Annotated in this window: 111 protein-coding genes and 1 tRNA gene (2 of these 112 only partly in view); 58 read left to right on the top strand and 54 right to left on the bottom strand. The window is 51.5% G+C overall.

Features of this window, described 5'->3' with window-relative positions:
* Together OGX75_RS03190 and OGX75_RS03185 are read left to right on the top strand one after the other, a co-directional pair.
* Positions 1-147 carry the 3' end of a DUF202 domain-containing protein gene (locus OGX75_RS03190; protein WP_012000783.1) on the top strand. 216 nt of this gene lie to the left of the window's left edge, so only the last 147 of its 363 coding nucleotides appear in the window; its start codon lies off the left edge, out of view; it ends in the stop codon at positions 145-147.
* Positions 144-1,256 (top strand): anaerobic sulfatase maturase, encoded by a 1,113-nt coding sequence (locus OGX75_RS03185; RefSeq protein WP_165383398.1) that lies wholly within the window; start codon positions 144-146, stop codon positions 1,254-1,256. Before OGX75_RS03190 ends, OGX75_RS03185 begins: the two co-directional genes overlap by 4 nt.
* A 12-nt stretch (positions 1,257-1,268) precedes the next feature.
* Here OGX75_RS03185 and dsdA read toward each other — a convergent pair whose 3' ends face one another.
* Positions 1,269-2,597, bottom strand: a complete 1,329-nt coding sequence (gene dsdA / locus OGX75_RS03180) for a D-serine ammonia-lyase (RefSeq protein ID WP_012000781.1) — start codon at positions 2,595-2,597, stop codon at positions 1,269-1,271.
* Between the two features lie 17 nt (positions 2,598-2,614).
* Positions 2,615-3,952: a D-serine transporter DsdX gene (gene dsdX, locus OGX75_RS03175; protein WP_047460149.1), complete on the bottom strand. Its 1,338-nt coding sequence runs from the start codon at positions 3,950-3,952 to the stop codon at positions 2,615-2,617.
* A 227-nt stretch (positions 3,953-4,179) separates the two neighbouring features.
* On the opposite strand from dsdX, the gene dsdC reads away from it, so the two are divergent.
* Complete coding sequence (dsdC, locus tag OGX75_RS03170) at positions 4,180-5,106, top strand: DNA-binding transcriptional regulator DsdC (RefSeq protein ID WP_024130072.1); 927 nt, start codon at positions 4,180-4,182, stop codon at positions 5,104-5,106.
* Positions 5,107-5,174: 68 nt separating this feature from the next.
* Entirely contained in the window at positions 5,175-6,257 is a 1,083-nt protein-coding gene (locus OGX75_RS03165; RefSeq protein WP_286451044.1) for a cellulase family glycosylhydrolase, read from the top strand.
* Here the strand turns inward: OGX75_RS03165 and emrD are convergent.
* From emrD to tisB, 3 genes are all read right to left on the bottom strand, one after another.
* Positions 6,184-7,368, bottom strand: coding sequence for a multidrug efflux MFS transporter EmrD (gene emrD / locus OGX75_RS03160; protein WP_058668305.1), 1,185 nt, complete (start codon positions 7,366-7,368; stop codon positions 6,184-6,186). The two genes, OGX75_RS03165 and emrD, sit on opposite strands and share 74 nt — an antisense overlap.
* 246 nt (positions 7,369-7,614) lie before the next feature.
* On the bottom strand, positions 7,615-8,448 hold the full coding sequence (locus tag OGX75_RS03155) for an EamA family transporter (protein ID WP_012000775.1): 834 nt from the start codon (positions 8,446-8,448) through the stop codon (positions 7,615-7,617).
* A 119-nt stretch (positions 8,449-8,567) separates the two neighbouring features.
* Positions 8,568-8,657 (bottom strand): type I toxin-antitoxin system toxin TisB, encoded by a 90-nt coding sequence (tisB, locus tag OGX75_RS03150; RefSeq protein WP_286451043.1) that lies wholly within the window; start codon positions 8,655-8,657, stop codon positions 8,568-8,570.
* Positions 8,658-9,187: 530 nt separating this feature from the next.
* Between tisB and ivbL the strand changes: the two genes are divergently transcribed.
* The 12 genes from ivbL to OGX75_RS03085 all read left to right on the top strand — a co-directional run bounded on the left by ivbL (position 9,188) and on the right by OGX75_RS03085 (position 22,627).
* A complete protein-coding gene (gene ivbL, locus OGX75_RS03145; protein WP_047460165.1) occupies positions 9,188-9,286 on the top strand; it encodes an ilvB operon leader peptide IvbL in 99 nt (32 codons plus the stop codon).
* 107 nt (positions 9,287-9,393) lie between these two features.
* Positions 9,394-11,088 carry an acetolactate synthase large subunit gene (ilvB, locus tag OGX75_RS03140; protein WP_012000772.1) on the top strand — a complete coding sequence of 565 codons (1,695 nt, stop codon included), beginning with the start codon at positions 9,394-9,396 and terminating at the stop codon, positions 11,086-11,088.
* A gap of 3 nt (positions 11,089-11,091) precedes the next feature.
* Complete coding sequence (ilvN, locus tag OGX75_RS03135; protein WP_012000771.1) at positions 11,092-11,382, top strand: acetolactate synthase small subunit; 291 nt, start codon at positions 11,092-11,094, stop codon at positions 11,380-11,382.
* Positions 11,383-11,633: 251 nt separating this feature from the next.
* The gene (locus tag OGX75_RS03130) at positions 11,634-12,635 is read left to right on the top strand and encodes a glycosyltransferase family 52 protein (RefSeq protein WP_012000769.1); all 1,002 of its coding nucleotides are present in this window, start codon (positions 11,634-11,636) and stop codon (positions 12,633-12,635) included.
* Positions 12,636-12,802: 167 nt separating this feature from the next.
* Entirely contained in the window at positions 12,803-13,393 is a 591-nt protein-coding gene (gene uhpA, locus OGX75_RS03125) for a response regulator transcription factor UhpA (protein WP_024130070.1), read from the top strand.
* Positions 13,393-14,895, top strand: a complete 1,503-nt coding sequence (gene uhpB, locus OGX75_RS03120; protein ID WP_012000767.1) for a signal transduction histidine-protein kinase/phosphatase UhpB — start codon at positions 13,393-13,395, stop codon at positions 14,893-14,895. The genes uhpA and uhpB overlap by 1 nt, the downstream gene beginning before the upstream one ends.
* A 9-nt stretch (positions 14,896-14,904) precedes the next feature.
* On the top strand, positions 14,905-16,233 hold the full coding sequence (locus tag OGX75_RS03115) for an MFS transporter (protein WP_012000766.1): 1,329 nt from the start codon (positions 14,905-14,907) through the stop codon (positions 16,231-16,233).
* 144 nt (positions 16,234-16,377) lie between these two features.
* Positions 16,378-17,769 carry a hexose-6-phosphate:phosphate antiporter UhpT gene (gene uhpT / locus OGX75_RS03110; RefSeq protein WP_012000765.1) on the top strand — a complete coding sequence of 464 codons (1,392 nt, stop codon included), beginning with the start codon at positions 16,378-16,380 and terminating at the stop codon, positions 17,767-17,769.
* 127 nt (positions 17,770-17,896) lie between these two features.
* Positions 17,897-18,349, top strand: coding sequence for a DUF1198 domain-containing protein (locus OGX75_RS03105; RefSeq protein ID WP_012135814.1), 453 nt, complete (start codon positions 17,897-17,899; stop codon positions 18,347-18,349).
* Positions 18,350-18,529: 180 nt separating this feature from the next.
* On the top strand, positions 18,530-20,005 hold the full coding sequence (locus tag OGX75_RS03095) for an aminotransferase class I/II-fold pyridoxal phosphate-dependent enzyme (RefSeq protein ID WP_286451042.1): 1,476 nt from the start codon (positions 18,530-18,532) through the stop codon (positions 20,003-20,005).
* 34 nt (positions 20,006-20,039) lie between these two features.
* Positions 20,040-21,536 carry a class I adenylate-forming enzyme family protein gene (locus OGX75_RS03090; protein WP_286451040.1) on the top strand — a complete coding sequence of 499 codons (1,497 nt, stop codon included), beginning with the start codon at positions 20,040-20,042 and terminating at the stop codon, positions 21,534-21,536.
* A gap of 125 nt (positions 21,537-21,661) precedes the next feature.
* Positions 21,662-22,627 carry a DMT family transporter gene (locus OGX75_RS03085; RefSeq protein WP_286451039.1) on the top strand — a complete coding sequence of 322 codons (966 nt, stop codon included), beginning with the start codon at positions 21,662-21,664 and terminating at the stop codon, positions 22,625-22,627.
* Between the two features lie 40 nt (positions 22,628-22,667).
* Here OGX75_RS03085 and OGX75_RS03080 read toward each other — a convergent pair whose 3' ends face one another.
* Both OGX75_RS03080 and OGX75_RS03075 read right to left on the bottom strand, forming a co-directional pair.
* Positions 22,668-23,546 (bottom strand): LysR family transcriptional regulator, encoded by an 879-nt coding sequence (locus tag OGX75_RS03080; RefSeq protein ID WP_153257963.1) that lies wholly within the window; start codon positions 23,544-23,546, stop codon positions 22,668-22,670.
* A 294-nt stretch (positions 23,547-23,840) separates the two neighbouring features.
* Positions 23,841-24,134 carry a YicS family protein gene (locus OGX75_RS03075; protein ID WP_024131070.1) on the bottom strand — a complete coding sequence of 98 codons (294 nt, stop codon included), beginning with the start codon at positions 24,132-24,134 and terminating at the stop codon, positions 23,841-23,843.
* A gap of 188 nt (positions 24,135-24,322) precedes the next feature.
* Here OGX75_RS03075 and dagR point away from each other — a divergent pair, with 188 nt between their 5' ends.
* From dagR to OGX75_RS03005, 14 genes are all read left to right on the top strand, one after another.
* Positions 24,323-27,121, top strand: a complete 2,799-nt coding sequence (dagR, locus tag OGX75_RS03070; protein WP_286451037.1) for a transcriptional regulator DagR — start codon at positions 24,323-24,325, stop codon at positions 27,119-27,121.
* Between the two features lie 259 nt (positions 27,122-27,380).
* The gene (locus OGX75_RS03065; protein WP_024131069.1) at positions 27,381-27,806 is read left to right on the top strand and encodes a PTS sugar transporter subunit IIA; all 426 of its coding nucleotides are present in this window, start codon (positions 27,381-27,383) and stop codon (positions 27,804-27,806) included.
* An 11-nt stretch (positions 27,807-27,817) separates the two neighbouring features.
* Complete coding sequence (locus tag OGX75_RS03060) at positions 27,818-28,303, top strand: PTS sugar transporter subunit IIB (RefSeq protein WP_042323421.1); 486 nt, start codon at positions 27,818-27,820, stop codon at positions 28,301-28,303.
* A 23-nt stretch (positions 28,304-28,326) separates the two neighbouring features.
* Positions 28,327-29,076, top strand: coding sequence for a PTS mannose/fructose/sorbose/N-acetylgalactosamine transporter subunit IIC (locus OGX75_RS03055; protein ID WP_012135807.1), 750 nt, complete (start codon positions 28,327-28,329; stop codon positions 29,074-29,076).
* Positions 29,073-29,933: a PTS system mannose/fructose/sorbose family transporter subunit IID gene (locus OGX75_RS03050; RefSeq protein WP_012135806.1), complete on the top strand. Its 861-nt coding sequence runs from the start codon at positions 29,073-29,075 to the stop codon at positions 29,931-29,933. The genes OGX75_RS03055 and OGX75_RS03050 overlap by 4 nt, the downstream gene beginning before the upstream one ends.
* 3 nt (positions 29,934-29,936) lie before the next feature.
* Positions 29,937-31,046 carry a D-glucosaminate-6-phosphate ammonia lyase gene (gene dgaE / locus OGX75_RS03045; RefSeq protein WP_286451036.1) on the top strand — a complete coding sequence of 370 codons (1,110 nt, stop codon included), beginning with the start codon at positions 29,937-29,939 and terminating at the stop codon, positions 31,044-31,046.
* Positions 31,033-31,776 carry a 2-dehydro-3-deoxy-phosphogluconate aldolase gene (dagF, locus tag OGX75_RS03040; protein ID WP_286451035.1) on the top strand — a complete coding sequence of 248 codons (744 nt, stop codon included), beginning with the start codon at positions 31,033-31,035 and terminating at the stop codon, positions 31,774-31,776. Before dgaE ends, dagF begins: the two co-directional genes overlap by 14 nt.
* 160 nt (positions 31,777-31,936) lie before the next feature.
* Positions 31,937-32,755 carry a lipoprotein NlpA gene (gene nlpA / locus OGX75_RS03035; protein ID WP_024131067.1) on the top strand — a complete coding sequence of 273 codons (819 nt, stop codon included), beginning with the start codon at positions 31,937-31,939 and terminating at the stop codon, positions 32,753-32,755.
* 901 nt (positions 32,756-33,656) lie between these two features.
* Positions 33,657-34,214 (top strand): fimbrial protein, encoded by a 558-nt coding sequence (locus OGX75_RS03030; protein ID WP_112001393.1) that lies wholly within the window; start codon positions 33,657-33,659, stop codon positions 34,212-34,214.
* 52 nt (positions 34,215-34,266) lie between these two features.
* Positions 34,267-35,013 (top strand): fimbria/pilus periplasmic chaperone, encoded by a 747-nt coding sequence (locus OGX75_RS03025; protein ID WP_049008079.1) that lies wholly within the window; start codon positions 34,267-34,269, stop codon positions 35,011-35,013.
* 94 nt (positions 35,014-35,107) lie between these two features.
* The gene (locus tag OGX75_RS03020) at positions 35,108-37,528 is read left to right on the top strand and encodes a fimbria/pilus outer membrane usher protein (protein ID WP_286451034.1); all 2,421 of its coding nucleotides are present in this window, start codon (positions 35,108-35,110) and stop codon (positions 37,526-37,528) included.
* A gap of 14 nt (positions 37,529-37,542) precedes the next feature.
* The gene (locus OGX75_RS03015) at positions 37,543-38,628 is read left to right on the top strand and encodes a fimbrial protein (RefSeq protein ID WP_012135798.1); all 1,086 of its coding nucleotides are present in this window, start codon (positions 37,543-37,545) and stop codon (positions 38,626-38,628) included.
* A gap of 10 nt (positions 38,629-38,638) precedes the next feature.
* Positions 38,639-39,370 (top strand): fimbrial biogenesis chaperone, encoded by a 732-nt coding sequence (locus OGX75_RS03010; RefSeq protein WP_286451033.1) that lies wholly within the window; start codon positions 38,639-38,641, stop codon positions 39,368-39,370.
* A gap of 16 nt (positions 39,371-39,386) precedes the next feature.
* The gene (locus OGX75_RS03005) at positions 39,387-40,025 is read left to right on the top strand and encodes a helix-turn-helix domain-containing protein (protein ID WP_012135796.1); all 639 of its coding nucleotides are present in this window, start codon (positions 39,387-39,389) and stop codon (positions 40,023-40,025) included.
* Positions 40,026-40,069: 44 nt separating this feature from the next.
* Here the strand turns inward: OGX75_RS03005 and OGX75_RS03000 are convergent, their stop codons facing one another.
* From OGX75_RS03000 to OGX75_RS02990, 3 genes are all read right to left on the bottom strand, one after another.
* Positions 40,070-40,972, bottom strand: a complete 903-nt coding sequence (locus OGX75_RS03000; protein ID WP_024131066.1) for a carboxylate/amino acid/amine transporter — start codon at positions 40,970-40,972, stop codon at positions 40,070-40,072.
* A gap of 93 nt (positions 40,973-41,065) precedes the next feature.
* The gene (locus OGX75_RS02995) at positions 41,066-42,154 is read right to left on the bottom strand and encodes an AAA family ATPase (RefSeq protein WP_012135794.1); all 1,089 of its coding nucleotides are present in this window, start codon (positions 42,152-42,154) and stop codon (positions 41,066-41,068) included.
* A gap of 128 nt (positions 42,155-42,282) precedes the next feature.
* Entirely contained in the window at positions 42,283-43,290 is a 1,008-nt protein-coding gene (locus tag OGX75_RS02990; RefSeq protein WP_286451032.1) for a zinc-binding alcohol dehydrogenase family protein, read from the bottom strand.
* Positions 43,291-43,401: 111 nt separating this feature from the next.
* Between OGX75_RS02990 and OGX75_RS02985 the strand changes: the two genes are divergently transcribed.
* Entirely contained in the window at positions 43,402-44,310 is a 909-nt protein-coding gene (locus OGX75_RS02985) for a LysR family transcriptional regulator (RefSeq protein WP_275147249.1), read from the top strand.
* Between the two features lie 819 nt (positions 44,311-45,129).
* Positions 45,130-46,191 (top strand): toll/interleukin-1 receptor domain-containing protein, encoded by a 1,062-nt coding sequence (locus tag OGX75_RS02980; RefSeq protein WP_286451031.1) that lies wholly within the window; start codon positions 45,130-45,132, stop codon positions 46,189-46,191.
* Between the two features lie 90 nt (positions 46,192-46,281).
* On the opposite strand, the gene OGX75_RS02975 is transcribed toward OGX75_RS02980, so the two are convergent.
* The 6 genes from OGX75_RS02975 to OGX75_RS02950 all read right to left on the bottom strand — a co-directional run bounded on the left by OGX75_RS02975 (position 46,282) and on the right by OGX75_RS02950 (position 51,834).
* Positions 46,282-47,103 (bottom strand): DUF932 domain-containing protein, encoded by an 822-nt coding sequence (locus OGX75_RS02975; RefSeq protein ID WP_286451030.1) that lies wholly within the window; start codon positions 47,101-47,103, stop codon positions 46,282-46,284.
* A gap of 92 nt (positions 47,104-47,195) precedes the next feature.
* Positions 47,196-48,206: a hypothetical protein gene (locus OGX75_RS02970; protein ID WP_286451029.1), complete on the bottom strand. Its 1,011-nt coding sequence runs from the start codon at positions 48,204-48,206 to the stop codon at positions 47,196-47,198.
* A 61-nt stretch (positions 48,207-48,267) separates the two neighbouring features.
* Positions 48,268-48,957 carry a helix-turn-helix transcriptional regulator gene (locus OGX75_RS02965; protein ID WP_286451028.1) on the bottom strand — a complete coding sequence of 230 codons (690 nt, stop codon included), beginning with the start codon at positions 48,955-48,957 and terminating at the stop codon, positions 48,268-48,270.
* 191 nt (positions 48,958-49,148) lie between these two features.
* The gene (locus tag OGX75_RS02960) at positions 49,149-50,042 is read right to left on the bottom strand and encodes a GTPase family protein (protein ID WP_286451027.1); all 894 of its coding nucleotides are present in this window, start codon (positions 50,040-50,042) and stop codon (positions 49,149-49,151) included.
* Between the two features lie 184 nt (positions 50,043-50,226).
* Positions 50,227-51,510, bottom strand: coding sequence for a hypothetical protein (locus OGX75_RS02955; RefSeq protein ID WP_213193601.1), 1,284 nt, complete (start codon positions 51,508-51,510; stop codon positions 50,227-50,229).
* A gap of 159 nt (positions 51,511-51,669) precedes the next feature.
* Positions 51,670-51,834: a helix-turn-helix transcriptional regulator gene (locus tag OGX75_RS02950; RefSeq protein WP_181941914.1), complete on the bottom strand. Its 165-nt coding sequence runs from the start codon at positions 51,832-51,834 to the stop codon at positions 51,670-51,672.
* Positions 51,835-52,181: 347 nt separating this feature from the next.
* Here OGX75_RS02950 and OGX75_RS02945 point away from each other — a divergent pair, with 347 nt between their 5' ends.
* Complete coding sequence (locus OGX75_RS02945) at positions 52,182-53,342, top strand: hypothetical protein (protein WP_001127255.1); 1,161 nt, start codon at positions 52,182-52,184, stop codon at positions 53,340-53,342.
* Positions 53,343-53,632: 290 nt separating this feature from the next.
* Complete coding sequence (locus OGX75_RS02940) at positions 53,633-54,256, top strand: sce7726 family protein (protein ID WP_000658302.1); 624 nt, start codon at positions 53,633-53,635, stop codon at positions 54,254-54,256.
* Here the strand turns inward: OGX75_RS02940 and OGX75_RS02935 are convergent.
* The 12 genes from OGX75_RS02935 to gmk all read right to left on the bottom strand — a co-directional run bounded on the left by OGX75_RS02935 (position 54,242) and on the right by gmk (position 67,587).
* Positions 54,242-55,270, bottom strand: coding sequence for a beta family protein (locus OGX75_RS02935; protein WP_000714423.1), 1,029 nt, complete (start codon positions 55,268-55,270; stop codon positions 54,242-54,244). The genes OGX75_RS02940 and OGX75_RS02935 overlap by 15 nt on opposite strands.
* A gap of 3 nt (positions 55,271-55,273) precedes the next feature.
* Entirely contained in the window at positions 55,274-55,816 is a 543-nt protein-coding gene (locus tag OGX75_RS02930; protein WP_000875106.1) for an ImmA/IrrE family metallo-endopeptidase, read from the bottom strand.
* Entirely contained in the window at positions 55,817-56,521 is a 705-nt protein-coding gene (locus OGX75_RS02925) for a hypothetical protein (RefSeq protein ID WP_063411338.1), read from the bottom strand.
* Positions 56,522-56,689: 168 nt separating this feature from the next.
* A complete protein-coding gene (locus OGX75_RS02920) occupies positions 56,690-57,889 on the bottom strand; it encodes a tyrosine-type recombinase/integrase (RefSeq protein WP_000778546.1) in 1,200 nt (399 codons plus the stop codon).
* Positions 57,890-58,052: 163 nt separating this feature from the next.
* A tRNA-Sec gene (locus tag OGX75_RS02915) sits at positions 58,053-58,147 on the bottom strand.
* Between the two features lie 249 nt (positions 58,148-58,396).
* Positions 58,397-60,106 (bottom strand): AsmA family protein, encoded by a 1,710-nt coding sequence (locus OGX75_RS02910; protein WP_286451026.1) that lies wholly within the window; start codon positions 60,104-60,106, stop codon positions 58,397-58,399.
* Positions 60,107-60,227: 121 nt separating this feature from the next.
* A complete protein-coding gene (xanP, locus tag OGX75_RS02905; RefSeq protein ID WP_024131065.1) occupies positions 60,228-61,619 on the bottom strand; it encodes a xanthine/proton symporter XanP in 1,392 nt (463 codons plus the stop codon).
* A gap of 104 nt (positions 61,620-61,723) precedes the next feature.
* Positions 61,724-63,805, bottom strand: a complete 2,082-nt coding sequence (gene recG / locus OGX75_RS02900) for an ATP-dependent DNA helicase RecG (RefSeq protein WP_286451025.1) — start codon at positions 63,803-63,805, stop codon at positions 61,724-61,726.
* Positions 63,806-63,809: 4 nt separating this feature from the next.
* Positions 63,810-64,499 (bottom strand): tRNA (guanosine(18)-2'-O)-methyltransferase TrmH, encoded by a 690-nt coding sequence (gene trmH / locus OGX75_RS02895; RefSeq protein ID WP_049011031.1) that lies wholly within the window; start codon positions 64,497-64,499, stop codon positions 63,810-63,812.
* Positions 64,500-64,503: 4 nt separating this feature from the next.
* A complete protein-coding gene (spoT, locus tag OGX75_RS02890; RefSeq protein ID WP_058668291.1) occupies positions 64,504-66,615 on the bottom strand; it encodes a bifunctional GTP diphosphokinase/guanosine-3',5'-bis pyrophosphate 3'-pyrophosphohydrolase in 2,112 nt (703 codons plus the stop codon).
* Between the two features lie 18 nt (positions 66,616-66,633).
* Positions 66,634-66,909 carry a DNA-directed RNA polymerase subunit omega gene (gene rpoZ, locus OGX75_RS02885; protein ID WP_000135058.1) on the bottom strand — a complete coding sequence of 92 codons (276 nt, stop codon included), beginning with the start codon at positions 66,907-66,909 and terminating at the stop codon, positions 66,634-66,636.
* A 54-nt stretch (positions 66,910-66,963) separates the two neighbouring features.
* Positions 66,964-67,587 (bottom strand): guanylate kinase, encoded by a 624-nt coding sequence (gene gmk / locus OGX75_RS02880; RefSeq protein WP_071259166.1) that lies wholly within the window; start codon positions 67,585-67,587, stop codon positions 66,964-66,966.
* 256 nt (positions 67,588-67,843) lie between these two features.
* On the opposite strand from gmk, the gene ligB reads away from it, so the two are divergent.
* Positions 67,844-69,526 (top strand): NAD-dependent DNA ligase LigB, encoded by a 1,683-nt coding sequence (gene ligB / locus OGX75_RS02875; RefSeq protein ID WP_286451023.1) that lies wholly within the window; start codon positions 67,844-67,846, stop codon positions 69,524-69,526.
* On the opposite strand, the gene OGX75_RS02870 is transcribed toward ligB, so the two are convergent.
* Positions 69,523-70,140 (bottom strand): trimeric intracellular cation channel family protein, encoded by a 618-nt coding sequence (locus OGX75_RS02870; RefSeq protein WP_047460236.1) that lies wholly within the window; start codon positions 70,138-70,140, stop codon positions 69,523-69,525. The two genes, ligB and OGX75_RS02870, sit on opposite strands and share 4 nt — an antisense overlap.
* Positions 70,141-70,397: 257 nt before the next feature.
* Positions 70,398-71,261, bottom strand: coding sequence for a YicC/YloC family endoribonuclease (locus tag OGX75_RS02865; RefSeq protein WP_012135780.1), 864 nt, complete (start codon positions 71,259-71,261; stop codon positions 70,398-70,400).
* A gap of 125 nt (positions 71,262-71,386) precedes the next feature.
* On the opposite strand from OGX75_RS02865, the gene rph reads away from it, so the two are divergent.
* Together rph and pyrE are read left to right on the top strand one after the other, a co-directional pair.
* Positions 71,387-72,103, top strand: coding sequence for a ribonuclease PH (gene rph, locus OGX75_RS02860; RefSeq protein WP_012135779.1), 717 nt, complete (start codon positions 71,387-71,389; stop codon positions 72,101-72,103).
* A 64-nt stretch (positions 72,104-72,167) separates the two neighbouring features.
* Positions 72,168-72,809 (top strand): orotate phosphoribosyltransferase, encoded by a 642-nt coding sequence (gene pyrE, locus OGX75_RS02855; protein WP_286451022.1) that lies wholly within the window; start codon positions 72,168-72,170, stop codon positions 72,807-72,809.
* Between the two features lie 75 nt (positions 72,810-72,884).
* On the opposite strand, the gene slmA is transcribed toward pyrE, so the two are convergent.
* The 3 genes from slmA to coaBC all read right to left on the bottom strand — a co-directional run bounded on the left by slmA (position 72,885) and on the right by coaBC (position 75,247).
* On the bottom strand, positions 72,885-73,481 hold the full coding sequence (gene slmA, locus OGX75_RS02850) for a nucleoid occlusion factor SlmA (RefSeq protein WP_012135776.1): 597 nt from the start codon (positions 73,479-73,481) through the stop codon (positions 72,885-72,887).
* Positions 73,482-73,590: 109 nt separating this feature from the next.
* Positions 73,591-74,049, bottom strand: coding sequence for a dUTP diphosphatase (gene dut, locus OGX75_RS02845; protein ID WP_006687626.1), 459 nt, complete (start codon positions 74,047-74,049; stop codon positions 73,591-73,593).
* Positions 74,027-75,247 carry a bifunctional phosphopantothenoylcysteine decarboxylase/phosphopantothenate--cysteine ligase CoaBC gene (coaBC, locus tag OGX75_RS02840; RefSeq protein ID WP_286448775.1) on the bottom strand — a complete coding sequence of 407 codons (1,221 nt, stop codon included), beginning with the start codon at positions 75,245-75,247 and terminating at the stop codon, positions 74,027-74,029. The genes dut and coaBC overlap by 23 nt, the downstream gene beginning before the upstream one ends.
* 173 nt (positions 75,248-75,420) lie before the next feature.
* Here coaBC and radC point away from each other — a divergent pair, with 173 nt between their 5' ends.
* The 4 genes from radC (at position 75,421) to mutM (ending at position 77,632) form a co-directional block, all read left to right on the top strand.
* Positions 75,421-76,083, top strand: a complete 663-nt coding sequence (radC, locus tag OGX75_RS02835) for a RadC family protein (protein ID WP_047460249.1) — start codon at positions 75,421-75,423, stop codon at positions 76,081-76,083.
* A gap of 216 nt (positions 76,084-76,299) precedes the next feature.
* A complete protein-coding gene (gene rpmB / locus OGX75_RS02830; protein ID WP_003024071.1) occupies positions 76,300-76,536 on the top strand; it encodes a 50S ribosomal protein L28 in 237 nt (78 codons plus the stop codon).
* A 20-nt stretch (positions 76,537-76,556) separates the two neighbouring features.
* Positions 76,557-76,724: a 50S ribosomal protein L33 gene (gene rpmG, locus OGX75_RS02825; protein ID WP_001051798.1), complete on the top strand. Its 168-nt coding sequence runs from the start codon at positions 76,557-76,559 to the stop codon at positions 76,722-76,724.
* Positions 76,725-76,822: 98 nt separating this feature from the next.
* Entirely contained in the window at positions 76,823-77,632 is an 810-nt protein-coding gene (gene mutM, locus OGX75_RS02820) for a bifunctional DNA-formamidopyrimidine glycosylase/DNA-(apurinic or apyrimidinic site) lyase (RefSeq protein ID WP_071259180.1), read from the top strand.
* A gap of 51 nt (positions 77,633-77,683) precedes the next feature.
* Here mutM and coaD read toward each other — a convergent pair whose 3' ends face one another.
* Together coaD and waaA are read right to left on the bottom strand one after the other, a co-directional pair.
* Positions 77,684-78,163 carry a pantetheine-phosphate adenylyltransferase gene (coaD, locus tag OGX75_RS02815; protein ID WP_012135771.1) on the bottom strand — a complete coding sequence of 160 codons (480 nt, stop codon included), beginning with the start codon at positions 78,161-78,163 and terminating at the stop codon, positions 77,684-77,686.
* 8 nt (positions 78,164-78,171) lie between these two features.
* A complete protein-coding gene (waaA, locus tag OGX75_RS02810) occupies positions 78,172-79,449 on the bottom strand; it encodes a lipid IV(A) 3-deoxy-D-manno-octulosonic acid transferase (RefSeq protein WP_012135770.1) in 1,278 nt (425 codons plus the stop codon).
* A 422-nt stretch (positions 79,450-79,871) separates the two neighbouring features.
* Between waaA and OGX75_RS02805 the strand changes: the two genes are divergently transcribed.
* Genes OGX75_RS02805 through OGX75_RS02790 form a run of 4 tightly spaced genes read left to right on the top strand, consistent with a single transcriptional unit; the run spans position 79,872 to position 83,867 of the window.
* On the top strand, positions 79,872-80,996 hold the full coding sequence (locus OGX75_RS02805) for a glycosyltransferase family 4 protein (RefSeq protein ID WP_200053715.1): 1,125 nt from the start codon (positions 79,872-79,874) through the stop codon (positions 80,994-80,996).
* Positions 80,989-81,786: a lipopolysaccharide core heptose(I) kinase RfaP gene (gene rfaP, locus OGX75_RS02800; protein ID WP_286451021.1), complete on the top strand. Its 798-nt coding sequence runs from the start codon at positions 80,989-80,991 to the stop codon at positions 81,784-81,786. Before OGX75_RS02805 ends, rfaP begins: the two co-directional genes overlap by 8 nt.
* A gap of 31 nt (positions 81,787-81,817) precedes the next feature.
* Positions 81,818-82,837 (top strand): glycosyltransferase family 8 protein, encoded by a 1,020-nt coding sequence (locus tag OGX75_RS02795; protein WP_012135766.1) that lies wholly within the window; start codon positions 81,818-81,820, stop codon positions 82,835-82,837.
* 37 nt (positions 82,838-82,874) lie between these two features.
* Entirely contained in the window at positions 82,875-83,867 is a 993-nt protein-coding gene (locus OGX75_RS02790; RefSeq protein ID WP_286451019.1) for a glycosyltransferase family 8 protein, read from the top strand.
* Between the two features lie 25 nt (positions 83,868-83,892).
* On the opposite strand, the gene OGX75_RS02785 is transcribed toward OGX75_RS02790, so the two are convergent.
* From OGX75_RS02785 to rfaD, 7 genes are read right to left on the bottom strand one after another with little or no spacing between them, the layout of a single operon-like run.
* On the bottom strand, positions 83,893-84,837 hold the full coding sequence (locus OGX75_RS02785) for a glycosyltransferase family 8 protein (RefSeq protein ID WP_200024274.1): 945 nt from the start codon (positions 84,835-84,837) through the stop codon (positions 83,893-83,895).
* Entirely contained in the window at positions 84,838-85,893 is a 1,056-nt protein-coding gene (rfaQ, locus tag OGX75_RS02780; RefSeq protein WP_047460266.1) for a lipopolysaccharide core heptosyltransferase RfaQ, read from the bottom strand.
* Position 85,894: 1 nt separating this feature from the next.
* On the bottom strand, positions 85,895-86,908 hold the full coding sequence (locus OGX75_RS02775; RefSeq protein WP_047460269.1) for a glycosyltransferase family 2 protein: 1,014 nt from the start codon (positions 86,906-86,908) through the stop codon (positions 85,895-85,897).
* Entirely contained in the window at positions 86,901-88,184 is a 1,284-nt protein-coding gene (locus OGX75_RS02770; protein WP_181421280.1) for an O-antigen ligase family protein, read from the bottom strand. Before OGX75_RS02770 ends, OGX75_RS02775 begins: the two co-directional genes overlap by 8 nt.
* An 18-nt stretch (positions 88,185-88,202) precedes the next feature.
* A complete protein-coding gene (gene rfaC, locus OGX75_RS02765; protein ID WP_230009575.1) occupies positions 88,203-89,171 on the bottom strand; it encodes a lipopolysaccharide heptosyltransferase RfaC in 969 nt (322 codons plus the stop codon).
* 3 nt (positions 89,172-89,174) lie between these two features.
* Positions 89,175-90,221 (bottom strand): ADP-heptose--LPS heptosyltransferase RfaF, encoded by a 1,047-nt coding sequence (rfaF, locus tag OGX75_RS02760; RefSeq protein ID WP_286451018.1) that lies wholly within the window; start codon positions 90,219-90,221, stop codon positions 89,175-89,177.
* Positions 90,222-90,229: 8 nt separating this feature from the next.
* Positions 90,230-91,162, bottom strand: a complete 933-nt coding sequence (gene rfaD / locus OGX75_RS02755) for an ADP-glyceromanno-heptose 6-epimerase (protein ID WP_286451017.1) — start codon at positions 91,160-91,162, stop codon at positions 90,230-90,232.
* 215 nt (positions 91,163-91,377) lie between these two features.
* On the opposite strand from rfaD, the gene kbl reads away from it, so the two are divergent.
* Both kbl and tdh read left to right on the top strand, forming a co-directional pair.
* Positions 91,378-92,574 (top strand): glycine C-acetyltransferase, encoded by a 1,197-nt coding sequence (gene kbl, locus OGX75_RS02750; RefSeq protein ID WP_012135757.1) that lies wholly within the window; start codon positions 91,378-91,380, stop codon positions 92,572-92,574.
* A 9-nt stretch (positions 92,575-92,583) separates the two neighbouring features.
* Complete coding sequence (gene tdh / locus OGX75_RS02745) at positions 92,584-93,609, top strand: L-threonine 3-dehydrogenase (RefSeq protein ID WP_012135756.1); 1,026 nt, start codon at positions 92,584-92,586, stop codon at positions 93,607-93,609.
* 53 nt (positions 93,610-93,662) lie between these two features.
* Here the strand turns inward: tdh and rfaY are convergent, their stop codons facing one another.
* Complete coding sequence (gene rfaY, locus OGX75_RS02740; protein WP_110493650.1) at positions 93,663-94,349, bottom strand: lipopolysaccharide core heptose(II) kinase RfaY; 687 nt, start codon at positions 94,347-94,349, stop codon at positions 93,663-93,665.
* 179 nt (positions 94,350-94,528) lie between these two features.
* On the opposite strand from rfaY, the gene OGX75_RS02735 reads away from it, so the two are divergent.
* The gene (locus OGX75_RS02735) at positions 94,529-95,563 is read left to right on the top strand and encodes a glycosyltransferase (RefSeq protein WP_286451016.1); all 1,035 of its coding nucleotides are present in this window, start codon (positions 94,529-94,531) and stop codon (positions 95,561-95,563) included.
* Here the strand turns inward: OGX75_RS02735 and OGX75_RS02730 are convergent.
* The 3 genes from OGX75_RS02730 to gpmM are packed head-to-tail and all read right to left on the bottom strand — an operon-like array spanning position 95,550 to position 99,356.
* Positions 95,550-96,515, bottom strand: coding sequence for a divergent polysaccharide deacetylase family protein (locus OGX75_RS02730; RefSeq protein WP_286451015.1), 966 nt, complete (start codon positions 96,513-96,515; stop codon positions 95,550-95,552). The genes OGX75_RS02735 and OGX75_RS02730 overlap by 14 nt on opposite strands.
* Before the next feature lie 3 nt (positions 96,516-96,518).
* Positions 96,519-97,778: a murein hydrolase activator EnvC gene (envC, locus tag OGX75_RS02725; RefSeq protein ID WP_286451059.1), complete on the bottom strand. Its 1,260-nt coding sequence runs from the start codon at positions 97,776-97,778 to the stop codon at positions 96,519-96,521.
* Between the two features lie 33 nt (positions 97,779-97,811).
* Complete coding sequence (gene gpmM / locus OGX75_RS02720) at positions 97,812-99,356, bottom strand: 2,3-bisphosphoglycerate-independent phosphoglycerate mutase (RefSeq protein WP_286451014.1); 1,545 nt, start codon at positions 99,354-99,356, stop codon at positions 97,812-97,814.
* Positions 99,357-99,603: 247 nt separating this feature from the next.
* Here gpmM and OGX75_RS02715 point away from each other — a divergent pair, with 247 nt between their 5' ends.
* The 5 genes from OGX75_RS02715 to cysE all read left to right on the top strand — a co-directional run bounded on the left by OGX75_RS02715 (position 99,604) and on the right by cysE (position 102,747).
* A complete protein-coding gene (locus OGX75_RS02715; protein ID WP_012135748.1) occupies positions 99,604-100,035 on the top strand; it encodes a rhodanese-like domain-containing protein in 432 nt (143 codons plus the stop codon).
* 27 nt (positions 100,036-100,062) lie between these two features.
* Positions 100,063-100,314: a glutaredoxin 3 gene (grxC, locus tag OGX75_RS02710; protein WP_047358806.1), complete on the top strand. Its 252-nt coding sequence runs from the start codon at positions 100,063-100,065 to the stop codon at positions 100,312-100,314.
* 47 nt (positions 100,315-100,361) lie between these two features.
* Entirely contained in the window at positions 100,362-100,829 is a 468-nt protein-coding gene (gene secB / locus OGX75_RS02705; RefSeq protein WP_003024155.1) for a protein-export chaperone SecB, read from the top strand.
* A complete protein-coding gene (gene gpsA, locus OGX75_RS02700) occupies positions 100,829-101,848 on the top strand; it encodes an NAD(P)H-dependent glycerol-3-phosphate dehydrogenase (protein WP_286451013.1) in 1,020 nt (339 codons plus the stop codon). Before secB ends, gpsA begins: the two co-directional genes overlap by 1 nt.
* A 77-nt stretch (positions 101,849-101,925) precedes the next feature.
* Positions 101,926-102,747, top strand: coding sequence for a serine O-acetyltransferase (gene cysE, locus OGX75_RS02695; RefSeq protein WP_012135745.1), 822 nt, complete (start codon positions 101,926-101,928; stop codon positions 102,745-102,747).
* Between the two features lie 81 nt (positions 102,748-102,828).
* Here the strand turns inward: cysE and trmL are convergent, their stop codons facing one another.
* From trmL to OGX75_RS02670, 5 genes are all read right to left on the bottom strand, one after another.
* Positions 102,829-103,302: a tRNA (uridine(34)/cytosine(34)/5-carboxymethylaminomethyluridine(34)-2'-O)-methyltransferase TrmL gene (gene trmL, locus OGX75_RS02690; RefSeq protein ID WP_286451012.1), complete on the bottom strand. Its 474-nt coding sequence runs from the start codon at positions 103,300-103,302 to the stop codon at positions 102,829-102,831.
* Between the two features lie 144 nt (positions 103,303-103,446).
* Positions 103,447-104,637 (bottom strand): quinone-dependent L-lactate dehydrogenase, encoded by a 1,191-nt coding sequence (gene lldD, locus OGX75_RS02685; protein ID WP_012135742.1) that lies wholly within the window; start codon positions 104,635-104,637, stop codon positions 103,447-103,449.
* Positions 104,634-105,410: a transcriptional regulator LldR gene (gene lldR, locus OGX75_RS02680; RefSeq protein ID WP_012135741.1), complete on the bottom strand. Its 777-nt coding sequence runs from the start codon at positions 105,408-105,410 to the stop codon at positions 104,634-104,636. Before lldR ends, lldD begins: the two co-directional genes overlap by 4 nt.
* Complete coding sequence (gene lldP, locus OGX75_RS02675; protein ID WP_047460287.1) at positions 105,407-107,062, bottom strand: L-lactate permease; 1,656 nt, start codon at positions 107,060-107,062, stop codon at positions 105,407-105,409. The genes lldR and lldP overlap by 4 nt, the downstream gene beginning before the upstream one ends.
* A 276-nt stretch (positions 107,063-107,338) precedes the next feature.
* Positions 107,339-107,701 (bottom strand): YibL family ribosome-associated protein, encoded by a 363-nt coding sequence (locus OGX75_RS02670; protein WP_012135739.1) that lies wholly within the window; start codon positions 107,699-107,701, stop codon positions 107,339-107,341.
* A 290-nt stretch (positions 107,702-107,991) separates the two neighbouring features.
* On the opposite strand from OGX75_RS02670, the gene OGX75_RS02665 reads away from it, so the two are divergent.
* Entirely contained in the window at positions 107,992-108,201 is a 210-nt protein-coding gene (locus OGX75_RS02665; RefSeq protein ID WP_012135738.1) for a hypothetical protein, read from the top strand.
* Between the two features lie 12 nt (positions 108,202-108,213).
* Here the strand turns inward: OGX75_RS02665 and mtlR are convergent, their stop codons facing one another.
* From mtlR to mtlA, 3 genes are all read right to left on the bottom strand, one after another.
* On the bottom strand, positions 108,214-108,804 hold the full coding sequence (gene mtlR, locus OGX75_RS02660) for a mannitol operon repressor MtlR (RefSeq protein ID WP_012135737.1): 591 nt from the start codon (positions 108,802-108,804) through the stop codon (positions 108,214-108,216).
* Complete coding sequence (gene mtlD, locus OGX75_RS02655) at positions 108,801-109,949, bottom strand: mannitol-1-phosphate 5-dehydrogenase (protein WP_104868029.1); 1,149 nt, start codon at positions 109,947-109,949, stop codon at positions 108,801-108,803. Before mtlD ends, mtlR begins: the two co-directional genes overlap by 4 nt.
* 227 nt (positions 109,950-110,176) lie before the next feature.
* On the bottom strand, positions 110,177-112,090 hold the full coding sequence (mtlA, locus tag OGX75_RS02650) for a PTS mannitol transporter subunit IICBA (protein WP_012135735.1): 1,914 nt from the start codon (positions 112,088-112,090) through the stop codon (positions 110,177-110,179).
* A gap of 531 nt (positions 112,091-112,621) precedes the next feature.
* Here mtlA and OGX75_RS02645 point away from each other — a divergent pair.
* From OGX75_RS02645 to selA, 4 genes are all read left to right on the top strand, one after another.
* Positions 112,622-112,993, top strand: a complete 372-nt coding sequence (locus OGX75_RS02645) for a DUF3302 domain-containing protein (protein ID WP_200053717.1) — start codon at positions 112,622-112,624, stop codon at positions 112,991-112,993.
* 2 nt (positions 112,994-112,995) lie between these two features.
* Positions 112,996-114,132 (top strand): HlyD family secretion protein, encoded by a 1,137-nt coding sequence (locus OGX75_RS02640; protein ID WP_012135732.1) that lies wholly within the window; start codon positions 112,996-112,998, stop codon positions 114,130-114,132.
* 174 nt (positions 114,133-114,306) lie between these two features.
* The gene (locus OGX75_RS02635) at positions 114,307-114,915 is read left to right on the top strand and encodes a glutathione S-transferase (protein ID WP_115626037.1); all 609 of its coding nucleotides are present in this window, start codon (positions 114,307-114,309) and stop codon (positions 114,913-114,915) included.
* Between the two features lie 99 nt (positions 114,916-115,014).
* On the top strand, positions 115,015-115,343 hold the start of the coding sequence (selA, locus tag OGX75_RS02630) for an L-seryl-tRNA(Sec) selenium transferase (protein WP_286451010.1). The gene runs 1,063 nt beyond the window's last position; the window shows 329 of its 1,392 coding nt (coding positions 1-329); it begins with the start codon at positions 115,015-115,017; the stop codon falls past the right edge of the window.

Raw genomic sequence — 115,343 nt, 5'->3', positions numbered from 1 at the left:
CTGATGGATGTGGCGCACAGTGATTTTTCCGAATCTCGCGCCGTGCGTGACAAATTTTTGATCTCTCTCGCGGTGTTGTCCCTCGCAATACTGTTTGCTGTAACGCATATTCGTCAACTTATCGTCTTTATTAGGGATGTTGCATGACAGGATGTCAGGTCATGGCTAAACCGGCCAGCTCACGTTGTAACCTTGATTGTCATTACTGTTTTTATATCGATAAACCCTCTCAACCCGTTATGGATGACGCGACCTTAGAGGCTTTTATTTGCCAGCATATTGCCGCGCAGTCGGTTGATGATGTGCTGTTTGCCTGGCAGGGCGGAGAGCCGACGCTGTGTGGACTCGATTTTTTTCACCGCGTGGTCGCGTTGCAAAAACGCTATGGAGAGGGGAAACGCATCCAGAATACCTTCCAGACTAACGGCATTTTACTCAGTGACGAGTGGTGCCGATTCTTACGCGATAATGGCTGGCTGGTCGGTATCTCACTGGATGGCCCCGCCGATTTACATGATGCTTATCGCGTTAGCCGTAGTGGAAAACCAACGCATCATAAGGTGGTGGAAGCGATAGCAAGGCTGGCTGCCCATCGCGTGGACTTCAACCTGCTGGTGGTGGTGAATCGGCTGAACAGCCAGCAGCCTGCGCGTATGTATCGCTATCTTCGCCAGCTTGGCACGCCTTTTCTTCAGTTCATTCCGTTGGTTGAACGTGACGATCGCGGCAAACTGACCGCTGATTCCGTGACGTCGGAAGACTGGGGGCATTTTCTCAATGATGTGTTTGATCTCTGGGTTCGGGAAGATATTGGGCGCGTTTTTGTACAACTGTTTGATTCGATGCTGGGCGTGTGGAGTGGGCATCCGGCACAAATGTGCGCGCTTAGCGAAACCTGCGGTCACGCGTTCGCCCTGGAAGCAAACGGCGATCTCTATCAGTGCGATCACTATGTCTACCCGGCGTTCCGGCTGGGTAATATCCATCAAACGCCACTACATATGCTGAATGCCAGCCCGCAGGCGAGTGAATTTGGACAGCAGAAAAAATCAACGCTGGGGGCGGATTGCCTGGACTGCGCCTTATTGCGATTCTGCAACGGTGATTGTCCAAAGCATCGGGATTTAAGCGGGAAAAGCGTGCTGTGCGGCGGGTATAAAGCGTTTATTAACCACACGTCGCCGCATATGCGCGTCATGCGGGATCTAATTAAACAGCATCGCTCACCGATGGAGCTGATGGCGATGCTGCGTTAAGGTCAGTGACGTTTAGCGCCCTTTCGCCAGGTACTGCGCCATCTCTTCTTCCGGCACCATACCGCCGCCGGTCGCCCACACCAGATGCGTGGCGTGATTAAGCTGCTCAGCGCTGAAGGCGTGCATCTGCTGGTAATCCGTCGAACGGCAAACACGCTGCGGCCCGGCCATTCCCGCCAGTGCGGACGGCTCCAGGCGAATACCTTCTTCCTGCGCCAGCCAACCCAGCATGTCGTACATCGTCCGATCGTCGAGGGTGTACAGCCCGTCCAGCAGACGTTCCATTGCCCGCCCTACAAACCCGGATGCGCGCCCCACCGCCAGACCGTCTGCCGCCGTCAGGTTATCGACGCCAATCTCCTGGACGGAAATGGCATCATGCAGACCGGTATATACGCCCAGTAACATGCACGGAGAGTGGGTTGGTTCGGCGAAGAAGCAGTGGACGTTGTCGCCAAATGCCAGTTTCAGACCAAAAGCCACGCCGCCAGGGCCGCCGCCAACGCCGCACGGCAGGTAGACAAACAGCGGATGGTCGGCATCCACCACGCGCCCCTGCTGCGCAAACTGAGCCTTCAGGCGCTGCCCGGCCACTGCATAGCCCAAAAACAGCGTGCGGGAGTTTTCATCGTCAATGAAGAAACAGTTTGGATCGGACTGTGCCGCTTTGCGCCCTTGCTCAACCGCCACGCCGTAATCCTCTTCGTATTCCACTACCGTTACGCCGTGGCTGCGCAGTTTGGCTTTCTTCCAGGCGCGGGCGTCGGCGGACATATGCACCGTCACCTTAAAGCCGATACAGGCGCTCATAATGCCAATCGACAGCCCCAGATTACCGGTTGAACCCACGGCAATGCTGTACTGGCTGAAGAACTGCCTGAACTCCGGTGAAAGCATTACGCTGTAATCATCTTCGGTCGTCAGCAGACCCGCCTCCAGCGCCAGTTTTTCCGCGTGGGCCAGCACTTCATAAATCCCGCCACGGGCTTTTATCGAACCGGAAATCGGTAAGTGACTGTCTTTTTTCAGCAGAAGTTCGCCGCTGATTTTCTGTCCGTACTCTTTTTCCAGCCGCTGCTGCATTGCGGGGATGATCGCCAGTTCAGACTCAATAATCCCGCCGGTTGCGGCGGTTTCCGGGAAGGCTTTTGCCAGATACGGCGCGAAACGGGCCAGGCGGGCATGCGCATCCTGTACATCCTGCGCTGTCAGACCAACATAGGGTAAACCTTCCGCAAGAGAGGTGGTGCCTGGGTTAAACCAGGTCGTTTCTTTGAGGGCGATCAGATCCTCTACCAGAGGATACTGAGCGATGAGTGAAGTCATTTTAGCGTTTTCCATAATACGTCTCTTTGCGCTTAGATGATAAAGGAAAGCAGGAATGTGCCCGCCAGAGCAACAACCGACGCGATAAATGTCGCGGTTGTATAGTACTTAAATGTTTCATTCAGGGTGGCGCCGCAGTATTGCTTCACCAGCCAGAAGAGGGAGTCGGTCACGATCGTGCAGCCAATCGCGCCGGAACCGATGGCAATGGCGATGATCTCCGGGCTGACGTTGGGGTAGAGCGGCAGCATCGGCGCGACAATCGCCGTCGCGCCCATCATCGCGACCGTTGCGGAACCCACTGCGGCGTGCAGAATCAGCGCCACCAGCCAGGCCAGCAGAATCGGGTGCATGTGCATATTGGAGAGGATCACCGCCAGCGTATCCGCCAGACCGCTGCTTTTGAGGATAGCGTTGAACGCGCCGCCTGCACCGATAATCAGCAGGATGTTAGCAATTGAGCCAAAGCCGTTTTCGGTATGGGTCAGCAACGTACCCATACCGATATGCTGACGCAGGCCGAGAATGTAATAGGCCACGAAAACGGCGATAAACATTGCGGTGATCGGGTTGCCGATAAACTCCAGCAGCGTATACAGCGTGCCGCCCTGCGTCATATTCAGTTCGGCAACGGTTTTTACCAGCATCAGGCCAATCGGCAGCAGGACGGTAAACAGCGTCGCGCGTAAAGAAGGCAGCGTATTTTCATCGCGCACTTCGAGATCCGCAAACTCCGTCGGCACCGGCTTAAACGGCAGGCGGTTGCCGAGGAATTTCAGGAATAGCGGCCCGCCGACCAGCGACGCCACCAGCCCAACCAGCAAACCGTAGACGATAACGGAACCGATATCCGCGCCCAGCTTATTCGCCACAAACAGCGCAGCCGGATGCGGCGGCACCACGCAATGCACGGCCATTAGCGCGGTACACAGCGGAATAGCCAGCTTCAGCAGCGACGTGTTGGTTTTCTTCGCTATCGAAAATGCCAGTGGGATGAGCAGTACCACACCCACTTCCACAAACAGCGTGATGCCGCAAATCAGCCCCACCAGCACCATGATCACGTCAGCGGAAAGCCAGCGGCAACGCTGGAGCGTCAGGCCGATCCGTTCTGCCGCGCCGGACACTTCCATCATTTTGCCGAGAATGGTTCCGAGACCGATGACGGCGGCGAGGAAGCCTAACGTGCCGCCAATACCGCTTTCAATCGCATTGACCATCTCCAGCGGCCCCATGCCCATCATCGCGCCCACAAAGAAACTGGCCAGCAGCAGTGCCAGAAACGGGTGGAACCTGAATTTCACGATGGTCAGCACGATTAACACGATGCTTACCAGCAGCGTGCTCACAACCCAAATTTGAGAGTGCATATCTCACCTTACCCTGTGATTAACATAGGCGTATTGGACGAAAAAACGGCACTTGCTGACAAACGATATAAATTGCCCTTCGCATGAACCAGATTGAATCAAAAGGGTGATTTGCATCCAATAATGGTCTGTTTATGCGATATGGTTCACTTTGATTCATCTTTACGCTGATTTTCCAGGCGCATTTTTTTACACTGCAAAGCCAAAAAGAGGTCACAGAGGCGGCGATGGAACCCTTACGCGACGGCAGAAACCGTTTACTCAACGGCTGGCAATTATCAAAGCTGTACACCTTTGAAGTGGCGGCCAGGCATCAGTCTTTTGCGCTGGCGGCGGATGAGCTGTCGCTAAGTCCCAGCGCGGTCAGCCATCGAATCAATCAACTGGAAGAGGAACTGGGGATTCAGCTCTTTGTCCGTTCGCACCGCAAAGTAGAACTCACCCATGAGGGCAAGCGGGTATTCTGGGCGTTGAAATCGTCGCTGGATACGCTGAATCAGGAAATCCTCGATATTAAAAATCAGGAGTTGTCAGGGACGCTGACCGTCTATTCGCGGCCTTCGATTGCTCAGTGCTGGTTGGTGCCTGCGCTGGGAGACTTTACTCGTCGCTATCCGTCCATCTCGCTGACCATGTTGACCGGTAATGACAACGTGAATCTCCAGCGGGCAGGGATTGATTTAGCGATCTATTTTGATGATGCGCCCTCGGCGCAGCTGACGCATCACTTCCTGATGGATGAGGCCATTCTGCCGGTGTGCAGCCCCGAATATGCCCGTCATCATGACTTAACGAATGCGCGGGTTAACCTGCGCCACTGTACGCTCCTGCATGACCGACAGGCATGGAGCAACGACTCCGGCACCGATGAATGGCACAGTTGGGCGCAGCATTTTGGCGTGAATCTGCCGACATCGTCGGGTATTGGCTTCGATCGTTCCGATTTAGCCGTTATTGCGGCAATGAACCATATCGGCGTGGCGATGGGGCGTAAACGGCTGGTGCAAAAGCGTCTTGATAGCGGCGAACTGATTGCGCCTTTCGGCGAGATGACGCTGAAATGCCACCAGCACTATTATGTGACCACGCTGCCTGGCAGACAGTGGCCGAAAATCGAGGCGTTTATCGGCTGGTTGCAGGAGCAGGCGACGTAGCGTTTGCCACGCGAAGATTTATTGCATGTAAAGCCAGAAAGCGTGCTAAATACGTGATATGACTCCTGATGATTTGCTTAAGGACAATCGTGTTAAAGCCGCTTGCTTCTCTCTTCCTGCTCGTCAGCGCCACGGTGTGCGCGGCTCAGCCGCCGTTGACCGCTTCGCGCTATGCGCAGCAGCTTGGTGTGGGGATGGACGTTGACTGGGCGCGCACCGAACGGGGTATCCGGGAGTTTGATCCTCTGGTGGTGCGTGATTTTCAGGCGAAGGGATTTAAGCATGTGCGCATACGCGTCGCGGGAGAGCCGACGGAAGCGCGACTCATCCACCTGCGAAAACTGGTGGAGGCGTGTGAGCAGTATGGCGTGATTCCGATCATTGCTTATCAGGCCGATGAGTATAAAAACGACCCCAGCCCCGGCAATGAACAAGAGGTGATCAACTGGTGGGTGGCCGTCGCGCGCTATTTTGCGCAACGTTCGCCGCTGCTGGGGTTTGACCTGATTTATGAACCGGCGGAGAAACTCAACCACAGCCAGGCTTCCCTGAACCGGGTATATGACAAAACCATCCGCACTCTTCACGCGATTGACCCCCAACGCATGATTTTTGTCGCGCCTCGTTTGCGCGCCGCGCCGGAAGCGTTGTCGGCCCTAAAACTGCCCCCGCAAAGCCAGAATTACGTGCTGGCGGAGTGGCATATCTTTCCGTGGGGGCCGTTGAAAAATAACGGTAAATACCCGTGGACGTCAGGCACGGCGGCGGAGAAAGCGGCGATTCGCGCGCGAATTAACGCCGCCGTGCGCTGGCAGCAAAAAACCGGCCATGTCAGTTGGGTTGGCGGCTGGGCGCCGGGTGAATCAATCAAAAATAGCCCTTCCGCTTCGCAGCTCGCGTTTGCCCGATTTATGGCGTGCGAGTTGCAAAGGGTGAATATTCCGTATGCGATTAACGCGGATACGCAGTTTTATGACGGAGAAGAAGGGGCGTGGCGTCCGGCGCTGGAGCCGCTCCTGACCACGATGATCTCGCCGGTATGTGAAAAGCCCGGCGGGAAACTGGGCCATCATTCGATTAAATCGTCTGCCCCTGATGCGGCACACGCGACGCCAGCGGCAGCCAGCACAGTAAAATCAGCAGCCCCATAAGCGTCATCAAAAAGCCGAGGCTACCCTGCCCGGTTTGCGGCAGCATCGCGGAGAGCCACGCCAGCACGCCGGAGCCGATGTTTTGCAGGCCGCCCACCAGCGCGCCAGCCGTTCCGGCGAGGAACGGGAAAGGCTCCATCGCGCCGCTGGTCGCCAGTGGGAACAGCATTCCGGCGCCGAAGAAGAACAGCGCGGCGGGGATCAGCAGCGTCCAGACGTTCATCACGCCAAACAGACCTGGAACCCACATCATGACGCCAGCCAACAGGCAACTGAATACCGACTGCCACATCAGCGTTGCGAAGCGCTTATTCGGGCGACCCGCAAACCACGCGCCGAAAAACGCCGCCGGAATTGGCAGAATAAACAGGATGCTCACCACCATGCTGCTCAGACCCAGCACCGCTCCCATCAGCACGCCGGAGCAGGCTTCAAAGACGGCGATTCCCGCCAGTCCACCAATCAGCATCAGCAGATAACAGGTAAATGCGCCGTTGCCGAATAATGTTTTATAGCTGGCGATCAGGCGGGTACGTGGTGCGCCTGTGGGGCGCGTCTCCGGCATCCAGCGTGCCATACTGAAGGTGACGCCTGCGCAGAGAACCAGCAGGAAAACGTAACAGGCGCGCCAGTTCCAGACGGTATCCAGCAGTCCGCCAATCAGCGGCGCCAGCAACGGACTCACCAGAATCCCCATATTCAGCAGGCTGTTAGCGTGGCGTAACTGCGTACCTTCATACAGATCGCGCGGTAGCGTACGCGCCATCACGCCGCCGACGCCGGTGCCCATGCCCTGCAACGCGCTGGCGGCAATCAATACCGTCAGGCTGTGGGTGGTAATCGCGACCAGCGTAGCCAGCATAAAAATGGACATCCCGACGAGGATCACCGGGCGGCGCCCTACCCGATCGGAAAGCGGGCCGTAAAACAGTTGCGATACGCCATAGGTGAGCAGGTAAGCGGCCATGACGCTTTGTACTGCCCCTTCACGAACGTTCAGTTCACGCGCCATATCGGCAATGGCGGGGATATAAATGGTTTGCGCCATCTGCCCGACGGCCACCAGTAATACCAACATCAACAACAAATTGACGCTTCTCTGCCTTTTCATTTCGCTGATTACTTTTAAAAAAAGAAAAAAATAAGAATAAGGTGCTACGCATTCCCATAAATGCGAGTGGAATCTACCACACTAAAAAAAGAAGGCCATATTCACGGCGGGAATAGCGTGGGAGCCGAACGGCAGGATATGTAAACAAAAAGCGGCAACAATTGTTGCCGAGAGATTATTTTACCGCAGTTTGATGGTGCCCGACGGCTCCCGTAGGCCGGATAAGGCGTAGCCGCCATCCGGCAATCAGGATAAACGCAGCAATATCGCCCCGGCGGCAATCCCGCCAGCCGCGACCAACCGTAGCCCGGCGACTTTCTCATTGAGCAGCAGCCAGGCAATCAGCGCGCCGAACAGAATGGATGTTTCACGCAGTGCGGCCACCACGGCCAGCGGCGCCTGAGTCATCGCCCACAGCGCCAGCCCATAGGAACCCATCGTGCCGATACCGCCAAAAATGCCTTTCTTCCAGTGCTGCGCCAGATAGCGCGAGGCTTCCCGCCGCCGGGCAATCATCGCCCAGCCAAGCAGACAGGTACCGTTCAACAAGAAGGTCCACAGCGTATAACCCAGCGCGGTTTCCGACACCCGCACGCCCGTACCGTCCACCAGCGTATAGCCAGCGATAAAGCAGGCGTTGATCAGCGCCAGCGTGATACCCCGCCGGGAGCGGGCGCGACCGTTACAGGCCATGCCGAGAATCGCCAGGCAAATTACCGCGATACCGAGCCAGGCCATTGTGGAAAGGCTATCGCCAAGAAACAGGACGCTAATTATCGCCACCAGCAGCGGTGCGGTGCCGCGCATCAGGGGATAGGTCTGGCTCATATCCGAAACCTGATAGGTTTTGGCGACCAGCACGGTATAAACCACCTGTAAGGCGGTGGAGGCGGCTAAAAAAGGGATGCTGGCGGCGGGAAGGGGCGGGGCGAAGGGCAGACACGCCAGCGCCATCAACGCTGCGGAACCACTGACGCTGATTGCGGAGTAAAGTTTGTCATTTCCCGCCTTCACGATGGCGTTCCAGCTGGCATGCAGCAGCGCGGCGAACAGTAAAATGCAGAAAATGGAAAGGGTCATGGTTCAGGTATCGTCAGTGGTTGTCATAAAAACGTAACATATCGACGATGGACAAGCACCAGGCAGATGATGAAAGGGGAGCGGTTGCCCGCTCCCCTTCGGTGCGGCTTGAATCTGAATTACCGGAGGTATTTCAGAACGGCATCAAGCAGTTGCAGTGCAGCAACAATGAGTTTCAGGATAAGAATAGAGATATCCACGAGGCTCATACGCTCTCCTTCTGGTAAAAGGAGCACGGTGCTGACGTACCTCTCCGCCGCCTGTTGTCAGCACCTTTTGTTGACATAACACAGTGTGCTCACACGGGGGTTAAGGCGCTGACGGCACCACCCGTTTCAGCCAGGACTTTGTTGCGCCGGTTACGATGCGGCCCCCTATAACACATTGCGTACAGTGATATTATAGATAAATACTGTATGAATGAACAGTATTTTGTGGACGGATCGCGACTTCTGATCCATACTCAAATGCGTCAAAATTCGTGCCGAAATTGCGTGTTCTTCGCGGAACGCGTATACTTCTGATGTTGATATAACACAGTGTGCTTTGCGGCAACCAACCGCATAACGCTGATAAAAACCTCGCTCCGGCGGGGTTTTTTGTTTTGCAGGCCAGCGTCGGCATCTGGCAAAGCGTGATCGTCGACGCATTTTTGTGCAGATGAAAAATTTTCCGTTGTCATGCCTGAAAAGCTGTGCTTGTATAAAACCTGTTAATCCATAAACAGACAAGGTCCCTAATGAACCCTTCCATGCTGACTGCGACCCTACTAAAAACTGCGCAACCTGCCGCAGTGGTCGTCGTGCGTGTGGTGGTGGTCGTCGGCAATGCGCCGTAGGGACTGGAACAACACACGATTCCAAAACCCCGCCGGCGCAAACCGGGCGGGGTTTTTCGTTTAAGACACCTTCCCGGCAAGTCGGCCCAGAATAAAAGGACTGGAGCATGGCAAGTTCGGGCACAACATCAACATCCCCGCGTACGCGCTTTACGGGCGCAGAGTTTATCGTTCATTTTCTGGAACGTCAGGGCATTAAAATCGTCACTGGCATTCCGGGCGGTTCGATTCTCCCCGTTTACGACGCCTTAAGCCAAAGTACGCAAATTCGCCACATCCTGGCGCGCCATGAACAGGGGGCGGGGTTTATCGCTCAGGGGATGGCGCGAACCGACGGTAAACCCGCGGTATGTATGGCCTGTAGCGGGCCGGGCGCGACTAACCTGGTCACCGCCATTGCCGACGCGCGTCTCGACTCCATTCCGTTGGTATGCATCACCGGTCAGGTTCCGGCCTCGATGATCGGCACCGATGCGTTTCAGGAAGTCGACACCTACGGCATCTCTATCCCCATCACAAAACATAACTATCTGGTCAGAGATATCAATGAGTTGCCACAGGTAATGTGCGATGCGTTTCGCCTTGCCCAGTCCGGGCGCCCTGGGCCGGTGTGGATAGACATTCCTAAGGATATACAGACGGCGGTGTTTGACATTGAAGCGTTGCCTGCTCCGGCTGAAAAAATGGCGGCGCCGGAATTCAGCGCTGAGAGCATTCGTGATGCGGCGGCGATGATCAACGCCGCGAAGCGCCCGGTGCTGTATCTTGGCGGCGGCGTGATTAACGCGCCTGCGCGCGTGCGTGAACTGGCGGAAAAAGCCAGACTGCCCACCACTATGACTCTGATGGCGCTGGGCATACTGCCGAAGGCGCATCCGCTTTCTCTGGGGATGCTGGGCATGCATGGCGCGCGCAGCACAAACTATATTCTGCAAGAGGCGGATCTGCTGGTGGTTCTGGGGGCGCGTTTTGATGACCGGGCGATTGGCAAAACCGAACAGTTCTGTCCGAATGCCAAAATCATCCATGTGGATATCGATCGCGCGGAACTGGGTAAAATTAAACAACCGCACGTTGCCATTCAGGCTGATGTTGATGACGTTCTGGCGCAGTTGATTCCGCACATTGAGGCTCAGCCACGCGAAGAGTGGCATCAACTGGTGGCGGATTTGCAGCGCGAGTTCCCGTGCGCGATCCCTGAAGCCAGCGATCCGCTCAGCCATTACGGGCTGATTAATGCCGTTGCCGCCTGCGTGGATGACAGCGCGATTATCACGACCGACGTAGGCCAGCACCAGATGTGGGCCGCACAGGCTTATCCGCTCAACCGTCCACGTCAGTGGCTGACTTCCGGCGGGCTGGGGACGATGGGTTTTGGCTTGCCTGCGGCGATTGGCGCGGCGCTGGCGAACCCGGACAAGAAAGTGTTGTGCTTCTCCGGCGACGGCAGCCTGATGATGAATATTCAGGAGATGGCGACCGCCAGCGAAAACCAACTGGATGTAAAAATTATCCTGATGAATAACGAAGCGTTGGGGTTGGTGCATCAGCAACAAAGCCTGTTCTACAAGCAGGGCGTGTTTGCTGCCACCTATCCGGGGATGATCAACTTTATGCAGATTGCCGCTGGTTTTGGTCTGGAAACCTGTGATTTAAATAATGAAGCCGATCCGCAAGCGGCGCTGCGGGAAATCATCAGCCGCCCAGGACCGGCGCTGATCCATGTACGTATTGATGCAGACGAAAAAGTTTATCCGATGGTGCCGCCGGGTGCGGCCAATACTGAGATGGTGGGGGAATAAACCATGCAGAAACAATCACATGAGAACGTTATCCTGGAACTCACCGTCCGTAACCATCCTGGCGTCATGACGCACGTTTGTGGGCTGTTCGCCCGTCGCGCTTTCAACGTGGAAGGGATTCTTTGTCTACCCATCCAGAGCAGCGACCAGAGCCGCATCTGGCTACTGGTCAACGACGATCAGCGTCTGGAGCAGATGATTAGTCAGATCGATAAACTGGAAGATGTGGTGAAAGTGGCGCGCAATCAGTCCGATCCGTCAATGTTTAATAAAATCTCGGTTTTCTTTGAGTAATAATGGCTATCTGAACAAGGGGAAACCCTTGTTCAGGTTAATTATTTGAGAGTGTTATATAACTATAAGTAATATTTTCGGACGTGACGTGTCTTTATTATCCGGTTTATGAACTGTCTTATTTGCAGTATAGAAAGTATCTTTTCGGACAAAGTGACCAATACTCGCCTGAGCGTCTGGGGCGCTTCTTTACGATGTCATATTGCAATGATATTATGCGCCGGGTTGCTGTGATTCAGAGCGAATAACTAATGGAAATCGTTGAGCATCTTTTTATTGTTTGCTCCCCGCTTCAGCTCAGAATTGTTTCTAAGATTAAAGCGAGGTATAAACACGCACGTTTTCATATCATCTACCTTAAAACAAAGGTAGAGTTAAAATCCTATATATATGAAACGGTTAATAATGAATTCTCTTCTGGCTTAGTCGCCAGTATGGATTATGGCTTTATTAACATGCTGAAAATCAATCGCTTTCTTTCTCATAAAACAATCCATTATGTCTATATGGCGAATATCAGCCATCTTTCAGTGCAATACATTCTAAAAATGTTGTCTGATGACGTTAAGATTAGAACGTTTGATGATGGCATTCTGAGTATCAACTCCGCAGGCTATCTTGATAAACAAATAAAACTACGAAAAGGCCCCGGTCGTAAGTTGACGCGGATGTGGCTTGGTCAGCATTATAATATCAGGGATATCGCGAAAAGAAGTGAACTGCATTTCTCTATCGTAAAGCATAAAAGCAAAAGTAGAAATGTAGACTGCGATATTGTTTATATTGATGTTCTCTCAGAGGAGAAACAGCGCTTGCATACTGAGCGCAGTGCGCCTGTCTATGCCGGGGAGATCAATGTTTTTGTGGGCTCGAAATTTAAAGATATCCTTGATGTGAAAAATGATTCCAACCTTATTGCGTTGATTCATAAGATAGAGACGCTCGCAGCGCACTATCCTTCACTCCAGTACCTCAGGCACCCAAGAGAGTACAGCCAGCAGGTGTTTGGCATGACGGAAATTACGCTGAACGCCATTTCTGAAGATTATATTTGCCAGTTATCCTCGGCTTACCAGCGAGTGAATGTCTTTGGTTTTGCAAGCACTTGCCAGCTTAATGTGATGAAATTAGAGAATGTCTACATCACACTGCTAAAAACCACCCTGATCCGGCCCGATATTCGGGATTCCTTTGCGCTTTTTTCTGATAGCGACAAAGTGCGTATCTGCGACCTGGACAGTATGGAACCGTAACGGAGTCGTACGCCCGCCAGACGCATTGAATGCTGCTCACGGCTTGAACAGCCATGCGCTTATCGTTAAGGTAAGCGCTTTGTTGGATGGCCGGCCTACAACGGCTCCCGCCCGTAGGCCTGATAAGCGCAGCGCCATCAGGCACTTTCAAGTACCAGGACAGAACCATGATCACCATCGCCCTTATTGACGATCACCTTATCGTCCGCTCCGGCTTTGCGCAGCTGCTGGGGCTGGAACCTGATTTACAGGTTGTGGCCGAGTTTGGCTCGGGGCAGGAGGCGCTGGCGGGATTACCGGGGCGCGGCGTGCAGGTCTGCATCTGCGATATCTCCATGCCGGATATCTCCGGGCTGGAGTTATTAAGTCAGCTTCCTAAAGGGATGGCGACGATAATGCTGTCGGTACATGACAGTCCGGCGCTGGTGGAACAGGCGCTGAACGCCGGTGCGCGCGGCTTCCTTTCCAAGCGCTGTAGCCCTGACGAGCTGATTGCCGCGGTACACACGGTGGCGACGGGCGGCTGTTACCTGACGCCGGATATCGCCGTTAAACTGGCGGCCGGACGGCAGGACCCGCTGACCAGACGTGAACGCCAGGTGGCGGAAAAGCTGGCGCAGGGAATGGCGGTAAAAGAGATCGCCGCCGAGCTGGGGCTGTCGCCAAAAACGGTACACGTACATCGCGCCAATCTTCTGGAAAAACTGGGCGTCAGCAACGACGTTGAACTGGCGCGCCGCATGTTTGATGGCTGGTGATGAAAACCATCCTTTCCCGGTTAATTACCGTTATCGCCTGCTTTTTTATCTTCTCCGCCGCGTGGTTTTGCCTGTGGAGCATCAGCCTGCACCTGGTTGAGCGCCCGGAGCTGGCGGTACTGCTGTTCCCGTTCGGTTTACGCCTGGGGCTGATGTTGCAGTGTCCGCGCAGCTACTGGCCGGTATTGCTGGGCGCGGAATGGCTGCTGGTCTGGTGGCTGGCGCAGGAAGTGGCGCTGGCGCATCTACCGCTTTTGATGATCGGAGGCCTGTTGACGTTGCTGCCTGTGGCATTAATCTCCCGCTATCGCCATCAGCGCGACTGGCGCACCCTGCTGTTACAGGGCGCGGCCTTGACGGCGGCGGCATTGTTACAGTCTCTGCCCTGGTTAGGCCAGGGGGAAGAGACGTTAAACGCGCTGCTGCTGACGCTTACCGGCGGGTTGACGCTGGCGCCCATCTGTCTGGTGTTCTGGCATTACCTGACCAGCACCACCTGGTTACCGCTCGGCCCGGCGCTGGTCTCGCAGCCGGTGAACTGGCGCGGGCGGCATCTGGTCTGGTATCTGCTGCTGTTCACCGTCAGCCTGTGGCTACAGCTGGGTCTACCGGCTGAGCTGTCACGCTTTACGCCGTTCTGCCTTGCGCTGCCGATTATTGCGCTCGCCTGGCATTACGGCTGGCAAGGGGCGCTGATTGCGACGTTGATGAACGCCATCGCGCTGATTGCCAGCCAGACCTGGCACGATCATCCCGTTGATTTACTGCTTTCTCTGCTGGCGCAAAGCCTGACCGGGCTGCTGCTTGGCGCGGGGATTCAGCGCCTGCGCGAACTCAACCAGTCGCTGCAAAATGAACTGGCGCGTAACCATCGTCTGGCGGAACGCCTGCTGGAAACGGAAGAGAGCGTGCGGCGCGACGTAGCGCGGGAACTGCACGACGACATCGGTCAGACCATCACCGCCATTCGCACTCAGGCGGGAATTGTACAGCGGCTGGCGGCGGATAATGGCGGCGTAAAACAGAGCGGGGCACACATTGAGCAACTGTCGCTGGGCGTGTATGACGCGGTGCGTCGCCTGCTGGGGCGCTTGCGTCCACGCCAGTTGGATGACCTGACGCTGGAACAGGCTATCCGTTCGCTGATGCGGGAAATGGAACTGGAAAGTCGCGGCATTATCAGCCATCTCGACTGGCGAATAGACGAGTCTGCGCTTAGCGAAAGTCAGCGGGTAACGCTGTTTCGCGTTTGTCAGGAAGGGCTGAACAACATTGTGAAACACGCTAATGCCAGCGCGGTTACGCTACAGGGCTGGCAGCAGGATGAGCGGCTGATGCTGGTGATTGAAGACGATGGCAGCGGCCTGCCGCCGGATTCCGGCCAGCAAGGCTTTGGTCTGACCGGGATGCGCGAGCGCGTGACGGCGCTTGGCGGCGTGCTGGCCATCTCCTGTACGCACGGCACGCGCGTTAGCGTGTCGTTGCCTCTGCGTTACGTTTAAGGAGCGGTGATGCTGACGTTTCTGAAAGCTCCGGCAAATGCGCCGTTGATAACCGATAAACACGAAGTCGATGCGCGTTACCGCTACTGGCGGCGACAGATCTTACTTACCATCTGGCTTGGCTACGCGCTGTTCTATTTCACCCGTAAAAGTTTTAATGCCGCCGTGCCGGAGATCCTCGTCAGCGGTGTGCTGACCCGCAGTGATATCGGCCTGCTGGCGACGCTGTTTTACATCACCTATGGCCTGTCGAAGTTTGTCTCTGGCATCGTCAGCGACCGTTCCAACGCCCGTTATTTTATGGGCATTGGGCTGATCGCCACCGGCGTGGTGAATATCCTGTTCGGTTTCTCCACGTCGCTGTGGGCCTTTGCATTACTGTGGGCGTTGAATGCCTTCTTCCAGGGCTGGGGAGCGCCGGTGTGCGCCCGTTTGCTGACGTCCTGGTACTCGCGTAATGAGCGTGGCGGGTGGTGGGCCATCTGGAATACCGCGCATAACGTCGGTGGGGCGCTGATTCCGATCGTCATGGCTGCTGCCGCTCTGCATTATGGCTGGCGCGCCGGGATGATGATTGCCGGAACGCTGGCGATTATCGTCGGCATTTTTCTCTGCTGGCGGCTGCGCGACAGGCCACAGGCTATCGGTTTGCCAGCGGTCGGGGACTGGCGGCATGATGAGCTGGAAATCGCTCAGCAGCAGGAGGGGGCGGGGCTGACCCGCAAAGAGATCCTGACCAAATACGTGCTGTTGAATCCCTATATCTGGCTGCTCTCGCTGTGCTATGTGTTGGTGTACGTGGTACGCGCGGCGATCAACGACTGGGGCAACCTGTATATGTCGGAGACGCTGGGTGTCGATCTGGTCACCGCCAACACGGCGGTCACGATGTTCGAGCTGGGCGGGTTTATCGGCGCGCTGGTGGCGGGCTGGGGCTCAGATAAACTGTTCAACGGCAACCGTGGGCCAATGAACCTGATTTTCGCTGCCGGAATACTGCTCTCTGTCGGTTCGTTATGGCTGATGCCGTTCGCCAGTTACGTGATGCAGGCGGCGTGCTTCTTCACCACCGGCTTTTTTGTCTTTGGCCCGCAGATGCTGATCGGCATGGCGGCTGCGGAATGTTCGCACAAAGAGGCGGCGGGGGCGGCAACCGGTTTTGTCGGTCTGTTTGCCTATCTTGGCGCATCGCTCTCCGGCTGGCCGCTGGCGCAGGTGATGGAAACCTGGCACTGGACCGGGTTCTTTGTGGTGATTGCCATTGCGGCGGGCATTTCCGCCCTGCTGCTGCTGCCGTTTTTGAACGCGCAGGCGCCGCGCGAGGCCAGCATTACGTGACGGACTTCACCTTTTTACCCCGAGTGGGGCAAAACTAAGAAATTTTCCCGGTTTCGCCTGGACGCTGTCTCAGGCTGGTTGGGCGACTGATTTTTACAATGCCTGCAATAAAGCAGGCTTAAAAAATCAGGAGATACCCGTCCCATGCTGAACTTCTTAAACCAGGTGCGTAAGCCGACCCTGGATCTGCCGCTCGATGTACGGCGCAAAATGTGGTTCAAACCGTTCATGCAGTCCTATCTGGTGGTCTTTATCGGCTACCTGACCATGTACCTGATCCGCAAAAACTTCAACATCGCCCAGAACGACATGATCTCCACCTACGGGCTGAGCATGACGCAACTGGGGATGATTGGTCTGGGCTTCTCGATCACCTATGGCGTAGGCAAAACGCTGGTTTCCTACTATGCCGACGGCAAAAACACCAAGCAGTTCCTGCCGTTTATGCTGATTCTTTCCGCTATCTGTATGCTGGGCTTCAGCGCCAGCATGGGGAGTGGTTCCGTTAGCCTGTTCCTGATGATCGCCTTCTACGCGCTGAGCGGTTTCTTCCAGAGTACCGGCGGGTCGTGCAGTTACTCCACCATCACCAAATGGACGCCCCGTCGTAAGCGCGGCACCTTCCTCGGCTTCTGGAATATCTCCCACAACCTCGGCGGCGCTGGCGCGGCAGGCGTGGCGCTGTTCGGCGCGAACTACCTGTTCGACGGCCATGTGATCGGCATGTTTATCTTCCCGTCGATCATCGCGCTGATTGTGGGCTTCATCGGCCTGCGCTTTGGCAGCGACTCCCCGGAATCTTATGGTCTTGGTAAGGCGGAAGAGTTGTTCGGCGAAGAGATCAGCGAAGAGGACAAAGAGACCGAAGAAAATGAGATGACCAAGTGGCAGATCTTTGTGGAATACGTCCTGAAAAACAAAGTGATCTGGCTGCTGTGCTTCTCCAACATCTTCCTGTACGTGGTGCGTATTGGTATCGACCAGTGGTCTACCGTTTACGCATTCCAGGAACTGAAACTCTCAAAAGAAGTGGCGATTCAGGGCTTTACCCTGTTTGAAGTGGGCGCGCTGGTCGGCACGCTGCTGTGGGGCTGGCTGTCGGATCTGGCGAACGGTCGTCGCGCGCTGGTGGCCTGCGTTGCGCTGGCGCTGATTATCGCCACCCTCGGCGTTTACCAGCATGCCAGCAACCAGTACGTCTATCTGGCGTCCCTGTTCGCGCTCGGCTTCCTGGTGTTTGGCCCGCAGTTGCTGATCGGCGTGGCGGCAGTCGGCTTCGTTCCGAAAAAAGCGATCGGCGCGGCGGACGGCATTAAAGGCACCTTCGCTTACCTGATCGGCGACAGCTTCGCCAAGCTGGGGCTGGGGATGATTGCCGACGGTACGCCAGTCTTTGGTCTGACCGGCTGGGCGGGCACCTTCGCCGCGCTGGATGCCGCTGCCATTAGCTGCATCTGCCTGATGGCGATGGTCGCGGTGCTGGAAGAACGTAAAATTCGCCGTGAGAAAAAAATACAGCAACTGAAAGTCGCTTAAGTGTGTATTGGTAACGTTTTGCCCGGCCTGGCGCCGGGCTTTTTTATTGCGCGCAGGGTGATGCTCCACATTGCCTGTCGAGAATTTGTCGTTATGATGGACGTCCTGTTGAGTAACGGATGTGCGCATGATTTGGATTATGCTGGCCACGCTGGTCGTGGTGTTTATTGTTGGCTTCAGGGTGCTCACCTCGGGGGCCCGGCGTGCGATTCGTCGGTTAAGCGAGCGTCTGGGCATCAGCGTGGTGCCGGTGGAATCAATGATCGACCAGATGGGCAAAGCGCCTGGAGAGGCGTTTTTACAGTACCTGCATCGTCCTGATGAATCACATCTGCAAAATGCCGCCCAGATATTGCTGATCTGGCAGATCGTGATTGTGGATGGCAGCGATCAGAACCTGCAACAGTGGTATCGTCAGCTGCAAAAAACGCGTCTGGCCGCGCCAATTACTGACGCGCAGGTACGCCTGGCGCTGGGATTTCTGCGCGAAATAGAACCGGATATGCAAGAGATTAACGCCTTCCAGATACGCTACAACGCCCTTTTTCAACCTGAAGATGGCGTGCACTGGTTGCATTGAGAACGGTATGTGCCATTTTGCATAAACATCGTTAACCCCCCGCGCCTTCATCAGACCGATTTCCAGCGCCTACGCGCCGGTATCAAGCCCGGTCGTTTCGGTATCGAGGAAGAGGGGGGCCTGAGTTAACCAGGTATGCCACCTGCCCGCCCTCCGGCACTGGAGGAAGCATTATCACCAATGCTGATAGCACAATCAAAAAAAACAAATATTCATTGGGAAAAGACGGAGGCATATTTTATCCACACAACGAAACGTCAGGAAATAACAATGAACGCCAGAGTGATAAATATGACCGGTGCCACGCCTATTCTAAGCAGGCTTGAATCTCTTCGAGAGAGGAAAATTTTTTCTTTCCACGCGCTCCCGATATCAAGTTACGGGAATAGCGACATTATCGGTGACCCGAATTATGAAATTTCGGAATGTCCTGAAGGCTCCTTCACCGGAGAACTTTTCGATAATTTCTTTTTCCCTTCAGGCATTATTTCAGAATCACAGAAAATGACAGCTGGACTCTATAATGCTGACGCATCATTCTATATTACCAGCGGAACCAGTACAGCTAACCAGATCGCTATTTCAGCCCTATGTAAAAAGGGAGATCGTATTCTGGCTGACCGTAACTGCCACCAGTCAGTTCATTTCCACACGCAGTCAATCGATGTTGAAGTCCATTATCTCTGCCCGGACCTTCGGACGGAGGACGGTGAAATCAGTGCCTGGTCATATGAACACCTTGAACAAACTCTTCTTACGCTACAACAAAGTGGCAAAGCCTGTGATGTGGTGATTCTTACCGCGCAGTCCTATGAAGGGATCATTTATGATATTCCGGGTGTTCTTGAACGACTTCTGGCGGCCGGCATCAGCACCCGACGGTTTTTTATTGATGAAGCATGGGGCAGCCTAAATTATTTCAGTGAAGACACACGGCCCCTGACAGCAATGAATATAGGTTCGCTGCTTGATAAGTATCCTGATCTGGACGTTGTCTGCACCCACTCCGCACATAAATCCCTTTTCTGTCTCCGACAGGCCTCAATTGTCCACTGCCGTGGCACCGGTAGCCTGCCGGACAGAATTGAAACAGCGAAATACCGCATCCATACCACCTCACCAAGCTACCCGATCATGGCCTCGCTCGACGCCGCACAGGCGGTGATGGCCGGACATGGGAATGCACTTGCTGCACACGCGCGCGGGCTGGTAAGCAAATTTATTACCGGCGTATCTTCACTGAAAATTCCTGGCATCGAGGCGGTGTGCCTACAGGTTTTCAGCTCACACAACCACATTCATTATGATCCGACAAAAGTGATGCTTGACGTATCTTCACTCGGGACAGGAGCAGAGATTAAACAGTATCTCTGCGAGGAAAATATTTATGTAAAGAGATACTTGAATAATGTGCTTCTCTTTAATTTCCACATTGGCATCAATGACCAGGCTGTTACTTCACTGCTTTTTGCACTGAATAAAATCAGTCAGAGAAAATACGGCAATACCACTTCCGAAACGGAGATTTCGGATAAATTTATTATCCCCTATCCTCCCGGTGTTCCGCTTGTTTTTCCGGGGGAAATTATTGATGACGGTATAAGAAATAAAATCGATGAATACCGGAAAAACGGTTTTCTAATTATCGCAGCCTGAATTTAACATCTTTCATACGCACAGGACAATTATCATGATTACGCTCAGCAGAATGACTGAGATTGCTGCCTTGCGCGGCAATCAGACCTGTATTACCGACAATAACGGACAGTGCACCTGGAATGAGATCACCCAACAGACCGAATCCCGCGTAGTCTTCCTTCGCCGGACTTTCAGTGAGGAGCAGTTGCGATCGGTCTGCTATCTGTCAAAAAACAGTGCAGAACTGGTCTGCTGGCTGGCAGCATTCGCCACGCTCGGCATTCCGGCCAGCGGGCTGGATTACTCGCTTCCCGCAGAGACGCTCAGCACGCTGATTGGGCGGATAAGACCCGGTTTATTGCTGGTTTCCTTCAACCTTTTTACAGCCGATGAACTCAGTCATCTGAATACCGTCGGCACGAGCATGCTGGCCGTTGATGCCCTGACTGACCCGGTGATCGACAGTATTGGAGAACTGCACCACTCGGAACTGAACTGCCTGCTGTCCACGTGCACACCGCCACCGTACCGCGGACTTTCCCTGACGTCAGGAACGAGTTCTGTACCCAAAATAGCCCTGCGCTACCAATCTTTTGATGCCCGCCGTTTCGCATGGTTTACCCGTCAATTTGGCTTCAGCGATGCTGATGGCTTCATGCTCATTCTGCCTCTTTACCATGCTGCCGGTAACGGCTGGGCGCGAATGTTTATGGGACTGGGAGCCCCCCTTCATCTGGTCGACCAGTATGATGAGCAGGCCCTTGCGCGGACGCTTTCTCGAGAGTGCGTACGCGCGACGGTAATGACCCCTAATCTTGTCACCTGGATTACGGGCCTTGCCACCCGGCTTCCCCTTCGGCATCACCTGCGCTGGGTGCTGGTCGGGGGCAGTTATTTCCCTGTCACGAGCAAACAGGCCGCCCGCGCCGCCTTTGGTAATATTTTCTGTGAGTATTACGGCTGCACGGAAACAGGGGTGAATGTACTGTCAGAGTCGGCCGACATGCAGGCCTGTCCAGAGAGTGTCGGCCGTCCCTTTGACGGTAACCGGGTGATGATCCTTGATGAAGACAACAGACCGCTCAGGATAGGGGAAAAAGGGAGAGTGGCCATCTCCAGCTATATGCTCATGGATGAGTATAGTGACGGAAGCAGGCCGTTCATCACGATCGGAGATGAACGTTACTTCCTGATGGCTGATTACGGCTATCTGGATGACGGCGGCAGACTGTTTCTGATGAACCGTAACGGTGAAATCCGCAGTGACCATGATATTTACCGCATTGAGGAAAAAATCCGCTCACTGCCCTGTATTATAGATGTGGCACTGGTTACAGTGCAGCTTCAAGGGGTCAATCATGTCAGATGTATTTTCAGTACTGAGCAGAGCCGCAAACAAAAATTCATGCGTCTGATTGAAAAAATAAATGAGCAAGCTTTCACAACCGGCGTCATTAATTTCTCCGCACACCGGGTTGATAAAATACCCTACAGCCCGAGTGGAAAAGTCCGTTACGGTGAAATTATTCGTATGATGGATGCGGCATAAACAAATGCCATCAGTATTTCTGATAACAAAATAAAAACTCGTGAATAGTTATTTATTAATAACTGTGAAAATATTAAAGAACAATATCTGTCACGATTTTATGAATATAAAAGGAAAGTGAATCAATGAATACTTATATTAAAGGATTGCTCTGCTGCCTGCTGGCAACAGTGTCATGGGGAGCCATGTTTCCCGTGATGACACATGCCCTGACCCGGATAGATCCGTTTAATTTTACCACACTCCGTTATGGTATTGCGGGTATTGCTTTCGCTCTGCTGTTACTGTTCCATGAAGGGCGTCCGGCTTTCCGGCTGGAGAATGAACGTTGGGTGCTGGCCTGGCTGTTCGGGACTCTGGGGTTTGCCGGATTCGGTTTCCTGGTGTTCCTCGGCCAGCATCTTGCAGGCCCGGGTGGAGCCCTGACCGCATCCATCATGATGGCCACTATGCCCATGCTGGGCCTCCTCACGATCTGGGCGCTGAAAAGAGTCCGTCCACGGGCCAGCACCTTCGGGTTTATCCTGTTGTCCTTCAGCGGAGTGGTGCTGGTGATCACTGACGGTAATTTGTCCGCAGTCCTGCACTCTCCGGCCAGCCTGACAGCCAACCTGCTGCTGATTGCCGGCGCACTCTGCTGGGTCTTGTATACCATCGGCGGAAGTTATTTTCCGGGCTGGAGTCCGCTGCGTTATACCACGCTAACCACACTGCTGGGTATGACGAGCGTGGTCGCCACAGACCTGCTGCTGATGGCCACAGGTATCATTACGGTACCGGATGCCGCTGCGGTCACCGCCGTGATCCCGCATTTGCTGTATATGGCTCTGATTGCAGGTCTGATGGCGGTACTGTGCTGGAACATTGGTAACCGTATTGTCACACCCACCAACGGTGTGCTCTTTATGGATGTTGTTCCCGTCACCGCCTTTATTGTTTCGGCGCTGAACGGCGTGGTACCGACGCACGTACAGATTGCCGGTGCCACGCTCACAGCCACCGCGCTTGTGTTCAACAACCTCAGCCAGCGTAAAATGGCGCGACAGGCCGTACAGAGCACCGTGCTGAAAACCTCCGCCGCCCGCCGTTAAACCCCCGAGCCCTCTCCTTGATGGAGGGGGCCGTAAAAATTCAGGCCGGTACCTGCCAGATATCTCTCACCGTATCGATCAGTGCAGCTACCACAGGGGAGGTTTCTTTTTCACGATCCCATACAAAGCAGAGCTGGCTCACCGTTTTCTCTCCGGGCCAGATATACAGCTCCTCGTTATCCTGGAGAACCAGAGCAATATCCTCCCGCATAAGGGTTATGCCAGCCTCCATTGCAACCAGCTCGGCCAGCGTTTTTTCCTGATCAGCGACGATGGCCGGCTGAACGCTCACACCATGTCTTTGCAGAAAATCACGAGCTATAGAACTGAAAGAACATTTTTCCGGTGTGGCAATCCACGGAAACTCCTGAAGCTTATCCCAGCCGGCAGTCTCAAGCTGTGCCTTCCAGGGGCGAGGGCCAACAATGCACAGGGTGATTGGAGAAACCGTGATCACACCCAGCCGGTCTCCGTGTACTTCTCCAATGATAAAACCCGCATCCAGCTCCCCGGCGAGAAGGCTGTCAATGATATGACCGGAAATATTCTGCCTGATAGTCAGGCTGACGTTTTGATGCCGCTGACGTAGCTGGGAAAGAACCTGCGGTAGATTGAGTATCACAGGAACGGAAATCGTGCCGAGGGCGCAGATTTCAGTAGCATGAAGCGAACGAGCCCGATTCACAAATTTACTGACAGCATCAAGAGCGAGGCGGGCTTCGTCCCGCATAATCAGACCGGATGCAGTGAGTTCCATACCGCGTGGGGTGCGTTTGAAAAGCCGTACATTAAATTCAGTTTCGAGTGATTTGATATGAGCGCTTACCGCCGGCTGGCTCAGAAACAGTTGACTGGCCGCCCTGGTCAGGCTCGCTGTTTCTGCAACGGTAACAAGGGTTCTGAGCTGGTTTAAATCCATTGAGCTTCCTGCCTTTTCAGATTAGATGATACTTGAGCCGTCTGTGACTGTCCTGATTTACATTAACCTGTATTTCCTTACATTTGTATACGTATGACGCAAATTACGGGTTATCAGTGCTCGGGATTTCAGGAAAAGGGGAGGAGAGTACGGACTATGGGAGTCAGTTTTGTGGGAACGTCGCTCTCTGGCAGCCTGATGTTGCTGACGGCGCTGCTGGTGACGGTAAAAGTTCGCATACAAACGACGCGATAATACGTCAAAAGGGGTGACGATTCGGTCACCCATGACGTTTTACATATCCGGGCATTCGACTTTGCCGAGCGCTTCCCAGTAGTTATTCTGGTTGTTCCTTTCTATCGCCACGATCGCCTCGCGGATGTGCTGTTGATTACTCTCATTCGACATGATCATTTTCTCCCATGCCTCATCCGACAGCGATGCCTGCGGCGTACACATTTTGCGTAGCTCTTTCAGGACGGTGCTTTTTTCGTTAGCGGTCTGAAGCGAGCTATAAGGCGAGTTAGCCAACGCAATGCCTGGCAGCGCGAGAAGGGCGGTAAAGAGCAGCAGAGCGGTTTGTTTCATCGTCATCATCCAGTATTCAAAGTTTAAGCATAAGTATAGACAGAACACGACTCTCTCAGCGGTCCGCATTACTTCGCAAAACCGTCTCGTCTGTAAGTTGTAGGCGGATTCTCCCCGCTCTCTCACTTTCTTGCGCAGCAGAATAGTGTATGTTCTGAACAATCATTTATTTCTTAAGCGGTAAAGAGATGAGACGGATTGAGGTAATACTGGGGGAACTCGAACGGCTGACGCGTGGGCTGAATCTTGCCGATCTGGCGCAGGAGACGGCATTTACGGCGGAAGCCATTGGCTTTAACCTCGGGCTGGCGCGCAACTCGGTCAGTAAAGATCTCAATCAACTCTGCAATGATGGTCTGGCGATCAAAAGCCGGGGCCGCCCGGTGTTTTTCCTGCACCGTCAGGCGCTGGAAACGCTGCTGGGGCGTAAGCTGGATGACGCCGAACGTGAAGTACGTACAATTGCCGATCTGTTGCCGCGTCAGGAAGGGCACACAATCGACGATCCCTTTACCGGTCTGATTGGCTACGATCGCAGCCTGCGCGATGCAGTAGAAAAAGGCCGCGCCGCAGTGCTTTACCCCCACGGGTTGCATGTGTTGCTGACCGGACCTTCCGGCGTTGGCAAAACCTTCTTTGCTGAACTGATGCACCGCTTTGCCTGCGAGCACGCCGCAGACTCCCTGCCGCCGCTGGTCTATTTTAACTGTGCGGAATATGCCCATAACCCGGAACTGCTCTCTTCGCACCTTTTCGGTCATCGACAGGGGGCGTTTACCGGAGCGAGCGAGAATAAACCTGGCCTGGTGGAGCAGGCGGACGGCGGCTATCTGCTGCTGGATGAGGTACACCGTCTGCCGTATGAAGGGCAGGAAAAGCTGTTCTCCATTCTCGATAAAGGTGAATACCGTCCGCTGGGGGCAAGCAGCAAGGCGCGTTCGATATCGGTACGCCTGATTTGCGCGACGACAGAACCGGTAAGTTCGGCGTTGTTACGTACTTTCCAGCGGCGTATTCAGGTCTGTATCGATCTGCCGGGCATTCGCCAGCGTTCAATCGAAGAACAGGTGGAGCTGATTGTCGGCTTTTTGCAACGTGAAAGTCGCAAAATTGAGCGCACGGTGAGTATCGACAAGACGCTGTTGCTCTGGCTGCTGAATAAGCCGCTGGAAGGCAACATCGGCCAGCTCAAGAGTGATATCCAGTTCCTCTGCGCTCAGGCGTGGGCGTCGGGGATGACGGAGCATAACGATACGCTGCAACTGGATAAACGGCTGGCGGAAATGCCGTTTAACGCCACGCCGGAGCAACGTCTGCTGGTGGACACGCTGTTTGATGGCAAAGAGCGCTTGAACGTTGACGCGCGCACGTTGCCCGCCTTGAAAACGTCGCTGGCGACGGGCGCCGAGATTGAAGAGAGCGATCTCTTTTACAGCTTCCTGACCCGCGAATACGTCAATCTGCGCAACAGTAACGTGCCTCCGGCGGAAACGCTGGCAATCCTGAAAAATAAGCTCAGCTCGATTTTTGAATATGGTCTCTACAGTCGCGACAATATTGCGCATCCGCCGCGTTATGGCGACCAGATTGAGGAGCGTGTGACGCTGCTTATTGGCTGCGTGGAGCAGGTGCTTACGTTTACGCTGCCGGAGAACCTGGTAAATCCGCTGCGTAAACATTTTCTGGCGCTGATTGGCTACGTTCAGCGCGGCCTGATCCCGCAGCTTTATTCTTCCAGCCTGATCCTCGATCGTTGCAAAGATGAGTACGACAACGCCACATTGTTGTGCCGAAAAATCAATGAATTGCTGCATATTCAGTGTCCGGCGACGGAAGTGGTCTGGCTGTGTCTGTTCCTCAAAGAGTGTCGTCATTATCGTCAGCGTATCGACGCCAGCCCGGACTGCGGGGTGATCCTGATTGCTCACGGCGCAACAACGGCCACAAGCATGGCGCAGTATGTGAATCGGGTGCTGGAGCGCGAGTTGTTCAGTGCTATCGATATGCCGTTTGAGCAGTCGGTGCATGACACGCTGGAAACCCTGACCCAGATGATTCAGACCCGACGTTATCAGCGGCTGATCCTGATGGTGGACATCGGCTCGCTGGTACATTTTGGCAGTACGATCAGCAAATTATTCCAGATTGACGTTCTGCTGATGCCAAATATAACCCTGACCAGCCTGCTGGAGGTGGGGCTGGATTTAAGCTATGAAACCAGCGACCTGCCGCAACTGGCGGCGTTAATGCAGGGGAAAAGCATCCCCTGCCAGCTTTGTACGCCACAGCAGGAAAACGGCGGCAAAGTGCTGGTTATCTCCTGTATTACCGGCATGGGCACGGCGGAAAAAATCAAAAAGGTGCTGGAGGAGAGTTTTGGCGAGCTGATGTCGCAGGACACGCGGATGGTGATCCTCGATTACAACGATGTTCGCAGCCTGGAGCGCGTCCAGCAGTCGCTGCATGCCAGTGAACGACTGGCGGGTATTGTTGGCACCTTCCAGCCGGGGCTGCCGGATATTCCATTCATTTCGCTGGAGGAATTGTTCTCTGAGCAGGGGCCGGAACTGGTGTTGAGCCTGTTAACGCCGGACCTCACCAGCGCTGAACGCCGCCTGGAAATGGAACGCAGCGCAATGCGCTTTATCAGCGCGCTGACGATGGAGAGCATCATCAACCATATTTCAGTGCTTAACCCGCAGCGCATTCTGAAAGAAATGGAAGGGGTGCTTAACCATCTGACCACCGCGCTTTCGCTGAAACCAAGCCGCCAGGTGACACTGCGCTTCCTGATCCACTGCTGCTGCATGGTCGAGCGTATCGTGATTAACCGAAAACCGTTACAGATGGCGCTGGAAAACAAACCGGATCTGGATGCCCGCGCGTTTAGTGTCATCAAATCGGCTTTCCTGCCGATTGAAGAGGCTTATGCCATCCGTTTATCGGACGCGGAATATTTTTATATCTACGAATTACTCTATAGCTGATCCCTTATCTGGCGTGGCGCTGCGCCTCGCCAGACCTCTCTTCTCCCCCGTGTGACACTAATCCTGGCACAGCCTTTGCTCTTACTCTGATGAGTTTTGCCGGATGGCGTTTGCTATTCGTAGGCCCGGTTCGTAGGCCCGGTAAGCGTAGCGCCACCGGGCAATGTGTGCCGGATGGCGGCGTAAACGCCTTATCCGGCCTACGGCGGTGACGCTATCGGGCATTGCCAGTCTCATGTAATCGAGCCAGGAGGCCATTTTGACTACCACTGAATCCTTGCCCCAGATCCTGCTGCTGACGCATGGCGGCTGGGGACAACAGCTCTGCAACAGCCTTCGCATGGTGATGGGGGAAATTAAAGGCGTAACAGAAATTGCGCTCATGCCCGTGGATACGCTGGGCGAGTTTTATCAACGTGTCGAAGCCGTGGTGAAAACCATGCCGGAAGGCTCACTTATTCTGACCGATTTTGTTGGCGGCACGACCTCCAACGTGGCGGCACGACTGAGTGCGGATTATCCGGTGGCGGTGGTTTCCGGGCTGAACGCCTCGCTGCTGCTGGAGGCGCTGGATCGGCGCGAACACGGCCCACTTACCGCCTGCGTGAGCGGTCTGGTGGAAGCCGGGCGCAGCAGTTGTCTGGATGTCGTCGCCCATGTTCGTCAATTACAACAATCACAATAAGGAAAATCATTATGGCAAACATCGTGTTATGTCGCATCGACAGCCGTCTGATTCATGGGCAGGTCGTGACGAAGTGGGTCGGACAATCCCAGGCAAACCGGATTGCTGTGGTCAGTGACGAACTGGACGCCGATCCGTTTATGAAAAATATCTACCTGATGGCCGCGCCGCCAAACATCAAAGTGGATTGCTACAGCAACCAGAGCTTTGCGGCATCGTGGAAAGAAAACCAACTCGGCGACGGCAATGTGCTGGTGTTGTTCCCGTCTCTGGCGGCTATTCAACAGGCCGTGCAGCAGGGATTTGATGTCACCACCATTCAGGTTGGGGGCTTAGGCGGTGGGCCAAACCGCAAAGCGGTTTTCCAGAACATTACGCTCGATGAAAAAGACGTTGGCATTCTTAACGACCTGAAAAGTCGTGGGATTCAGGTGTTCTTCCAGACTATCCCGGAAGATAAACCACAGTCGCTGGACGATATCCTGAAAAAATTCTAACCCTCTGATAATGGGATAACACTATGGATACTTTAGTCTTTGCAAGCCTGATGGGGTTGTATTACTGGTTTGCCCGATTACGCCTTGGCTACACCTTCTCCGCCATGCTACTTCAGCCGGTGGTTGTCGCGGTCTTTGTGGGGCTGCTGCTCGGGAATATGCAGACGGCGATGATCATCGGGGCGGGTATGCAGCTCGTCTATCTGGGCGTGACCTCGACGCCGGGCGGCAACGTGCCGTCAGATCCGGCGCTGGCGGCCTGTATCTCGATCCCCATTGCGGTTAAAGCCGGAATGGACCCCAACCTGGCGATTGCGCTGGCGATTCCGTTTGGCGTGATCGGCGTATTCCTCGACCAGCTACGCCGTACGCTGAACGCCGCCTGGGTACATATGGCCGACAAACACGCGGAAACGGCAAACATGGCGGGCATTATGCGTTGCGCTTTCCTTTACCCGGCGTTACTCGGTCTGGCGCTGCGTTTCCCGGTGGTGTTCGCCGCCAACTATTTCGGCCAGAACGTAGTAGAAAGCTTCCTCAAGCTGATGCCGCACTGGCTGACCCACTCCTTTGAAATTATGGGCGGGATTCTCCCGGCGCTGGGCTTCGCCATCACCATTATGGTGATCGGCAAAAAGAGTCTGCTGCCGTGGTTTATCGGTGGATTCTTCGCGGTGCTGTACCTCAAGGTCGACATCATGGCGATGGCAATCTTCGGCACCTGTGTGGCCTTCCTGATTAAAGGTCTGGCGAAAAATGAAGGAGCAGCATGATGAGCAGCGACGTAATGCAACATGAACTGGTTGAGCGTGCGCGGGAAACCGGAGCGCTGACCAAAGCGGACATCACCAGGGCGTGGTTTATCTACTGGCTGGGCGCGGAGGTTTCTAACTCCTATGAACGTTTACAGAGCCTGATTTTCTGCGCCTCGATGACGCCGATCATCAAAAAACTCTACCCGCAAAAAGAGGAACAGGTGGAAGCGCTGAAGCGCCATCTGAACTTCTTTAACTCAGAACAGACCTTTGGCGCGGTGATCCAGGGCATCTCCATCGCTATGGAAGAGCAGAAAACGCGTGGCGAACCGATCAGCGACGCCTCCATCACCGGGATTAAAACCGGCCTGATGGGGCCGCTGGCCGGGATGGGCGATTCCATCGTCTGGGCGGCGGTGATGCCGCTGTTGATTGCGATTTTTATTCCGTTCGCCGCCAATGGCAGCGCATTCGGGGGTATTGCGCCGCTGATTCTCTATCCGGCCATTACGCTGGCGATCAGCTACGGCCTGATTCACAAAGGCTATACGCTGGGACGTGATTCCATCGTCGGGCTGTTGCAAGGGGGGCGAATCAAGGAACTGATCTACGGCGCTAACGTGTTGGGGCTGATCATGATGGGGGCGCTGTCGGCGAGCTACGTCAAGATCACTACCCCGCTAAAAATCAGCGCCCTGAAAGGTTCTGAAGTGGTGGTTCAGCAGATCCTCGATTCGATTGCGCCTGGCCTGCTGCCGCTGGCGGCAGTATTTGCCATCTATATCTTTCTGGTGAAGAAAGGGCCGCGTTATACCACCATTCTGCTGTCGATTGTGGCGCTTAGCGTGGTCTGCTCGCTGCTGGGAGTGTTGTAAGCCATGACACAGAATATCTATCAACAGCTGGGGCTAAAGCAGGTGATTAACGCCTGCGGCAAGATGACGATTCTTGGCGTTTCCAGCGTCGCGCCGGAGGTGATGCACGCCACGGCGCGTGCGGCCTCCGCTTTTGTCGAGATCGACAAGCTGGTAGAAAAAACCGGTGAGCGGGTCTCCCGCTATACCGGCGCGGAAGACAGTTATGTCACCTCATGCGCCTCGGCGGGAATTGCGATTGCCGTTGCCGCCGCCATTACCCGTGGCGACCCGTTCAGGGTGACACTAATGCCGGACAGTTCCGGTATGGCCAATGAAGTGGTGATGCTGCGTGGGCATAATGTGGATTACGGCGCGCCGATCACCAGCGCAATCCGTCTGGGTGGCGGGCGCGTAGTGGAAGTAGGGTCGAGCAACCTGGCCGCGCGCTGGCAACTGGAGAGTGCGATTACCGATGACACCGCCGCCCTGCTGTATGTGAAATCACATCACTGCGTGCAGAAGGGGATGTTGGGCATTGAGGACTTCGTCCAGGTGGCGCAGATTCACAACCTGCCGTTAATTGTTGATGCCGCTGCCGAGGAGGATTTGCACGTCTGGGTGGCGAGCGGCGCGGATATGGTTGTCTACAGCGGCGCGAAAGCCTTCAATGCGCCAACCTCTGGATTTATCACCGGCAAGAAACCGTGGATCGTCGCCTGCAAAGCGCAGCATCACGGCATCGCCAGAGCGATGAAGATCGGTAAGGAGAATATGGTCGGGCTGGTGTATGCGCTGGAGAATTATCACCAGGGGCAGACGGTAGTCACCGCCGAACAGCTTCAGCCGGTAGCCGACGCCATTTCAGCGATTCGTGGGTTGAGTGCGGATATCGAGCAGGATGAGGCCGGGCGCGCGATCTGGCGTATTCGTATTCGGGTGAATGCCCGTGAGCTGGGGCTGGATGCCCGCGAAGTCGAAGCTCAGTTGCGTGGCGGCGATATCGCCATTTATGCCCGTCGCTATAACCTCCACCAGGGCGTTTTCAGCCTCGACCCGCGAACGGTCGCAGAAGGGGAAATGGCGTTAATCGTGGCGCGACTGAAGGAGATTGCCGACCATGCAGCAGATTAATTTTTATCGTAATCGTGTGGCGATTAACGTACTGGCGAAAGATATCGCCAATGCCAGGGAAATCTATGATGCTGCCGAAGGCCATGCGGCGATCGGCGTCCTCTCCGCACAGTTTGCCTCAGTGGAGGACGGTGTTCAGGAGGTAAAACGCTGGATGGCGGAGGTGCCGTGCATCTCCGTAGGGCTGGGAGCGGGCGATCCGGCGCAATACTATAAGGCGGCGATGATTGCTGCAAAGGTACACCCGGCGCACGTCAACCAGACCTTTACCGGATGTGGTTTTGCCGCTGGCGCGCTGGCGGCAACGAGCGGCGAGAAAACGCATATCAACGCGCTGGTCAGCCCGACAGGCACGCCGGGCGAGGTGCTTATCTCCACTGGCGTTCGCAGCAGCCAGGGGACGCCGGCCCGCGTTTCCTGCGATGCAGCGGTACGCATGATGCAGGATATGGGGGCGCACGCGGCGAAGTTTTTTCCGATGGGCGGCGAGACGTCGTTACCGGAGCTGTATGTGCTGGCAACCAGCGCAGCCCGCAACGGGATGACGCTGATCGAACCGACCGGCGGCATTTCCCTGGAAAATTTCGGCGTTATTTTGCAAACCTGTCTGGAGGCGGGCGTGCCGCGCGTGATGCCGCATGTTTACAGCTCGATTATCGATCCGCAAACCGGAAACACCCGGCCTGACGATATCGTCAGGTTAATGGAGATCGTGAAAGCGCTGGTTTGATGGCGTAGTTTACGTAGGCCCGGCAAGCGTTCGCGCCACCGGGCTTTTTGTATATGCCTTTTTCTTCTTGCTGATGCCTTTTCGTTTTTTAAACCGCAGCGGCCTTCCCGCTATAGTCATTTCATTACCCATCAGATGGTTATTTAATAAGGATAAAAACGTGAAATTGACGATACCTCATTTACGGGCAGGGGCGGCGGTACTGTTGGCGGGCATATTGCTGGCGGGGTGCGATCAGCAAAGCAGCGACGCGAAACACATCAAAGTCGGCGTGATTAACGGCGCCGAGCAGGATGTGGCGGAAGTCGCGAAGAAAGTTGCCAAAGAGAAGTACGGTCTTGATGTGGAACTGGTAGGATTCAGCGGTTCATTGCTGCCTAACGATGCGACCAATCACGGCGAACTGGACGCCAACGTGTTCCAGCATCGACCGTTCCTCGAACAAGATAACAAAGCCCATAACTACACGCTGGTAGCGGTAGGCAACACCTTTGTTTTCCCGATGGCGGGCTACTCGAAAAAAATTAAAACGGTTGATCAACTGAAAGACGGGGCGACGATCGCCATTCCTAACGATCCGACCAACCTCGGGCGTGCGCTCCTGCTGCTGCAAAAAGAGAAGTTGATTACCCTGAAAGAGGGGAAAGGTCTGTTACCAACGGCGCTGGATATCACCGACAACCCACGTCATCTGAATATTATGGAGCTGGAAGGCGCGCAGCTGCCGCGCGTACTGGACGATGCGAAAGTGGATGTGGCGATCATTAGCACCACCTACATCCAGCAAACCGGACTTTCGCCGGTACATGACAGCGTCTTTATCGAAGATAAAAACTCGCCGTATGTGAACATACTGGTGGCGCGGGAAGACAACAAAGATGCTGAAAATGTGAAAGCGTTTTTACAGTCTTATCAGTCGCCGGAAGTTGCGAAAGCCGCAGAGACTATCTTTAACGGTGGCGCGGTGCCGGGGTGGTGATCGGTAACGCTTTAAGTTAAATGAACTTTATCGCCAGAGACTCTTTTCTGGCGATAACATGCAGCATGGTATTTCCCGCTTAACGACAATAGCGAAATTTCTCTTCTTTTTTCCCCGTTCGGAGTTTTCAACAAACTTTCCCCTTCCATTCTTTTTTGTGCTCAAAAAAGCCGATTCTAATAGTGGATTGTCCTTTTTTGTAAGGTTGTGGTAAGCAATCTTTAGATTTTTATACTGAGAAATAGTAGGTGATTAAAAGAAAAGATCGTTCCGGTAAAATTCCTGGAAATGGTATGTATTGTAACCTTAGCTTAACAATAGTTACGTTTAGAATCTAAATAGGATTATTCTTGCAAAAAATTAAAAAAATGATTTGTTTGTAATAACTCATTAATTATTAATAAATTATATAAAATACTTTAGTCGTATTGTCAGGATTATTCTCGTAATTCTAAAAGTGGTGTTTTCTGGCTAATAATGCAGCAATAAATGTAATCGTTTTGTTTTTGTTTGTTTGATATTTGGTTTTTATTGTGTTTTTTATATGTTTAAATTTCAACTGTTTTGGGTTGTGCAGTGATCTGGATCAATTTATTTGATTTATAAAATTTTATCTTTTTTTAACTGATACTGTCTTATAAAAACCTGGTTATCGATATATTTTGCATGGTGAATAGCGCAGATATTATGCGGTACTTTATTTTCCTGTAAGCATTTGGATTTGATTTCTTTTGGTTGAAAAATCCTAATATTGCGGATGAAAGTTTTGCGTATATTATGTCAATGGAACCGGAAGGTGTTATTCAGTACTCATTTTTGATAATGGGGTGAGGTTTGTTTTGCCTTAATAACACATTCAATACGTCGTTCATTTATATCAACAACACCAGGGGAATTTATTATGCGTAAATATAATTATGCGTTATCCGCGTTAGCAATGGTTATCACTTCCGCATTTACTGCTTCAGCATTTGCGGTGGATGGAACTATTACAATTAACGGACAAATTACTGATACAACTTGTACTATTTCTGTCGACGGTGGCAGTAATGATGCAACGGTAACGCTGCCGACCGTTTCGTCTACTACGCTCGGCGCAGCAGGCGCAACGGCAGGTGCTACGCCGTTCACTATCTCGCTGAGTAACTGCTCAGGAACATCTTTAAATACCGCCAGCACCTACTTCGAACCTGGCGCTTATGTTGATAGCACAACCGGTCGTCTGAACATTGATTCAGCAGCGGCAGATGCAGCGACTAACGTGCAGGTTCAATTATTAAATGCCGATCGTAACGCCATTGTTGCAGGGGCTTCAGTAGCGAATGGCCAGAATGATATCCCTGTCGATATCTCTTCTGGAAACGGTACGCTGAATTACTTTGCGCAATATTATGCTACTGGCGCATCTACCGCGGGCTCTGTAACGACTCAGGTCGATTACACCATGGTTTACGAGTAATAAAGACAGGAGTAAAGGCGGCGTCCTTTACTCCTGATTATGAGGTGATGAGATGTTAAAGATATTATCTTCCGGGCTGGTATTGTTATTTTCGGCGTTCTCACTGAACGCTATGGCTGACGTTGTGATTAACGGAACACGCATTGTATTTAATGCAAAAGACAAGGAATCAACGGTACAGTTAAAAAACCGGGGGAATAATCCTTATCTTTTACAAATATGGATGGATGATGGTAACCCAAATGCAAAGCCTGGGGAGATCACGGTTCCGTTCCTCATTGCTCCTCCCGTTGTTCGTATTGATCCGGCGAAAGGGCAAGCTGTGCGAATCATGGCGACGAACCCGTCATTGCCGCAGGACAGGGAGTCCTTGTTTTGGTTCAACATGCTGGAAATTCCGCCAAAAGCACAGGATTCAACGTCGGGCAAAACGCATATGCAATTGGCATTTCGTACCCGAATAAAATTATTCTATCGCCCGGATAATCTGCAACCAACACCATTACAGTCTTATAAAGAATTAAAAATATACCAACAAGGGAACAACATAAAAGTAGTAAACGACTCTCCCTATTACATCACTTTCAGCAAGGTTGAGATTCGTCGAACAACAGGGTCAGCTGTATTAGCTGCTGTAGAAAACTTCCCCCAGCGTATGGTGAAGCCAAAAAGCGAAATAGTATTTCCGCTCGCTAATAAAAAATCGACGCAATTGAGCGGTGCTTCAGTTTTTTACAGTGTAATAAATGATTATGGTGGAGAAACAACAAATGAGCAAAAATTACAAAGTAGCCCATAACGTTATTTCTTGTCCTCTGAGATTAACCCGCATTGCTCAATTCGTTGTTTTATCTTTTATTTCTGTTCAGGTTGCCTTCGCTGAAAATGATGAAGTGCAATTTAATAGTGATTTTTTACGCTCAGCGATTGATGTTAGCAACTATTCTCAGGGAAACCCGGTTCCGCAGGGACAATATAATGTCGATCTGTATGTGAACGACAAATGGCGAGGGCGTGGTGAAGTTAAGTTCGAAAATGATAAAAGCAATGCCGTGGTAGCCAAACCGTGTTTTACGCTGAAGCTGATATCAACGCTGGGAATCGATATTGATAAAATTGATCCAATGCTGCGCCAGTCGTTAAAGAATAATGAAAGTTGTGTGCGTATTGGTGATATATCTTCTGATTTAACAGCTTATTACGATGTGACGACACAGCGCATCAATGTGCAGGCGCCTCAGATATGGCTGCTTCGCCAGGTTCGCGGCTATGTTAATCCTGAATTATGGGATAACGGTATTCCTGCTGCGACGTTGCAATATGATTACAACGCATGGCATGCAGAGATGTCTGGAACGGACTCTATGTCATCTCAGTATCTGAGCCTGATGGGAGGGCTCAATTGGGATGCCTGGCGCTTACGCTATCGCGGTGTTTTCAACTGGAACAACGATCAGGGTTGGCATTATGACTCAACCAGCACTTATCTTGAGCGCGGCATTATTCCGCTGCGCAGCAAACTGGTGATGGGTGATTCCACCACGGATGGCCAGGTCTTCGACAGCGTTGGTTTTCGGGGCGTAATGCTGACTTCTGACGATCGTATGTATGAGGATTCCCAGCGAGGCTATGCGCCAGTCATTACCGGTGTTGCAAACACCAACGCACTCGTCAGCGTGAGTCAGCGCGGCGCGCGTATCTATCAAACGACGGTTCCGCCTGGCGCGTTCCGTATTGATGACCTGTACCCCAATGGCACCGGAGGCGATCTGCTGGTAACGATTAAAGAGGCAGATGGGAGTGAGCACAGTTTTACCGTGACCTATGCTTCCATTGCTGAACTGCTCCGTCCGGGAACCAGTCGCTATTCGCTGATGGCGGGGCGCTATCGGAATACCTCCGTGAATGAGAAACCACAGATTGCGATGGGGACATTCCGTCATGGTTTTACTAACTTACTGACCACTTACACCGGTGCGATGGGCGGGGAGGATTATCAATCGGTCGCAGGTGGCGTCGCGCTCAATACGCTCATTGGCGCGCTTTCTGCTGACATAACACATGCGCGAACGACGCTTGCGGATAACAGTAAGCGTGAAGGCCAGAGCATCCGCTTTTCATTTGCCAGGATTCTGCCCGTCGTTGATACCAATATCACCCTGGCGAGCTATCGCTATTCCAGCTCCGGTTATTACGATATTGACGATGCGATGTTGATGCGTGATTTAGAGCGGACAAATAAAGGGGCTTATTCCAGCAGCATTAACCGCAAGAATCGTCTGCAACTCAGCGCAACGCAGACTATTTCCGAGACGCTTGGGAGCATTAATCTCAGTGCCAGCACTCAGGATTACTGGAACAAAAGCGGGCGTGATACCGAATATCAGTTGGGTTACACCAATGCGTTCAAGTGGTTCAATTTTAACCTCAACGCCAGCCGTACTCGCGATTTAGTGAAAGACAAATGGGATAACAAAATCGCGATAGGGATTTCCCTGCCGTTAGGGAACAGCGCGCGCTCGGCTTATCTCAGTACCACCTATGTTCAGGAAAGCTGGCATCGGGGGCTGCAAAACTCAATCGCCGGCACCTCCGGGGAGAACCGTCAGTATAACTGGGGCGCGTTCGTCAATCAGGATGACTACGACCATAGCAGCAATAAAACCACGGGCGGCGTCAGTGGTAACTGGACTTCGCCGTGGACCAGCATGGGCGGCAGTTTCTCAGCAGGCCAGGGCTACCAGCAATACGGCATGAACCTCTCTGGCGGTGTTGTCGCCTGGCAAAATGGCGTTGTGCTGACGCCGATCATGGGGGACACCATGGCGGTCATTGAAGCGGAACATGCGGGAGGCGCAAAGGTGGCAAACAACAGCAGCCTTAGCCTTAACCGCAATGGTAATGCCGCAGTGCCTTACCTCTCACCCTATCGCCAGAACACGATTGAGCTCGATCCTCGGGGGTTATCGAATGATATCTCCCTGGACGTCACCAGCCAGAACAGCGTCCCTACCGCAGGCGCCGTGGTGTTGATGAAATACGCCACGGATACAGGGTATTCCGTGCTTTTCACTCTCCGCCATGCCGGTGATGTGCTGCCTTTTGGCGCCGATGTGGTCGATGAGAGCGGCAATACTGTCGGTTACATCGCCCAGGGCGGGCAAAGTTTTGCGCGCGTTAAGAATCTGGCGGGCAAATTGCGCGTGAAATGGGGAAGTGGATCGGGTCAGGAGTGCCAGTTCAGTTACCGCTTATCAGAGCAGAAAAGCGCAGATGTCGCCGACTTACGTCGGGCTGATGCGGTATGCCAGTAATTAAGGAGTGAAAGATGAAAACTATCGTAACGGGCGTTGCCCTCTCTTTTCTGGCACTGGTGGCGATGTGCGGCGTGGCGCGAGCGGACGGGACGTGGGTGAACTGTGAGCGTACCAATGGCTACTACCAGTACTTTGACTCTACGACCGTACAGGTGGGTAAAGATGCTGCCGTCGGTGATTTGCTGGGGACCTGGGCGACCTCTTATAACCCGACGGCATGGACCTGCTCTCATCGTACTAATTATCAAAGCTACGCCATCCCGATGGCGGTACAGGGGTATCCCCCCTACACCGTTTGGGGAACTACCCAGGTCGATGGGCAAACGTATACTGTCTATAACACGACGGTAAAAACCGGGCTGGGGTATATCGCTCGCTGGCGCTATACGGTAAAAGGGCAAACCAGCGACTGGTATCCTCTTACTATTGCGACCGGAGGGCAGCAGACGCCTTCGCAGTTATTTACGGTGACAGGCGATGGAAGTTCATGGAATCTCGGCGTGGATGTCCAAATCCGTTTTGTAAAAACCTCGACATCGTTAACCGCAGGCAGCACTTCCGTCTTTGACCCGATGTATATGCGACACTACCAGACATACGGGGGCAGTACGTCTGTTGGCAGCGGCACCTATATGATCGCTGATTTTCTGGCGGGAGGGCTGATCATATCCACCACCGGGGGAACCTGTACGACGTCGGATGTCACGGTTAATTTACCGGCTGTTAGCCGAACGGATTTTAGTGGTATAGGTTATACCGCTGCGCGTACTGATTTTAATCTGAACTTTACAAAATGCCCGGCAGGGTTATCGAGCATCAGCTATTTGTTTACGCCGACCACGGCCATTATTGATAACGCCAACGGTGTTTTTGCGCTGGCGAGCACCTCAACGGCGAGCGGCGTGGGTATCCAGTTGTTGGACGATCAGAATATCCCTCTGTCGTTTAATACGGCATATCTCCTGACGGATTATGATCCGGCTCAGGACAATGCGAATTATACCGTGCCACTGCGTGCCGGTTTATATCAGACTGCGGCAAATGTCTCTTCTGGCGATGTCAGAGGTGCAGTGACATTTACCCTTGTCTATAAATAGAGGAGGGGGCATGGCGAAACGGCTAAAATATGTTCTGAACCACTTCCTGATTTTACTTTTATTGCCGTCATCGGCTATGTCGGCAACGTATATTAATTACACGCGAGTGATAATTAATGAAAAGGCGCGCGAAACATCATTTACTATTTACAATGAAGGGCTGAAACCCGTTTTATTGCAGTTGTGGACTGAAAAAGACAATATTTTTGATCGTCCCGAGGAGATTAAAACACCGTTTATCATTTTACCTCCGATTTTTCGGCTTGAAGGAAAAACATCCCGGGCGGTGCGGGTACAGTTTACTGGCGACCAGCATACATTACCTGCTGACAGAGAATCTTTATTCTGGCTGAACACGCTGGAAGTCCCTCCTGTGGCTGATAGTAAAGCGGAGAAGGGCGCGCTACAGGTCGCTTTTCGTACTCGGGTGAAGTTATTCTGGCGGCCCACTGCACTGGCAGCAATCACCCTTGAGGAAAGTATAAAAGAATTACACATCTCTTTATCTGATTGTGGAGGAAAACGCTGCCTGTTAGTAAAGAATAACTCACCTTTGTACATAACATTAATGGATCTTACGCTGAATGACGGTACAGAAATAAAGCAATTACCTGATGATGGTCTTTGGGCACCATTGTCAACTAAAACGGTTGTTTTACCCAAAAACACAAAAGGGGAGGGCACAGTCAAAACACTCTCATGGATTGATGATTATGGCGTGGTCAATACCTATAACTACTAATGCGAAGGATAACGTTATGCTTAATTTTAACCCTTCATCCTTACGTTTTAAATTTATTTACCTGACAAAAAATATTTATGATGGTATTGCCATTCATACACTTTTTGAAGATGCCCTGCATGAATCAGGATTGAAAATGGGGCTTAATGAAGATATACCCTTTCACCTGATCGATAAGTACAGTAATTTTATTCCGTTTTCATTGCGGTTTGATGCGACGTATAAACAACGCAGTCGCACGCTCGAACACGATATTACCCTCTCGGCAAAAGGGGAAGAGATAAAGCGAATGCGTTTTAATCATATACTCTTTTTTGTCGATATGTATAACCCTGACCATACCTCTTTTCTTTCGGTTGCCGGACTGCATGGCCTTACGGCGGTCAGGGAGCGCATGGATGCTTTCATGGTGCATTGTAATGCGGTGATTAATGGTAATAGAAAATGCCGTTCAAGTAGTTTCTTGTTCACGCTGCGTGAGCAGCAAATTGTGTTTCATCTCTTACAAGGCATGTCGGTTAAAGAAATCGCACTGGAATTAAATGTGAGCGATAAACTGGTTTATCGGGAGCGCTGGGCGCTGACGCGTAAGCTTATCGACCAGAAAAATTGCAGATTATACAAAAGGCTAATAAACATTAACGCGACATTATAAGCGATAAAAGAGTGGACCAGATTATTGGAGCCCACTCTTTTGCCTTATGCCGCCCGGGCGCGACGGCGGGAATCCATTGAAATCAGCACCACCGACGAGAGGATCAGCAACGTACCAAGCCAGTCCGGCAGGGTGAAGCTGATGCCCAGCAACAGCAGCGATAACAACGCGCTGCTTAGCGGTTCCGCGCAGCTCAGAATGCTCGCTTTCGGCCCGCCAATCATTTGCGCCCCTTTCAGATACAGGCTGAAAGTCAGCGATGTGCCGATGACCACCAGATAGAAAAACGCCAGAATCAGGCTGCCGCTGACCACAAAATCCGTTCCCTGCCCGGCATAGAAGGGCAGCAATATCACGCCGCCGATCAACATGCTCCAGCCAACGACAGGAAGCGTGCCGTAACGCGCGATCAGCGTAGAGGGCCAGGTCGTATAAAACGCTGCGGCAAACGCGGAGGCAATCCCCCAGAATAGCGCGGCAGGCGAGATAGACAGCGATGTCGGATTACCGTGCGTTACCAGCAAAAAGGTGCCAATAAGGGAGGTGAGAATGGCCGTCAGCACCAGAATACCGGGGCGCGCTTTCCGTACCAGCGAGAACCACGCCACGATAATCGTCGGCGATAAAAATTGCAGCACCGTTGCGGTGGCGGCATTGGATTTCTCAATGGTGAGCAGGAAGGTGAGCTGTACGGTAAGCGCTCCCATGATGGAAAAGAACAGCAGGCTTAGGGCGTCCTGGCGGTTTTTGAAAATAGAAAATACTTTGTCGCCGTGAACAAACGAGAGCATCAGCAGAATCAACCCGGCGAATATCAGACGCGTCATGGTCAGAAACTGCGACGACATCTGGCTTTGTTCCATAATGTACTGCGCGCAAACCCCTGAACTTCCCCATAATACGGCGGCAATCAGGACGTTCAGCATCCCTCTTCTGGTGGACCCCATTTTTTCCTCAACATAGTGTTTTGTCTTTTTTATGTGCAGGCATCATAGCAGAGATGGCGGCACAAACGAGACGGGCGTTAGCATAGCCCACTTTTACGACAGTCGGGTAAGCTGTGTTTCACCGTCCTCCATCGCCAGTTGATACAGCGAAAACGCGGCATGTTTCTCGATCAGATTGGCCAGTTCAGGCGAATGACTGGTGAGCCAGATTTGCGAATGGCGGCTGGCTTCGGCGATCAGTTGGGCGAGGGCGGGCAACATCTGCGGATGCAGGCTGTTTTCCGGTTCGTTGAGCGCGATAAAAGCTGGCGGTCGCGGGCTTAACAGCGCTACGGCCAGGCACAGGAAACGTAGCGTGCCATCCGAGAACTCCGCAGGTTCCAGCGGACGGGTCAACCCCTCACGTTTCATCATCAGGCGAAAGCGGCCGCCGCTGTTATCGCTGTAGAACACGCAACCGGGAAATGCCCGATCGAGAATCCGCATCAGCAGTAGTTCATCGCCAATCTCGACGATTGTCTGGAACGCTGCCGCCAGGTTTGCTCCGTCGCTGGCCAGAACCGGTGAGCGGAATCCCACCTGCGGAACACGAATCGCAGAACCAGACGAGACTGAAAACTCATGATAAAAGCGCCAGTTGCGCAGCATTTCTCGCATCTGCGACACCTCCGGGTAGAGGTGTGGCTCTCCCAACTGGCCGAATACCGACTCGTTCTCATACAGCGTGCCGCTGTGGGTGACTTTCTCGTGATGGATATTATTGAGGAATACGACCTGGTTTTTACGTTTCATCAACTGTGAGGAGGGGCGGCGAGCGTGCCCGCTCAACCAGACAGACTCCTCTTTGATGACCGGGTCGAGATCGAACTGCGACGGGTAGGGGAGCTTCTCGACAAACCCTACCTGTAACTCGTATTCATAGGTTTCTGTTTCTACCGCCAGAGTCATGCGCCGCAGCTGGTCGCTGCGCGTTTTCCCGGCCCAGAATACCTTCAGAATACCGCCTTCGTTCGCCAGCGCCTGTGAGAACTGCCCCTGCGCCGCACTGTGCATCAGGTGAATCGCCTTATAGATATTCGACTTTCCGGTGCCGTTAGGGCCGAAGACGATATTGAGCTGTTCCAGTTCCAGAGACTGATGGCGAATCGAGCGGTAGTTTTCGATGTGCAGCGTTTTGATCATGGGCGTTAGCGGTAGAGGGGCGATGCGGCAAGCATAGCGATTTCGTCCCGGAAGAGACAACCCGTTCATATAGTTTTACGCGGCGCATAAAAAAGCAGGGGTGACTTTCTCGCCCCTGGGGGGGCTTATCAGAAGCCTTCCAGCACAATCTTGCCGACGGAGCGGCCCGTTTCAAGCTGTGCGTGCGCTTTCTGAATATTCGCCGCGTTGATGGCTCCGTAATGCTCTCCCAACGTGGTGTGAATCACCTTAGCATCAATGAGCTGCGCCACGCGGGTCAGTAGCTGATGCTGGGCGATCATGTCGTCGGTTTCAAACATTGAGCGGGTAAACATAAACTCCCAGTGCAGCGAAATACTCTTTGTTTTCAGCGGTCGTGCGTCGAGCGTTGCTGGATCGTCTATCAGCGCCAGCTTACCCTGCGGCGCCAGGGCTTCGATGAGCTGCGGGTAATGCTTATCAGTGTGGGTCAGGCTGGCGACGTGCGTCACCGCGTTGATGCCGATCCGCGCCAGCTCTTCCGTCAGCGGTTTGCTATGGTCGATGACATGATGCGCACCGGCTTCGCGTACCCATTTCTGGCTTTCCGGGCGCGACGCGGTGCCGATCACCGTCAGTCGGGCGAGTTTGCGGGCCAACTGCGTCAGGATGGAGCCCACGCCGCCTGCGGCGCCGACAATCAGCAACGTATCCCCTTCGTTGCCGCCTTCTTCAACGCCGAGGCGGTCAAACAACATTTCCCATGCGGTGATCGAGGTCAGCGGCAGCGCTGCGGCGGCGGCATTATCCAGCGTTTTGGGTTTCAACGCGACGATGCGCTCATCAACAAGCTGGAACTCGCTGTTGCTTCCCGGACGGCCCAACGCGCCGGCATACCAGACTTCATCCCCCGGTGCGAACAATGTCACTGCCTCGCCGACTGATTTCACTACGCCTGTGGCATCCCAGCCCAGCACGCGCGGGGTCTCTGCGTTAAAACCCGCGCGTACTTTGGTATCGACCGGGTTAACGGAGATGGCTTTCACCTCAACCAGCAGGTCATGTCCGGCGGCGACCGGAACAGGGAGGTCAATGTCCTGTAAAAACTCAATATTGCTGCCTTCTGGCGCGGCGCGGGTAATTGCGATGGCTTTCATAACGTCTCCGGTGTGGGAACAGGTTTATCGTTTGTATAATTCGATGGTAAACCGCCAGCAGAACGGGAAAAATAGCCTCACGACGACAGGACTTATATTCGGGGAGTGAAAATGTTCCGGCTTGAAGATCTCACGTTGTTTGTTCGCGCGGCGGCGCTAAACAGTTTTAGCGATGCCGCGCGGGAAGCCGGGGTACAGCCTGCCCAGGTCAGTTCCGCCATCAAACGGCTGGAGTCTACGTTAAACATTCGCCTGTTCGCACGCTCGACCCGCAGCTTACGGCTGACGCCGGAAGGCGAGGTCTGGTTGCCTTACGCCAGACAGATGCTTGAGGTGATGCACGCCGGGCTGCAAAAAATTCAGACGCCGGAAGATGAGATCTCCGGTACGCTGCAAATCGCCGTGCCCTCCGATCTTGGGCGCAATTTACTGCTCCCGGTATTCCAGTCGTTTCGCCGTCGCCACCCTGCGTTGCGCCTGCGGGTGTTTTTCTCCGATCAGGTCGCCGATGTATTTAAAGATCCGGTTGATGTCGCGTTCCGTTACGGCAATACGGAAGATGCTTCTTACATCGCGCTGCCCGTCTCCCCCGATAACCGGCGTGTGCTGGTGGCTTCGCCGGACTGGGTCGCGCAACACGGCGATCCGCGTCATCCCGATGATTTAGCGCATCTGAATGCGTTAACGTTCGTGTTGCGCGGACGCCTGCATGACCGCTGGTCGTTCATCCGCAACGGTGACGTCAGCAGCGTACAGGTCAACGGCACCATGATGAGCGACGATGCTGAAGTTATCCGGCGGCTGGCTATCGCCGGAGAGGGGATGGCGTATAAATCCTGGCTTGATGTCTCTGAAGATGTGCGTGACGGGCGATTGCAGCGCCTGATGCCAGATTATCAGGGAGAGAAAGTCCCGCTGAACATGATCTGCCCGCACCGCAAACAGCTTTCGACGGCAGTCCGCCTGCTGCACGAAGCGGTAAAAGCGCGCTGCGAAAGGCTGGAACTCCCACCGATATGAAGGCGATATGCGTTGCCGTTTGTATTTTGTAGGCCGGATAAGCGTAAGCGCCATCCGGCGCACAATATGACGAGGGGAATCAGCGCGCCCTTAATCCTTTTTAACTGCGGTTGTGCTTCTTTTAGTTCACCAGGTAATCTTTCTCTCGTTTGCCCCAGGCCGTCAGGACGATACAGCCATGATCGATTTCTTGATAGTGGGTGAGGGCGTTTAAAGATCAGGTCGCAATGAAGGAATGAGTTTGGGGAATTGGCTTAAGACCCAGGGGAAGAGTGAGGAACTTTGGCGGAGATCACAGGAGTCGCATTTGATAAGTAATCACCTTGAATTTATTGATTATTTTTCTATGCGATTTTTAAGTGTGCCCCCAATTATGCCCCCATATGTTTTTGGTTTAACCATCTGATATCTAATCAATTTACAATTGATGCCATCATAAGACCGTTCCAAAGTTTAAGCAAAAATCTTCAGCCAGACAGCAATCAATCGCTTAGTGTGTACATCCCAGTTCGTACTGGCCCAGCGAATCATTAAGACCTATCTGCTGAAACTGAATTGCACTATGATTGATACTTTTGTGTAATTAATTGATATTTATATATAAAAACAGGCTTCATGAATGAAGTAAGGTTTTTTTTCTATTTAAATTTCTAATATAAACTATGGAAACGAGATGCTGTTTAATGTATAACTAATTGTAAATTAATCTAAAATTTCTTAATGTTAACTACTTTCAAGTCATCCAGGCAGGCTATCCTGTACTCACTATAAGGATGTTCTGTTAAGGAAGGGTAAGTCACTTCAAGGAGAGGTTAACTCTTGAGTAAACAAATATTTATAAGCCATGCTGTCAACGACAAAGCTTTGGCTGATGCTTTTGTAGACCTACTTCAGACAGGTCTAAATTTAAGATCCGATGATGTTTTTTGCTCCTCCCTTGAGGGCTTAGGAATCCCAGCAGGCGAAAACTTTATCGATCATATTAAAGATCAGATCCAAGCGCCAAAGTTGGTTGTTGCGATCATATCAAGAAACTATCTCTCTTCTCAGTTCTGTATGTGCGAATTGGGGGCTGCTTGGGCTATGTCACACAAACTTTTACCCCTGCTTGTCCCCCCATTGCAATATCAAGATGTACAAGGTGTATTAAAGGCTACTCAACTAGAAAGAATAGATAATCATAATGATTTAAGTCAATTTGCAGAGCGCTTAAATGATATTTTCCCATCTTTAAATATAAATATTGCAAGATGGAACGTGAAGGCCGAAAAATTTACTAAAAATATACCCATTCTTATTTCAGAATGTGCAGCACCAAATACAATTCCAATTGTTGAATACGAAAATTTAAAAAAAGAGTTGTTGGAAACTAGAGCGGCTTTAGAAGAAATAAATGATGAAAATGAAATTTTATCTAATAAAATAAAAGAGTTAGCGCTTTGTAAGGATGCTTCTGAAGTGAGAGAGGTTCAAAAAAAATTTTCATCAGAAGAAGCACAGTTTGATGAGTACATTGAAGATTGTTCTTCGGCGTTAGATAAGCTTCCAAGAATAGTTTCGTTAGTGCTATGTAGAAGTTTTGGAACTGGAACCCCTGTGTTAATTGATCCTTACAAGGATGATATTGCGAGCGAAGAAGCGAATGATGCTGTTAGCAAGCAGTACCTAAAAGTTGAGGGTAAGTTCTACGAACTCAATGATGACCATCCTAAGATTAAAAAGATTTCTGCTAAGCTTGATAAGCTTGAGCGTTTTCTTCATGATATTAGTGAAGATTTTATAACTTCTTTTGAAGATGCCAATGACTTTCCGCTTTCACTTGATAATCGTGAGTTTTGGGAATGGGGATTAGATCAAAGAATTGGGCGATTCGCAATGTGAAAATATAAGTCGTTCAATACAGTGTTTTAAAAACTAATTATTTAAAACAACCCGTCATTTAAAAAATGACGGGGTTGTATCATAATAGCCTCATAAGTTTAATTGCAGCATATTCTCAGCCATAACCCACAGTGCTCGATTGAGCTTCACATCACCGTCGATACCTTTCACTGCGCGTGTATGAGCGCGTTTACCTTTGATGGTTCGTCCCGATAGCCCACCTTTAATCAGGTTTTCCTGAATGCGTTGGTAGGTAGTCCAAAGATCGTTACTTTCATCCTGCCATCGGCGCGGGGAAAGTATCTGTGATTCCGTCACTGGTTGATGCTCTTCACCAAAACGATAGGTTAATGCCGCTTTCGCAATGGCGTGCTGAGCAGGTGGCGGTAACATAAGCGACTGCATGGCATCGCGCTTCTCTTCTACTCGGTCAAAAATCCCCAGTATTTCGTAAGCCCCTTCAATGACTTTCTCCACTACGTTGCCTTTATGCGGCACACGCACTTCCCCAAAACTTTCACCGCAAATTAGTCCATTTTGGCAAACCGATCTAAACAAACCTGGTAGCATCTGGTATGAGCTTGAACCGTCGTGGCTATTAAGCAGAATAATTTCTGGCACCTGTTTGCCGGTAATTTGCCCTTCGCGACGCAGGCGCAGCATATGTTTGGTGTGCTCTCGCTTACTCAGATCTCGCACTCGGGTCTGGCAGGCAAAGAACGGTTGAAAACCCTCGCGTTGAAGGTTATCGAGGAGGGTAATAGTAGGGATGTATGTGTAACGCTCACTGCGGGATTCATGCTTTTCTTCACTGAAGACACTCGGAACGTAATGTGCCAGTTCATCGTGTGTTAACGGGCGATCACGGCGCACTAAATTGACCGCACCAAAGCGGCTGGCTAATCGGGTCATAATTAATTCCTTCGGGCATAAAAGTGAAAAGGCCATACTTCCCAAGGGAGGCATGGCCTGGATGAAATGATTGCTAGCAGTTGAATGGTGTATTACTGACCTTCGTACTGAACCTGTGTGCCAGTCACTGCACCTGATGCGTTTAGGGTGACACGCACTTTGTCATAAGTTTTGTAGCCTGGATTAAAGACCTCATACTCCACGACACGCAGTTTTTGTGTTTTATCTGCCGGATCTGGTACAGAAGGCGCTTGTTTGTATGATCCAAAGTCAGCTGATGCGAGGGTTTCTTGATCGTAATTGGCAGCATAAGCCTTTTTCGCTGCCGCTAATGCTGCCTGCATCTCTGGTTCTGTAATTCCAGTAGCGCTTTTTGACATACGATTTTGTGCTGCAAGGCGGCGTGCTTCGTTTGCAGCTTCAGCATCCTTTTGTGCCTGGCTACCCGGACCATAAAGATTTTTATTGGCTCCGTCTCCATAGAACCCTCCTTTTCCTGAATTTTCAGCAACCCCCGCTTTGGGATCATAGTTGGCAGCTATTTCAGGATCTGCTTCGCGTGAATATGCCTGCTTTGATTGTTTATGCCATTGGCCGTTTTCATCCTGTTTATAGCCCATCTTTGCCATGTCCTGTTGATAGGTTTTCTGGGGATCGAAGTCGGCCACTTTCTGGTTAATGATGGATGAACAAGCTTGTGCAAAATCAGCGGTATTAACTTCAGAGCGTGAACCGAAGGTATTGATGCTGACCGATTGGTTATCTTGCAGCATGCTGATTATATTTTGGATATCTTTTGTCGCTGTGGTGGTTTGCACTGCCTGATAGTTCGATTGGGCGTTACACATCACGCTGGAGGGATAAGACGAACCATTGACACTAAAGTTACTGCCAGCCAATTCGGTAGAGCCTCGTCCGTTGCATTGCGGTTGCTGCTCAATCAAACCTATTGTTGCGGGTCTTACGCGAACAAGTACTCTTCCATCATCAGTGTAAGACTGACAAAAAGTCCCGCTCACTTGCCATGCTGCGGAAGCATTAAAAGCTGAGGCACCTAACATTACTGTCACTATCGTAGTTTTAAGAGGTATGAGCATTTTCATTAAAGGTTCTCCATAACAGATAAGATATACGGGCTAAATCAGGTCTTCATGATCGCTGGGACTAATAGCGAAATGTGTCAATAACATCACTGATAAGAGGAAAATGTGGTAGTGCCGCAATAAAGGCCTCACCAGCAGTCAGGTATGAAATATCTTCGCGACGCTTAAAGCGCACCTCATCAAGCGTGACAGCACCAATACTGGTCAGAGCAAACACACGGATTTTTCCCGACTGACACACCACCAGATACCATTCCTCCACATAGTGAATAAGACGATAAGGCTCCAATGCTTCATGACGCTGCCCTTCAACCAACACAGTGATTTGTCGTTTCTGGCTGATAGCCTGCACAAGACGGGAGAAGAACTCGGGTAATGCGACATGGGATTTCAGGGGGGCATGCCAGATCAGGCAGGGTGAAGTCCCGGACTCGTTCATTAGCAGGTTCATTAGTTGCCTGTCTTGCACCGGGATTATCCGAGCAATCCCTGTAGTACGTATAAACGAGAATGCGCCCGATGAATGATCGGGTGGATGGCAATCATTCAAACGGTATCGTCCATTTTCATCCAGAATATCCAGATGGATTAGCCTCTGATTGAAGTCACGTTGTAGAGTGCGTTCAGAGACACCAAATTCATCCACCAGAGATTTGAGTGAGAGTGTTTCTCCCGCAAGCAGGCGGCTAATAATGACCGATAATCTGATCGCCAGTCGGTCGTAACGTGAGTCTTGCTCGTTGACGGACATATGGCCTCTCAGGGCAACAAATATGTTTCTATTTCATGCAGTTATTATGCAGCACAGGCCGGACACGTTATGTCGGCAAAGATAGGTAAAATAATGAAATCTGAAAAATAGTGCGGCACGATAACACCTTGTTAAGAAAGGTTTTGTCTGAAAAACATTCATCATAGCGACACAACCTGACGGATGTGGTGTTAGCCAAAAACTCTGTCCCATAACACGGTGGCAAGTTGCACTAATTTTTGGCGCAGTTTCCTCAAAAAGCTGGTCCAGCCTGACGGGAAAGAGTCCGGGTTTATCACCGTATCAAATGCATTTCCTGCCATCTCACCAAACCGCTGGCGTACAGCATCGTTGCTCTCTTTAGTCAGGTGCTCTGGTTTCAATTGCCGATAAAAGGCGCTGCTAGCCTGTATCGGTAATGCATGCACCATAAGCTCTACAAGGACCGTCAAGTTGTAGCCAGTATGAGCAGAAACTGCTATTACCGGATAAGAAGATGGAAACTGACCCGCAATTTGGGCGCTGATGGTGGCCAACGAAAGGCACTGTGTTGGAGAAGGCCGCTCCTGGCATTCAGAGTTAGTTGGCAGCGGAGGAATACATTCAGCCTGAGTTATCACAAATAAGAAACGTGATGGATCTGCGCTATTAGAAAGTAGCAATCGGTGTGTTGTAATATCTATTGCCCGGGCGCGATCATCAGCCCGTAATACCCAAATAACCAGGTCCAGTTCAACAAACAAACGATGATAGAGCGCCATATACTCAGCATCGAACTCAGGAGTCTCACCAACGCCGGGAAGATCGACCAGGGTTATGCTGCGTTCGCCCACAGTGAGGACCAAGCGTTGTGGTTCTCGGGTACACGCCATAAGCTCGCTAGTCAGACAAGTTTGCTCCTGGAATAGTGCGTTGCAAAGGCTGCTTTTACCTGCACCTGTTTTACCCATAATTCCAATTACAGGCTCGTAGTCGATAGATTGCTTTAACTGCTTCAGGATGCGTTCGGTCGAAGAAGAGGGTAGGAAGCTAAGACAGGCTTGGAATGCGTTTACCGCATCATGTGAATCAGAGTGTTTGGACATAAGGCGCTCCTTTGAATGTATTACCTGAAAGTCTTTCGGTTCTTCAAAGGGGTAATGAGGGTGCGAAATTTATTGGGATAGTGATATTCAGTTAACTTACTGTATTTTAGAGATAAAGTGTGGAAAAGTGAGCGCCAAAAACGACAGTTTTGGCGCTATTTATTTGTGGTGTTGTGTTACCCGTTCAGCTAAGTGTTGAACCAATCCCGAAAACGTCCCCTGACCTAGGCAGTGTGTCAAGCACATACTCTGGAATGATAAAAAAGGTATTCACTTTGCTCTGTCTTCCTTTGAAATAGGAAAAGCTTACGATTTCGCCCAACTCCCCGACGTCAACAACCTGAAGTGAGAAAAAACTATTGTAGAGATCGACAATTTCTCGGGGACTCTCAATAGCTGAGCCAAAAAACAGTCGTAGATATCGCCTTAGGAGTAGGTACATGCATCTTTCGTAGTTGTCCCTGCCCCATGCCCGAAATGGATGCCTTGTGGATAAAGCCGTGTCGTCGAACCAACGATGAATTCTCATGAAACGCATTAGGAAACGGTCACGATCACCAGTTAAAATCGCATAAAACATGATAATAGACACTAATTCAACATATACAGGAAGAAGACTCTCATAGTCCCGCCGAATAGCTTGAAGAAATTTAACAATGTCATGGTGCCCTAAGCGTAATAATTCCGAAATTAACAGCATTAGTAGGGGAAATTCATGATGCATTCCCCCAAACTCCGGCTGTTTGGCGTAATTACCATGGAAGTGCTTTAGTTTGCCAATTGATGAAAGCTCTTCGTCTACAACCTTTTTTCCAAATCGTGCAACTAGACCATCATAAAGACTTCCATTCAGTGGCATTTTTTTTCTTAACGCTTTCAATCCAGGAAAAAGCCTACCTTGGTACGGAATTGTATCCTTTAACATGCGATTGATACGCAATGGGGCAATGATCACATTATCAGGTGTATTTTCACCACCACTATTCACCGGATAGAAATGGCAAATTTCTAACCTTAGAAGTGGTATAGGTTTAATTTTTAATTTCTCCTTCGATACTCCCCATTGTTCGAGTGCTAAAACATAGCTCCTTTGATGCTTCGTTTTACATTGGTACAGTTGGTATAAACCAGTAATGTCATGCACTCCATTAATTGAAGCCAGTTCTATTGGGCTTCGCTTAATATGATGTTGAATATGCCCCCAGTAAGAAAATCCAATAATATCCGTTATGATCTTCCCTAAAATTTTTCTGGAACCCAGCTGGCGGTGGGCTTTGCAACAGTATTTTTTGTTTCTCATCTTTGCGAGGGACAAGCCACAATAATAACAAACTGATAATGCTTTAGCTTCTTTAGCTATCCGGTTTTGGACATATGCGGCATAATGTCGTTTACAGAGACGTTTAGATCTCTCTTTATTATTCCCCCAAACAGACGTAGTGCAGTTTTTACGGACACAGATGGCCATGATATTATCCTTTATACCATTAAATGGTAATGCAGTTTAGATATAAGTATTGTTGTGTTATAGTTAATTATTAACCAATAGATAATTAGCTGATATAAATATAATGTTAAATTTAATTATCAACATACAAATTACCTAGCCAATTATTTTTCTAAATGGCTATTGGCCTCTCTTATTTGCTCTTTGCTCAATCCATTGTTCATACTCACTCAGTTTCCACCGGGAAGATCGCCCTAGCTTAATTGGTGATGGAAATAGGCCTTTTTTTATTTGAGCGTAGAAGAACTTATTTGTCAGACCTGAATTGCTCACCATGTATTTCATATCGACTAAACGATCATCCTGACTGTAACTTTGCGAAATAGTGTCAGTAAGCTTTTGATTATTGATTAAGCTCGTCATTAGCTCGGCTGGAACTATAGATGTACCCCATACATGTTGAGGGCTAGTGGAGTCTCTGAGCCGAGAAGAAAGACGGTGCCTGATGCTGGTTGCTGCTTTCTGAACCTGTAGTTTATTATTTCGTGTATCTGTGTTTTTCATTGTTGACCTCTTCGTAAAGTCAGTGCCTGTATGTGCAGACTTGCTGCTATGAAGAGGATAGTAATTCGTTCTTTTAGTGTGTAAAATTGGTAAATAATTAATACTTTTTTAGACACTAAGGTAAACAGATGCCTAAAGTCTCAAATGAGCAGAAAGCAGTGATGGACATACTTGATCTTATTCATTTTCATAATGTATATACATCAAGATTGATATCTTCAGAAGATCAAAAGCTATTTCAAGATATAGCACTGGATGTTCAGGGTGCTGTAAATAAAATCAGCACTGAAGAAGCGCTACTAGATATTTTAACCCACTATTTGATATGTGGTTTGGAAATTTCATTAAGTGGCGATGATGTAAAATTTATGAGTAAGTTGAAGGGTAAATATGAGATTCCTGATGAAGTACTCGATTCTATTTTGAAAAAGAAGAAAGAAATATCTTTCGCTCTTCTGAGTTGTATGGTGTCGGAGCATGGTATTAAAAAGGCTGATTTTATAGATCAGTTGGTGAATCTGACAAAGAAATATGAGGGGATATATATCCCAGCCACTATAGCTTATAGACTTGCTAATAATTTTAATAGTCTTGTTCATCCTCTTGATCATCTTCACTTCTATGGATATCTTAATGATCTTGGTATAATGACTTGCGCGAAATATCGGTGTAACAAAAGAAATGATAATAAGGGCTCTTTTAATCGGGTAGCATTGCTCATGGAGTTTGAGATTTTTAGAGTATTTGCAAGGTTTTGTATTGACCCAGGCGGCATGGATGAAATCACATTGAAAACTCCTCCGAAAGATATTCCTGATGAGTTAAGGAAAAAGATTATAGATGAATATAAATATTTAATAGATAATGTTTTTAGCAAAGAAGGCATTCTTTATAAATTTAAAGATTCGAATTTAAATGAGGAGAAAACAGCTTTACTTCTTCTGGACAATGTAAGTCGTTTATTTAAGCATAGACGGTTTTTTCAAGGAACAATAGCCAGATGGCCGGGCGCTTGGGGAGTTTTCTTAATAGAACTTTTAAGACAAGAGAATCCAACAAGAGCAATTTATTGTGAAAGTGATAACACTAATAGTCTTAGTGAAGAGGCTAAAGATATAATGGATAAACTGAATTATAAAGTATCAGCTAGAATGCTTTATTTACGATATAGTCAATTTATAAAGAATGAATCAAAATTTATAATAAGATATTACAGTATATTAGCTCAATTACCTTATACGCCTGAATGGGATGGCGACAGCTATGTTTACCATAAATTTTTAGTGTAGAATGTAGTCCAAGGATTTTCTAATGAAGAGATATTAGAGAGGATTTTTGGTAGAAGAAGTGACTGGGGAGTGGTGGTAGGAGAGATGACTACTCTGAAATGTTCATTATTTTCAGAGAGTTGTAGGTAGCACGTAACTATCTTTTACTGCAAGGATAAGATCTGAATGAACCTTTGCCGCATTTTTTACTGATTTATAATTAACCATTATTATAAATGATTTTAATTTTACTGTACATATAAACAGTATTGGGCGATACTAAGCCATGAGTGACAGTTAGAGCTGATGAAATGAAAGAAATTGATATCAAATTGAAAATTGTAGAGTTTCTTTTAAACTCTGAGCCCGCTGATACATACCTCGCTGCTGAAGTTAGATTCAGTTTCGGGTCAAGACGTGCTGATATCGTTTCAATTTCATCTGATATTGCAACTGTTTATGAAATAAAAAGTGAAAAAGATTCTGTTGAAAGGCTTGTTTATCAAATAGATAGTTATAAAGAATATTTTGATTATTGTTACATAGTCTGTGTGAATCAAAATTTAGATGCAGTCAGGAAAAAAATCAGCACGAATGTAGGGATTATTGTTGTAGATGATATTAGCGTTAGGAGAATTAGAAAGGCAAAGCGTATTGCCCGGCAAGAAAAATTATGTTTAGCAAGCACTATACCAGTGAATGAATTAAAAAAAATTGTCATGCAAAAAAAAGGGCTATCAAAATACGAATTATGTGTTTCATTAGCTAATGAAAAATCTCTCGCTGAGATAAAAAGCTTATCGAGAAAATTTTTATTGAATAATATCATGAAAAATTTCAAAATTTTCCATAATGAAATTGGTGAGATTTTATCACCAGATGACATTCTAACAATAACAAGAATGCCTCCTGGTAAGATATTAAGATTTTCTTAGTAGAACACGACTTGACATGAAATAATTCATTCTCACTGCAATCCAAAAAGATGGACTTATACCTGAAGGCGTGTTTTTAGCTGCAAGACTAATTTCATGATCAGCCCATATCCCAATTGGTTTATAACGTTCATCTTTTACCATCATTGCAGCACACAACGGATAACTTCCGGCGTCTCTTCTATACCTTTTATAGATAAATTTTTCCTGTAAAGAAATATCTATTCTTGGTACAAAAGTGCCTCCTTTCATTTCTATTTGTTCAATATTAATTGAAGCATAATCACCGTATTTTACATGATGACTTTCGCTAACTTTATTGAATATTTTTTCTTCTAAAATAGGTATTTCACCTCGGTCATCGTGCCCGTATTTAATAGGGCTAGAGGGGAATGATGTACAGGCAATGATAATATCTTCGATTTTATCATTAAACATTTCTAGATCACTACAAGCATTTAAGAAATACTCTTCTTCCCTATCAGTAGTTCCTTCAACTTGCCCTGCATCTAAGATAACATAAAATTTACTACCATCTTGTAGACTATCAGCGATAGGTTTAATAAAAATAGAATAATCATCTAAATCGTGTGGAAGGCGTAACGCCAGCATTTTTTTTGTTTTAGTTATTTCGCTAACAAAATTCTGCACTTCTGAAAAATCTTCATCATCATAGATGTGTATCATTGGGATAATGTTCAAATGATTATAAAGATTGATGAAGTATCTCCATTCATAATAACCATCTTTTTCATCAACGAGTTGTCGAATTTGATCGTTGATATATTTCTCATTCGATGTTAAATCTAAAATAAAAGGTCTTTCTCCCTGAATATCTTTGATAGTCAGCATTCTACGATGGATGTCTCCATCGGGTGCTATTTTGGCTTTTCGTGACTTTGTTAGCTCATAAATTGGTAGAATATGATCAAATATTCCTGACGAGAGTTTTGACACTGCTTTTAACTCAGCGTCCCTAGTCTTCATAATTGGGAAGTAATTGAATTTTTTCATGATTTATAAGTTATGTCCACTGAAGCCTAATTGTTGAGCACGGATTCTCACTGCCATTGATGATACTTGGAAATGTGCTGCTATATCAGCCACTTGATTGGATTTTTCTTCTATAAACTTACTGAATTCAATCTCTGGCATTAATAACTCGGCAGCAAATCTATTTGCTTCAGCTTCCATTTTATTTGTTTCTTCATTCCTGAAGAAAACCGTGTCTGTAAAACTATTTCTATTGAGAGTATGTCGAATAAAGTGGCCTAATTCATGGGCAATAGTAAAGCGTTGACGATGCGGATGATGTAATGAGTTTATCGTCATTACCCAATTGCCGCTTTTCCCTTGCTTGAGTGAACCCGATTCTTCTCCTTTCATCGGCTCTAGTCGCATCGTTATACCTAATAAATTGGTTAGTCTTGAAACATCTAGAGGACTTGTTTCAATGTTATTTTTTTTAGCAAAAACAATAAGTTCTGAAGCCGTTGTCATATCAATGTCTTGGCCGCTTATTACACCGCTACTTTTTAATTTCTTAGTCATAAACGCCATTTAACTTCTCCTTCCTAAGATAAAGTCGCTGCCATCTTCATCTGAGGTATCTTTTAAAGAAATACTTTCAGCAATTAATTTAAGGTTCCTTTTTAAACCATCTAGTTCTTGCTCAAGCTTCTCAAATGACTGATTGTGTTCTTGTTGGCTAAGTTTAATCTCGTCAATTGAACTGATTTGAGCTAGCAAATCAAATTGTACAGGTTCAATCTTTTCGTATAAAATTCTCTTTATTTCTTTTTCAAATTTTGAACTTTCTACATATTGGTTTACTTCGACAACGGCAATATCTCTAGCTTCTTCTTTTGCTTTTGCAGTGGAAGAGTTTTTGATAATAAGAAATGAAAATGCTGCTACTATCCCATTGAGTGCAATGAGTACAGTAATAATTGTTTGATATAAATTACTTTGGAAAGACCAAAAATCGTCCAGACTTAAAAGGGTACCATCAGTGACCATCTTACCGATGTTCTGTAAAATTTTGGGATCAGAAATGATATCAGGCTTTTTAAGCACAAAATTATCAGCGAACCCAATGTAAGAGTAAAAACTTGGGCGTAGAACTAAATAGAAAATGAAAAGCCAAAAAAAACTAGTTACTAAGGTACAGAAAGCAATGGATAGAAAAGTAATCCATTTACTATGATGGCAAAGTTTTGGCTTAGGGTGTGAATCTCCGTGTTGAGCTTTATCTTTAATCGACATTCTCTACCTCATTAGGCCTGCCCATGCCATATCCTCTCTACTCTTGTATATGATACCAGCTATTGTTGACTGCTCGTTCATGCTTAGATCTCGTAAAAATGTGACCTCTATTGCATTGTGGCTTAAAAATCAATCTAGTAAAAGATGTTTTCAAGCCAATCCGATGCCTCAACTTGCTATGTTTCTGACACTTGCGATGCTCAAGTTCGTTATAAACGAAGCATACCACTGCATCATCTCTTTCCTTCCATCCAGATACTGCGCATGGTTGTAAGCTCCACGAATCGCATTCTTGTCCACATGAGCAAGTTGAGTTTCAATCCACGCAGAGTCAAAACCTTCTTCGTGTAGTATGGTACTCATTGTGTGACGAAAACCATGCCCCGTCACCCTTCCTTTGTATCCTAATAACTCGATCACCTGATTAATGCTTTCCTTTGAGATCGGCTTAGTGCGATCATTGCGTCCAATGAATACAAGTGGGTATAGCCCAGTAATAGGTTTTAGTGATTCAAAGAGTGCTACTACCTGATCCGACATAGGTACGATATGCGGTCGTTTCATCTTCATTACTTCAGCTGGTATCTCCCAGAGTCGCTTTTCAAAGTTGATATCTTCCCAACGGGCGAAACGCAACTCCTGAGTTCGTACACCTGTAAGCATGATGATTTGGGTTGCCGTCTTGGTAATAATGCTACCAGTGTACCCAGCTAGATCTTTGAGGAAGTGCGGTAGTTCTTCAGCGGTCAGAAAGGGAAAATGTGTTTTCTTAGGTGTAGCGAGGGCAGTAGCGAGATCGGGGGCAGGATTGTATTCAGCACGTCCGGTCACAATCGCATGACGGAATACTTCACCACAGCGTTGCCGGACTTTGCGCATCTTTTCTAGTGCTCCACGTTTTTCCATTCGGCGCAGAGTTTCAAGTAACTCCATCGGTTTTATCTCTGCAATGGGACGCTTGCCAATGTAGGGAAAAACATCTTTCTCGAACGTATCAATGATTTCTTCACGATAGCGCAACGACCAACGGTCAGCTCTCACCTGATGCCATTCTCTCGCAATTGCTTCAAAAGTGTTTTCAAAGCCTAGCTTCTGAGCGATTTTCTCCGCTTTCTTTACTTCACCAGGATCGTTGCCCGCCGCCAGTACCTTTTTGGCAGCTTCACGTTTATCACGCGCTTCAGCTAAGGAGACTTCTGGATATACACCAAAGGCCAGGCGTTTTTCTTTACCAGCGTAACGGTACTTCAAACGCCAGTAACGTGAGCCGCTGGTCGCTACCTCAAGGTAGAGACCACCGCCATCAGATAACTTGTAAGGCTTTTCTTTCGGTTTAGCAGTATCAACTTGACGGGCTGTTAACTTCATTGGGGGCACCTCAAAATGGGGGCATCTTTTATGCCCCCCATAATGCCCCCAGAATGTACTTGATTCTGGTAGACATGAGTTGACCTCAGGAGAACATAACTGATTGCAATAGCAGGTAGTATAAGGGATTTATTGACTGTGGGGGAATTCAGGGGAGGCTAATTGGCGGAAGATCACAGGAGTCGAACCTGCCCGGGACCGCTGGCGGCCCCAACTGGATTTGAAGTCCAGCCGCCTCACCGGAGACGACGATCTTCCGCGCCCACATTGCTACATGGAGGCGGGGCGCATTATAGCTACTTTCTCAAGGTTTCCACATCCCCCCTCTCACTTTTTTCATCAGCCTTTCGCCTTACCATGATCGGTTTCATATAAATCTTCACAAAATCCATGAGTTACCTGTTTTCATATCTTTTGGGAATTATGAGTTCACATAGCGTCCATGCGACGTTTCGTGAGAAAACCTGTCACAGGCCCGGTAAGCGTAGCGCCACCGGGCAAAACACACTATTGCGCAGGCTGTGGTTGCGTGACTTCCGCTCCTGACACAACGCCTGCCCGCATTGTTTGCGTCACCTGCTGTTTATCGGCGTTTACCGCGTGCAACTGGCCGTTTACCGTTGGCTTCAGTGGGGCGTCCGCCTGGATATTACCGCTGGCGGTAAGCTGGATGTTGCCGTCGCCGGAAATGGGCAGCGCAGGCCATCCCCATTGCTGCAAGACGTTCATTGGCACGCCGCGTCCGTTCAGGCTGACTTTTGTCTGGCGCTGGGGGAGTTGTGAAACGCTGGCCGTGGCTTCTAACAGCCCTTTCTCCGTAAATGCGCTCAGTTCGTTGATGTTAACTGTGCTGCTGTTTGCCGCCAGCGCCAGAGAGGGGCGACGCACGTCCACACGGTTAAACGTCGCGGCTGCCGCGTTAAGCGTTGCGTTCCCGCTCCATACGCCCCATTGATGGTTCTGCACCAGTCCCAGATTCGCGCCATAACCATCCAGCGCGGTGAGCTGCCACGGGAAAGCCGGGTCGATATCAATCACCAGGTTGCGACTGGCGCTGAATTTTTTCAGCGTCAGGCTGTTTAACCAGCCTGGCAGAGGTTTCATCCACTGCTGCTTCCAGTTTTCCGGCAGCGTGTATTCCAGCCCGGCAATGGCGGCATCGTCGAGGATTAGCGCTTTGCCATTACGCAGCCAGTTGCCGGATGTTCTGACCATACCGCCTTCCCAGCGGGTCGTGAACTGGCGTAGCGCAATGCCCTGCGGTGAGAATTCGGCATTCAGAATGGGATCGAAGAAATGCAGCGAACCGTAGATGAACTCGCTGGCATTCATCGACAGTTTGCCTTCTTGCGTCTGCCAGTCATCTTTGCTGAACGTCAGGTTGCGCAAACTGAGATCGAGGTCGGTTACTGCCCAGTCCGGGCCTTGCAGGCGGGCATCGGTCACTTCAAGACGGCCAATTTGCAGAGACGGGATAGCGGTGAGCGGGGCAAAAAAGTCGGTCAGCGATTTATCGCTTTGCAGCCGGATGTCGTTCAGACGCAGATTTTCCACCACCCAACTGCCGTCCGCGTTGCGTCGCGCCACGCCGGTTAAGGCGCCGCGCGCAATGTCTGCGCCAATGTTGCTTAAGATTACCTGTTCCTTATCAATGCTGCCTTCAATCAGCACGTTGGTCGCGGGAACATCATTCAGCGTGAGTGAACCGGCGCTGAGCTGGATCTGCGCCTTATTCCCCAATACCTTGCCCGCTTCGGGACGCCAGGGAACCACGCCGCCGTTAACGCGCTGAGCGCTCAGGTTCCACTCACCGCCCGGGCTGTTAAGTGCCATGTTCTGTAATTGCAGGCGGTCAGCCTGAACAGGAAGCGGTGCGGTTTGCGGGGAGATATTGAGCGTGCCGTCCTGCAACAGGATGGCGTCGACGTGCAGGGGATCGGTTATCTGGCGACTGCTCAGGCCGATATCCACCGTTTTCGCGACTAACGTGGCGGGCTGGCCATCCCGGCCAAACGTAACGTTCTCAAGCAAAATGTGGGACGGTGCGGAGAAGCGGTGGTCCATGATATCAAATGTCAGGCTGTACCCGCTGTTCTCTGATATCCAGGCGCTTACATGCTCCGCGCCCCAGCGGGTTTGCAGCAGAAAATAGAGGCCGAAGATCACCACCAAAAGGGCAATCAATATGTAGAGAATCAGCTTTCCAATAAATTTCATGGTCTTCCATCCCGCGAAGTGCACACATCTGAGTTATGCACGATTTACGCGCAATCCTCAAGGCGGGAATGGTGAAAGAGCGTTACAGCGGCGATGATTGTCGATCATCGCCGCATTTCGCTTACGGCTTCTCTGGCGGGAAAATCAGGTTCAGAACGATAGCGGTGATGCCCCCAGCGGCAATGCCGGAGGAGAGCAGGTTTTTCACCCAGTCTGGCGCAAATTGCAGGATCAGCGGCTGCTGAGAAACGCCCAGGCCGACAGCCAGCGACAGCGCGATAATCAGGATAGCGCGGCGGTTCAGCGGCTCACGGGAGACGATACGCACGCCGGAAGCGGCGATGGTGCCGAACATCACCAGCGTGGCGCCGCCGAGCACCGGTTCAGGAATGTGCTGCACAAAGCCGCTTACCGCCGGGAACAGGCCGAGCAGGATCAGCATCAGCGCTACCACAAAGCCGACATAACGGCTGGCCACGCCGGTCAACTGAATCACGCCGTTATTCTGCCCGAAACAGGAGTTGGGGAAGGTATTGAACACGGCGGAAACAAAGGAGTTCAGGCCGTTAGCCAGCACGCCGCCTTTCAGACGCTTCATATACAGCGGCCCGGAGACCGGCTGCTCGGAGACATCGGAGGTGGCGGTGATATCGCCGATGGTCTCCAGTGAGGTGATCATAAAGACCAGCATCAGCGGCAGCAGCAGGTTCCAGTCAATGCCCAGACCGTAGTACAGCGGCGTGGGCACCATGATTAAGTCTTGTGTTGCCGGTGTGGTGTTTTCCGGCAGCATTCCCATAAACCAGGCCAGCAGATAGCCTGCCGCCATCGCGATCACCAGCGAGGCCACACGCAGGTAGGGGTTGCGCTGGCGGTTAAGCAGGATGATCAGCGCCAGTACGACGCCTGCCAGCATCAGGTTTTTGGGCGCGCCAAAGGTGTTGTCGCTCATTGCGGCATAGCCGCCGCCAATGGATGTTAAACCCACCTGGATCAGCGACAGACCGATAATCATCACCACCACGCCGGAGACCAGCGGTGTGATAATGCGGCGCGCCAGATGCAGTATGCGGGAGAGAACCATCTCGGTGCAGCTTGCCAGCATCAGCGTGCCGAATAGCGCCGCCATCATGGTGGGGACGTCCGCTCCGCCGGTTTTCAGCGCGGTGCCGCCCATAATCAGCGGGGCGACGAAGTTAAAACTGGTGCCCTGAATAGATAACAACCCTGAACCGACCGGCCCCCATGCTTTGATTTGAATAATTGAGGCCACACCGGAGGCGAACAGCGACATGCTGATAATGTGTTGAGTATCTTGTGCCGGTAAACCGAGCGCCTGGCAGATTAACAACGCTGGCGTGATGACCGCGACGAACATTGCCAGCAGGTGCTGACAGGCGGCAAACAGGGTTTGAGGGAGCGGCGGGCGATCTTCAAGACGGTAAATCAGTTCGCTGTTTTGCGTCTGCGCAACCGGTTGCGCATTTGCCGACTCGACGGTGTTAACAGACATCAGAGGCAATCCCATGGTGGAAAAGCGGTGATTTTATCTGACCAGATGGTAAAAGCAAACGATTGCATTTATAAATTTTACAAACGGTCTCGGGCAAGGGGTTATCAGGCGTTGGAATAACGCTCGGTTTCGGGCATCCAGCGTTCAATCAGGGCGGTTGCCTGTTGCGGATAATGTTCGTGAATGTGACGGGCGATGCGTTGAACATCCGGGATAATGGCCTGATCGCGCAGCAAATCCGCCACTTTGAACTCGGCGTTACCCGTCTGACGCGTGCCCAGCAGTTCACCGGGGCCGCGAATCTCTAAATCCTTTTGCGCAATCACAAAGCCGTCGTTGCTGTCCCGTAAGACCTGAAGGCGCTTCTGTGCGGTTTTCGAGAGCGGTGATTTGTAGAGCAGTACGCAATGGGAGGCCACCGCGCCGCGGCCCACGCGTCCACGCAACTGGTGTAATTGCGCCAGACCTAACCGTTCCGGGTTTTCGATAATCATCAGGCTGGCGTTGGGGACATCCACCCCGACTTCAATCACCGTTGTCGCGACCAGCAGGTGCAGCTCACCTTGCTTAAAGGCCGCCATCACCGCCTGCTTCTCTGCGGGTTTCATCCGCCCATGAACCAGACCAATCTTCAACTCCGGTAAGGCGAGCCTGAGCTCTTCCCATGTCGCTTCCGCAGCCTGGGCTTCTAACAAATCCGACTCTTCAATCAACGTACAGACCCAGTATGCCTGGCGGCCTTCCTGGGTACAGGCATTGCGGACGCGATCGATAATATCGCTACGACGGGTGTCCGGGATGGCAACGGTAGTGACAGGTGTGCGACCCGGCGGTAGCTCATCAATCACGGAGGTATCGAGATCGGCATAGGCGGTCATTGCCAGGGTTCGGGGGATCGGCGTTGCGGTCATGATTAACTGATGCGGGTGGAACCCCTGCTGCTGACCTTTTTCCCACAGCGCCAGACGTTGATGGACGCCGAAGCGGTGCTGTTCATCGATAATCACCAGCGCCAGCCCGTTAAATTGTACCTGCTCCTGGAAAATCGCGTGGGTGCCGACCACCATCTGTACCTGCCCGCTGGCGATGGCTTCCTGCTGCGCCAGGCGCGCTTTCCCCTTCTGTTTACCTGCCAGCCAACCCACTTCAATACCAAGCGGTGCAAACCAGTTGCGGAAGTTACTGGCATGCTGCTCGGCCAGCAGTTCTGTCGGCGCCATCAATGCCACCTGTTTGCCATGCGCAATGGCGCGTAGCGCAGCCAGTGCGGCGACCAGCGTTTTACCGGAACCGACGTCGCCCTGCACCAGACGCATCATTGGCACATCGAGCGCCATGTCACGTTCGATCTCCGCCACTACGCGCGCCTGCGCACCCGTTGGTTTGAACGGCAATGCGGTCAGCAGCTGATTCTTCAGTGAATCGTTCGCGCTAAGCGGCTGGGCGTGAAAACGCTGCGCGCCGGCACGCAGCGCCAGCATGCTCAGGTTATGCGCCAGTAGTTCTTCCAGAATCAGGCGTCGCTGCGCCGGATGCTGCCCGGTTTCCAGATCGCTAAGCTGTAGCGACGGTGGTGGGCGATGCAGCGTGCGCAAGGCTTCCGGCAGGCTCATCATTCCTTGCGCAAGTTCAGGCGGCAGAAGCTCGGCAATGGCGCAGGTATCAAGCAGGTCCAGCGCCTGGTCGGTGAGCTTACGCAGCGTGGCTTGCTTAATGCCTTCGGTGGTCGGATAAACGGGCGTGAGCGTTTCCTGAAGCTCCGGCGTGCTGAGATCGCCCTGCACGCGGTATTCAGGGTGAATCATCTCCGCGCCGTACTTCCCGCGTTTGGCTTCACCATAGGCCAGTACGCGCCGCCCGGTCGCCAGGCTGTTTTTCATTGCCGCGCTGAAGTTGAAAAAGCGCATGGTGAGAATGCCGGAGCCGTCGCTAATCTGGCAGGTCATCATCCTGCGACCGCCGAAGGTGATATTGCAGTTCAGCACTTCGCCTTCAACAGTGGCGTAAATGCCCGGCAGCAGTTCGCCAATCGGGTAAAGATGGGTGCGATCTTCATAACGCAGGGGAAGGTGCAACAGGAGGTCCTGCACGGTGTGCAGGCCAATTTTCGCCAGTTTGCTGCTTTGCGCTGCGCCAACGCCGGTCAGGGAATTGAGCGGGATGGCATCCAGCAAACGGCCTTTCATGTGATTACCCTGCCGCCTGCATCGTGGACCACCAGGCGGCGTCGGCCTCGATCTCACCCTGCATGTTTACGTGAGGGTAGGGCAGGCCCTTGCGCTTAGCGACTTTCGCCAGCACCGGATAGCCACCCTCAAACAGCAGGCGCTGCTGTTCGTCTTCCGGCAGCATGCTGTTTTCACGCAGGTACATGCCTGCGTTCTGCCGCTGGCGCTGCGCTTCGTAGAGAATCAGAGCGGAAGCGACGGAAACGTTAAGTGACTGCACCATGCCGATCATCGGGATGATGATGTCCTGATCTGCAAGGTCTAAGGCTTCCTGGGTGATGCCGGTTTTCTCCTGCCCCATCAGGATGCAGGTTGGGCGCGTGTAATCGATTTCGCGGAAATCAACCGCTTTATCAGAGAGATGAGTCGCCAGAACCTGCATGCCCCGGCCCTTCAAGTGGCTGACCGCATCGCCGATGGTACGGTGGGTTTTCACCTGTACCCAGCTATTGCTGCCCGCTGCCGCCGACGCCATGGTGCGCATACGGCTGCCCGGCCAGACGGCGTGAACTTCGTGTACGCCTACTGCGTCGGCGGTGCGAATGATCGCCGAGACATTATGAGGTTTGTGGACCTGCTCCATGCAGACCGTCAGATCAGGCTGACGCCTGGCGAGCATCTCGCAGATACGCGCATAACGCTGTAAGTTCATAAAACTAGTTTCGGTTACGGGTGACTTTTATCACGTCCGGCATCACGCGGATTTTGCGCATGATATTCGCCAGATGAACACGGTCACGCGCGGTGAGGCGAATAAAGGCGCTATAGACGCGACCATCCTTTTCTTCCGTATTCAGACTCTGAATATTGGAGGTCGTCGTGTTGATTGCCGCCGTCAGGTTGGCCAGCGCCCCCTGGTGATTAAACATATCCACCTTAATTTCAGTGATGAACTCCTGCTCCGTCTCTTTGTCCCATTCCACAGCCATAAACTTCTCTGGCTCTTTCTGGTAACCACGGATGTTGCGGCAGGATTCATGGTGGATCACTAACCCTTTACCTGGGCTGACGTGCGCAATGATCGGGTCGCCTGGAATCGGGCGGCAGCACTTCGCAAAGGTGATCAGCACGCCATCCGCGCCTTTAATCGGCAAATGCCCATGATTGGACTGCGTTGTGGCAGGTACGGCGGCTTCGCCTTGCTGAAGATTTTTCGCCACCACCACGCTCATCGCATTGCCCAGACCAATTTCCGCCAGCAGATCGTCCAGCGTTGCGAGCTTCATACGCTCCAGTTCGCGCTGGATATTCTCCTGCGGGATTTCAGCCAGTTTACGGCTGCCGCCGAGGGCATGGTTGAGCAAACGGCGCCCCAGGCTGACGGAATCATCACGCTTGAGGTTCTTCAGCAACTGGCGAATTTTGGCGCGAGCTTTTGAGCTGACGACAAAGTTAAGCCATGCCGCATTCGGGCGTGCGCCAGGGGCGGTAATAATTTCGACGGTCTGACCGCTGGTAAGCGGCTGTGACAGCGGGTATGGCTGCCTGTCGACGCGCGCGCCTACGCAGGCATGACCGATATCGGTATGTACGGCATAGGCGAAGTCGACCGGCGTGGCACCGGCAGGCAGCTCAACAATGCGCCCTTCCGGTGTGAAAACGTAAATCTCATCCGGGAAGAGATCGGATTTAACGCTCTCGATAAATTCAAACGAGCTACCGGCGCTCTGTTGCAGCTCCAGCAGGCTTTGCATCCAGCGCTGGGCGCGGATTTGCGCGGTGGTGCTGGTTTCACCGTGCTCTTTATAAGCCCAGTGCGCCGCAACCCCCATTTCCGCCATCTGGTCCATGTCTTCGGTACGGATTTGTACCTCAACCGGAACGCCGTGCGGGCCGATCATTGAAGTGTGTAAAGACTGATAGCCGTTCGCTTTTGGAATGGCGATATAGTCTTTTACTCGCCCTGGACGCGGCTTATACAGGCTGTGCATCTGGCCGAGTACGCGATAGCAGGTATCGGCATCATGTACGATCACGCGAAAGGCGTAGATGTCCATGATGGAGTGAAAACGCTGCTCTTTGAGCACCATTTTGCAGTAGATAGAGTACAAATGCTTTTCACGCCCACTCACGCGACACGGAATGCCTGCTTCCTGCAAACGCCCTTCGATCTCAGAGAGGATTTTTTGAATCATCTCTTTGCGGTTGCCGCGAGCGGCTTTTACCACTTCTTTAATCACGCGATAGCGGTTTGGGTACAGCGCTTCAAAACCCAGCTCTTCCAGCTCGGTTTTAATGTGATGAATACCTAAACGGTGCGCCAGCGGACTGTAGATCTCAAGGGTTTCACGGGCGATGCGGCGACGTTTATCCGGGCGTAATGAGCCCAGCGTGCGCATGTTGTGAGTGCGGTCGGCAAGTTTGATGAGAATGACGCGGATATCCTGCACCATCGCCATAATCATCTTGCGAAAGTTTTCAGCCTGCGCTTCTTTCTTATCGCGGAACTTAAGCTTATCAAGCTTGGATACCCCTTCTACCAGCTCTGCAACGCTTTTACCAAAAAGCTGTTCCATGTCCTGGTAGGTCGCAGGAGTATCTTCAATCACGTCATGCAGCAGCGCAGCCATCAGTGTTTCATAGTCGAGTTTCATCTCGGCCAGAATACAGGCTACCGCAACCGGGTGCGTGATATAGGGTTCACCGCTTGAACGTGTCTGACCCTCGTGAGCGTCACGTGCAACGAGATACGCCTGCTGAAGACGTTTTATCTGGTCTTCAGGCAGGTAGTTTTGAATCAGTTGATTCAGGCTTTCAAACAGATACAAGGGCGACCCGCTTTGTGATTAACGACGGCCTTCAGCAATAGCGGTAACGGCTTGTAATTCAGCGGCTTCCTGCTCTTGCTGTTCCTGGCGCTCACGGACGTCGAGGATCTGGTTGTTGATCAGACCTTCTTCGATTTCGCGCAGCGCGATTACGGTAGTTTTATCGTTTTCTTCCGGTACAAGCGGATCCTTGCCGCCTACCTGCATCTGACGAGCGCGACGCGCGGCGACCAGTACCAGGTCAAAACGGTTACCAATTTTCTCTACAGCGTCCTGAACAGTTACGCGTGCCATATTTAAAATGCTCCACAGGTGAAGAAATGACTGGGCATAATACTGAAAGTGGGTTCAGTCTGCCAACAGTTTGCTGATTAAAGCGTCATGACGCTGCTTTTGGCGGCTCATGCGCAGACGTTCGGCGCGAATAATGGTTTTCAGATCGCCCAGGGCGGTGTCGAAATCATCATTCACAATAAGGTAATCATATTCGGCGTAATGGCTCATTTCTGCAACAGCTTGCGCCATACGTTTTGCGATTACGTCTTCGCTATCCTGACCGCGCCCGCGAAGGCGGCGGTCCAGCTCAATTTTGGATGGCGGTAAAATAAAGATACTGCGCGCTTGCGGCATCTTCTCACGAATTTGCTGCGCGCCCTGCCAGTCGATATCCAGAAAAACATCCACACCCGTTGCCAGCACTTGCTCAATGGTTTCACGCGATGTGCCGTAATAGTTACCAAACACTTCAGCGTGCTCCAGAAACGCATCTCTGCCAATCATGGTTTTGAACTCATGATGATCGACAAAGAAATAATGCTCGCCATGCACTTCACCCGGACGCGGTGCGCGCGTGGTGTGTGAAACAGAAACCTGGGTGTCATACAACGGTTGGGTTTTTAACAACGCCTGAATCAGGCTGGATTTACCCGCGCCACTGGGGGCAGAAACAATATAAAGCGTGCCTTGAGCCATGAGTATCTTATGTATGTGATTATCGAAAGAGAGCCTACATACGAGCTTATTATACACGTCGCCGCTATGTGACGTAGCCTTTGTCACACTTTTTGCGTCAGTTTATTGCGTTTTGCGTACCTGTTTCCTGATTTACCGTGTAGTTACTGCAATCAATGAAAATGTCTGGAAGCGTGTTCGCACGATCGCTTTTTGCCTCTCGGTTTTGATGACGCCCCGCGTTATACCTGGCCCGCAATCTACAGCGGAGGTACTGATGAGAAGAGGGAAAAGCATCGTGTTGAGTCTGTTGCTGTGGCATTTCCCGGTATGGGCGGCTTGCCCTGACTGGTCGCCAGCCAGAGCGAATGACGAAATCGCCCGGCTACAGCAGCAGCTCGCCCAGTGGAACGACAGTTACTGGCAGCAGGGGGTTAGTGCGGTAGAAGATAGCGTTTACGATCAGCTCAGCGCGCAATTGGTGCAATGGCAACGCTGCTTTGGCGGTGATACCGGGGCAGAACTGGCGCCGCCAGTGAGCGGCTCATTGCCCCATCCTGTTCCGCATACGGGGGTGCGAAAGCTTGCGGACAAACAGGCGGTGCAGCAGTGGATGCGTAAGCGCAGCGATTTGTGGGTGCAACCGAAAGTGGATGGAGTGGCGGTTACTCTCGTATACCGGGGTGGGCGCCTGGTCAGCGCGATTAGCCGGGGGAACGGGCTTAAAGGCGAGGACTGGACGCAGAAGGTGCGTTTAATACCCGCAGTACCGCAAAGCACAAAAGGCGCGCTTGCCAATAGCACGTTGCAGGGTGAGATTTTTTTGCTGCGCGACAACCATATTCAGCGGCAGATGGGAGGAATGAATGCCCGTTCGAAGGTCGCCGGAATGATGATGCGCCAGAATAACACCTCGTCGCTCCAGTCGCTGTCTGTTTTCATCTGGGCATGGCCTGATGGCCCGGCAACGATGCCTGAGCGCTTGCGTCAACTGTCCGGGGCAGGATTTGGCTTTGCACAACAATATTCTCAACCGGTGAAAAGCGCTGATGATGTTGAACGCGTGCGTACAGCATGGTGGACAACGGGATTACCGTTCGTTACTGATGGAGTCGTGGTAAGAACGGGTAAAGAACCCGAGGCCAGACACTGGATGCCTGGGCAGGGTGACTGGCTGGCTGCCTGGAAGTATCCTCCGGTCGCGAAAGTGGCTGAAGTCACCGGGGTTCAGTTCGCTGTCGGCAAGAGCGGGAAAATCTCGGTTGTGGCGTCGCTTGCGCCAGTGATGCTGGATGATAAGCGGGTGAAGCGCGTAAATGTAGGGTCTGTCAGGCGTTGGGAGGAGTGGGACATTGCGCCAGGTGACCACATTCTTGTCAGCCTTGCCGGACAGGGGATTCCGCGTATTGATAAGGTTGTCTGGCGTAGCACTCAACGGGATAAGCCCGCACCGCCGGGGAATCGCTATAACGCATTAACCTGTTTTTATGCGACTGAGGTATGCCAGGAGCAGTTCATCGCCAGGCTGGTCTGGCTGGGGTCGAAGGAGGCGCTGGAGGTTGACGGGATAGGGGAGGCAGGATGGCGTGTGCTTCACCAGGCGCATCGTTTCGAGCATATTTTCTCCTGGCTCGCGTTAACGCAGGAACAACTACAGGCGACACCTGGGTTTAGTAAAGAAAAAAGCAAGCAGTTATGGCATCAGTTTAACCTGGTGCGGCATCGGCCATTTATCCGCTGGGTGATGGCGATGGGCATACCGTTAACGCAGGCGGCGCTTAAGGCCAGCGGCGATCGTTCATGGGGGCAGCTACTGGCATGCACGGCAGGATACTGGCAACAGCTTCCGGCGACAGGGGAGGGGCGCGCCAGGCGGGTCATCCAGTGGCGGGATAACCCGGAAATACGGGCGCTGGGCAACTGGCTGGCTGCCCGGCATATTAACGGCTTTAGCCCTTAGTGACCTTCGTGGCGATAGTAAAACACTGGCAGGCCAAGTTTGAGACGCAGCGCCAGCAAGCGAGCGGTAAAGCCAAAAACCAGCGTGGAGATAACCACGACGTCGTGGTTGGATACGTAGTGTTGTAGCGCGATGTACAACACGGCAGACGCAAAGGAAACACCAGCATACAGCTCTTTCTGGAAGACCAGCGGAATACGTTTGCAGAACATGTCACGCAATACGCCGCCAAATACGCCGGTAATGACAGCCGCCACAATAGCGATGACCGGGCTATGCCCCATATCCAGCGCAACCTGAGCGCCGATAATAGAAAAGACCACTAAGCCCAGCGCATCAAGTACAAGGAACAGTTTGCGTAGGTAAGGCATTACAGGGGCGACGATCGTCGTCAGAACCGCAGCAGAAGCGACAATAATCACGTACTCAGGGTGCTGTACCCAACCGAGCGGATAGTGACCGAGCAGAATATCGCGAACGGAACCGCCGCCAATTGCTGTCGCGGTGGCAATGATAATTACGCCAAATGTATCCATGCGGCGTCGACCCGCAGCGAGCGCCCCGGTCATGGCTTCGGCAGTAATGCCAATTAAGTAGAGAACGTGTAACAGCATGTCTTCCCCCTGGTTTACTGAGGGCAGAGATTAACGATTTGTGCGTAATATCACGATTGAGATTTTCTAAGGTGAAGCAATTTTGATAACTATAGTTTATGTGGTTATTGCGATTCATCCGCTATTTATGCGTTATTCATTTTTAATGGATTAGAAAATGGATAAGAAAAAATAATCCGAAAGTGGCGAGGGCAGTACGGAGTGTAAAGGAAGCACGTAGCACCATCGCATCGCGACGGGCTACGTGGGAATGAGGTTTACTCGATATTCTGTATTTGCTCGCGCATTTGCTCGATCAATACTTTCAGCTCAATTGCAGAATTGGTGACATCAGCATTGATGGATTTGGAGGCCAGCGTGTTCGACTCGCGGTTGAACTCCTGCATCATAAAGTCCAGACGACGGCCAACCGCCTCTTTTTTCTTCAGGATGTTGTAGGTTTCTTTGACGTGCGCGTCCAGACGATCCAGCTCTTCCGCCACGTCAATGCGCTGTGCCATCAGCACCAGCTCTTGCTCCAGACGGTTATTTTCCAGTTGTACCTGTGCGTCTTCCAGTTTTGCTACCAGACGTTCGCGCTGCCATTGCAGGATTTCCGGCATATGGGCGCGGACTTTCACTACCTCAGCGCTGACGCCTTCCAGACGCTGCTCAATCAGCGCTTTCAAAGCCTGACCTTCGGTTTCCCGGGCGACAATGAAGTCATCCAGCGTCCCGTCCAGCGCGGCGAGGATCTCTGCGGCAATCGCGTCCAGATCCTGTTCCTGGGCGGCCATGACGCCCGGCCAACGCAGGATATCTACCGGGTTGATTTCCCCTTCATCGCTCTGCATTTTGACCCAGTTCGCGGAGGCAACGAGCTGCTTTGCCAGCTTCTCATTCAGAATGAGTTCGCCTTGCGCGCTGGCATCGGGTTCAAAGCGTAAAGTACATTCGATTTTTCCGCGCGTCAGGCGTGTACGAATGCGTTCGCGTACAACAGGTTCAAGGCTACGGAACTGTTCCGGCAGACGAAAATACGTTTCCAGATAACGCTGGTTTACCGAGCGCATTTCCCAGGTAGCGCTACCCCATTCACCCTTGATTTCACGCCGGGCGTAGGCGGTCATACTGCGGATCATAGACGTTCCTGTTTTTAAAGGAGAGATGGAAGGATTATAGCCATCCATGCCTTGTCAGGATAGGAATAACCGCCGGAAGTCCGTATAATGCGCAGCCACATTCGTTTCAAGCCGGAGATCTCAATATGCGTCCAGCAGGCCGTAGCGCTAATCAGGTGCGTCCCGTAACCCTGACCCGTAACTATACAAAACACGCTGAAGGCTCGGTGCTGGTCGAATTTGGAGATACCAAGGTGCTGTGCACGGCATCTATCGAAGAAGGCGTACCGCGCTTTTTGAAAGGGCAGGGCCAGGGGTGGATCACCGCAGAATATGGCATGTTGCCACGCGCTACGCATACCCGTAACGCGCGTGAAGCGGCGAAAGGCAAGCAGGGCGGCCGCACGATGGAAATCCAGCGTCTGATCGCCCGCGCGCTGCGCGCTGCTGTCGATCTTAAAACGCTTGGCGAGTTTACTATCACTCTGGATTGCGATGTGATCCAGGCGGACGGCGGTACGCGTACTGCATCTATCTCCGGGGCTTGTGTTGCGCTGGCCGATGCGTTGAACAAGCTGGTCGCGAACGGTAAGCTGAAAACCAACCCGATGAAAGGGATGGTGGCTGCGGTTTCCGTCGGCATCGTGAATGGTGAAGCGCTCTGCGATCTGGAGTACGTTGAAGACTCCGCGGCTGAAACCGATATGAACGTGGTAATGACCGAAGACGGTCGAATTATTGAAGTGCAGGGAACGGCAGAAGGCGAGCCGTTCAGTCACGAAGAACTCCTTACCTTGTTGGCGCTAGCCCGAGGGGGAATCGAATCCATTGTAGCGACGCAGAAAGCGGCGTTAGAAAATTGATTTTAAGGCGACCAGCGAGTCGCCTTTTTTTTGTCTGTAATAAAGTGAAATGAGGAGCGAATCCATGAAACCGTATCAGCGCCAGTTTATTGAGTTTGCGCTTAACAAGCAGGTACTAAAGTTTGGCGAATTTACGCTGAAATCCGGGCGCAAAAGCCCCTATTTCTTCAACGCCGGGCTGTTTAATACCGGGCGCGATCTGGCTCTGCTGGGACGTTTTTATGCCGAAGCGTTGGTGGATTCGGGTATCGATTTCGATCTGCTGTTTGGTCCGGCCTATAAAGGTATTCCGATTGCGACGACCACCGCTGTTGCACTGGCGGAACACCATGACAAAGACCTGCCGTACTGCTTTAACCGTAAGGAAGCCAAAGACCACGGTGAAGGCGGAAGTCTGGTCGGGAGCCCATTACAGGGACGCGTGATGCTGGTGGATGATGTGATCACTGCGGGTACTGCGATTCGTGAATCAATGGAGATTATCCAGGCGAATGGCGCAAGTCTGGCGGGGGTGCTGATTTCTTTGGATCGTCAGGAGCGTGGCCGTGGCGAGATTTCCGCAATTCAGGAAGTGGAACGCGATTACGGGTGTCAGGTGATCTCGATTATCACGCTGAAAGACCTGATTGCGTATCTGGAAGAGAAACCAGAGATGGTGGAGCATCTGGCGGCAGTGCGCGCGTATCGGGAAGCGTACGGGGTTTAAGTGAATTGCCCGGCGGCGTAGCGCTTACCGGGCCTGTAAGGCCGGATAAGGCATCGCCGCCATCCGGCTACGCTGTTACTGCAATTGCGCAGCAACCAACGGCCAGCGGGCGTCGAAATCGTCCGTTGGGCGGTATTTGAACTCGCTGCGTACAAAGCGGGACAACATCCCTTCACAAAACGCCAGCAACTGACTTGCCAGCAGGGTTTCATCCGTGGCGTACCCTTCGCCTTCGCGCATTCTTTTTTCCCGCAGAACCTGACGCAGCTGCGCTTCAATGCGCTCAAACAGCTGGTTAATCCGTCCTTGCAGGCGATCTTGTTCAAACATTAACGCATGACCGGTGAGGATACGCGTCAGGCCTGGGTTGCGTTCGCCGAAGCCCAGAATCAACAACACAATTAAACGCAGACGCGCGCTGGTGTCTTTCTCATCTTTTAAGATCAGATTGATACGGGTAATCAGACTGTCTTCGATAAACTCAATCAGACTATCGAACATGCGAGTCTTACTGGGAAAATGGCGATACAGCGCCGCTTCAGAAACGCCGACGGAGGCTGCCAGTTTCGCTGTTGTGATGCGTTGGCTTCCATCGCTGGATTCCAGCATCAGCGCCAGAGACTGAAGTATTTCTTCGCGACGATTCCTTTTCGCAGTTTGTTTTTCTGCCATGTTACAAAATACCCCTGAAAATAAGCACTTGCCAGGCGAGCATCCACACTATGACCGCAAACTCAGCGTTTGCGGCGATGTTATGTCGTTATCAGGATGCGTAAATGTCTTACTTGCGACCAGAATGGCCGAAGCCGCCTTCACCACGGTCGGTGGCTTCAAACTCTTCCACCAGATTAAATTCGGCCTGTACAACCGGTACGAAAACCATCTGAGCAATACGTTCGCCCGGCTCAATGGTAAAGCTGTCCTGGCCACGGTTCCAGATGGAAACCATTAACTGACCCTGATAGTCAGAGTCGATCAGGCCGACCAGATTGCCGAGCACAATACCATGCTTATGGCCCAGGCCGGAACGTGGCAGCATTACCGCCGCCAGAGACGGATCGGCAATATGAATCGCCAGACCGGTCGGCACCAGCGTTGTTGCGCCAGGCGCCAGTTCTACGGCGTCATCGAGACAGGCGCGCAGGTCAAGTCCGGCGGAGCCGGAGGTGGCATAAGTTGGAAGCGGAAATTGCTGCCCAACGCGCGGGTCCAGAATCTTAACGTCGATTTTTTTCATCATAACGGGTCACGATCTCGTCGAGTAATAATTGGCCCAGGAGCGCTTTCCGTTCGAGCGGTAAGGCTTTATCTCCATCCTGCCAGAAAAGGTGCAATGCGTTGCTGTCGCTATTAAATCCTTGAGTTGAAAGTGAAACATCGTTCGCGCAGATCAGATCAAGGTTTTTGCGGATACGTTTTTGCCGGGCGTATTCTTCCACATTATTTGTTTCCGCGGCAAACCCAACGACATAAGGACGCTTGTCTTTGAGTGCGGCGACCCCGGCGACAATATCAGGGTTCTTGACCATTTTTACTGTTAATTCATCGTCCTGCGTCGCCTGTTTCTTAATTTTTTCGCTGGCGACGGCAGCTGCACGGTAATCAGCAACCGCAGCACAGCCGATGAAAATATGCTGCTTCTGAACCGCTGCCTGGACTGCCGCTTCCATTTCCAGCGCAGTCATCACATCAATGCGCTGAACAAAAGGTGGCGTGGGCAGCGCAACGGGGCCGGAAACCAGCGTAACGTTGGCGCCGCGTCGTGCGGCGGCGGCGGCAATGGCAAATCCCATCTTACCGGAGCTGTGGTTAGAGATATAACGCACCGGATCGAGCGGCTCGCGCGTCGGGCCCGCCGTAATCATGATGTTGAGATGTTGCAGATCGTTGACAGGGGAGAAATGCGCTGCCGCCATATCCACAATGGTCAACGGGTCGAGCATGCGTCCTGGCCCCACGTCTCCACACGCCTGGCTGCCGCTGTCCGGCCCCCAGATAAGCATTCCGCGTGACGCGAGTACATCCAGATTATGTTGCGTGGCGGCGGCGCGATACATTTGCTGGTTCATGGCCGGAAGTACGGCAATCGGGGCGGATGTCGCCAGACAAATCGTTGAAACCAGATCGTTGGCCATACCGGCAGCAACGCGAGCGATCAGATCTGCCGTGGCTGGCGCGAGGATAACTAAATCCGCCCATTTCCCCAGCTCAATATGGCCCATCGCGGCTTCTGCGGCAGGGTCAAGCAGACTGTCAGAAACGGGATAACCCGACACCGCCTGTAGGCTCAGGGGCGTGATAAAGGCTTTTGCCGCTTCGGTCATCGCCACGCGGACGTCGGCGCCGCGTTCGCGTAAACGACGCACCAGTTCAGGGGTTTTATAGGCAGCAATGCCGCCGCTCACGCCGAGAACGATTTTTTTGCCAGCCAGGCTCATCATGATCTTTCCTGTTGGATTGCACCAGAAGGCGGACATTTTATCACAATCCTGAATCCCGTCGTGCAGTTGCCCGTAATTCACTTTGCGAGGCGCTACGCAGGAGTGAAATACGGGCGTCGATTCACCCCAGGAGCTATGCCACCATGAGGCGTGCTTAAGGAGGTGAACGTATGGATGCGCCGGAACGTTTAATGCCCCGGGAAAAAATGTTGAAGTCAGGAATTGGTTCGCTGACGGATGTTGAACTGCTGGCGCTCTTTTTACGTACAGGAGTGCCAGGAAAAGATGTGATGGCTCTGGCGCATGAAACGCTGCAACGCAGTGGGTCGCTCTATGGGTTGCTGTCTGCGGATTTCGCGCAATTTCGCGGTACAGGTATCGGTATCGCTAAGTATGCGCAGCTTAAGGGGATTGCCGAACTGGCAAGGCGCTATTACAAGGCGCGCATGATGAAGGAAAACGCGTTGTTGAGCCCGGAAATGACGCGTGAGTTTCTGCAAAGCCAGTTGGCGGGGGAAGAGCGGGAGATCTTCCTTGTGATCTTTCTGGATGCCCGGCACCGGGTGATTAAACACAGCCGTCTTTTTTCCGGCACGCTGAATCATGTCGAGGTGCATCCGCGCGAGATTATCCGCGAGGCGATAAAATTAAATGCTTCTGCGGTGATCCTTGCGCATAATCACCCCTCGGGGTGTGCAGAACCGAGCAAAGCGGATAAACTCATCACCGAACGTGTCGTAAAATGTTGTCAGTTCATGGATATACGAGTACTGGATCACCTTGTGATTGGGCGCGGAGAGTACGTTTCTTTTGCCGAACGTGGTTGGATTTAGAACACTTCGCGCGATCCATCGGGATCTTTGTCTGTTCGGGACTTGAGCACATCGCTTACACAGCGTATACTACGCCACCTTTGAGAATCTCGGGTTTGGCATTTGGGCCTGGCAATCGAGAGTTCACAATGAACTGCGATAACCAGGCTGAGAAGCCTGACGAGGCGCCAATACCCCATACGAAGCTCGAGCTAATTTGATTTTTGGAGAATAGACATGTCCCGAGTCTGCCAAGTTACTGGCAAGCGTCCGGTGACCGGTAACAACCGTTCCCACGCACTGAACGCGACTAAACGCCGTTTCCTGCCTAACCTGCACTCTCACCGTTTCTGGGTTGAGAGCGAGAAGCGTTTTGTCACCCTGCGTGTATCTGCTAAAGGTATGCGTGTAATTGATAAGAAAGGCATCGAAACAGTTCTGTCCGAACTGCGTGCCCGTGGCGAAAAGTACTAAGTACTTAGAGGAAATAAATCATGGCTAAAGGTATTCGTGAGAAAATCAAGCTGGTTTCTTCTGCTGGTACTGGTCACTTCTATACCACCACGAAGAACAAACGTACTAAGCCGGAAAAACTGGAACTGAAAAAGTTCGATCCAGTTGTCCGTCAGCACGTTATCTACAAAGAAGCGAAAATCAAATAATTCTCGCTTTGATGTAGTGAAAAACCTCGCTTCGGCGGGGTTTTTTGTTTTCTGGCCGTCCCCATATTAATGAGACCTGAAACAGAGCCGGAGACGTTATGCCTGAATTACCTGAAGTTGAAACCAGCCGCCGCGGCATTGAACCGCATCTGGTTGGGGCAACCATTCTGCATGCCAATGTGCGTAATGGACGTCTGCGCTGGCCGGTATCGGAAGAGATCTACCGCCTGAGCGATAAACCCGTTCTCAGCGTTCAACGCCGCGCGAAATATTTGCTGCTGGAGTTACCGGATGGCTGGATCATCATTCATCTGGGAATGTCGGGCAGTTTGCGTATCCTTCCTGAAGAACTTCCCGCTGAAAAACATGACCACGTTGATCTGGTGATGAGCAATGGCAAAGTCCTGCGCTACACCGATCCTCGCCGCTTCGGCGCCTGGCTGTGGACGAAAGAGCTGGAAGGGCATAACGTGCTGGCGCATCTCGGCCCGGAGCCGCTGAGCGACGATTTTAACGGGGCTTATTTGCAGCAGAAATGTGCGAAGAAGAAAACGGCAATTAAACCCTGGCTGATGGATAACAAACTGGTGGTGGGCGTGGGAAATATCTACGCCAGCGAGTCGTTGTTTGCGGCTGGCATCCATCCTGACCGTCTGGCGTCGTCATTATCGCAGGCTGAGTGTGAGCTGCTGGCCCGCGTGATTAAGGCCGTTTTACTGCGTTCCATCGAGCAGGGTGGTACAACGTTGAAAGATTTTCTGCAAAGCGATGGTAAGCCGGGCTATTTTGCTCAGGAGTTGCAGGTTTACGGACGTAAAGGGGAACCGTGCCGGGTTTGCGGTACGCCGATCGTTGCAACTAAACACGCGCAACGGGCGACGTTCTACTGCCGTCAGTGTCAGAAATAAGATGGATTGCAGGCCGGATAACGCGCTGACGCGCCATCCGGCAAAAGCGTTTTACTTCAGCTTATCCATCAGGGCCTGATGAACGTTCTCCGGTAAGAAGTGGGTAACGTCGCCCTGATGGCGCGCCACTTCTTTTACCAGCGAAGAAGAGATAAAAGACCACTCTTTTGAAGGCATCAGGAAGACGCTTTCAAGCTGCGGCATTAAATGGCGATTCATGTGCGCCAGCTGCATTTCATATTCAAAATCAGCCACGGCGCGCAAGCCGCGAATCAAAATATTGGCCTGCTGAATGCGCGCGAAGTTGGCCATTAAATCGCTGAATCCCATGACTTCCACGTTGCCGAGGTGCGCCGTCGCCTGTTGCGCCAGCGCTACACGCTCTTCAAGGGTAAACATCGGTTTTTTGCTGGGGCTGGCGGCAATGGCGAGGATAACGTGATCGAACATCTGCGTCGCGCGCGTCACGATATCAATATGGCCGTTGGTGATCGGATCGAAGGTTCCTGGGTAAATCGCCCGTTTTTGCATGACAGCCCTCAATGCGTTTTCGGTGGCAGGTAAGGTTCCAGCAGTTGTAACAGACGCTGTAGCGCACCCTGGTTTTGGTACAGCACTTCAACGGCGTGTCGACCGTAGAAATTACGATAATCCGCGTCGGTCAGTAAAGACGAAACCTCTTTTACCAGCGTTGTGGCATCGGTTACGGTAATCAGCCCGCTTGCTTGCTCCAGTCGGGCGCAAATATCTTTGAAGTTAAAGGTATGAGGGCCCATCAATACCGGTATCGCGTGCGCGGCAGCTTCCAGCGGGTTATGTCCTCCGCGTTCAACCAGCGAACCGCCGACAAATGCGAGATCCGCAATACCATACAGTAGCATTAATTCGCCCATTGTATCGCCAATAACAACCTGGGTACTGGCGGACGGCACCTCTCCTGAGGAACGCGTGGTATAGCTGAGCCCTGCCTGGCGCACGAGGTTAATCGCATCCGGGAACCGCTCTGGATGGCGAGGAACCAGAATCAGCAGCAGGTTAGGGAATTGATGCAGCAATGCCTGATGGGCGGCGATAACAATACTCTCTTCGCCGTCATGCGTACTGGTGGCGATCCACACCGGGCGGTGCGGCGCCCACTGGCGACGTAGCGTAACCGCTTTTGCAGCAAGCTGCGGCGTCACGGAAATATCAAATTTCAGACTGCCGGTGACGGTGAGCTGGTTATTTTTCGCACCCAACGCGATAAAACGCGCGCCATCTTCTTCATTTTGCGCCGCGATTAGCGTAATGCGCCGCAGCAGTCTGCGAACAAATTTCCCCAGCTTTGTATAGCCAGCAGCCGATCGGGCGGAAAGGCGCGCGTTGGCGATAACCAACGGAATATGACGTTTATGCAGCGCGGCAATCAGGTTCGGCCAGAGCTCGGTTTCCATAATCAACACCAGTTTAGGGTCAACTTTATTCAGGAAACGGTTGAGCGCATCGGGCAAATCATAAGGAAGATAGACGTGCTGAACATCGCTGCCGAATGCGGACTGTACGCGCTCTGAGCCGGTAGGCGTCATGGTGGTGACGGTAATCGGCAAATCAGGATAACGGTGTCGCAGGGCGCGAACTAAAGGAATTGCCGCCAGTGTTTCACCCACAGAGACGGAATGCAGCATGATCCCGCCAGGTTTAAGCGGATGACGGTAAAAACCGTAACGTTCGCCCCAGCGTTTACGGTAGGCTGGCGCTTTACGTCCACGCACCCAAAGCCGTATCCAGATCAAGGGCTGAATAAGGTAGAGAAGGGCGGTGTAAAGCAATTCGAGCATAGTAAATAGCTGACTGATGGATGTGCTGGGGATTCTATGTATTTAGCCTGGGCTTTACCATCATTTTTATCCTTGTTGCACTAAAACACCTGAATTGACAATACATTATTTGCGGTAGGTGTTTTTCTCCAGATACATCAAAACAGGCTGTTAACGCCGAATAACGCGTGAAATTGTGCTCTGTCCTTCAGTAGTAATGGTTTACATCTTATTGTTTTGAAATTAAAAATTAACTTTTTGCTTAAAAAACATTCATTTCGGTTCGGGAGCTAATCAATGGTATACTATTGCGCAAATTCAGGCAGCCATCAGCCTTCAGGGCGCCGGGAATATGGAGGGTAGTCTTTGTTTGCAGACAAGGATTACGGCGCTTTTACCTGCCTGGCCTGGGATGTTTGGCGACGTAACGCGGATATTATTGCATGACCATTGCTTTTTGTTTGTACAAATATTTTCCCTATGGCGGGTTGCAGCGTGATTTCCTGCGAATAGCGCATACGGTTGCGGCGCGTGGCCATCATGTTCAGGTATTGACTCAGCAGTGGCAGGGCGAACGTCCCTCCGACCTTGAAATTATCCTTGTTCCGGTGACTGCCAGAACTAATCATGGAAAAAATGAGCAGTATTATCAGTGGGTTCAGAGCTACCTGAGTCAACATCCCGTCGATCGCGTCGTTGGGTTTAATAAAATGCCCGGGCTTGATGTCTATTATGCGGCAGATGTGTGCTATGCGGAAAAAGTCGCCCGTGAAAAGGGGTTCTTTTATAAGCTGACCAGTCGTTATAAGCACTATGCAGCTTTTGAAAAAGCGACCTTCCAGCAAGGTGCTCATACCGAGCTTTTGATGTTAACAAATAAGCAAATCGGTGATTTTAAGCATCATTATCATACTGAGGATCGCCGTTTTCATATTTTGCCGCCAGGGATATACCCGGACAGGAAATACAGCCAGCAACCTGAAAACAGCAGACAGATTGTCAGAGAAAAAAATGGCATTGGGTTAGATCAGTTCCTGCTTTTGCAGGTAGGTTCGGATTTTAAACGCAAAGGCGTACCAAGAACGTTACTGGCGGTAGCTTCTTTACCTGAAGCAATACGTCAACGTACGCAATTGATGGTTGTCGGGCAAGACAAGGCCGACCGGTATCAGGCCCAGGCGCGTCAACTAGGGATTGAGAAGCAGGTGCAGTTTTTTTCAGGGCGCGATGATATTTCAGCGCTGATGTCTGCTGCTGATTTACTGCTTCATCCTGCCGTTCAGGAAGCGGCCGGAATCGTATTATTAGAGGCGATTGTCGCCGGACTACCCGTGCTGACCACCGAAGTTTGTGGATATGCGCACTATATCAATGCTGCGCAGTGTGGCGTTGTTATACCGGAGCCTTTTGCACAGGAAGTCCTGAATGCTTCCCTCTGCGATGCGCTGGAGAAAGGTGAGCAGCGAAGTGAATGGGCAAGCCATGCAAGACACTTTGCCGATACAGAAGATCTCTACAGTCTGGCTGATAAAGCGGCTGATATCATTTTAGGTTTTGAGAATGATTGAATTAAAAGAGCCATTCACTACGCAGTGGCAAGGTAAAGATCCGTTTGTCGAAGTAACGAAACTGGACGGAGAGGTTTTCCGCGCTCTGGAGACCCGGAGGACGCTGCGTTTTGAGATGATGGGTAAAGGGTATTTCCTGAAATACCATCACGGAACCACGCTGAAAGAAGTGCTAAAAAACCTCATTTCCTTGCGTATGCCCGTTCTTGGCGCAGATCGCGAGTGGCTGGCTATTCACCGTCTGCAATCACTGAATGTTGATACCATGACCGGCGTCGCGTTTGGGCAAAAAGGGTTGAATCCGTTGCAGCGGACATCGTTTATCATCACGGAAGATCTCTCGCCGGCAATAAGCCTTGAAGACTTTTGCGCCAGGTGGAGTGAAGAACGTCCTGACCTCACCTTAAAACGAACCATTATCACCCGACTGGCGGAGATGGTGGGGAAAATGCATCGTGGTGGGGTGAATCATCGGGATTGTTATATTTGCCATTTTTTACTACAGCAACCATTACCGACTGATGTGGCTGATATAAAACTTTCCGTGATTGATCTGCATCGTGCGCAAATTCGTCGCCGGGTGCCGCGTCGCTGGCGTGATAAGGATCTGATTGGACTCTATTTCTCCTCACTCGAAATTGGCCTGACCTCGAGAGATATTTATCGTTTTTTACGCGTTTATTTCTCGATGCCACTGCGTGAAATTCTTCGCAAGGAAGCCAGTTTGCTTGAGCAAGCGGCGGCGAAAGCACAAAAAATCAAACAAAGAACGATAAGAAAAGCGTTATAAAATCACATACAGGGTTTGAGGTGATCTCATCATGAACATTGATTTTGAAAACGTAATAATTCAAAAAAAGGTTATCGACAACGCTACACACCAGAAAAGCAAAAAGTTGAATATTGCATATGGTGTAGATCGAAATTTTTTATTTGGCTCTGGAATTTCAATGACATCAGTGTTGGTGAACAACCCTGATATTGATATCCATTTCTATGTTGTGACGGACTATGTTGATGATGAGTACCTGGAAAGCGTGGAACGACTCACGCAAATGTATGGAACAACGGTAACGGTTCTGGTTTTCGATAATGAGGCGTTTCGCAAGTTGCCGAGTACTAAAGCATGGACCTATGCGATGTACTATCGCTATTTTGCGTTCGAGTATTTAAGTCGTGAACTGGATTCTGTGCTGTATCTGGATGCCGATATCGTTTGTAAAAATTCTCTGCGGGAACTGACGGATATTCATTTTGCCGGAGAATATGCGGCTGTTGTTAATGATATTGATCGAGTACGTTTAAAATCCGGGCAGAGACTGGGTATTCCTGAGTTAGCTCGTGACTATTTTAATTCAGGGGTGGTATTCGCTAATCTCCATGTCTGGAGAGAAAAAAAACTGTTATCCAAAGCCTTTGAGGTTTTGCATGAGCGTCAGAAAGAACTGCTTTATTTTGACCAGGATATTCTGAATATCTTATTTGTTGGGCATGTGATCCTGCTGAGGCGTGATTTTAATTGTATTTATGGCGTAGACCAGGAGCTGAAGAATAAAAATGAATATCGTTATCAGGACTTTATCACTGAGAGTACGGTATTAATTCATTATGTCGGCGTGACAAAACCGTGGCATACGTGGGCTAACTATCCGGTTTCTAAGTACTTTATTGAGGCTTATAAAAAATCGGCATGGGCCGAAAAATCGTTACTCAATGCAAATACGGCAAAATTATATAAGCGTAAGTCACGCCATGAAAGGATACAGCGAAAATATATTCGTTCTATATTTAGCCATATAATGTATATTAAAAATAAGCTACACGGCGCTAAAGTGCATTGAGTGGCTTGTTGAAAATAAATTTAAATAGGTGTAGTGAATGATTTTTGATTGCCATCAGTCTATAAAAAAGATACTTGATTTTAATCAAGCACCAGCCGGGGAGAGCCCACAGCTCAATATCGCCTGGGGTGTTGATAAAAATTTCATGTTTGGCGCCGCGATTTCGATGACGTCAGTGTTGATACATAATAAAGACATCAATATCCATTTCCATCTTTTTACTGATTATGTGGATGATGATTATCAACAGAAAATAAGTATGCTGGCGCAGCAATTCTCTACTAACATCTCAATATATGTTATGGATGCCGGGGGGCTAAAGGTATTGCCCAGCGGTAATGCCTGGTCTCATGCGATGTATTTCCGCTTTATCGCATTTGAATATTTAGGCGAAAAAGTTGATTCACTCCTGTACATTGATGCAGACGTGATATGTAAAGGCCCACTTGTTGAATTGAGTCATCTCAACCTTGATGAGCATGTTGCTGCGGTAGTAAGAGACGTCGATGATAGTCCTGCCAGAGATATTGAGAAAAATAGTGATTATTTTAACTCTGGTGTGATCTATGCGAATCTTAAAAAGTGGAAAGAGCAGAACTTTATTGGTGCTGCATTTGATATCCTCCTGGATAAAAATCAGAAACTCTCTTTCCCCGATCAGGATGTTTTAAATATTCTTTTCTTAAATAAAGTGATCTTTTTACCGCGTATCTACAATGCGATATATGGTATAAAACAAGAGTTAAAAAGCAAAGATATATCACGCTATAAAGAATATATAACGGCGGATACCATTCTTATTCACTATATTGGGGTAACTAAACCCTGGAATTCCTGGGCAAATTATCCGTCTGCACAGTATTTTGTGGAGGCATGGAAGGCTTCACCATGGGCGAATGTGCCGTTGTTGCCTGCCAGAACGCCAAAGCAGTATAAGAAGAAGTCGCGTCATGAAAGGCTACAGGGTAAATATATTGCTTCAATTATCAGCTACATAGGCTATCTGGCCGAAAAAATCAAAGGTAAGTAAAAAAGCTCCCCGAGGGGAGCTTTTTTTAATGAATCTTGGTTTTGAGGTACTTTGCGTACCATTTTATGGCGGTAAAATAATTACCTTTTTTTGCCGCCTGACGGGAGTACACCCGATAATCGGTAGGCCTCATACGAGGGGCATAAGAGCGTAACTCTGCATTCCGCCAGGGCGTGAAATGGTGGTAGAAAATATAAAGCTGTTGCGACAGCCCCGTATGTTCTTTATACCACGGCTTTCTTCCGCCCGTAAAATGAATGATTCTTGGCAGCGTGTCACTGTGATAGAAGAAATTTTCTTTCTGTTCGTCAGTAAACCAGTTAAACAGGAAATTCCAGCGGTTATCAATAAACGTAATATTTCCATTCATTGCAATGTTGAGGGCATCCTGATCAAAGTAAGGCAATGATTTTCCTTGCTCAAATAACACGGTATTTGCTTTATGCTCAATGTCATGCTTAATCCAGTTCGCGACATTAATATAGAGGAAACCAGCGTTAAAATAGTGATCGATGCTCAGCCCTAATCGCCGGGCGTGTTTATTATCATGAATGTTGAGAGAGTCATGGCTGACGGCGCAAACAACATTATCAATATCAACGCTGTTAATCTCACTGAGTGAGTCAAAGCATAGCGTATCGGCATCAAGATAGATAAAACGCTCTACTTTGTCTTTAAGTAAACGGGGCACAGCCAGACGCATATAAGTTGAGCGATTGAGATGTTTTATCGCAAAATCATTGTTATATTTTTCAATATCAGCCTTATCGATCGTGATAACCTGAATTTTATTACTGGTCGACTGTAGCTTCGCAATATCTTCATCGCTGACATCATAGACAAAGACAAAAAATGCGAGAGATTGCTCAGGGTTATTCATTATGACAGACATAATGGATACGGCAACATACTCCAGATAATTAGCATCTGTGCAGTAGGCAATATTAATTACGTTAGTTTTGTTATCCATTTACGCTGTCTCATTTCCTTCAACCGGGTTGCTATCATGGAGCACAGTGTCGATAGCGTCAATAACTGCGTGTTCTGGTATCCAGGTCAGGTATTTCCGGGATCTGTCCAGTTCTGCCCGGGTCGGCATTGGATGATAATCGCCTGCCCAGATCAGCGCAGCTTTATCTGACCAGGGTTTCCACTGTTGATAATTTGTGGCGCCAAACAAACATACCTGCGGCGTACCTAATGCGGCAGCCATATGCATGGGGGCGGAGTCCACGCCGATATACAGTACTGCATGATCGATTAACGCCGCCAGTTGCAGGAAGGTCGTTTTACCTGCCACCGTCAGGTCTGGTGGTGATTGACACAGTCCGGCGATACGCGCTACCTGCTGCTGTTCTTGTACTGCGGGCCCACAGGTCAGGTAAACATGCAGACCGCGTTGCTGCAAATAATCTATGACATGTGCAAATTTCTCATCATCCCAGCACTTAAACGACTGTCTTGCAGTGGGTTGAATCACAACGTATTTTTGCGTGGAAAGCGCGGGAAGCTGAGTCAGTAAATATTGATAGTCACTCTCGCGATAGCAGAGCAACATCTCTTTTTTGAGTTCGCTTTCACTAAAGTCGAGGCCTTTTAGAATGGATAAGTTTTGCTCAACAATATGAGTTCCGGTTGTTGGTGTGACTTTTGTAAAAAGGCAATTCCACTGCTTCTTGTCCCTTTTAAAGGCAATAGAGGGGCGGCGTAGGGAAGCGATAAGTGCGCCAATAGGCCATTGCTCGGTTAAGTTGACAATAAGGTCATAGTGGTTTTTTTTCAGCTGGCGGCGTACCGATATATAATTTTTAATGGTTTCCAGCAGACCTTTCTTTTTTTCAATAAGGTAAAAGTTGTTGATTCTCTCATCAGCAGCCAAAATTGCCCTGGTGTCTTTATAAAGAAGAAGATCAATTTTTGCGTGCGGATAACGTGCCTGAATACTGGCAATAACAGGGGTAATGAGCAGAACATCGCCATAAAACTTAAGCTTGCAAATAAGAATTCTTTCTACTTTATCAAACATATTAACTTTCCTTGCTAACAAATAACATTTTGCAAGCGTTTATGGCTTTAAATCGTATTTTTGAAATAAAACGATCAATGTGTGGGTACTTCATTTTATAAATAACTTTTCTTTTAACGATACTTGTATCACAGCATGTCAGTGCATCTTGAATGTCACTGATCATATCTTCTTCGTAGCGATAATAACCTTTCTTTTTGCGCAGTAACTTGCGTCCTTCAAGGAAGCAGTTAATGATCATTAATGTGGCTACAGTTCGTTTTTCATCATTTTCTTTTATATAGTCACACATTTTACGCATGGCGAAGAAAATATATTGCGCATCATTTTCAAGAATATTCTCGGTAATGCTCCGATCGTTTATTCGATAATAATATAGCTTGTTATCTATTTTTAAGATCTTATGGCATTTAAAGTATTGAAATGGACAAAAAATAATGTCCTCATAACGATGATGTTCTTCAAAGCGGTCTTGCCCAATAATGTCACGGCGAAAGAATTTTGTTACAAGGTGCCATTGACCCGCACGGAATGTGGGTAATAACTGCGTTAAATTTTCATCAGTTAACGTAATTTCACTCTGTTTTACCGCATCCGGCTTATCTTTTTGGCATTGATAGAGATTATTAATGTCACGGGTTAAGTTGAATTCAACGATATCATATTTCTCTTCTCTTAATTTAGGGAGAAGGACCGAAAAATAATCCGGGCTAATAATGTCATCGCTGTCAACAAAGCCAATATACTTCCCTGTCGCATGTGAAAGCCCGACGTTGCGGGCAATCGCAACACCATGATTTTCCTGGTAGATGTATTTCACGTTATTGCAATGATGTTCGCGATAAAACGCATTTATGCGTTCTTCAGTCAAATCCGTTGAGCCATCATTAATAATGATTACTTCTACCTCATTAGTGATGCCCTGATGTAAAGACGCCAGCGTATCCGTAATGAATTCGGCATTGTTGTATGCCGGTATAATAATGCTCAGCAAATAATCTGAAGCGTTAATCATGGCATAACTCTCTCATCGTGCCTGGTGTCAGCATCATCGCCGCGCATAATGCCAGCATACTGCTCAGAGTTTCACCTTTGGCGTATAATAATAAGTCGCTTAAACCATAGATAACTATAGCACTGGAAATGATGAATAACAGAGGGCTACGTTGTGTATAAGCTTTTAAAAACATCGCCAGATACAAAAAGAGCAGAGCGATGACGCCAGAAATCCCTTTAAGAGAAAAAGTATCAATGAATTCGTTATGCAAATGGATGTCGACGAACCCAAGTGCTCCTCTTAACGAGGTATCCTGTCGGGCAAAATCCCGCATTCCAGCATCGCGTTGTTCAAGTGATTGGCCCCAGTAGTGGTTTTTTCCAGCATCAATACCCGCCCGTTGCATCGCGAGTCGGGCGCCAATCGAGGTATTACTGTTCTTCTTACTGTAAGAATGCATATCGGTTACGAAGCTGTTATAGCGCTTTTCAATCACCGATTTTAAAGGGATTGCCGCCAGCCCCGCGAGAACAATAAAGGCCAGTAACGTACGCAGCAAAACGGTACGGTTATGCCGATAGTGTAAGAAAAATAGCCCTATGCTCAGAACCGGATAGACCAGAATGGCGGCGCGGGTTTGCGTTATAGTGATAACCGCCAGTGATACCAAAAAGTGTAATAAATAGAGCAGGATTGTATGCTTCAGCCGCAAGTTGATGATGGCCTGGGACGCAAGCAATGCGACAAACGTCAACGCATAAGCCGCTCCTGTCGGATGTTCAAAACCCAGTTCGACACGGTAGTTAAGCGGATCTGGTGAGGTGAGGAGTTGATAACCCGCAAAAAGATACAAACCAACAGCCGTCGCAATCACCCAGTAGCGGGTTATACGATCTTTCATCGCACATGCGATTGGCGATTGCAGGGCTGTGACAATCAGTGCGGCAAAGATCATCACTTTACCGCCGTTCTGGTATGAGCGATAAGCGCCAGTAAAGGATGAGCCCGGTTCTTTAAAGATCTCAACCCAAATAATTTGTACTAAACCGAAGAGCAGCAGCATCACGGGTAACAGCAGGTTTTTCTTATCACTCAGAAGTGACTTGCTGTGTTTACCGATAATCGGTAGCGACAGAACCGCACATGCAATAAAAACTTTTAAAGCTTCGTCTGGATTGATCAGCAGCATCGCCAGGGTCGTCAGGCACCCGGCATAAAATAAAAAATAGATAACGTTAAACGGATTATTTTGCGTGCTGCGGATAAAGCGAGAAAACGTGTGTCCACGAAGCATGATTAATCTCTTTAAAAGTTATAGCAAATTAAAATCAAGCAATGATACTTTGACGGCATCCGCACCCAGAGTTGACATCTTCCCTGAATGACTCTTTTGCGCGCACTGATTCTTCCCATATCCCCCAATCAGTCCCGGATCGGTCGGGCCATACAGCGTGATATTAGGTCGATCAAGGGCGGCGGTTAAATGGCTAAGCCCGGTATCAACGGACACTACAAATTTTGCCCCCGCCAACTCGCGTGCGACCTCTTCCAGACTCATTCGTGGTAAAACATCCACATAATCAAATCCTTCCGCTAATCTTTTTGCCCGTGCTTCTTCATGGGGCGCACCCCAGGGCAGCTTAATGCGTACACCCGCATCACGCAGTTGGCCGATCAGATCTCGCCAGTTTGCTTCCGGCCAGTGCTTATCGTCTCGGGTAGTTGCGTGTAAAAATACCGCATATTGCCCTGCGTCTGCATTCAGATTGCTCAGGAAATGTTGCGCAATCGCATAATCGCCCTGGGACTGTGGCTTGCTGTACCCCAGGCTTTTGGCGAACAGCTCGCGGGTGCGTTCAACAGCATGCTGCGCTTTAGCGATGTGATGCTTTCGGTTGTAAAACAGGCTGGCCAGGGGCTCCCGGGCCGTACTCCAGTCCATGCCGTGCTTTACGCCGCGTCCCAGTCTTGTGACCAGCGCCGCGCTTTTTACCAGCCCCTGGGCATCAATAATCGCATCGTATTGCTGTGCCTGTACGGCATCGCGAAAGGCTTTACGTTCAGCTTTGATGGGCGCGGAAAACCAGGCCTTACGCCAACGGCGAATAGCGACGGGAATCACGCGATCGACAGCATCGTGCCAGGATGGAATTTGCGCGAATCCTTCTTCTACCACCCAATCAAACTGAATACCCGGGATGACTTGCTGTGCGTCAGTCAGTGCGGGCAATGTGTGTAACACATCCCCCATTGATGATGTTTTGACTATCAGAACCCGCATCCGTCAGGCTTCCTCTTGTAATAACAGACTATTGAGTTCTTCCAGGACACGCGTCGGCGTGATGTCAATCAGGCTCTGATGATACCCCTCCGCAGTATCCCCTTTGCGCACCTTGTGATAACCCGTAATCAGACGGATAACCCGCGCTTTATGCGAAAGTGGGGGAGTAAAGTCCGGGCTGCTGGGGCCGTACAGCGCGACCAGCGGACGGTTCAGCGCAGCGGCGACGTGCATTAAACCAGAGTCATTCGTGACAACGGCTTTGCAGGCAGATAGAAGGATAACAGCTTGTTCCAGCTGCGTTTCTCCCGCCAGATTGCGGCACCAGGCCTGCTGCTCAGTATTCAGTGTAGCCAGAATTTCATTTCCGGCGTCATGATCTTTTGCTGAGCCAAACAAGACGATCTGGTGGCCTTCATCGATGAGCTGCTTTGCCAGTTCCGCATAGTGATAATGCGGCCAGCGTTTCGCCGGGCCAAATTCCGCGCCGGGGCAAAAACCGATCATCGGACGTTCAGCGGAAAGAGAAAATTCGTTGCAGATGAGGGACTTTTCGCCCTCGCTCACCTGTAGCTGCGGCCATAACAGAGGCTGCGGCAGATCCTGGGCAGTTCGCATAACGCCTTTGTCGTAGGCCAGCGCCACATAGCGTTCCACCATTAATGGCCAGGCCTCTTTATTTAACACGCGCGCGTCGTTGAGCAGGCCGTAGCGCATCTCGCCGCGCCAGCCGGTGCGATGCGGAATGCCGGCAAAGAAAGGAACGAGTGCGGATTTAAACGAATTCGGCAGAACATAGGCGCGGTCATAGCGCTTTTCACGCAGACGATGACCGAGCTTGCGCCGCTCGCCAATTTCCAGCGCTCCGTGGCCAAGCGGCATGGGGATCGCGTCGTTGACCTCCGGCATACGCGACAATAACGGGCGGCACCACGCGGGCGCCATCACGTCGATTATCGCCTGGGGATAGCGCGCCTTGAGCGTGCGATAGAGACTTTGCGACATCATCATGTCGCCTACCCAGGACGGACCAATCACCAGTATTTTCATGTTTCTTCTTACGCGTCGCGATTCAGCCAGGCCATATACTCCGTTACGCCTTCGGCAACGGTCTTGAACGGTTTGTCATAGCCTGCGGCGCGCAGATTGGCCAGATCCGCCTGCGTGAACGCCTGGTAACGGCCTTTCAGTTTTTCCGGGAACGGAATGTACTCAAGGTCGCTTTTCTTGTGATAAGCCAGCGCGGCATCCGCCACGGCCTGGAAGGATTCCGCGCGCCCGGTGCCCAGGTTAAAGATGCCGGACACGCCGTTTTCCCAGAACCACAGGTTTACATCAGCCACGTCGCCGACGTAGACAAAATCGCGTTTGAAGTTTTCGCTGCCTTCAAACAGTTTCGGCGTTTCACCGTTGTTGAGCTGAGTATTCAGATGGAAAGCGACGCTCGCCATGCTGCCTTTATGGCCTTCACGCGGTCCGTAAACGTTGAAATAGCGGAAACCTACAATCTGCGAGCTGGCTTCAGGCAGGATCTGGCGTACATACTCGTCGAACAGGAACTTAGAGTAGCCGTAAACGTTTAGCGGTTTCTCATATTCACGAGACTCAATGAAGTCAGAGGTGCGACCGCCGTAAGTTGCCGCAGAGGAGGCATACAGGAACGGAATGTCACGTTCCAGGCAGTAGTGCAGCAGCTCTTTGGAGTATTGATAGTTGTTGTCCATCATATACTTGCCGTCCCACTCGGTGGTGGAAGAGCAGGCGCCTTCGTGGAAAACCGCTTCGATATCGCCGAACTCTTCTCCGGCCATAATCTGGATCAGGAAGTCTTCCTTATCCATATAGTCAGCAATATTCAGGTCCACCAGGTTGATGAACTTGGTGCCGTCTTTCAGGTTGTCCACCACCAGGATATCGGTGATGCCTTTATCATTCAGGGACTTAACGATGTTGCTGCCGATAAAGCCCGCGCCGCCGGTAACGATGATCATAACTGTAACCTTCGAATTATGGAGTCAGAGACAATCTCAGACACGAATACTTCTTATCATATCACTACACGGCCCAGGCTTCAGCCATTCACCGATAAGCTGTGCGGGTACGCGTGATTTATGCTGCATTTTCAAGAAGTGATGATGCGTCATCTCGTATCAATGTATAGCTTTGGGTAATATGTGCTGAAATTTGCCCAGTCTGGAGAATCGCAATGCGTGGGGATTTTTATAAGCAGTTAACCAACGATCTGGAAACCGCCCGTGCGGAAGGATTGTTTAAAGAAGAGCGCATTATCACGTCTGCGCAGCAGGCGGACATCACCGTGGCAGACGGAAGCCACGTCATCAACTTTTGCGCCAACAACTACCTGGGGCTGGCTAACCATCCCGAACTGATTGCGGCAGCAAAAGCGGGAATGGATTCTCACGGGTTTGGCATGGCTTCAGTGCGCTTTATCTGCGGCACTCAGGACAGCCATAAACAGCTGGAGCAAAAACTGGCGGACTTCCTCGGTATGGAAGACGCTATTCTGTACTCTTCCTGCTTTGACGCCAACGGCGGCTTGTTCGAAACCCTGCTGGGCGCAGAAGATGCGATTATCTCGGATGCGTTAAACCACGCCTCGATTATTGATGGCGTTCGTCTGTGTAAAGCGAAGCGTTTTCGCTATGCCAACAACGATATGCAGGAGCTGGAAGCGCGTCTGAAAGAGGCTCGTGAAGCTGGCGCTCGTCATGTGCTGATCGCCACCGACGGCGTGTTCTCGATGGACGGCGTTATCGCTAACCTGAAAGGCGTCTGTGACCTGGCAGACATTTACGGCGCGCTGGTGATGGTTGATGACTCCCATGCTGTCGGTTTTGTCGGGGAGAACGGTCGCGGTTCTCACGAATACTGTGACGTAATGGGACGCGTGGACATCATTACCGGTACGTTAGGCAAAGCGCTGGGTGGGGCATCTGGCGGTTATACGGCGGCGCGTAAAGAGGTGGTGGAGTGGCTGCGTCAGCGTTCCCGTCCGTATCTGTTCTCGAATTCCCTGGCGCCTGCCATTGTGGCGGCCTCCCTTAAAGTGCTGGAGATGGTTGAGGCGGGGAGCGAACTGCGCGATCGCCTGTGGGCGAATGCGCGTCAGTTCCGTGAGCAAATGTCCGCTGCGGGCTTCACGCTGGCTGGCGCCGATCACGCTATTATTCCAGTGATGCTGGGTGATGCGGTGGTTGCGCAGCAATTTGCCCGCGAACTGCAAAAAGAGGGGATTTACGTGACCGGATTCTTCTATCCGGTTGTTCCGAAAGGTCAGGCGCGTATTCGTACCCAGATGTCTGCGGCGCATACCCCTGAGCAAATCACGCGTGCGGTTGAGGCGTTCACACGTATTGGTAAACAACTGGGCGTTATTGCCTGAGGATGTGAGATGAAAGCGTTATCCAAACTGAAAGCGGAAGAGGGCATCTGGATGACTGACGTTCCGGTACCGGAAGTCGGGCATAACGATCTGCTGATTAAAATCCGTAAAACAGCCATCTGCGGCACTGACGTTCACATCTATAACTGGGATGAATGGTCGCAAAAAACCATCCCGGTTCCGATGGTGGTAGGGCATGAATATGTCGGCGAGGTGGTCGGTATCGGTCAGGAAGTTAAAGGCTTCAGGATTGGCGATCGCGTTTCCGGCGAAGGCCATATTACCTGCGGCCATTGTCGTAACTGTCGCGGTGGCCGTACGCATTTGTGCCGCAATACTCTGGGTGTCGGTGTTAACCGTCCCGGTTGTTTTGCGGAATATCTGGTACTTCCGGCGTTTAACGCCTTTAAGATCCCGGATAACATCTCCGATGATTTAGCCTCTATCTTCGACCCCTTCGGCAATGCCGTACACACGGCGCTGTCGTTCGATCTGGTCGGTGAAGATGTGCTGGTTTCCGGTGCCGGCCCGATCGGCATCATGGCGGCGGCGGTAGCGAAACATGTGGGCGCGCGTCATGTCGTGATCACGGATGTGAATGAGTACCGTCTGGAACTGGCGCGTAAAATGGGCATCATCCACACGGTGAACGTTGCGAAAGAGAACCTGACCGACGTGATGGCTAATCTGGGCATGACTGAAGGGTTTGATGTCGGCCTGGAGATGTCCGGTGCGCCGCCTGCGTTTCGCGCCATGCTGGATACCATGAACCACGGCGGTCGTATCGCGATGCTGGGGATTCCACCTTCAGATATGTCTATCGACTGGACGAAGGTGATCTTCAAAGGGCTGTTTATTAAAGGTATTTACGGTCGTGAGATGTTTGAAACCTGGTATAAGATGGCGGCGCTGATTCAGTCTGGCCTGGATCTGTCTCCGATCATCACCCACCGTTTCTCCATTGATGAGTTCCAGAAAGGCTTTGATGCGATGCGTTCAGGCCAGTCAGGAAAAGTGATTCTGAGCTGGGACTGACAGCATCCTGCTGGCGGCCAGGTTTTCCCGAACCTGGCCGTAAAATGGCGTTTTTATTTTCCGCGCATCTTGCGGGATAAGCGTCTGAATTTCTCTTTAAGCTGAATAAGTTTATAAACCAGACCCTGACCTTCAATATTCATATGGTATTTATTTTGTAATACTAAAATATCATTTGCCTGGCAAATTTTCAGACTTCCTTTGCAGGATAAGTCGATGATGCGCAATTCCCCGGAAGGTGTGCGGATAAAGTTTCCGGCATGAATATCATTGGAGGCCAGACCTGCCCGGTGCAGTTGCTGAATACACGCCTTAATATCTTCTTTATTGCTTTCATTAATATCATTTAATGGCTCCCCTTCAATATATTCATGAAGGGTATACACATCATAGCACTGGCGAAAACGTGTTTTCTCGGCCACACAGTAGAGATCGGCGGTACAGGCACGCACTTGTGGCGCCAGGCTGTCCAGTTTTTGGATCAGCTGAGAATAAAAAGGCCCGGAGAGAAAATTCTGAATCTTTTTCTCAAATCGTGGGTCTATTTCGCGATCGTTTTTGATGATGAACTTCCGTGACTGGTATTCAACAAGTTCTACGCTGCGGAATTCGTTGCCGCTGTTCAGCGGTTTGCCACTGATTTCGTTATTCATATACTTATCCATCAGGGACTTAAGGTCTTTATTTTCCTCTTTGTAATAGACCGTATAGCCCTTTTCATGTGTCTTACTGATGGTCATCACTTCCCTCAAGATAAGTATTCTAAATACGTATAATACGAATGCGTAGTATACATGGTGAGGCTTCTCATCTGTAGGGTGTTTTGTGCGCCTTAACCATTATCTCCACTGGACTTAATAATTTCTTAATGAAAGCACGGTAGAAAGGGCCAATGTATTAAAGACTGACGGGCCATTCTATGAAAAGCAGCACAAGTACACTGAGTGTTATTATTCCGTTATACAATGCGGGTAATAGCTTCCAGGCATGCATGGAATCTTTGATTGCACAAACATGGAATGCGCTGGAGATCATCATTGTTAACGACGGGTCTACCGACAACTCCGTTGATATCGCAAGGCATTTTGCCGATACCTATTCACATGTTCACCTGTTGCATCAGGATAATGCAGGCGCGTCCGTGGCCCGCAACCGGGGGTTGGCCGCGGCGACCAGCGACTACGTTGCTTTTGTCGATGCCGATGATTTGGTGTATCCGAACATGTATGAAACGCTGATGACCATGGCGCTACAGGATGACCTGGATGTGGCGCAGTGTAATGCAGACTGGTGCATTCTTGAGACGGGGCATACCTGGCCATCCATCCCCACGGATCGCATTCGGTCGACAGGGGTATTAACCGGCCCGGACTGGCTGCGTATGGGGCTGGCTTCACGCCGCTGGACGCATGTTGTCTGGATGGGCGTTTATCGGCGCGCCCTTATTGAAAAACACGCGATTGGCTTTATTCCAGGATTACATCATCAGGATATTCTGTGGACCACGGAAGTGATGTTCAATGCCACGCGCGTACGCTATACCGAACAGGCGTTGTATAAATATTTTCTTCACGATCAGTCTGTTAGCCGCCTGAAACGACAAGGTGAGCGTAATCTGCATTACCAGCGACACTACATTAAAATCACGCGTTTATTAGAAAAGCTGAATAGTGATTATGCGGATCGCATTCCCGTCTATCCTGAATTTAAGCAACAAATTACCTGGGAAGCGCTGCGGGTGTGTCATGCGGTGCGTAAGGAGCAGGACACGCTTATTCGCCAGCGGATGATCGCCGAAATATTTGCCTCCGGCATGTATAAGCGCATGATGCTTAACATACGAAGCGCGAAGGCGGCTTATCAGGCGCTGTTGTGGTCGGGTCGGTTATACCGGTGGCGTGATAAAACGGCTTCGCACCACCGCGTTGCCCGTAAAGCGATTAATCCGCGTTAGCGTTCTGGGGGGCAGCGATCTTGCCCCAGCCTTGCCACTGATGCCGGAAGTAGTTCACCATCGTGCTCTGCGTAATGCTTTCGCTTAACACGCTAAAGAACCGGCTGGCGTAGACAGGTTCTAACGGTTTCTTCGATTTACACACCTTCACGCCGCGGAACGGATTTCGTGGCGCCTCCGGCGTACCGTTTTTCGGCGGCGTCAGATTTGGCGTAGAGGTATCTGTCTGCGGCTCGTCGAGCAGGCTGCTCGGACGCACCAGCGTAATATCCGCAGGCAGGTTATAGACCATCTGCTGAAGGACTCGCACCGTTGATGGATGCGGGTGCCCAATTGCGATAGCGGACCCGTTGCGACGGGCTAACTCAATGGCGCGATTAAACTGGCGACGAATATCCGCTTCGTTCTGCGTATCATCAAGGAACACTTTGCGCTTAATCACCTTCACGCCCGTCCCGGAGGCGGCACGCATCGCCTGACTGTTGCCAATGGTCATGCTGTCGAGGAAGTAAAGGTTATAACGCTCCAGCGCCTGCATCACTTTTTGCATGCCGAACAGGCTGGAGGTCATCGCGCTGCCCATGTGGTTGTTGAGACCCACGGCATACGGCACCTTATTCACCGCATCGCGAATAATGCGTTCAATTTCGTCGCTGCTCATCTCCGGGCGCAGCGTATCTTTCTCCAGCGGCTGCTTGCTCAGCGGCGCCATCGGCAGATGGATCAGCACCTCATGCCCGCTGTTGTGCGCTTTGGTTGCCATTTCACGGGCATGTGGGGCATTGGGCAGGACGGCAACGGAGAGGGCGGACGGCATCGCCAGCACCTGATTTTCATTGTGCGGACGATAACCAAAATCGTCGATTACGATGGCGAGTTTGCCAGCAAAAACAGGGGAGGCGAATGCCAGCAGGCTGGCGAGTGAGAGTATTGTGCGACGAAAGTGAGGCAAAACTTATCTTCCCAACCACGGCTGTGGATTGACGGCCTGACCCTGGCGACGAATTTCGAAATAGAGTGACGGTCGGCCCTGACCGCCGCTGCTGCCTACAAGCGCAATAGGCTGGCCTGCGCGAACCTGTGTGCCAACGCTGACCAGTGCGCTCTGGTTATACCCGTAAAGGCTCATATCGCCTTTACCGTGTTCCACGACGACGACCAGACCGTAACCCTGCAACCAGTCCGCCAGAATCACCCTGCCGTCCGCGATTGCTTTGACTTCAGTGCCTTCAGACGCACCGATAACCATCCCTTTCCAACGTAGCTCACCTTGCAGCTGTTCGCCATAACGATGCAGCGTTGGGCCGCGAACGGGCCAGAATGCCTGGCCACGCGGTGAACCCAGGCCGCCGGTACGGGACATCAACGATTTTTCGCTTTCAGTTGGTTTGTAGGTTGTGCCTTTGCGAGTGGCTTCCTGTTGACGATTGCGCACCGCCTGCGCTTCGCGGGCTTCTCGCTCCGCCCGGGCTTTGGCGGCCGCCTCTGCACGCGCGATGCTGTTGCGCAGGCGGGATTCGTTCGCCCGCAATTCACTTAACTGCTGTTGCCCCTGCTGGATTGACGACTCAAGACCGGCGATCGTTTTCTGACGCTCATTACGCGCCTGCTCCAGCTTCGCCTGTTGGGCGCGTTGTTCATACAGCAGCGTCTGTTGCTGGCTCTGTTTCTCTTCCAGCGCCGCTTTCTGAGACGCCACCTCTTCACGCGTTTGTTTCAGTTCGGCAATGGTGTCCAGGCGCGCCTGGTTCAGATAACCGAAATAGGCCTGTAAACGCTGCCCGCGCTGGCTCTCTTCACCGCTAAGAATGAGCTGAATCCCCGTATGCTCGCCCTGGCGAAACGCCGCATCCAGCTGCGCGGCAAGGCTGCGTTCCTGAATGGCTTTTTGTTGTTCCAGCTTCGCGATAGATGCGTTCATTGCGTCGATCTGCTTATTCAACTGGGCAAGGGTATTCTGGGTTTCACGCAGTTTACGCGCGGCGGCGGAGATGGCCTCTTCCTGCGTTTTGAGCTGTGCGAGCAAACTGGAGCGTTGCTGCTGTTGCTGGCGTACGGCACGCTCTTTGGCGGCGATATCCGCCTGGATGGATTTGAGCTGATCGCGGTCATCCGCATGGGCGGAAAAGGCGCACAACAATACGCCAGCGCTCAACACGCTGGCGTAAATCATGGGCCTGACTGAAAACCTGCGTGGTTTCACGGCCCGTGTAATGGAATTAAACGCCTTTCCCCTCATGGGGAAGGATTATTCCACGATGAACAGCGGCTTACCAGTCATCTCTTTCGGGATTTCCATACCCATCAGCGTCAACATCGTCGGTGCGATATCAGAAAGTTTGCCGCCTTCGACCGCTTTTACGCTTTTCGCGCCGACATAAATCAGCGGAACCGGCAGGTTGGTATGCGCGGTGTGCGCCTGACCGGTGGATGGATCGCGCATCTGCTCGGCGTTGCCGTGGTCTGCGGTGATCAGCAGTTGGCCGCCAACGGACTCAACCGCTTTAGCAACCTGCTCAACGCAGTGATCCAGCGCTTCAACCGCTTTAACCGCCGCTTCCATCACGCCAGTGTGACCGACCATATCACCGTTCGGGTAGTTACAGATGATGGTGTCATACTTGCCGCTCCCGATAGCCGCAACCAGTTTTTCGGTCAGTTCTGCGGAACTCATTTCCGGCTGTAGATCGTAGGTCGCCACTTTAGGCGAGTTGATCAGGATGCGTTCTTCGCCTGCAAACGGTTCTTCTACGCCGCCGTTGAAGAAGAAGGTGACGTGGGCGTATTTTTCCGTTTCGGAAATGCGCAGTTGGGTTTTGTCGTTCTTCGCCATCCACTCGCCGAAAGTGTTTGCCAGCGATGCCGGTGGGTAAGCCACGGCAGTTTTGATATCAGCGGCGTACTCGGTCAGCATGACGAAGTTCAGATTAACCACTTTCTTACGGGCGAAGCCGTCGAAATCAGCATTAACGAACGCACGGGTAATTTCGCGGGCGCGGTCAGCACGGAAGTTCATGAAAATCAGCGTGTCGCCGTCTTCCATCGCGGCATCGGCCTGACCTTCCGCGTGAATGACGGTCGCTTTCACAAATTCGTCGTTTTCGTCGCGCGCGTAAGCGGCCTGCAGGCCAGCAACGGCGGTATCGGCCTGGAATTCACCCTGCGCCAGCGTCATCAGGTCATAGGCCTGCTCAACGCGATCCCAGCGGTTGTCACGGTCCATTGCATAGTAACGACCAATAATGGACGCTACGCGGCCTTTGCCCAGCGCGGCAAACTTGTCTTCGAATTTTTTCAGCGAGGATTCCGCGCTGCGTGGCGGGGTATCGCGGCCATCAAGGAAGGCGTGCAGATAAATTTTCTCTGCGCCGCGTTCTGCGGCCAGTTCGACCATCGCCATGATGTGGTCTTCGTGGCTGTGCACGCCGCCCGCAGACAGCAGACCCATAATGTGCACGGCTTTACCGGTATTTTTCGCCTGATCGACCGCAGCCGTCAGTACCGGGTTAGCGAAGAAGGTACGTTCTTTAATTTCAACATCCAGGCGCGTCAGATCCTGATACACGATACGACCCGCGCCCAGGTTAACGTGACCCACTTCGGAGTTGCCCATCTGACGGTCCGGCAGACCCACTTCCAGACCGGAAGCGTCGATCAGGGTATGCGGACGTTTTGCCCACAGAGCATCCATTACCGGGGTTTTGGCATTCAAAATGGCGTTATCCTGGCTGTCTTCACGGTAGCCATAGCCATCCAGAATCACCAGTACCATAGGTTTTTTAGAAACCGACATTGCGACAACCTCACACTCAATAGACAAAATAATTGCGTAATTTTACTACAGCTGAATCGATAAAATAGCCTCAGAAGATCAAAGAATGGGGCAGAGAGCGAGCCGGGGACGGCGCGGAACGACGTTTTTTTTCCGTAGCGCCCCGCAAAAATGCAATCCATTGCACGCTCTGGCTGTATTTGCGCCAACGCGCAGGTATACTCCTTTCCTGGTTTTTTAATCACTGAGTCGGGAGTTGTTACCCCCCATGCAAGAAATTATGCAATTTGTTGGCCGCCATCCCATACTGAGTATCGCCTGGATTGCGTTACTGGTGGCGGTGTTGTTCACCACTTTCAAAGGCCTGATGTCTAAAGTTAAGGTTATTACTCGCGGCGAAGCGACGCGTCTTATCAACAAAGAAGACGCCGTTGTGGTGGATTTACGTCAGCGTGACGACTTCCGCAAAGGCCATATCGCGGGCGCGACTAACCTGCTGCCGAGCGAAATCAAGGCCAACAACGTTGGCGAGCTTGAAAAGCACAAAGATAAGCCTCTGATCGTGGTTGATGGTTCCGGTATGCAGTGTCAGGAATCCGCAAACGCACTGATCAAAGCGGGCTTTGAGAAAGTTTTTGTGCTGAAAGAAGGCGTTGCGGGCTGGAGCGGTGAGAACCTGCCATTAGTGCGCGGGAAATAACGCGTTACTCAACACGGGAGATAAGTCATGGCCAACATCGAGATCTACACCAAAGCAACCTGCCCGTTTTGCCATCGTGCAAAAGCGCTATTGAGCAGTAAGGGTGTGAGTTTCCAGGAACTTCCGATTGACGGCGATGCCGTAAAACGTGAAGAGATGATCAAGCGTAGTGGCCGCACGACGGTTCCGCAGATTTTTATTGATGCACAGCACATTGGCGGCTGTGACGACTTGTATGCGTTGGATGCGCGTGGTGGACTGGATCCCCTGCTGCGTTAAAACATGCCGCAAGTATTTTAAGGACAACACTAAAGGGTTTTCTACACATGTCAGAACAAAATAACACCGAAATGGCTTTCCAGATCCAACGTATCTATACCAAGGATGTGTCTTTCGAAGCGCCAAATGCGCCGCATGTTTTCCAGAAAGATTGGCAGCCAGAGGTTAAACTTGATCTTGATACGGCGTCTACTCAACTGGCAGATGACGTATACGAAGTGGTACTGCGTGTTACCGTAACGGCTTCCCTGGGCGAAGAGACCGCTTTCCTGTGCGAAGTTCAGCAGGGCGGCATTTTCTCCATCAGTGGTATTGAAGGAACTCAGATGGCGCATTGCCTGGGTGCATACTGCCCGAACATTCTGTTCCCGTATGCCCGCGAATGCATCACCAGCCTGGTTTCACGCGGCACGTTCCCGCAACTGAATCTTGCGCCGGTTAACTTCGATGCGCTGTTCATGAACTATTTACAGCAGCAGGCTGGCGAAGGTACTGAAGAACATCAGGATGCCTGATGAACCAAAGTAATGCTTCAATGACTGTGATCGGTGCTGGCTCGTACGGCACCGCTCTTGCCATCACCCTGGCGAGAAACGGCCACCAGGTTGTCCTGTGGGGCCACGATTCTAAACATGTCGCGACCCTTGAGCGAGACCGCTGCAACGTCGCGTTCCTCCCTGATGTGCCTTTTCCCGATACGCTACGCCTTGAAAGCGACTTAGCCACCGCGCTGGCGGCCAGCCGTAACATTCTGGTGGTGGTGCCAAGCCATGTCTTTGGCGAGGTGCTGCGACAGATTAAACCGCTGATGCGTCCTGATGCGCGCCTGGTCTGGGCGACCAAAGGTCTGGAAGCGGAAACGGGGCGCCTGTTGCAGGATGTCGCCCGTGAAGCGCTGGGCGATGACATCCCGCTGGCGGTGATATCCGGCCCGACGTTCGCTAAAGAACTGGCGGCGGGTTTGCCGACGGCAATTTCTCTGGCGTCGACGGACGAAACCTTCGCGGATGATTTGCAGGAACTTTTGCACTGCGGTAAGAGTTTTCGCGTCTACAGCAACCCCGATTTCATCGGCGTGCAGCTGGGCGGTGCGGTGAAAAACGTGATTGCGATTGGCGCAGGCATGTCTGACGGCATCGGTTTTGGCGCAAACGCACGTACCGCGCTGATTACGCGTGGGCTGACGGAGATGTCGCGTCTTGGCGCGGCGCTGGGGGCCGATCCGACCACCTTTATGGGAATGGCGGGTCTGGGCGACCTGGTTCTGACCTGTACTGACAACCAGTCGCGTAACCGCCGTTTTGGCATGATGCTCGGTCAGGGCATGGATGTTCAGAGCGCGCAGGACAAAATTGGTCAGGTGGTTGAAGGCTACCGTAATACAAAAGAAGTTCGTGAGTTGGCGCACCGTTTTGGTGTCGAAATGCCAATAACCGAGGAAATTTATCAAGTATTGTATTGCGGAAAAAACGCGCGCGAGGCAGCATTGACGTTATTAGGTCGTGCACGCAAGGACGAGCGTAGTCGCCACTAGCCGTAAGGATCTGTTTTATTAAATGACCCGGCCCGCGAAGAACGGGCCGGTCGTTAGCCTGATACCTGGAGTCAGCAATGTCATGTGAAGAACTGGATATCGTCTGGAACAATATTAAAGCCGAAGCCCGGGCTCTGGCGGACTGTGAGCCGATGCTGGCCAGTTTCTACCACGCGACGCTACTCAAGCATGAAAACCTGGGCAGTGCGCTGAGCTATATGCTGGCGAACAAACTCGCGTCTCCGATTATGCCTGCCATCGCCATCCGTGAAGTGGTGGAAGAGGCCTACGCCGCCGACCCGGAAATGATCGCCTCTGCTGCCTGTGATATTCAGGCGGTACGCACCCGCGACCCGGCGGTAGACAAATACTCGACGCCGCTTCTGTATCTGAAAGGCTTCCATGCTCTCCAGGCCTACCGTATCGGCCACTGGTTATGGAATGAAGGCCGCCGCGCGCTGGCGATATTCCTGCAAAATCAGGTTTCTGTCACCTTCCAGGTCGATATTCACCCGGCGGCGAAAATTGGACGCGGCATTATGCTCGATCACGCGACGGGGATTGTGGTCGGTGAAACGGCGGTAATCGAAAATGATGTCTCGATCCTGCAATCGGTCACGCTTGGCGGGACCGGGAAAACCAGCGGCGATCGTCATCCCAAAATTCGTGAAGGCGTGATGATTGGCGCCGGGGCGAAGATCCTTGGCAATATCGAAGTGGGGCGCGGCGCGAAGATTGGCGCGGGCTCCGTGGTCTTGCAGCCTGTACCGCCACACACCACCGCAGCGGGCGTTCCGGCGCGGATTGTCGGCAAGCCCGACAGCGATAAGCCGTCAATGGATATGGATCAGCATTTTAACGGGATTCACCATACGTTCGAATACGGCGACGGCATCTGACTTTATGCCCGGTAGCGCTGTGCTTACCGGGCCTACCAGATCCGTAGGTCGGATAAGGCGTCAGCCGCCATCCGACAAAAATCAACGACGCAATACCGCGCCAGGATACCCCAACTGGCGCCATGCCTCATACACCACGACCGACACCGCGTTCGACAGGTTCATGCTGCGGCTGTCCGGCATCATTGGAATACGAATTTTTTGTTCTGCGGGCAGCGCGTCGAGAATGGTCGCCGGTAAACCGCGCGTTTCCGGGCCAAACATCAGGTAGTCCCCATCCTGATAGCTCACCGCGCTATGGGCAGGGGTGCCTTTGGTGGTCAGAGCAAACAGACGCTGTGGGTTTTCGGCGGCGACAAAGGCGGTGTAATCGTGATGGCGCTGTACGGCGGCAAACTCGTGATAGTCCAGCCCCGCGCGGCGCAGACGTTTATCATCCCATGTGAAGCCCATCGGCTCGATAATATGCAGACGAAAACCGGTATTGGCGCAAAGACGAATAATATTGCCGGTGTTTGGTGGGATTTCTGGTTCGAATAATACGATATTCAACATGCTTAACTGCCCCCTTAAGTGCGGGGGGCAGAATAGCAGAAAATACGTTCACCCTCACCCTGTAGTAGGCCTGATAAGCGTAGCGCCATCAGGCATCCCCGATGCACATTACATTGCCGGATGGCGGCTGACGCCTTATCCAGCCTACGCCGCATCACCCTGCGTCAGCGGTGCCAGTGCGGCAGGTAAGCTCTTACCGAGTTCCTGCACCAGTGAATCACGGCTGATCTCGCTGATTGATTTTGCGCCGGTCAGCGTCATGGCGACCTTCATCTCTTTTTCGATCAGATCCAGCAGGTTCGCCACGCCAGCCTGACCCGCCGTCGCCAGCGCGTACAGATACGCACGGCCAAGCAGTACGCTATCGGCCCCAAGCGCAATCATGCGTACCACGTCCAGACCATTACGAATTCCGCTGTCCGCCAGAATGGCGATATCGCCTTTCACCGCGTCGGCAATGGCGGGCAGGGCGCGGGCGGAGGAGAGTACGCCGTCGAGCTGGCGGCCGCCGTGGTTAGAGACCACGATGCCATCAGCGCCAAAGCGTACCGCGTCGCGGGCGTCTTCGGGATCGAGGATCCCTTTGATCACCATTGGGCCGTCCCAGAATTCACGGATCCACTCCAGGTCTTTCCAGGAAATCGACGGATCGAAGTTGTTCGCCAGCCAGCCGATGTAATCTTCCAGCCCGGTCGGTTTGCCAAGGTAGGCGGAGATATTGCCAAGATCGTGCGGACGACCGTTCAGGCCGACATCCCAGGCCCATTGCGGATGGGTTGCAGCCTGCCAGTAGCGGCGCAGGGCGGCATTCGGCCCGCTCATCCCGGAGTGGGCGTCACGGTAACGCGCGCCAGGCGTTGGCATATCGACGGTAAAGACCAGCGTGGAGCAGCCCGCCGCTTTGGCGCGCTCCAGCGCGTTACGCATAAAACCGCGATCGCGCAGGACGTACAGCTGGAACCACATCGGGCGTTTAATCGTCGGCGCGACTTCCTCGATGGGGCAGACAGAAACGGTGGAGAGGGTAAACGGAATCCCTTTCGCATCGGCGGCGGCGGCGGCCTGAACTTCACCGCGACGCGCATACATTCCGCACAGGCCAACCGGAGCCAGTGCAACCGGCATCGACAGCTTTTCGTTAAACAGGGTGGTTTCCAGGCTCAGGTCGGACATATTCTTCAGCACGCGCTGGCGGAGCGCCACCTCTGACAAGTCTTCCACGTTACGACGCAGGGTATATTCCGCATAGGCGCCGCCGTCGATGTAGTGGAACAAGAAAGGGGGCAGAATGCGTTGGGCTGCGGCGCGATAATCGCTGGCTGCTGAAATGATCATGCTTTGTTCTCCCTGGAAATCTCATTATGGTCACCGGGCAGGCGGGTAATACGCGCCTGGCGGGCCTGGTCTTCATCAAATCGTTTAATGGTGGTGTGGACGAAACTGAGGTGCGCCATCATGGCTTTACGTGCGCCGTCGGCATCACCGGCCAGAATGGCGTCCATCACCGCCTGATGTTGTTCCGTCAGTTTTGAAAACACCGGCGGAACGAGATACATACGCTGGCGGCTCTGCTTCACGGATGATTGCAGGACATCAAAGAAGCCGCGCATGGTCTGCAACAGCACGACGTTGTGCGAGGCCTCCGCAATCGCGAGATGGAAGCGAACATCCGCCTGGGAGGCGAGGTCCGGGTCCTCACTGAGCGTGGCGTCAAAGCAGAGCTTAATTTTCTCTTTATCAGCGGGCGTGGCGCGCATCGCAGCGTGCCAGGCGGTGCTGGCTTCAATGGCGTGGCGGGCTTCCAGAATGTCGAAGCTGTAGTCCGGGTCGTCCGCCATCAGCGTTTTCAACGGCTGAACGATATTCTGTTCGGACCAGGTTTCATGCTGCCAGCGAACGAACGTTCCACCGCCCCGGCGGCTGATCAGCACGCCTTCACTGACCAGTTTCGCCAGCGCCTCGCGCAGAGAATTGCGCGACACGCCCAGTTGTACGGCCAGCTGGCGCTCAGCGGGCAACTTCATGCCCGCCTCCAGCTGTTGTTCTTCAATCAGCGCCCGCACACGAGAGGCAACCTCGTCTGACAGGCGTTTTGGCATCACAATCACGGAATCATCCAGGTTAAGACATAGGCCTGAAGTGTGGTAATCACACCCACCATGCAGGTGAAAATCAGGCTGTGTTTAACGGTAAAGCGGAACAGGTCGGACTCTTTCCCTACCAGACCCACTGCCGCACAGGCAATGGCGATAGACTGCGGAGAGATCATCTTACCGGTTACGCCGCCGGTGGTATTCGCCGCCACCATCAGCACGTCAGAGACGCCGATTTGCTGGGCGGCCGTCGCCTGCAGGGCGGCAAACAGCGCGTTTGATGAGGTATCAGACCCCGTCAGGAATACGCCCAGCCAGCCAAGGAACGGCGAGAAGAAGGTAAAGGCGCTGCCCGTATGCGCCAGCGCTAACGCCAGCGTAGAGGAGAGCCCGGAGTAGTTAGAGATAAACGCGAATGCCAGCACCATCCCGATGGAGTAGATCGGCAGCGCTAACTCTTTCAGCGTGCTGCCAAATGTCTGGATTGCGGCAGACGGTTTCATTTTCAGCCAGACGACGGACAGCAGCGCAGCGAACAGAATGGCCGTACCGGTAGCGGAGAACCAGTCGAACTTATAGACCGCAGCGTAGGCGGTTGCTTCATGCACCACTGGCGGCATACGGGCAACCAGCTTATCAAGATGCGGAACCGGAATATTAATCACCCAGTCGTACAGCGCGCCGCCTGGGGCAAACATTGCTTTAAACGGCGGAACGCTCCAGAGGGTAACGGTTGCAGTCAGGAACAGGAACGGCGACCATGCGCGAACGATTTGACCAACCGTGTAATGGGTGCGGTCCAGCGTCTGATCGACCTGTGAAGCGCCCATATCGCCAAAGCGGAAAATACGTACCGGCTGCCAGCGTTTCAGGAACAGCGTCAGACAGACCAGCGAGACCAGCGACGAGATGATGTCCGGCAGTTCCGGGCCGATAAAGTTAGAGCTGAGGTACTGGGCGATAGCAAATGAACCACCCGCCACCATCACCGCAGGCCAGGTCTCTTTCACGCCGCGCCAGCCGTCCATAATCGCCATGATCCAGAACAGTACGATAATGGTCAGGAACGGCAGTTGACGGCCGACCATCTGGCCGATCTCAAAGCTGTCCAGCCCGGTGACCTGACCGGCCACCAGAATCGGAATCCCCATCGCGCCAAACGCGACCGGCGCGGTGTTGACGATCAGGCACAAACCCGCCGCATACAGCGGATTAAAGCCCAGGCCGACTAGCAGAGCCGCAGTAATCGCCACTGGCGCGCCAAAGCCCGCTGCCCCTTCAAGGAATGCCCCGAAGGAAAAGCCGACGATCAGCATTTGCAGACGCTGGTCAGGGGTAATCGACAATATTGATGACCGGATGATGTCGAATTGCCCGGTTCTGACAGAGATTTTATAGACAAAGACAGCGGCGATAATGATCCAGGCAATCGGCCACAGACCATAGAAGAAGCCATACACCACCGCAGCCAGAGCGTTATCCACCGGCATTTTGTAAAACAGCAGCGCGACAGCCAGCGCGATTGCGACCGTCCAGGAGGCGGCGATGTAGCCTTTCAGCTTGAGCTTAATCAGCGCGAAGAAAAAGAACAGGATCGGAAGCGATGCGATCAGGCTGGAAATCCAGATGTTACCGGCCGGATCGTAGTTTTGTTGCCAGAGATTCATTGCAGGTCTCCTGAGGGTCACACGCATAATGCAATGAGTCTTTTGCTCATCTCTTTGTCACATTATGTGTAAAAGTGGCCCTGCCAATATTGGGATGTAGGGGTAATGACAATGAATGGTTAATCAAATGTTGCTTATTGGCAACGCTAGTGTAGGTGAATTTTAATGAACTGTGAACCAGTGATCGGATTAAGGGATAATTGGTTGGGCCAATTGGGGGGAGGGGAGGGGAGGGAAAGGGCGGGCCGGGCAAGCGTGCGCGTACCCGGCAGAAGGTTAAAACTCGGTTTTTGCGAAACCGGTCATCTCTTTCAGGCCCATTTCACGGCCTAACGCCGTCATTGGGTGGACGACAACCAGACCGCGCACGCTTTTCTTCAGCTTGCCCATATCGGCCTGTTCTTTTTTGGTAATCGCGCGGCGAAACGGCAGGTTCATCAGCTTTTGCGCTTCTTTACTCAGCTTCTGGCTGTGAACGTCACGCAGGCGCACGATCTCGGCTTCCAGCGTGGCTTTCTCTTTTTCCAGCTCGGCATATTTGTCAGCGGCATCGACAAGGGATAGCGAGGCCTGCTGGTGGCGGATGGCGTCCAGGCGATCGCTCAGACGTTTAATTTCGTTTTTTTCGACTTCTTTCATGGGATAGCTTCTGATGGAACCAGGATGAATTTTCTATAGTATGCGCGCAGAGCGGGATTATTCACAACTAATGGGATAAAAATAATCAAATAAGGCAAGTATTATAATGCTAATTGATTGTGTAACGTCTTGATTTAATACTTATTTAATAAACAAAACGTGATGTTAACGGTTTCTGTATGGTGGTTTGCGATTAAGCACGTTTTCCTCAATAGAAAACCCTGTCTGAGCCTAAACTAAAATTAGCGGCCGCGCATTCCCCGACGCGGAGAATACATGGAGATATCATCATGGTTAAAATAGGTGACAACGTTCCGCTTCTTATTGATAAGGCTGTAGATTTTATGGCTTCGAGTCAGGCATTTCGGGAGTATCTGAATAAAACGCCGCCGCGCGATATGGTTCCTGATGAGGTGCCGAAGGCAAATGCGCAGATGTACCTGCAACGTCTGGAATATTATCGCCAGCTCTATCAGCCGCAGCCGGAAGAAAAACAGTAAGTGGTTGACGGTCTATTTTTGAAAGGCTTTTTTTAAGCTGATTTTAGAAATCAGCTCGGTCAGGGAAAGCACCATCGTTGAGCGTACCGCTTGCTGGTAGCGCTGAATTTGCATGGCGTATAAACCCGGGTCAGAGGTCTCAAAATGCGGCGGCGGCGGTAACGCCGTCACGCAGTGTAGTTCGCCAAACGGCCCGAGAATTTCGTCGTCGGTGAACGCATATTCATTACCGTCGTGATTCAGTTCTTCACGCAGCGCCATCAGCAGTTCCGCATCTTCGTATTCAGGGCGACTGAGTACTCCCAGACCGTAGATCAGTTTCAGACGTACCGAGAGATCGCCCAGCGGTCCATCGCCGTCGAGCAACGGTTCCACTGCGTATTTCACCGCATAATCGTCTTTGCGAAACACCTGAAGTACCAGAATATTCACCGCCTCGGTGAGTAACTCTACGGCGGTGATGAGGAAACTTCGTACGGTTTTGCCAGCATTCAGACGCTCAAGCACGCGGTTTTCAAAGGCCTGGGTTTGTTCCATTATTGCCTGCATATCTGACAATCTGTCATTCGGGCGCAGGATGACCTGCGCCGTATTTTGCCTCATTTGGTCGCGTTGTATGCGTTAACCGCCTCCGCTACCACTTCGCTGTTTACATCCAGCCCGGAAATTTGCGCCAGCGCTTCCTGCGGCCCTTTCTCTGCGATCAGCGCAGCCAGTTCCTGGGCCTGCGGATCGTCTTCGCTGGTAAAGTGCATCGCGGCAGCGATACCGTTGACCAGGTTAACGTGCGGCAGGCCGTATTCCAGCGTGCCCAGCAGCGGTTTGATCAGACGGTCGCCCGCACTCAGTTTACGCAGCGGCTGGCGGCCAACGCGCTCAACGTCATCTTTCAGATACGGGTTTTCAAAACGACCGAGGATTTTCTGAATGTATGCCGCATGTTTGTCGGCATCAAAACCGTAGCGTTTGATCAGCACCGCGCCGCTCTCTTCCATCGCCCCTTTTACCACAGCGCGGATTTTCTCATCGAGAATCGCGTCACGGATGGTCTGATGACCGGTTAATTTTCCGAGGTACGCGGTTATAGCATGCCCGGTGTTCAGCGTGAAGAGTTTACGTTCGACAAATGCCATCAGGTTATCGGTTAATTCCATACCTGGAATATCTGGCAGCGCGCCTTTGAACTGCGTTTTATCGACAATCCACTCGCTGAAGGTTTCCACGGTGACTTCCAGCGGGTCGTTCGTGGCGGAGGCGGAAGGCGGCACGATACGGTCGACGGCGGAATCGACAAAACCGACATGTTGTTCAACCCAGGCTTTGTCTTCATCCGCCAGGGCGTTCATCACATGACCTTTCAATTGCGTGGTGCCGCGCACCATGTTTTCGCAGGCAATGATGTTAAGCGGCGCTTCAATCCCCTGCGTTTTACGTTTAACCAGGCCTTTGGCGATGGCCGGAGCAATGCGTTCCAGTACCACCGGCCCAACGGCGGTGGTGACCAAATCGACCTGCGCAATCAGCTCAACCACGTCATCGCTGATGCTGCTCACGGCATTAACGCCGGAAACCGTATCAACCTGCTCATTTTCACCCACCACATGAACCTGATAGCTATGACGGGCATTCAGGGCGTCGAGCACGACCTGGTTTACATCCGCGAACGTCAGTTGTATCCCCGCGTCAGCCAGCAGTTTGCCGATAAATCCACGACCGATATTACCTGCGCCAAAATGTAATGCTTTCATAGTGTTAACCTTCATTAATGTTTTTACCCGAGAGGGCTGGGGTGAGGGACCGCATGGCTTCCCCCCTCACCCAAACCCTCTCCCTTGCGGGAGAGGAAACCGTACACCGCAGGCCCGGTAGCAGCGCCACCGGACATGATGCCGGATGGCGGCGTAAACGCCTTATCCGGCCTACGGGAACTGCACATCGCATGCCCGGTAAGCGCGAGCGCCACCGGGCAACGGACTTACTTACGACCGGCCAGCAGTTCCAGCACTTCATCCACGCTGGTGGTATGCGCCAGACGCTCGATCACGGACTCATCATCCAGCGCGTTAGTCAGGCTGGTGATGACCTGGATGTGCTCGTTGTTACGCGCCGCGATACCAATGACCAGGCGGGCGATATCGTCTTCTTCTTCACCGAAGCGAACGCCTTCCGGGTACTGGCAGAACACCACACCGGTTTTCAGCACACGGTCTTTGGCTTCCACGGTGCCGTGCGGTACGGCGATAGACTCACCCAGATAAGTCGGGGTCAGTTTTTCACGTTCCAGCATGGCGTCGATGTATTCTGGCTCAACATAACCGCCTTTCACCAGTTGCTCGCCCGCAAAGCGAATGGCTTCTTCTTTAGTGGCGGCTTTACGACCCAGGAAGATGTTTTCTGCGCCCAGCTTGAACAGGTTGTTATCCCCTTCATCAAAGCTGTCTTTCAGATGATCGCGTACTTTCTCTTCGTTGGTGTTGTGGCGCTGTGCGGCAACCAGACGTTCGGTCAGGCTGGTGTACAGCCCGCTATCCAGGAAGTTGGTCAGCGAAATGTGCTGCGCTTGCGGAACCTGGCGCATGGCGCGCTCGGTCAGGTCACGGTGAGTGATGACCAGGTCGACATCCGGCGGCAGGTTGTTGATCGCGCTGTTGGTGACGGAAATCTGACTCAGACCCGCATCCTGAACTTTTTTACGCAGTACGCCCGCACCCATTGCGCTGGAACCCATACCGGCATCACAGGCAACGATGATTTTACGTACATGGCTCAGGTCGTTGGTCACATCGCCAGCGGACAGCGCGGATGCGCCTTTAGATTCCGCTTTCATGTCCTGCACGCGACGGGTTGCCGCGTCGATATCATCATCTTCTTTCACTTTGCTGGTTTTCAGCAGAATGGAGGCAATGATGAAGGAGACCGCCATAGCAGCGATAATCGCCGTGATGTTAGCGAAGTAGGCGCCTTTTGGCGTCATCGCCAGTACCGCCAGGATAGAACCCGGAGACGCCGGAGAAACCAGACCGCCGTTCAGGATGGTCAGCGTAAACACGCCAGTCATACCGCCGAGGATAACGGCCAGGATCAGACGCGGGTTCATCAGCACGTACGGGAAGTAAATTTCGTGGATACCGCCCAGGAAGTGGATGATTGCCGCACCGCCAGCAGACTGTTTTGCGCTGCCGCGACCGAAGAACATGTACGCCATCAGGATGCCCATACCCGGGCCTGGGTTAGCTTCGATCAGGAAGAAGATGGATTTACCCAGCTCATGGGACTGCTGAATACCCAGCGGCGAGAAGATACCGTGGTTGATCGCGTTGTTGAGGAACAGGATTTTCGCCGGTTCAACGAAGATAGACGCCAGCGGCAGCATATCATGGACAACCATGAAGTTAACGCCGGCTGCCAGCAGTTTGGACAGGACTTCAACCGCCGGGCCAATGCCGAGGAACGCCAGAATCGCGAGGATCATCCCGATGATGCCAGCGGAGAAGTTATTCACCAGCATTTCGAAACCGGATTTGATCTTACCGTCTACCCAGCTATCGAATTTCTTGATGCAGTAGCCGCCCAGCGGGCCTGCGATCATTGAGCCGAGGAACATCGGCATGTCCGCACCGACGATAACGCCCATCGTGGTGATAGCACCGACCACGCCGCCGCGCTCGCCGCCTACCAGCTTACCACCGGTATAACCGATCAGCAGCGGCAGGAGGTAGGTGATCATCGGACCAACGAGCTTTGCCAGCGTTTCGTTAGGCAACCACCCTGTTGGAATAAATAATGCGGTGATAATACCCCACGCGATAAACGCGCCGATATTTGGCATCACCATATTGCTGAGGAAACGACCAAAGCTTTGCACTTTGATCTTAATATCGGATGACATAAAAACACCCCTTCTTATGTTTGCTGTCGCGCAGGCTCGAAGCCCGAGGTTTGTTAATGTAGCGGCAGAGGTAGCCGGACCCTGTAGATAGTGCGAAATCTGGCACTGAATCGTTCAACTGTCCAGTTGCTGGCTTGTTGTGTGATTTAGGTCACATGAATATAGGGTAGATGGTGGTTATTGATGTGATGTTGATCACAAAACAGCTGTGTAAAAAAACAACAAACCCGGAATCACTGGTGGAAATAGCATTTAAATGTGAACTGTTTCACATTTTTGATTTGAGGGTTTGTTAGGTTTTTGTGATCTGAATCACAAGATATTTTCATCCGAAACCTGTGTGGTGTGATCTTAAGCAGATTCCGCCTCATGCTTCATTCTGATGTGTAATTGAGCAACCTCTCGCCGTGCAAAATTATCTTTTGGTTTGATGGCGAAAATGGCGGACTCGAATTATGTTCAAAATATCGGTGGAATCGTAATACGCCGCCTGTCATTTAACACTCTTATTAGCGTGAAGCCGGAGCAGGTATGTTTCTAAATTATTTCGCGTTAGGAGTATTGATCTTTGTTTTTCTGGTGATTTTTTATGGAATCATCATGATTCATGACATCCCTTATCTGATCGCTAAAAAACGAAACCACCCCCATGCTGATGCTATTCATACTGCTGGTTGGGTCAGTCTGTTTACGCTTCATGTTATTTGGCCGTTTCTGTGGATTTGGGCCACGCTTTATCAGCCCGAACGGGGCTGGGGCATGCAAGCGCATGTTTCACCGCAGGAAAAGGAGCCTGAGCCGGAGCCTGACCCGGAACTTATCGCCTTGTCGAAACGTGTGGAAGCGCTGGAGCGAAAGCTGGCTGAGGTACAGTCCCCTGATATTCCCCCGTCGGAGAGCTAATCATGGATCTGTTGATTGTTTTGACCTACGTAGCATTAGCCTGGGCGGTATTTAAAATATTCAGGATTCCGGTGAACCAATGGACACTTTCCACGGCGGCATTAGGCGGGGTATTTTTAGTTAGCGGACTTATATTATTAATGAACTATAACCACCCCTATACTTTTACGGCGCAGAAAGCGGTTATTTCTATTCCCATTACGCCGCAGGTAACAGGTATTGTGAGTGAGGTAACGGATAAAAATAATCAGCTGATTAAAAAAGGCGATGTTTTATTCAAAATCGATCCCGTGCGGTATCAGGCGCGGGTCGACAGGTTACAGGCCGACCTGGTCACGGCCACGCATAATATACATACCCTGAAGGCGCAATTAGCGGAGGCTCAGGCCAATACCACGCGGGTGTCCGCAGAACGCGACCGCCTCTATAAGGATTATCAGCGCTATCTGAAAGGCAGTCAGGCGAGGGTGAATCCGTTCTCTGAAAGCGATATCGATAACGCGCGGCAAAACTATTTAGCGCAGGATGCGATGGTAAAAGGTTCTGTTGCTGAGCAAACGCAGATCCAGAGCCAACTGGACAGCATGGTCGATGGCGAGCAGTCGCAAATCGTCAGCCTGCGGGCGCAGCTGGCCGAGGCGAAATACAATCTTGAACAGACGGTTATTCGCGCGCCGAGCAATGGCTATGTGACCCAGGTGCTTATCCGGCCCGGTAGCTATGCCGCCGCGCTGCCGTTGCGCCCGGTAATGGTTTTTATTCCCGAACAAAAACGGCAAATTGTCGCCCAGTTCCGGCAGAACTCATTATTACGTCTTGAGGCGGGAGATGAGGCAGAAGTGGTATTCAATGCGCTGCCCGGCCAGGTATTCCAGGGCAAGTTGTTGAGTATTTTACCGGTTGTGCCCGGCGGTTCTTACCAGGCGCAGGGAACATTACAGTCCTTAAGCGTAACGCCGGGGATGGACGGCGTGCTTGCGTTGATTGAGCTGGAGCCGAATAGCGATGTGGATGCCCTGCCTGATGGTATTTACGCCCAGGTTGCGGTTTACTCCGATCACTTCGCCCATGTCTCCGTGATGCGTAAGGTGCTACTGCGCATGACCAGCTGGATGCACTATCTTTATTTGGATCATTAAGCGGGTCGTCACCTGCTTTTTAGTAAAAATGCCTGATGGCGCTATGCTTATCAGACCGACAGGAACAATGTCTGCAATGTGTAGACCGGATAAGGCGCTTGCGCCGCCATCCGGCAAAACTAAGGCAAGATTTATTGATACCACTTTATTTTTTGTTGGCAAAAAGGACACGGCATGAAACTCATCGGCAGCTATACCAGCCCTTTTGTGCGAAAGATTTCGGTTTTATTGCTGGAAAAGGGCATCACTTTCGAATTTGTGAATGAACTTCCCTACAACGCGGAAAACGGCGTGGCGCAGTACAACCCGCTTGGCAAAGTCCCCGCGCTGGTGACGGATAAGGGAGAGTGCTGGTTCGATTCCCCGATAATCGCCGAATATATTGAGTTACTGGATATTGCTCCGGTGATGATTCCGCGTGAACCGCTGGCCTCACTGAAAGTACGGCAGATTGAAGCGCTGGCGGACGGCATTATGGATGCCGGTCTGGTTTCCGTGCGTGAACAGGCGCGCCCGGCGACGCAGCAGTCTGAAACGGAACTGTTGCGCCAGCGCGAGAAAATCAACCGTAGCCTGGACGCGCTGGAAGGCTATCTGGTGGACGGGACGATTAAGACCGATACCGTGAATCTGGCAACCATCGCCATTGCCTGCGCCGTGGGCTATCTCAATTTCCGCCGCGTGGCGCCGGGCTGGTGTGTGGACAGACCGCACTTAGTCAAACTGGTGGAAACGCTCTTTCAACGCGAAAGCTTTGCCCGCACGGAACCGCCAAAGGCTTGATGCGTATTATGTCCGCCTGAGCAAACTCACGGTACAATCCCCCTCATGTCGATATCCCTCTCCGCACCGGAGGGGGCCACCAACAGCCAGGCCTTTTTCATGACAACCGAAACGCGTTCACTCTACAGCCAGCTTCCTGCTATCGATCGCTTACTGCGTGACAGCACTTTTCTCTCTTTACGTGACACCCACGGGCACACCAGGGTGGTGGATCTGCTTCGCCAGATGTTGGATGAAGCAAGGGAAGCGATTCGCGATACGCAGGCGCTGCCCGCGTGGTGCGAGAACTGGGCGCAAGAGGTGAATATCCGGCTGGCGAAAGAGGCGCAAAGCGCGCTGCGTCCGGTGATTAACCTGACGGGAACGGTGCTGCACACCAATCTGGGGCGTGCGCAGCAGGCGGAAGAGGCGATTGACGCGGTGGCGCA

Source organism: Citrobacter sp. CK199 (assembly GCF_030333285.1).
Classification (GTDB): domain Bacteria; phylum Pseudomonadota; class Gammaproteobacteria; order Enterobacterales; family Enterobacteriaceae; genus Citrobacter_B; species Citrobacter_B koseri.
Note: the sequence above shows the minus strand (reverse complement) of the source record. Positions and strands in the feature narration are given on the sequence as shown.

Bases quoted from the DNA above. Each gene is read 5' to 3' on its own strand.
- dut (WP_006687626.1), bottom strand. From the start codon at position 74,049: ATGATGAAAAAAATCGACGTTAAGATTCTGGACCCGCGCGTTGGGCAG.
- OGX75_RS03090 (WP_286451040.1), top strand. From the start codon at position 20,040: ATGATTACGCTCAGCAGAATGACTGAGATTGCTGCCTTGCGCGGCAAT.
- OGX75_RS02920 (WP_000778546.1), bottom strand. From the start codon at position 57,889: ATGAAGTTAACAGCCCGTCAAGTTGATACTGCTAAACCGAAAGAAAAG.
- OGX75_RS03095 (WP_286451042.1), top strand. From the start codon at position 18,530: ATGCTGATAGCACAATCAAAAAAAACAAATATTCATTGGGAAAAGACG.
- OGX75_RS02775 (WP_047460269.1), bottom strand. From the start codon at position 86,908: ATGATTAACGCTTCAGATTATTTGCTGAGCATTATTATACCGGCATAC.
- OGX75_RS02930 (WP_000875106.1), bottom strand. From the start codon at position 55,816: ATGGCGTTTATGACTAAGAAATTAAAAAGTAGCGGTGTAATAAGCGGC.
- OGX75_RS02635 (WP_115626037.1), top strand. From the start codon at position 114,307: ATGAAACTCATCGGCAGCTATACCAGCCCTTTTGTGCGAAAGATTTCG.
- uhpA (WP_024130070.1), top strand. From the start codon at position 12,803: ATGATCACCATCGCCCTTATTGACGATCACCTTATCGTCCGCTCCGGC.
- emrD (WP_058668305.1), bottom strand. From the start codon at position 7,368: ATGAAAAGGCAGAGAAGCGTCAATTTGTTGTTGATGTTGGTATTACTG.
- dsdX (WP_047460149.1), bottom strand. From the start codon at position 3,952: ATGCACTCTCAAATTTGGGTTGTGAGCACGCTGCTGGTAAGCATCGTG.
- OGX75_RS03010 (WP_286451033.1), top strand. From the start codon at position 38,639: ATGGCGAAACGGCTAAAATATGTTCTGAACCACTTCCTGATTTTACTT.
- OGX75_RS02970 (WP_286451029.1), bottom strand. From the start codon at position 48,206: ATGAAAATGCTCATACCTCTTAAAACTACGATAGTGACAGTAATGTTA.
- OGX75_RS03105 (WP_012135814.1), top strand. From the start codon at position 17,897: ATGATTTGGATTATGCTGGCCACGCTGGTCGTGGTGTTTATTGTTGGC.
- OGX75_RS02990 (WP_286451032.1), bottom strand. From the start codon at position 43,290: ATGAAAGCCATCGCAATTACCCGCGCCGCGCCAGAAGGCAGCAATATT.
- lldP (WP_047460287.1), bottom strand. From the start codon at position 107,062: ATGAATCTCTGGCAACAAAACTACGATCCGGCCGGTAACATCTGGATT.
- kbl (WP_012135757.1), top strand. From the start codon at position 91,378: ATGCGTGGGGATTTTTATAAGCAGTTAACCAACGATCTGGAAACCGCC.
- secB (WP_003024155.1), top strand. From the start codon at position 100,362: ATGTCAGAACAAAATAACACCGAAATGGCTTTCCAGATCCAACGTATC.
- OGX75_RS02645 (WP_200053717.1), top strand. From the start codon at position 112,622: ATGTTTCTAAATTATTTCGCGTTAGGAGTATTGATCTTTGTTTTTCTG.
- uhpT (WP_012000765.1), top strand. From the start codon at position 16,378: ATGCTGAACTTCTTAAACCAGGTGCGTAAGCCGACCCTGGATCTGCCG.
- rph (WP_012135779.1), top strand. From the start codon at position 71,387: ATGCGTCCAGCAGGCCGTAGCGCTAATCAGGTGCGTCCCGTAACCCTG.
- dagF (WP_286451035.1), top strand. From the start codon at position 31,033: ATGCAGCAGATTAATTTTTATCGTAATCGTGTGGCGATTAACGTACTG.
- rfaC (WP_230009575.1), bottom strand. From the start codon at position 89,171: ATGCGGGTTCTGATAGTCAAAACATCATCAATGGGGGATGTGTTACAC.
- mtlR (WP_012135737.1), bottom strand. From the start codon at position 108,804: ATGAGGCAAAATACGGCGCAGGTCATCCTGCGCCCGAATGACAGATTG.
- ilvN (WP_012000771.1), top strand. From the start codon at position 11,092: ATGCAGAAACAATCACATGAGAACGTTATCCTGGAACTCACCGTCCGT.
- OGX75_RS02665 (WP_012135738.1), top strand. From the start codon at position 107,992: ATGGTTAAAATAGGTGACAACGTTCCGCTTCTTATTGATAAGGCTGTA.
- OGX75_RS02960 (WP_286451027.1), bottom strand. From the start codon at position 50,042: ATGTCCAAACACTCTGATTCACATGATGCGGTAAACGCATTCCAAGCC.
- OGX75_RS02865 (WP_012135780.1), bottom strand. From the start codon at position 71,261: ATGATCCGCAGTATGACCGCCTACGCCCGGCGTGAAATCAAGGGTGAA.
- OGX75_RS03155 (WP_012000775.1), bottom strand. From the start codon at position 8,448: ATGACCCTTTCCATTTTCTGCATTTTACTGTTCGCCGCGCTGCTGCAT.
- radC (WP_047460249.1), top strand. From the start codon at position 75,421: ATGGATGCGCCGGAACGTTTAATGCCCCGGGAAAAAATGTTGAAGTCA.
- mtlA (WP_012135735.1), bottom strand. From the start codon at position 112,090: ATGTCATCCGATATTAAGATCAAAGTGCAAAGCTTTGGTCGTTTCCTC.
- lldD (WP_012135742.1), bottom strand. From the start codon at position 104,637: ATGATCATTTCAGCAGCCAGCGATTATCGCGCCGCAGCCCAACGCATT.
- OGX75_RS02735 (WP_286451016.1), top strand. From the start codon at position 94,529: ATGAAAAGCAGCACAAGTACACTGAGTGTTATTATTCCGTTATACAAT.
- rfaQ (WP_047460266.1), bottom strand. From the start codon at position 85,893: ATGTTTGATAAAGTAGAAAGAATTCTTATTTGCAAGCTTAAGTTTTAT.
- recG (WP_286451025.1), bottom strand. From the start codon at position 63,805: ATGAAAGGCCGTTTGCTGGATGCCATCCCGCTCAATTCCCTGACCGGC.
- rpoZ (WP_000135058.1), bottom strand. From the start codon at position 66,909: ATGGCACGCGTAACTGTTCAGGACGCTGTAGAGAAAATTGGTAACCGT.
- OGX75_RS03130 (WP_012000769.1), top strand. From the start codon at position 11,634: ATGGAAATCGTTGAGCATCTTTTTATTGTTTGCTCCCCGCTTCAGCTC.
- slmA (WP_012135776.1), bottom strand. From the start codon at position 73,481: ATGGCAGAAAAACAAACTGCGAAAAGGAATCGTCGCGAAGAAATACTT.
- grxC (WP_047358806.1), top strand. From the start codon at position 100,063: ATGGCCAACATCGAGATCTACACCAAAGCAACCTGCCCGTTTTGCCAT.
- OGX75_RS02940 (WP_000658302.1), top strand. From the start codon at position 53,633: ATGAAAGAAATTGATATCAAATTGAAAATTGTAGAGTTTCTTTTAAAC.
- OGX75_RS02945 (WP_001127255.1), top strand. From the start codon at position 52,182: ATGCCTAAAGTCTCAAATGAGCAGAAAGCAGTGATGGACATACTTGAT.
- trmH (WP_049011031.1), bottom strand. From the start codon at position 64,499: ATGAACTTACAGCGTTATGCGCGTATCTGCGAGATGCTCGCCAGGCGT.
- tdh (WP_012135756.1), top strand. From the start codon at position 92,584: ATGAAAGCGTTATCCAAACTGAAAGCGGAAGAGGGCATCTGGATGACT.
- OGX75_RS02935 (WP_000714423.1), bottom strand. From the start codon at position 55,270: ATGAAAAAATTCAATTACTTCCCAATTATGAAGACTAGGGACGCTGAG.
- OGX75_RS02925 (WP_063411338.1), bottom strand. From the start codon at position 56,521: ATGTCGATTAAAGATAAAGCTCAACACGGAGATTCACACCCTAAGCCA.
- rfaF (WP_286451018.1), bottom strand. From the start codon at position 90,221: ATGAAAATACTGGTGATTGGTCCGTCCTGGGTAGGCGACATGATGATG.
- OGX75_RS02870 (WP_047460236.1), bottom strand. From the start codon at position 70,140: ATGCTGTTACACGTTCTCTACTTAATTGGCATTACTGCCGAAGCCATG.
- OGX75_RS02975 (WP_286451030.1), bottom strand. From the start codon at position 47,103: ATGACCCGATTAGCCAGCCGCTTTGGTGCGGTCAATTTAGTGCGCCGT.
- OGX75_RS02715 (WP_012135748.1), top strand. From the start codon at position 99,604: ATGCAAGAAATTATGCAATTTGTTGGCCGCCATCCCATACTGAGTATC.
- tisB (WP_286451043.1), bottom strand. From the start codon at position 8,657: ATGAGCCTCGTGGATATCTCTATTCTTATCCTGAAACTCATTGTTGCT.
- waaA (WP_012135770.1), bottom strand. From the start codon at position 79,449: ATGCTCGAATTGCTTTACACCGCCCTTCTCTACCTTATTCAGCCCTTG.
- OGX75_RS03055 (WP_012135807.1), top strand. From the start codon at position 28,327: ATGGATACTTTAGTCTTTGCAAGCCTGATGGGGTTGTATTACTGGTTT.
- rfaP (WP_286451021.1), top strand. From the start codon at position 80,989: ATGATTGAATTAAAAGAGCCATTCACTACGCAGTGGCAAGGTAAAGAT.
- OGX75_RS03185 (WP_165383398.1), top strand. From the start codon at position 144: ATGACAGGATGTCAGGTCATGGCTAAACCGGCCAGCTCACGTTGTAAC.
- uhpB (WP_012000767.1), top strand. From the start codon at position 13,393: ATGAAAACCATCCTTTCCCGGTTAATTACCGTTATCGCCTGCTTTTTT.
- OGX75_RS02805 (WP_200053715.1), top strand. From the start codon at position 79,872: ATGACCATTGCTTTTTGTTTGTACAAATATTTTCCCTATGGCGGGTTG.
- OGX75_RS02770 (WP_181421280.1), bottom strand. From the start codon at position 88,184: ATGCTTCGTGGACACACGTTTTCTCGCTTTATCCGCAGCACGCAAAAT.
- rpmG (WP_001051798.1), top strand. From the start codon at position 76,557: ATGGCTAAAGGTATTCGTGAGAAAATCAAGCTGGTTTCTTCTGCTGGT.
- ivbL (WP_047460165.1), top strand. From the start codon at position 9,188: ATGAACCCTTCCATGCTGACTGCGACCCTACTAAAAACTGCGCAACCT.
- OGX75_RS02985 (WP_275147249.1), top strand. From the start codon at position 43,402: ATGTTCCGGCTTGAAGATCTCACGTTGTTTGTTCGCGCGGCGGCGCTA.
- dgaE (WP_286451036.1), top strand. From the start codon at position 29,937: ATGACACAGAATATCTATCAACAGCTGGGGCTAAAGCAGGTGATTAAC.
- OGX75_RS03085 (WP_286451039.1), top strand. From the start codon at position 21,662: ATGAATACTTATATTAAAGGATTGCTCTGCTGCCTGCTGGCAACAGTG.
- xanP (WP_024131065.1), bottom strand. From the start codon at position 61,619: ATGTCTGTTAACACCGTCGAGTCGGCAAATGCGCAACCGGTTGCGCAG.
- OGX75_RS03005 (WP_012135796.1), top strand. From the start codon at position 39,387: ATGCTTAATTTTAACCCTTCATCCTTACGTTTTAAATTTATTTACCTG.
- dagR (WP_286451037.1), top strand. From the start codon at position 24,323: ATGAGACGGATTGAGGTAATACTGGGGGAACTCGAACGGCTGACGCGT.
- pyrE (WP_286451022.1), top strand. From the start codon at position 72,168: ATGAAACCGTATCAGCGCCAGTTTATTGAGTTTGCGCTTAACAAGCAG.
- coaBC (WP_286448775.1), bottom strand. From the start codon at position 75,247: ATGAGCCTGGCTGGCAAAAAAATCGTTCTCGGCGTGAGCGGCGGCATT.
- OGX75_RS02910 (WP_286451026.1), bottom strand. From the start codon at position 60,106: ATGAAATTTATTGGAAAGCTGATTCTCTACATATTGATTGCCCTTTTG.
- gmk (WP_071259166.1), bottom strand. From the start codon at position 67,587: ATGGCTCAAGGCACGCTTTATATTGTTTCTGCCCCCAGTGGCGCGGGT.
- rfaY (WP_110493650.1), bottom strand. From the start codon at position 94,349: ATGACCATCAGTAAGACACATGAAAAGGGCTATACGGTCTATTACAAA.
- gpmM (WP_286451014.1), bottom strand. From the start codon at position 99,356: ATGTCGGTTTCTAAAAAACCTATGGTACTGGTGATTCTGGATGGCTAT.
- OGX75_RS02790 (WP_286451019.1), top strand. From the start codon at position 82,875: ATGATTTTTGATTGCCATCAGTCTATAAAAAAGATACTTGATTTTAAT.
- gpsA (WP_286451013.1), top strand. From the start codon at position 100,829: ATGAACCAAAGTAATGCTTCAATGACTGTGATCGGTGCTGGCTCGTAC.
- OGX75_RS02950 (WP_181941914.1), bottom strand. From the start codon at position 51,834: ATGAAATACATGGTGAGCAATTCAGGTCTGACAAATAAGTTCTTCTAC.
- OGX75_RS03015 (WP_012135798.1), top strand. From the start codon at position 37,543: ATGAAAACTATCGTAACGGGCGTTGCCCTCTCTTTTCTGGCACTGGTG.
- OGX75_RS02670 (WP_012135739.1), bottom strand. From the start codon at position 107,701: ATGAAAGAAGTCGAAAAAAACGAAATTAAACGTCTGAGCGATCGCCTG.
- OGX75_RS02955 (WP_213193601.1), bottom strand. From the start codon at position 51,510: ATGGCCATCTGTGTCCGTAAAAACTGCACTACGTCTGTTTGGGGGAAT.
- dsdC (WP_024130072.1), top strand. From the start codon at position 4,180: ATGGAACCCTTACGCGACGGCAGAAACCGTTTACTCAACGGCTGGCAA.
- trmL (WP_286451012.1), bottom strand. From the start codon at position 103,302: ATGTTGAATATCGTATTATTCGAACCAGAAATCCCACCAAACACCGGC.
- OGX75_RS03080 (WP_153257963.1), bottom strand. From the start codon at position 23,546: ATGGATTTAAACCAGCTCAGAACCCTTGTTACCGTTGCAGAAACAGCG.
- dsdA (WP_012000781.1), bottom strand. From the start codon at position 2,597: ATGGAAAACGCTAAAATGACTTCACTCATCGCTCAGTATCCTCTGGTA.
- OGX75_RS02640 (WP_012135732.1), top strand. From the start codon at position 112,996: ATGGATCTGTTGATTGTTTTGACCTACGTAGCATTAGCCTGGGCGGTA.
- coaD (WP_012135771.1), bottom strand. From the start codon at position 78,163: ATGCAAAAACGGGCGATTTACCCAGGAACCTTCGATCCGATCACCAAC.
- cysE (WP_012135745.1), top strand. From the start codon at position 101,926: ATGTCATGTGAAGAACTGGATATCGTCTGGAACAATATTAAAGCCGAA.
- OGX75_RS03050 (WP_012135806.1), top strand. From the start codon at position 29,073: ATGATGAGCAGCGACGTAATGCAACATGAACTGGTTGAGCGTGCGCGG.
- mutM (WP_071259180.1), top strand. From the start codon at position 76,823: ATGCCTGAATTACCTGAAGTTGAAACCAGCCGCCGCGGCATTGAACCG.
- OGX75_RS03115 (WP_012000766.1), top strand. From the start codon at position 14,905: ATGCTGACGTTTCTGAAAGCTCCGGCAAATGCGCCGTTGATAACCGAT.
- ligB (WP_286451023.1), top strand. From the start codon at position 67,844: ATGAGAAGAGGGAAAAGCATCGTGTTGAGTCTGTTGCTGTGGCATTTC.
- OGX75_RS02795 (WP_012135766.1), top strand. From the start codon at position 81,818: ATGAACATTGATTTTGAAAACGTAATAATTCAAAAAAAGGTTATCGAC.
- OGX75_RS03000 (WP_024131066.1), bottom strand. From the start codon at position 40,972: ATGGGGTCCACCAGAAGAGGGATGCTGAACGTCCTGATTGCCGCCGTA.
- OGX75_RS03030 (WP_112001393.1), top strand. From the start codon at position 33,657: ATGCGTAAATATAATTATGCGTTATCCGCGTTAGCAATGGTTATCACT.
- rfaD (WP_286451017.1), bottom strand. From the start codon at position 91,162: ATGATCATCGTTACCGGCGGCGCGGGCTTTATCGGCAGCAACATCGTT.
- OGX75_RS03075 (WP_024131070.1), bottom strand. From the start codon at position 24,134: ATGAAACAAACCGCTCTGCTGCTCTTTACCGCCCTTCTCGCGCTGCCA.
- OGX75_RS03060 (WP_042323421.1), top strand. From the start codon at position 27,818: ATGGCAAACATCGTGTTATGTCGCATCGACAGCCGTCTGATTCATGGG.
- OGX75_RS03025 (WP_049008079.1), top strand. From the start codon at position 34,267: ATGTTAAAGATATTATCTTCCGGGCTGGTATTGTTATTTTCGGCGTTC.
- OGX75_RS03165 (WP_286451044.1), top strand. From the start codon at position 5,175: ATGATTTGCTTAAGGACAATCGTGTTAAAGCCGCTTGCTTCTCTCTTC.
- OGX75_RS02995 (WP_012135794.1), bottom strand. From the start codon at position 42,154: ATGATCAAAACGCTGCACATCGAAAACTACCGCTCGATTCGCCATCAG.
- OGX75_RS02965 (WP_286451028.1), bottom strand. From the start codon at position 48,957: ATGTCCGTCAACGAGCAAGACTCACGTTACGACCGACTGGCGATCAGA.
- rpmB (WP_003024071.1), top strand. From the start codon at position 76,300: ATGTCCCGAGTCTGCCAAGTTACTGGCAAGCGTCCGGTGACCGGTAAC.
- mtlD (WP_104868029.1), bottom strand. From the start codon at position 109,949: ATGAAAGCATTACATTTTGGCGCAGGTAATATCGGTCGTGGATTTATC.
- OGX75_RS02785 (WP_200024274.1), bottom strand. From the start codon at position 84,837: ATGGATAACAAAACTAACGTAATTAATATTGCCTACTGCACAGATGCT.
- ilvB (WP_012000772.1), top strand. From the start codon at position 9,394: ATGGCAAGTTCGGGCACAACATCAACATCCCCGCGTACGCGCTTTACG.